The organism is Planctomyces sp. SH-PL62 (assembly GCF_001610895.1).
Lineage (GTDB): Bacteria > Planctomycetota > Planctomycetia > Isosphaerales > Isosphaeraceae > Paludisphaera.
The window spans coordinates 2,190,648-2,305,990 of the sequence record NZ_CP011273.1 but is presented as its reverse complement, the minus strand read 5'-3'; the positions used below and the strand labels follow the sequence as shown (position 1 = coordinate 2,305,990).

Annotated in this window: 96 protein-coding genes and 1 pseudogene (1 of these 97 only partly in view); 57 read left to right on the top strand and 40 right to left on the bottom strand. The window is 69.6% G+C overall.

The genetic code is table 11. The annotated features are described in order from the left end of the window. A protein-coding gene (locus VT85_RS08855) for a DUF1963 domain-containing protein (protein WP_068413497.1) crosses the window boundary here: on the bottom strand, positions 1-939 show its 5' portion. 252 nt of this gene lie to the left of the window's left edge; 939 of the gene's 1,191 nt are visible here — the first part of the coding sequence; its start codon is at positions 937-939; its stop codon lies beyond the left edge, outside the window. A gap of 176 nt (positions 940-1,115) precedes the next feature. On the opposite strand from VT85_RS08855, the gene VT85_RS08850 reads away from it, so the two are divergent. Further along, the gene (locus tag VT85_RS08850) at positions 1,116-1,901 is read left to right on the top strand and encodes a hypothetical protein (protein ID WP_068413494.1); all 786 of its coding nucleotides are present in this window, start codon (positions 1,116-1,118) and stop codon (positions 1,899-1,901) included. Positions 1,902-2,054: 153 nt separating this feature from the next. Beyond that, entirely contained in the window at positions 2,055-2,279 is a 225-nt protein-coding gene (locus tag VT85_RS08845) for a DUF542 domain-containing protein (RefSeq protein WP_068413491.1), read from the top strand. A 19-nt stretch (positions 2,280-2,298) separates the two neighbouring features. On the opposite strand, the gene VT85_RS08840 is transcribed toward VT85_RS08845, so the two are convergent. The 4 genes from VT85_RS08840 to VT85_RS08825 form a co-directional block, all read right to left on the bottom strand. Then, positions 2,299-2,733, bottom strand: a complete 435-nt coding sequence (locus VT85_RS08840) for a hypothetical protein (RefSeq protein WP_068413488.1) — start codon at positions 2,731-2,733, stop codon at positions 2,299-2,301. Between the two features lie 49 nt (positions 2,734-2,782). Then, entirely contained in the window at positions 2,783-4,237 is a 1,455-nt protein-coding gene (locus tag VT85_RS08835) for an enolase C-terminal domain-like protein (protein ID WP_231871481.1), read from the bottom strand. Positions 4,238-4,718: 481 nt separating this feature from the next. Then, positions 4,719-7,577 (bottom strand): hypothetical protein, encoded by a 2,859-nt coding sequence (locus VT85_RS08830; RefSeq protein WP_068413485.1) that lies wholly within the window; start codon positions 7,575-7,577, stop codon positions 4,719-4,721. Between the two features lie 124 nt (positions 7,578-7,701). Further along, positions 7,702-10,074, bottom strand: a complete 2,373-nt coding sequence (locus VT85_RS08825; protein ID WP_156512762.1) for an alpha/beta hydrolase family protein — start codon at positions 10,072-10,074, stop codon at positions 7,702-7,704. 316 nt (positions 10,075-10,390) lie between these two features. Here VT85_RS08825 and VT85_RS08820 point away from each other — a divergent pair, with 316 nt between their 5' ends. The 4 genes from VT85_RS08820 (at position 10,391) to VT85_RS08805 (ending at position 15,140) form a co-directional block, all read left to right on the top strand. Continuing rightward, complete coding sequence (locus VT85_RS08820; RefSeq protein WP_068421684.1) at positions 10,391-11,416, top strand: DUF1559 domain-containing protein; 1,026 nt, start codon at positions 10,391-10,393, stop codon at positions 11,414-11,416. A 66-nt stretch (positions 11,417-11,482) separates the two neighbouring features. Then, entirely contained in the window at positions 11,483-12,904 is a 1,422-nt protein-coding gene (locus tag VT85_RS08815) for an ABC transporter permease (RefSeq protein WP_068413477.1), read from the top strand. A 36-nt stretch (positions 12,905-12,940) separates the two neighbouring features. Continuing rightward, a complete protein-coding gene (locus VT85_RS08810) occupies positions 12,941-14,380 on the top strand; it encodes an ABC transporter permease (RefSeq protein WP_082858460.1) in 1,440 nt (479 codons plus the stop codon). A gap of 55 nt (positions 14,381-14,435) precedes the next feature. Then, complete coding sequence (locus tag VT85_RS08805; protein WP_068413471.1) at positions 14,436-15,140, top strand: ABC transporter ATP-binding protein; 705 nt, start codon at positions 14,436-14,438, stop codon at positions 15,138-15,140. Between the two features lie 64 nt (positions 15,141-15,204). Here the strand turns inward: VT85_RS08805 and VT85_RS08800 are convergent, their stop codons facing one another. From VT85_RS08800 to VT85_RS08790, 3 genes are all read right to left on the bottom strand, one after another. Continuing rightward, positions 15,205-16,071: a fumarylacetoacetate hydrolase family protein gene (locus tag VT85_RS08800; RefSeq protein WP_068413468.1), complete on the bottom strand. Its 867-nt coding sequence runs from the start codon at positions 16,069-16,071 to the stop codon at positions 15,205-15,207. A gap of 90 nt (positions 16,072-16,161) precedes the next feature. After that, the gene (locus tag VT85_RS08795) at positions 16,162-16,956 is read right to left on the bottom strand and encodes a 6-phosphogluconolactonase (RefSeq protein ID WP_068413466.1); all 795 of its coding nucleotides are present in this window, start codon (positions 16,954-16,956) and stop codon (positions 16,162-16,164) included. A 123-nt stretch (positions 16,957-17,079) separates the two neighbouring features. Further along, positions 17,080-17,292: a hypothetical protein gene (locus tag VT85_RS08790; RefSeq protein ID WP_068421683.1), complete on the bottom strand. Its 213-nt coding sequence runs from the start codon at positions 17,290-17,292 to the stop codon at positions 17,080-17,082. A gap of 366 nt (positions 17,293-17,658) precedes the next feature. Here VT85_RS08790 and VT85_RS08785 point away from each other — a divergent pair, with 366 nt between their 5' ends. Then, entirely contained in the window at positions 17,659-18,579 is a 921-nt protein-coding gene (locus VT85_RS08785; protein ID WP_068413463.1) for an AAA family ATPase, read from the top strand. 414 nt (positions 18,580-18,993) lie between these two features. Here the strand turns inward: VT85_RS08785 and VT85_RS08780 are convergent, their stop codons facing one another. From VT85_RS08780 to VT85_RS08770, 3 genes are all read right to left on the bottom strand, one after another. Then, positions 18,994-22,500 carry a serine/threonine-protein kinase gene (locus VT85_RS08780; protein WP_156512761.1) on the bottom strand — a complete coding sequence of 1,169 codons (3,507 nt, stop codon included), beginning with the start codon at positions 22,498-22,500 and terminating at the stop codon, positions 18,994-18,996. A gap of 346 nt (positions 22,501-22,846) precedes the next feature. Further along, positions 22,847-23,287 carry a hypothetical protein gene (locus VT85_RS08775; protein WP_156512760.1) on the bottom strand — a complete coding sequence of 147 codons (441 nt, stop codon included), beginning with the start codon at positions 23,285-23,287 and terminating at the stop codon, positions 22,847-22,849. Positions 23,288-23,716: 429 nt separating this feature from the next. Then, entirely contained in the window at positions 23,717-24,691 is a 975-nt protein-coding gene (locus VT85_RS08770; protein ID WP_156512759.1) for a hypothetical protein, read from the bottom strand. 724 nt (positions 24,692-25,415) lie between these two features. Here VT85_RS08770 and VT85_RS08765 point away from each other — a divergent pair. From VT85_RS08765 to lpxB, 13 genes are all read left to right on the top strand, one after another. Next, the gene (locus tag VT85_RS08765) at positions 25,416-26,117 is read left to right on the top strand and encodes a helix-turn-helix transcriptional regulator (RefSeq protein WP_082858947.1); all 702 of its coding nucleotides are present in this window, start codon (positions 25,416-25,418) and stop codon (positions 26,115-26,117) included. Between the two features lie 5 nt (positions 26,118-26,122). Next, positions 26,123-26,956: a Fe-S cluster assembly ATPase SufC gene (sufC, locus tag VT85_RS08760; RefSeq protein ID WP_068421681.1), complete on the top strand. Its 834-nt coding sequence runs from the start codon at positions 26,123-26,125 to the stop codon at positions 26,954-26,956. A gap of 115 nt (positions 26,957-27,071) precedes the next feature. Continuing rightward, on the top strand, positions 27,072-28,487 hold the full coding sequence (sufB, locus tag VT85_RS08755; RefSeq protein ID WP_068413452.1) for a Fe-S cluster assembly protein SufB: 1,416 nt from the start codon (positions 27,072-27,074) through the stop codon (positions 28,485-28,487). Between the two features lie 172 nt (positions 28,488-28,659). Continuing rightward, positions 28,660-28,884 carry a hypothetical protein gene (locus tag VT85_RS08750; RefSeq protein ID WP_068413448.1) on the top strand — a complete coding sequence of 75 codons (225 nt, stop codon included), beginning with the start codon at positions 28,660-28,662 and terminating at the stop codon, positions 28,882-28,884. 4 nt (positions 28,885-28,888) lie between these two features. Continuing rightward, positions 28,889-29,518: a hypothetical protein gene (locus VT85_RS08745; RefSeq protein ID WP_068413445.1), complete on the top strand. Its 630-nt coding sequence runs from the start codon at positions 28,889-28,891 to the stop codon at positions 29,516-29,518. Positions 29,519-29,587: 69 nt separating this feature from the next. Beyond that, positions 29,588-30,931: a Fe-S cluster assembly protein SufD gene (sufD, locus tag VT85_RS08740; protein ID WP_068413442.1), complete on the top strand. Its 1,344-nt coding sequence runs from the start codon at positions 29,588-29,590 to the stop codon at positions 30,929-30,931. 28 nt (positions 30,932-30,959) lie between these two features. Further along, positions 30,960-31,820 carry a sulfurtransferase gene (locus VT85_RS08735; RefSeq protein ID WP_068413439.1) on the top strand — a complete coding sequence of 287 codons (861 nt, stop codon included), beginning with the start codon at positions 30,960-30,962 and terminating at the stop codon, positions 31,818-31,820. Between the two features lie 148 nt (positions 31,821-31,968). Then, on the top strand, positions 31,969-32,409 hold the full coding sequence (locus VT85_RS08730; RefSeq protein ID WP_068421678.1) for a SufE family protein: 441 nt from the start codon (positions 31,969-31,971) through the stop codon (positions 32,407-32,409). Between the two features lie 19 nt (positions 32,410-32,428). Beyond that, the gene (locus VT85_RS08725) at positions 32,429-32,743 is read left to right on the top strand and encodes a non-heme iron oxygenase ferredoxin subunit (protein ID WP_068413436.1); all 315 of its coding nucleotides are present in this window, start codon (positions 32,429-32,431) and stop codon (positions 32,741-32,743) included. Positions 32,744-32,775: 32 nt separating this feature from the next. Further along, a complete protein-coding gene (locus VT85_RS08720) occupies positions 32,776-33,075 on the top strand; it encodes a metal-sulfur cluster assembly factor (protein WP_068413432.1) in 300 nt (99 codons plus the stop codon). A gap of 432 nt (positions 33,076-33,507) precedes the next feature. Next, positions 33,508-34,272: a helix-turn-helix transcriptional regulator gene (locus VT85_RS08715; protein WP_197491179.1), complete on the top strand. Its 765-nt coding sequence runs from the start codon at positions 33,508-33,510 to the stop codon at positions 34,270-34,272. A 23-nt stretch (positions 34,273-34,295) separates the two neighbouring features. Continuing rightward, positions 34,296-35,684 carry a sigma 54-interacting transcriptional regulator gene (locus VT85_RS08710; protein ID WP_068413427.1) on the top strand — a complete coding sequence of 463 codons (1,389 nt, stop codon included), beginning with the start codon at positions 34,296-34,298 and terminating at the stop codon, positions 35,682-35,684. Positions 35,685-35,807: 123 nt separating this feature from the next. Then, the gene (gene lpxB, locus VT85_RS08705; RefSeq protein ID WP_068413424.1) at positions 35,808-37,052 is read left to right on the top strand and encodes a lipid-A-disaccharide synthase; all 1,245 of its coding nucleotides are present in this window, start codon (positions 35,808-35,810) and stop codon (positions 37,050-37,052) included. Positions 37,053-37,091: 39 nt separating this feature from the next. Here lpxB and cyaB read toward each other — a convergent pair whose 3' ends face one another. Continuing rightward, complete coding sequence (gene cyaB / locus VT85_RS08700; protein ID WP_068413421.1) at positions 37,092-37,661, bottom strand: class IV adenylate cyclase; 570 nt, start codon at positions 37,659-37,661, stop codon at positions 37,092-37,094. A 272-nt stretch (positions 37,662-37,933) separates the two neighbouring features. On the opposite strand from cyaB, the gene VT85_RS08695 reads away from it, so the two are divergent. Both VT85_RS08695 and VT85_RS08690 read left to right on the top strand, forming a co-directional pair. Further along, positions 37,934-38,854, top strand: a complete 921-nt coding sequence (locus VT85_RS08695; protein ID WP_068413418.1) for a metallophosphoesterase family protein — start codon at positions 37,934-37,936, stop codon at positions 38,852-38,854. A 226-nt stretch (positions 38,855-39,080) separates the two neighbouring features. After that, positions 39,081-39,275, top strand: coding sequence for a carbon storage regulator (locus tag VT85_RS08690; protein WP_068413415.1), 195 nt, complete (start codon positions 39,081-39,083; stop codon positions 39,273-39,275). Between the two features lie 25 nt (positions 39,276-39,300). Here VT85_RS08690 and VT85_RS08685 read toward each other — a convergent pair whose 3' ends face one another. Further along, positions 39,301-40,218, bottom strand: coding sequence for a DUF362 domain-containing protein (locus tag VT85_RS08685; RefSeq protein WP_068413412.1), 918 nt, complete (start codon positions 40,216-40,218; stop codon positions 39,301-39,303). A 242-nt stretch (positions 40,219-40,460) separates the two neighbouring features. Here VT85_RS08685 and VT85_RS08680 point away from each other — a divergent pair, with 242 nt between their 5' ends. The 5 genes from VT85_RS08680 (at position 40,461) to tsaD (ending at position 45,847) form a co-directional block, all read left to right on the top strand. Further along, on the top strand, positions 40,461-40,685 hold the full coding sequence (locus VT85_RS08680) for a hypothetical protein (protein ID WP_068413410.1): 225 nt from the start codon (positions 40,461-40,463) through the stop codon (positions 40,683-40,685). Between the two features lie 73 nt (positions 40,686-40,758). Next, complete coding sequence (locus tag VT85_RS08675; RefSeq protein ID WP_068413407.1) at positions 40,759-40,986, top strand: hypothetical protein; 228 nt, start codon at positions 40,759-40,761, stop codon at positions 40,984-40,986. Between the two features lie 76 nt (positions 40,987-41,062). Beyond that, positions 41,063-43,192 carry a thioredoxin domain-containing protein gene (locus VT85_RS08670; RefSeq protein WP_068413404.1) on the top strand — a complete coding sequence of 710 codons (2,130 nt, stop codon included), beginning with the start codon at positions 41,063-41,065 and terminating at the stop codon, positions 43,190-43,192. 109 nt (positions 43,193-43,301) lie between these two features. Then, positions 43,302-44,792, top strand: coding sequence for a S41 family peptidase (locus tag VT85_RS08665; protein WP_068413401.1), 1,491 nt, complete (start codon positions 43,302-43,304; stop codon positions 44,790-44,792). Continuing rightward, the gene (tsaD, locus tag VT85_RS08660; RefSeq protein WP_068413398.1) at positions 44,789-45,847 is read left to right on the top strand and encodes a tRNA (adenosine(37)-N6)-threonylcarbamoyltransferase complex transferase subunit TsaD; all 1,059 of its coding nucleotides are present in this window, start codon (positions 44,789-44,791) and stop codon (positions 45,845-45,847) included. The genes VT85_RS08665 and tsaD overlap by 4 nt, the downstream gene beginning before the upstream one ends. Positions 45,848-45,871: 24 nt before the next feature. Here tsaD and VT85_RS08655 read toward each other — a convergent pair whose 3' ends face one another. Continuing rightward, positions 45,872-46,057, bottom strand: a complete 186-nt coding sequence (locus VT85_RS08655; protein WP_068413396.1) for a hypothetical protein — start codon at positions 46,055-46,057, stop codon at positions 45,872-45,874. 199 nt (positions 46,058-46,256) lie between these two features. Here VT85_RS08655 and VT85_RS08650 point away from each other — a divergent pair, with 199 nt between their 5' ends. The 6 genes from VT85_RS08650 (at position 46,257) to VT85_RS08625 (ending at position 53,999) form a co-directional block, all read left to right on the top strand. After that, entirely contained in the window at positions 46,257-46,970 is a 714-nt protein-coding gene (locus tag VT85_RS08650; protein WP_068413393.1) for an HAD-IA family hydrolase, read from the top strand. A gap of 273 nt (positions 46,971-47,243) precedes the next feature. After that, positions 47,244-48,371, top strand: a complete 1,128-nt coding sequence (gene lpxD, locus VT85_RS08645) for a UDP-3-O-(3-hydroxymyristoyl)glucosamine N-acyltransferase (protein ID WP_082858458.1) — start codon at positions 47,244-47,246, stop codon at positions 48,369-48,371. A gap of 52 nt (positions 48,372-48,423) precedes the next feature. Continuing rightward, positions 48,424-49,353, top strand: a complete 930-nt coding sequence (locus VT85_RS08640; RefSeq protein ID WP_231871480.1) for an LpxI family protein — start codon at positions 48,424-48,426, stop codon at positions 49,351-49,353. 411 nt (positions 49,354-49,764) lie between these two features. Further along, on the top strand, positions 49,765-50,163 hold the full coding sequence (locus VT85_RS08635) for a BlaI/MecI/CopY family transcriptional regulator (RefSeq protein ID WP_068413389.1): 399 nt from the start codon (positions 49,765-49,767) through the stop codon (positions 50,161-50,163). 1 nt (position 50,164) lies between these two features. Then, the gene (locus tag VT85_RS08630) at positions 50,165-52,897 is read left to right on the top strand and encodes a M56 family metallopeptidase (RefSeq protein WP_068413386.1); all 2,733 of its coding nucleotides are present in this window, start codon (positions 50,165-50,167) and stop codon (positions 52,895-52,897) included. Positions 52,898-53,009: 112 nt separating this feature from the next. Further along, the gene (locus VT85_RS08625) at positions 53,010-53,999 is read left to right on the top strand and encodes a Gfo/Idh/MocA family protein (RefSeq protein WP_068413383.1); all 990 of its coding nucleotides are present in this window, start codon (positions 53,010-53,012) and stop codon (positions 53,997-53,999) included. A gap of 12 nt (positions 54,000-54,011) precedes the next feature. Here VT85_RS08625 and VT85_RS08620 read toward each other — a convergent pair whose 3' ends face one another. Beyond that, positions 54,012-54,410 (bottom strand): YraN family protein, encoded by a 399-nt coding sequence (locus tag VT85_RS08620; RefSeq protein ID WP_068413379.1) that lies wholly within the window; start codon positions 54,408-54,410, stop codon positions 54,012-54,014. A gap of 4 nt (positions 54,411-54,414) precedes the next feature. Beyond that, positions 54,415-54,690, bottom strand: coding sequence for a hypothetical protein (locus VT85_RS08615; RefSeq protein ID WP_068413376.1), 276 nt, complete (start codon positions 54,688-54,690; stop codon positions 54,415-54,417). Between the two features lie 318 nt (positions 54,691-55,008). On the opposite strand from VT85_RS08615, the gene VT85_RS08610 reads away from it, so the two are divergent. Then, positions 55,009-55,473 (top strand): hypothetical protein, encoded by a 465-nt coding sequence (locus tag VT85_RS08610; RefSeq protein ID WP_156512758.1) that lies wholly within the window; start codon positions 55,009-55,011, stop codon positions 55,471-55,473. Positions 55,474-55,512: 39 nt separating this feature from the next. On the opposite strand, the gene VT85_RS08605 is transcribed toward VT85_RS08610, so the two are convergent. Continuing rightward, complete coding sequence (locus tag VT85_RS08605; RefSeq protein ID WP_068413370.1) at positions 55,513-56,859, bottom strand: FHA domain-containing protein; 1,347 nt, start codon at positions 56,857-56,859, stop codon at positions 55,513-55,515. A 795-nt stretch (positions 56,860-57,654) separates the two neighbouring features. Here VT85_RS08605 and VT85_RS08600 point away from each other — a divergent pair. The 7 genes from VT85_RS08600 to VT85_RS08570 all read left to right on the top strand — a co-directional run bounded on the left by VT85_RS08600 (position 57,655) and on the right by VT85_RS08570 (position 69,063). After that, on the top strand, positions 57,655-58,542 hold the full coding sequence (locus VT85_RS08600) for an exosortase/archaeosortase family protein (RefSeq protein ID WP_068413367.1): 888 nt from the start codon (positions 57,655-57,657) through the stop codon (positions 58,540-58,542). 134 nt (positions 58,543-58,676) lie between these two features. Beyond that, entirely contained in the window at positions 58,677-59,381 is a 705-nt protein-coding gene (locus VT85_RS08595) for an exosortase-associated EpsI family protein (RefSeq protein ID WP_068413364.1), read from the top strand. Positions 59,382-59,473: 92 nt separating this feature from the next. Continuing rightward, on the top strand, positions 59,474-63,670 hold the full coding sequence (locus tag VT85_RS08590; RefSeq protein ID WP_197491178.1) for a tetratricopeptide repeat protein: 4,197 nt from the start codon (positions 59,474-59,476) through the stop codon (positions 63,668-63,670). A gap of 195 nt (positions 63,671-63,865) precedes the next feature. Next, positions 63,866-64,708 (top strand): PEP-CTERM sorting domain-containing protein, encoded by an 843-nt coding sequence (locus VT85_RS08585; protein ID WP_068413358.1) that lies wholly within the window; start codon positions 63,866-63,868, stop codon positions 64,706-64,708. 554 nt (positions 64,709-65,262) lie between these two features. Then, positions 65,263-66,108, top strand: a complete 846-nt coding sequence (locus tag VT85_RS08580; RefSeq protein WP_068413355.1) for a PEP-CTERM sorting domain-containing protein — start codon at positions 65,263-65,265, stop codon at positions 66,106-66,108. A 623-nt stretch (positions 66,109-66,731) separates the two neighbouring features. Beyond that, positions 66,732-68,054 carry a nucleotide sugar dehydrogenase gene (locus tag VT85_RS08575; RefSeq protein ID WP_068413352.1) on the top strand — a complete coding sequence of 441 codons (1,323 nt, stop codon included), beginning with the start codon at positions 66,732-66,734 and terminating at the stop codon, positions 68,052-68,054. 61 nt (positions 68,055-68,115) lie between these two features. Further along, complete coding sequence (locus VT85_RS08570; protein ID WP_068413349.1) at positions 68,116-69,063, top strand: SDR family oxidoreductase; 948 nt, start codon at positions 68,116-68,118, stop codon at positions 69,061-69,063. Positions 69,064-69,081: 18 nt separating this feature from the next. Here the strand turns inward: VT85_RS08570 and VT85_RS28340 are convergent, their stop codons facing one another. Together VT85_RS28340 and VT85_RS08565 are read right to left on the bottom strand one after the other, a co-directional pair. Next, entirely contained in the window at positions 69,082-69,225 is a 144-nt protein-coding gene (locus VT85_RS28340) for a hypothetical protein (RefSeq protein ID WP_197491177.1), read from the bottom strand. 93 nt (positions 69,226-69,318) lie between these two features. Further along, complete coding sequence (locus VT85_RS08565; RefSeq protein WP_068413346.1) at positions 69,319-70,170, bottom strand: Ig-like domain-containing protein; 852 nt, start codon at positions 70,168-70,170, stop codon at positions 69,319-69,321. Between the two features lie 374 nt (positions 70,171-70,544). Here VT85_RS08565 and VT85_RS28335 point away from each other — a divergent pair, with 374 nt between their 5' ends. Both VT85_RS28335 and VT85_RS08555 read left to right on the top strand, forming a co-directional pair. After that, positions 70,545-71,324, top strand: a complete 780-nt coding sequence (locus VT85_RS28335; protein WP_068413343.1) for a hypothetical protein — start codon at positions 70,545-70,547, stop codon at positions 71,322-71,324. 272 nt (positions 71,325-71,596) lie between these two features. After that, a pseudogene (locus VT85_RS08555) lies at positions 71,597-72,340 on the top strand (M20/M25/M40 family metallo-hydrolase); the annotation flags it as partial. Between the two features lie 620 nt (positions 72,341-72,960). Here the strand turns inward: VT85_RS08555 and VT85_RS08550 are convergent. Further along, entirely contained in the window at positions 72,961-74,100 is a 1,140-nt protein-coding gene (locus tag VT85_RS08550; protein ID WP_197491176.1) for a S8 family serine peptidase, read from the bottom strand. A gap of 255 nt (positions 74,101-74,355) precedes the next feature. Then, a complete protein-coding gene (locus VT85_RS08545; protein ID WP_068413336.1) occupies positions 74,356-75,972 on the bottom strand; it encodes a 2-isopropylmalate synthase in 1,617 nt (538 codons plus the stop codon). An 822-nt stretch (positions 75,973-76,794) separates the two neighbouring features. Between VT85_RS08545 and rpsR the strand changes: the two genes are divergently transcribed. Next, positions 76,795-77,037, top strand: a complete 243-nt coding sequence (gene rpsR, locus VT85_RS08540) for a 30S ribosomal protein S18 (RefSeq protein ID WP_068413333.1) — start codon at positions 76,795-76,797, stop codon at positions 77,035-77,037. A gap of 72 nt (positions 77,038-77,109) precedes the next feature. Here rpsR and VT85_RS08535 read toward each other — a convergent pair whose 3' ends face one another. After that, positions 77,110-78,642, bottom strand: a complete 1,533-nt coding sequence (locus tag VT85_RS08535; RefSeq protein ID WP_068413329.1) for a DUF1570 domain-containing protein — start codon at positions 78,640-78,642, stop codon at positions 77,110-77,112. Between the two features lie 238 nt (positions 78,643-78,880). Between VT85_RS08535 and VT85_RS08530 the strand changes: the two genes are divergently transcribed. After that, entirely contained in the window at positions 78,881-79,441 is a 561-nt protein-coding gene (locus VT85_RS08530) for a hypothetical protein (protein ID WP_068413326.1), read from the top strand. 22 nt (positions 79,442-79,463) lie between these two features. On the opposite strand, the gene VT85_RS28330 is transcribed toward VT85_RS08530, so the two are convergent. The 4 genes from VT85_RS28330 to hisF form a co-directional block, all read right to left on the bottom strand. Beyond that, on the bottom strand, positions 79,464-80,240 hold the full coding sequence (locus VT85_RS28330; RefSeq protein WP_068413322.1) for a CvpA family protein: 777 nt from the start codon (positions 80,238-80,240) through the stop codon (positions 79,464-79,466). A gap of 52 nt (positions 80,241-80,292) precedes the next feature. After that, entirely contained in the window at positions 80,293-82,050 is a 1,758-nt protein-coding gene (locus tag VT85_RS08520; protein WP_068413319.1) for a GspE/PulE family protein, read from the bottom strand. A 183-nt stretch (positions 82,051-82,233) separates the two neighbouring features. Next, the gene (locus VT85_RS08515) at positions 82,234-83,385 is read right to left on the bottom strand and encodes a type IV pilus twitching motility protein PilT (RefSeq protein WP_068413316.1); all 1,152 of its coding nucleotides are present in this window, start codon (positions 83,383-83,385) and stop codon (positions 82,234-82,236) included. Between the two features lie 65 nt (positions 83,386-83,450). Then, complete coding sequence (hisF, locus tag VT85_RS08510; RefSeq protein ID WP_068413313.1) at positions 83,451-84,263, bottom strand: imidazole glycerol phosphate synthase subunit HisF; 813 nt, start codon at positions 84,261-84,263, stop codon at positions 83,451-83,453. A gap of 1,060 nt (positions 84,264-85,323) precedes the next feature. On the opposite strand from hisF, the gene VT85_RS08505 reads away from it, so the two are divergent. After that, the gene (locus VT85_RS08505; RefSeq protein ID WP_197491175.1) at positions 85,324-85,911 is read left to right on the top strand and encodes a CAP domain-containing protein; all 588 of its coding nucleotides are present in this window, start codon (positions 85,324-85,326) and stop codon (positions 85,909-85,911) included. A 195-nt stretch (positions 85,912-86,106) separates the two neighbouring features. On the opposite strand, the gene VT85_RS08500 is transcribed toward VT85_RS08505, so the two are convergent. Beyond that, positions 86,107-86,718 (bottom strand): hypothetical protein, encoded by a 612-nt coding sequence (locus tag VT85_RS08500; RefSeq protein ID WP_068413307.1) that lies wholly within the window; start codon positions 86,716-86,718, stop codon positions 86,107-86,109. A gap of 324 nt (positions 86,719-87,042) precedes the next feature. Here VT85_RS08500 and VT85_RS08495 point away from each other — a divergent pair, with 324 nt between their 5' ends. Further along, positions 87,043-88,008, top strand: a complete 966-nt coding sequence (locus VT85_RS08495) for a GGDEF domain-containing protein (protein ID WP_068413304.1) — start codon at positions 87,043-87,045, stop codon at positions 88,006-88,008. Positions 88,009-88,092: 84 nt separating this feature from the next. On the opposite strand, the gene VT85_RS08490 is transcribed toward VT85_RS08495, so the two are convergent. Beyond that, a complete protein-coding gene (locus VT85_RS08490) occupies positions 88,093-89,253 on the bottom strand; it encodes a tetratricopeptide repeat protein (RefSeq protein ID WP_068413301.1) in 1,161 nt (386 codons plus the stop codon). A gap of 496 nt (positions 89,254-89,749) precedes the next feature. Next, complete coding sequence (locus tag VT85_RS08485; protein ID WP_197491174.1) at positions 89,750-90,778, bottom strand: YybH family protein; 1,029 nt, start codon at positions 90,776-90,778, stop codon at positions 89,750-89,752. A gap of 280 nt (positions 90,779-91,058) precedes the next feature. On the opposite strand from VT85_RS08485, the gene VT85_RS08480 reads away from it, so the two are divergent. Further along, complete coding sequence (locus VT85_RS08480) at positions 91,059-91,823, top strand: TerC family protein (RefSeq protein ID WP_068413295.1); 765 nt, start codon at positions 91,059-91,061, stop codon at positions 91,821-91,823. Positions 91,824-91,918: 95 nt separating this feature from the next. On the opposite strand, the gene VT85_RS08475 is transcribed toward VT85_RS08480, so the two are convergent. Continuing rightward, on the bottom strand, positions 91,919-93,382 hold the full coding sequence (locus VT85_RS08475) for a hypothetical protein (protein ID WP_068413292.1): 1,464 nt from the start codon (positions 93,380-93,382) through the stop codon (positions 91,919-91,921). 443 nt (positions 93,383-93,825) lie between these two features. On the opposite strand from VT85_RS08475, the gene VT85_RS08470 reads away from it, so the two are divergent. The 3 genes from VT85_RS08470 (at position 93,826) to recA (ending at position 96,175) form a co-directional block, all read left to right on the top strand. Beyond that, positions 93,826-94,278 (top strand): hypothetical protein, encoded by a 453-nt coding sequence (locus VT85_RS08470; protein ID WP_068413289.1) that lies wholly within the window; start codon positions 93,826-93,828, stop codon positions 94,276-94,278. Positions 94,279-94,390: 112 nt separating this feature from the next. After that, the gene (gene thpR, locus VT85_RS08465) at positions 94,391-95,014 is read left to right on the top strand and encodes an RNA 2',3'-cyclic phosphodiesterase (protein WP_197491173.1); all 624 of its coding nucleotides are present in this window, start codon (positions 94,391-94,393) and stop codon (positions 95,012-95,014) included. Between the two features lie 72 nt (positions 95,015-95,086). Further along, positions 95,087-96,175: a recombinase RecA gene (gene recA / locus VT85_RS08460; protein ID WP_068413283.1), complete on the top strand. Its 1,089-nt coding sequence runs from the start codon at positions 95,087-95,089 to the stop codon at positions 96,173-96,175. Positions 96,176-96,230: 55 nt separating this feature from the next. Here the strand turns inward: recA and VT85_RS08455 are convergent, their stop codons facing one another. The 6 genes from VT85_RS08455 to VT85_RS08430 all read right to left on the bottom strand — a co-directional run bounded on the left by VT85_RS08455 (position 96,231) and on the right by VT85_RS08430 (position 103,379). Further along, entirely contained in the window at positions 96,231-97,562 is a 1,332-nt protein-coding gene (locus tag VT85_RS08455) for a hypothetical protein (RefSeq protein ID WP_068413280.1), read from the bottom strand. A gap of 162 nt (positions 97,563-97,724) precedes the next feature. Next, a complete protein-coding gene (aroC, locus tag VT85_RS08450) occupies positions 97,725-98,879 on the bottom strand; it encodes a chorismate synthase (protein WP_068413277.1) in 1,155 nt (384 codons plus the stop codon). 33 nt (positions 98,880-98,912) lie between these two features. Beyond that, a complete protein-coding gene (locus tag VT85_RS08445) occupies positions 98,913-99,800 on the bottom strand; it encodes a phosphoribosylaminoimidazolesuccinocarboxamide synthase (RefSeq protein ID WP_068421672.1) in 888 nt (295 codons plus the stop codon). Between the two features lie 143 nt (positions 99,801-99,943). Beyond that, on the bottom strand, positions 99,944-100,981 hold the full coding sequence (locus tag VT85_RS08440; RefSeq protein WP_082858450.1) for an MBL fold metallo-hydrolase: 1,038 nt from the start codon (positions 100,979-100,981) through the stop codon (positions 99,944-99,946). A 143-nt stretch (positions 100,982-101,124) separates the two neighbouring features. Continuing rightward, positions 101,125-102,153 (bottom strand): NADP-dependent oxidoreductase, encoded by a 1,029-nt coding sequence (locus VT85_RS08435; RefSeq protein ID WP_068421670.1) that lies wholly within the window; start codon positions 102,151-102,153, stop codon positions 101,125-101,127. 146 nt (positions 102,154-102,299) lie between these two features. Further along, positions 102,300-103,379: a catalase family protein gene (locus VT85_RS08430; RefSeq protein ID WP_068413274.1), complete on the bottom strand. Its 1,080-nt coding sequence runs from the start codon at positions 103,377-103,379 to the stop codon at positions 102,300-102,302. A 284-nt stretch (positions 103,380-103,663) separates the two neighbouring features. On the opposite strand from VT85_RS08430, the gene VT85_RS08425 reads away from it, so the two are divergent. Both VT85_RS08425 and VT85_RS08420 read left to right on the top strand, forming a co-directional pair. Then, complete coding sequence (locus VT85_RS08425) at positions 103,664-105,001, top strand: Gfo/Idh/MocA family protein (RefSeq protein ID WP_068413272.1); 1,338 nt, start codon at positions 103,664-103,666, stop codon at positions 104,999-105,001. Between the two features lie 167 nt (positions 105,002-105,168). Continuing rightward, positions 105,169-106,926, top strand: a complete 1,758-nt coding sequence (locus tag VT85_RS08420) for an FAD-dependent oxidoreductase (protein ID WP_068413270.1) — start codon at positions 105,169-105,171, stop codon at positions 106,924-106,926. A gap of 269 nt (positions 106,927-107,195) precedes the next feature. On the opposite strand, the gene VT85_RS08415 is transcribed toward VT85_RS08420, so the two are convergent. The 3 genes from VT85_RS08415 to VT85_RS08405 all read right to left on the bottom strand — a co-directional run bounded on the left by VT85_RS08415 (position 107,196) and on the right by VT85_RS08405 (position 109,418). Then, positions 107,196-107,735, bottom strand: a complete 540-nt coding sequence (locus VT85_RS08415; RefSeq protein WP_068413267.1) for a hypothetical protein — start codon at positions 107,733-107,735, stop codon at positions 107,196-107,198. Positions 107,736-107,763: 28 nt separating this feature from the next. Then, the gene (locus tag VT85_RS08410) at positions 107,764-108,288 is read right to left on the bottom strand and encodes a carboxypeptidase-like regulatory domain-containing protein (protein WP_068413263.1); all 525 of its coding nucleotides are present in this window, start codon (positions 108,286-108,288) and stop codon (positions 107,764-107,766) included. Positions 108,289-108,389: 101 nt separating this feature from the next. After that, positions 108,390-109,418 carry a DUF1559 domain-containing protein gene (locus VT85_RS08405; protein ID WP_068413260.1) on the bottom strand — a complete coding sequence of 343 codons (1,029 nt, stop codon included), beginning with the start codon at positions 109,416-109,418 and terminating at the stop codon, positions 108,390-108,392. A 305-nt stretch (positions 109,419-109,723) separates the two neighbouring features. On the opposite strand from VT85_RS08405, the gene VT85_RS08400 reads away from it, so the two are divergent. The 4 genes from VT85_RS08400 to VT85_RS08385 all read left to right on the top strand — a co-directional run bounded on the left by VT85_RS08400 (position 109,724) and on the right by VT85_RS08385 (position 114,348). After that, the gene (locus VT85_RS08400; protein WP_068413257.1) at positions 109,724-110,929 is read left to right on the top strand and encodes a XylR family transcriptional regulator; all 1,206 of its coding nucleotides are present in this window, start codon (positions 109,724-109,726) and stop codon (positions 110,927-110,929) included. Between the two features lie 36 nt (positions 110,930-110,965). Further along, positions 110,966-112,258 carry a metallophosphoesterase family protein gene (locus VT85_RS08395; protein WP_068413254.1) on the top strand — a complete coding sequence of 431 codons (1,293 nt, stop codon included), beginning with the start codon at positions 110,966-110,968 and terminating at the stop codon, positions 112,256-112,258. Positions 112,259-112,372: 114 nt separating this feature from the next. Beyond that, complete coding sequence (gene fabF, locus VT85_RS08390) at positions 112,373-113,656, top strand: beta-ketoacyl-ACP synthase II (RefSeq protein WP_068413251.1); 1,284 nt, start codon at positions 112,373-112,375, stop codon at positions 113,654-113,656. 83 nt (positions 113,657-113,739) lie between these two features. After that, positions 113,740-114,348, top strand: a complete 609-nt coding sequence (locus tag VT85_RS08385; protein ID WP_068413248.1) for a sulfotransferase family protein — start codon at positions 113,740-113,742, stop codon at positions 114,346-114,348. Positions 114,349-114,484: 136 nt separating this feature from the next. Here VT85_RS08385 and VT85_RS08380 read toward each other — a convergent pair whose 3' ends face one another. Then, positions 114,485-115,327: a hypothetical protein gene (locus tag VT85_RS08380; RefSeq protein ID WP_197491171.1), complete on the bottom strand. Its 843-nt coding sequence runs from the start codon at positions 115,325-115,327 to the stop codon at positions 114,485-114,487. Positions 115,328-115,343: the final 16 nt, after the last annotated feature.

Genomic DNA, 115,343 nt, shown 5'->3' with positions numbered 1-115,343 from the left:
GAGCACGGCCTCATAGAAGGCGTTCCAGGTCTCCTCGTCCCATTCGAGCGCCTTGACCGCCGGCTCCTCGGCGCTGCTGGGGAGGGCGATGATTGGGACCGGCTCGCCCGGGGCGGCCGGGAATTCGTTCAGCCCTTCGGGCGTGGGACTGCGCGTGAGCGTCGACGGGTCCTCGGCGTAAACGATGCGGGTCCAGTCCGGGGTCGGGTCGCCTTCGGGCGGATGGGGGTCGGCGTCGTCCTCGACCTGCCAGCCCCAGGCCGAGAAGATCGAGAGGAGCCCGGCCGGGGGGAGCGGGCCGCGGTCGGCCCCTTCGGGGAGTTCGGCGAGGTTGATCTGCGCGAGGAAGGTCATGGGGCGGCCGTCCTCGTAGCGGGGCCATTCGGTCGAATCGCCCAGGTCGGGGCGACCGCCGATCCGCGTCGTCCCGATCGGCGGCTCGTCGTCGCGGGGCGCGTTCGTGATGATCGCGAAGGCCGGGCGCGCCAGCCCCTCGATCTCGCCGCGACGACCTTCCAGCCCGGCGTTCTCGATCAGGGCCGCGAGGGCTTCGGCCGGCGTCGCGCCGCGGGCGAGCAGCTGGATCAGGAACCTTCTGGGCTCGTCGAGATCGTCGTACAGGAGATCGTGCGACGTCTCGATCAGCCCGATCAGCGTCTCGACCGGGATCGAGCCGTCCACGGGGACGTCGGTCCAGGTCCAGCCCACGGTCTCCCAGTGCATGCGTTCCGAGACGACGACGCCGGCATGGGACGCGGCCAGGCGCCGGCGCACGTCGTCGGGGCAGCGGACCATCATCGCCGGCGGGTCGTCGTTGCGGTAGAACCGGGCGAAGGTGTCGAGGAAGCCCCCGAGGAGCTTGAAATCGTCCTGCTCTCCGGGGGTCGCGCCGGGCTTCGCTCGACAATGCGCGACCAATGCGTCGGTCAGACCGCTCATCCCTCAGCCTCCTTCGATCGTCTCGGGCCTGCACCAGATCCGGGCCTAACTTCCCACGCCGAATGCCTTGGTTCAACGGCCAGCCCCTGCCCTCGTCGCTCGCGACGCGCCATAATGACGAATGGGTGGATCTCCGTGGGGTCGGATCGAGACCTGAGCGAGACGTCGGAGGCCCGATGGAATACGCGGCGCTGGATTGGATTCCGCTCTGGCTCTTCCTGCCGGCGGCGGTCGCCGTCGGCATGCTCGCCATGGAGTCCGGCTATCGCCTTGGTCGATGGCGGTTCTCGCTCTCGACGGCGGAGAAGGTCGCGCCGGTCGCCGCGATGGTGGGATCGATCCTCGGCCTCCTGGCCTTCATGCTCGCGTTCACCTTCGGTTTCGCGGCGGCCCGATTCGACGCACGACGTCAGGTCGTCCTCGAAGAGGCGAACGCGATCGGCACGACGTACCTGCGCGCTCGACTCTTGCCCGAGCCGCAGCGGTCCGAGATCATGGACTTGCTCCGGGAGTACACGGAGCTTCGCGCGCATGGCGTGACGGAGACCAGGATCGCCGGGGTGATCGCCCGGTCGCAGGAACTGCACGAGCAACTCTGGTCGCGAACGGTGGTCGTCGCCGACGGGAACCCTTCGTCGATCATGACGGGGCTCTTCATCCAGTCGCTGAATGCGACGATCGACCTGCATGCCACGCGGGTGCTCGTAGGGCTCCGGAGTCGCATCCCCCTGAGCATCTGGCTCTCGCTCTTCTGCCTGGCCTTCATCGGGATTGCGTCGGTAGGCTACCAGGCGGGCCTGTCGGAGACCAGGCGATCGCCCGAGATGCTGATGCTGTCGCTGGCCTTCGCCGTGGTGCTCTATCTCATCCTCGACCTGGATCGGGCCCACCAGGGGGTCTTGCGAGTGAGCCAACAGGCGATGATCGACCTGCTCAGGACGATGCCGGCGACCCGACCGTGATCGCCGCGTCGCCAGGCTTCCGAACGGCCTCTCAGGCCACGTCAGATGAATTCGTCAGCGCCCCGCCGCCTGGGCGCTCCTTGTGATTTCTCGGCTCAGGATGTGGTGTTAAATCGATACTAGCTTTTATTTTGATTGGTGAGGAGCGACGCGATGACCGGATGCGACCTGGACAGCTCGGTACCGGACTGGGTGATCGACCATCCCGAGACCGAGGCGGTGTTCCAGGAGCTGGGCGTCGACCAGCATTGCGGCGGCAAGTCGCTGGCCTACGCCTGCCGGGAGAGCGGGCTCGATCCCGAGGCCGTCCTCACGCGGCTGCTTCGCGTGCTCGACGCTTCCGGCCGTGGCGACCGGCCCGGGGACGCGACGACGTGAGGCCCGACGGTTCCTCGGGCTACTCGGCGCGCCCGGCCGGGATCATGACGCCGAGGTAGCTCAGGCCGCCTTGGTTCTTGACCGTGCACGAGACCTGGTAAGGCTCGGCCCCGGCGGTCAGGAATTCGTAGGTGACCTTGTTCGGGCTGAACCGCAGCGTCTCGACGGGCTCGCCCAGAACGGCTTTCAACTCCTCGAACGTCATCCCCGCCCGGACGGGCAGGTCGAGGGCCTCCAGCACGCGATCCGCCGCAGGAGCCGGGAACTCGTCGAAATCGAGGCTCAGCGACCCGAGCGCCTCCGGCTTCTCCTCGGGCCGCAGCCACTCCGAGAATTTGATCGCCTCCCCGACCCAGCAGCGGCCCTCGTACTCCCAGTCGTCCAGCTCGACGACCTCCGCCTCGGGACGAAACGGGCGCAACCGCAGGAGGCCGAACTGGGAATACGGGATCATCGCGATCTCCTGGAGAAATCGAGGGGCCGGGGAGGCGTCGCCGACGAGGTCAGACCGCGCCCAGGCCGGGACCGGTGAGGAGGCCCGTTTCCATCGTCCCGTCCTTCACGATGAAGAGGCCCGGGAAGCGCTTCTCCCACGCTCGGTTCGCCTCGGGCATGTACTGGCGGGCGTTGGCCTCGATGGCCCGGACGGTGGGGATGTGGGCCGAGAGCCCGGCGGAATGGATCAGCGAGGCGCCCGGGCAGGTGAGGTCCTGGACGCAGAGGAACATCCCGAACTTCTGGGCGGCGGCGGCCAGCAGGAGCGCGTGGCTCTGCCCCTTGCACGCCTTGAGCGCGGCGCCCGTGTAGCCCCGATCGCGGGCCAGGATCAGGCTCTCGACGTCGGTGAGGGATTCGTCGGCCACGACGGGGAGCACGCGCGAGGCCTCGTCCATCGCGTGCGACGGCGAGGCGTGGAGGTCGCGCGCGGTCGGCTGCTCGATGTACTGGATGCGCCGGAATCCGTCGGGCGTCTTCTCCTTCGCGAGCCGGATGAACTCCATGAGGTAGCCGACGTTCGGGGCCTTCTCATTGAAGTCGAGCGAGTAGACCCATTCCGTCACCCCGCGCCGGGCCTGGGCTTCGGCGGCCGCGCGTTCGACGCTCAGGACGCGGTCGACGTCCCAGTCCAGGTCCTCGCCGTTGAGCTTGATCTTGATGTTCGTCAGGCCGTCGCGGGCGATCCATTCGGGGAGCGTCTCGGGGAGCCCGTCGCCGATCCGCGTCTTGACGTCGGCGTCGGTGATCGCGTCGACGGCCCCGACGAGGTGGTACATCGGCATGCGGGGCTTGGGGTGTTCGGTGACGTACCGGCTGGCGTACTCGCCCCGGAAGTCCGGGCCGAGGTAGGCGGAGAGGTCGTTCGCCATGAAGTCCGGCCCGTAGGTCTGGTAGCAGCTGCGGCCGTGGACCTTGCCGAAGGCGTCGTGGATCGCGGCGTCGAAGGCGCTGGCGACGGTCAGCGTGCAGAGCTTCGGGATCGGCTCGGCCAGGCCGAGCGCGCGGGTGGTCTCGGCGGCGGCCTTGAGGTACTCGGGATCCAGGTCCCGGTTGACGTCGATGGGATGGGCGGTCCCGTCGTACGCGGCGGTGATCTTGCCGATCCGCTCGGCCAGGTCCTTCATCGCGGCCAGCGTGGCGTCGTACGTCAGCACCTTCGAGGGGAACGACCAGACGTTCCCCATCGGCATCGACCCGAACCCCTTCGCGATGCGGCCGTCCCGCGTCTTGACCACGCACGTGACGTTCAGGATCGTCGCGCGATCGACGACCGTCCCGCCGAACTTGATCGGCGTCCGATACCGATAATCCTCGTACCCATAGCTGACGTCCTCGATGCCGATGTCGGTCGGCCTCGGGACCACCGCCGAGGCGACGGCCCCGCCGGAGAAGCCGTTCGAGCCGAGCATCGAGGCGAAAGCCGCCGTTCCCAGGAAGTCGCGCCGGGTCGGATTCGTCATGGTGGGATCTTCCGTTCGGATCGCCTGCGAACTCAGGTCCACGAGCCGACCGCGAAAGTCGGCCTCGCGACGCGGCCCTCAATGTGCCAGGAGACCAACGGAGCGGCAAGGGGCGAGCGGACCAGATGACTCCTTCCGACCGCCTCCCCGGGGGGTTAGGGGGCCTCCGGGCTCAATAACGGTCTTCCCACCTCGCGGGGGAAGACAGACCCCGAAGGGGTCAGATGAGGGGGTGACGCGCCGGGAAGCCGTCGGAGTTCGCGATCCGGCCGACCGAGACGACGACGGTCTCCGTGCTCAATAACGGTCTTCCCCCCTCGTGGGGGAAGACAGACCCCGAAGGGGTCAGATGAGGGGGAGGACGAGCACGGGGGCCGTCGAAATTCGCAAGCCAGCCCCGAGTGTACGCCGTCGGCTTCCGTACTCGTCTTCCCCCTCATCCGGCCCTGCGGGCCACTTCCCCCGCGAGGGGGGAAGGACGTTAGGGGGCGGGGATTCCGTGTCGCTCCGGGGGCTGCAAGGTTACGCGGACGCGCACCGGGGCGGCGAGTTCGCCGCGGCAGCCGAAGCGGACGGTGGATTCGCGGCCGGCGGGGAGTTCGAGAGTCGTGGACGGTTCGGCGGAGAGTTCGGGGGCCTTCGTCCGGGGCGCGTAGCGGGCGGACGGCTCGCCGGGCCGGACGGCGAGGTACTGGCCCTGTTCGAGCTTCCCTTTCCACTCCAGCCGCTTACCGTCGACCTCGACCCAGGGATCGACGATCCCGGGGGTGTCGAGCGAGCGCAGGGCCTTCACGCCGTCGACGCCGCAGGTGACGGTGGTCTCGGCGGGGAGGCCGTTGTAGTAGAAGAGCAGGCCCTGGACGCGGCGGTAGTCGATCGCGTCCTGGGCCGGACGTTCGAGCTGTTGATAGCGCCAGCCGACGAAATCATTGTTCACGTAATAGTCCATCGCCGCCGTCGGGCTGGTGTCGCGGAGCTGGACCTTCAGGGCGCCGCCGCGGCCGTCGCCCTGCATCCAGAAGCCGATCGCCCTGTGCCACGACAGGTCGATCGGTTCCGGGAACGACTTCTGGATCACCGACCACCCGGCCGGCTCGGCAGCGGCCTTCGGCGGGCTCGTCGCGGAGTAGAGCGCATAGGAGCCGCTACCGCTGGGGCCGTCGCGACGGAGCTCGACCCGCTGGGTCACGCCGGGGGACGTGGCGCCGGCCTCGCCGGGCTCCAGCTTCGGGACGTTGCGGCGGGCGGCGGGGTCGGCGGCGTAAGGGGCGAGATCGTCGAACGTCTCCAGCGCGAGCGCCTGGGGATCGCGGTACGAAGGTCCGGCGTCGAGCCAGGGGCCGGGCTGGACGTGGACCCAGAATCCGACGCGGGCCGGACCGTCGACGACCCGGACGGGCCAGGTCGATTCCAGGTCGGCTTTCGTCTGGATTTCATGCCAGGGATCGTAGACGACGCGCTGGAACGCCTCGGCACCCTCGGGGCCGACGAGTCGGAACTCCCGGCGCAGGGCGAGCTGATCCGCCCGCTGATCGCCCACTCTCGTTCCGCCGAGCTTCGGGTCGATGCGGAACAGGGCCTTCACGTCGGCGGGGACGCGTCCCGAGAGCCGCAACCGCTCGTATCGCGCGATCAGGTCGAGGAGCGGCCCCGTGAACGGGTGGGCCGCCGCCGCGTCCACCGAGACCTGGAACGACATCGACGACTGGTAGCCGATCGTCGCGCCCAGGATGTATTCGTACTGGTCGAGCGTGGACTCGGGGTCGTACCCGTAATACCAGCCGATGTCGAGCGGCAGCGCGTCGCGCTCGAAGGCGTCGAACCAGGGCGAGCGCTCGTCGAGATACCCCTTCAGGTCGCCGTGGCCGTCGGCCGACGCGCTCCGGGCCATCAGGTGCCAGGAATACGGGCTGTAGCTGCTGGCCTGGAGAAGGATGTCCTTGTTCTCCAGGCGGTCCCAGAACGCCTTGTGAAGCCGGGCGTTGTAGTACCAGTGCTCGCCCTGGAGCCGTTCCGAGCCGTCGAAGTAGATCATGTCGATCGCGCACGCGTTGGCGACCCGCGCGAAGTTGGCGGCGACCTCGTCGAGGAGCGTCGTGTCCATGTCGAACATATGATAGCCGTACGCTCGGACGAGGTGCGCGACCCGCTCGCCCTTCTTGTGGGCCGAGACCTTCGTGCCCAGGTGGCCACGGCGGCACTTCGTGAAGCCCAGCGGGGCCACCAGCGATCGCCCGCCGTACGCGATCAACTCGTCGCCGACTTTCAGGATGGTCCCCGCGCCTTCGTAGCCGCCGTCCTTCTCGGGGAAGGCCGCGGGGGCGTCGGCGGTGGGCAGGAAATCGTCGTCCGCCGCGACGTCGGCCGCGAGAGTCGTCGCCGCGCCCTGGACCAGACGGGGGTCGGGGACCGGCGTGAGGTAGGCGTCGGGCGGGTAGACCGAGGGGCCGAGGAAGTGCAGGCCGACCTTGAACCCCGCCGCCTTGAAGCGGTCGATCGTGCGCTTGAGGCCGTCGAGACCGTCGGGGAAGCGGGTGCGGTCGATCTCGTAATGGCCGGTCCCGCTGGCCCAGGACTCCTGGCCGATCAGGATCACGTCGAATCCGCCCCGCTTCGCGAGGGCGAGGGCCTCGTCGAACTGCGACTCCCGGAAATTGGTCAGGAAGAAGTACGACCGCCGGATGGCCGGCGAGACCTTGTTCCAGACGCCTTCCAGCTTCGGGCTGGGGAGCCCGGCGAGATGTTCGAACCGCTCGACCGCGGCGGGCAGCTCCGAGGTCGGCGCCGCGACGATCCCGAACGCGGCCGGTTCCAGGCCGTGCCTGGCGTAGGAGGCGGCGTTGAGGGTCGTCGCGCCGTCGGTCGTCTCGGGGAACGCGTTCACTTTGGGCTCGGCGGTCATGACGGCCGCCGCCCAATCCTTCGTGGAGGCCGCGTTCAGCGATTGACCGATCCGCACGCCCGCCGGCGCCGCGAGGCGGAAGAGGCGGAAGGTCTCCACCGGGGCCTTCGGATCGAACTTCGCCAGGCGGAACACGGCGACGCCCGGCCCGGTCGTCACCTGGAATTCCGCCCGGCTCTCATCGTCGAACTCCACGGCCAGGCGATCGCCGGCGAGGGACACGGACTTCGGCGTCGCGACGCCTTCCGGCCGCGAAAGCTGGAATGCGGGCTCCTTCGCGACCGGCCAGGCGGCGCCGTCCTGGAAGGTGAGCGGCCCCGCCCGCCCCGCATCATCGATGACGAGCCGGGCGGCGCCGAGATCGAGAACGACCTCCGCGCGCGTGCTCGAGACGTCGGCGGCCAGCGCCAGGAGAACGACGACCAGGAGGTGTCTCATCGGGGGGCCTCGCGGTGTGAGCCCAGGGGGAGGGAGGAAGGGGCGTCGGCCGCCCCTTACCGCGACGTTACTTGAGGCGGCCCCTCCTGTCGAGCCCCCGTCGCGGCGGTCCTCGTCCCTCGCGTCACTCCGGCTCGGGGTGGTTCAGGTGCCTGTGCAGGAACCGGAACGTCCCCCGGCCGTTGATCGTGTGGGGGCCGTCGAAGACTTCTATCTCGCAGCGGTCGCCGATCTTGAGCCGGGCGTCGTAGAGGTTGAAGACCTTGGCGAATTCGTACGCCACGGCCTCGTCGGACGACACCCCGTCGTAATGGCCGCGCTCGACCATGAACGGGCGAGGGGCGATCAGGGCCGCCATCTCCGCGTAGTTGAACGTGCTCCCCAGGTCGAACTCGAAGATCTCGTACTCCATGGTGCGCACGTAGCTGTAGGGGCTGCGCGTGGAGGCGTTCTTCCAGACCCATTCGTTGAAGTCGGCCGAGCAGATGGAGAGGCGGTAGTTCTCGACGAGCGGCGGGATCCGCATGGCCGACTTCCCGCCGTAGCTCAGGCCGTAGAAGCCGATCCGAGCCGGGTCGGCCTGCGGCAGCGTCTTGAGCCATTCCGTGATCTGACGATGCTGGGGGACGATCATCGAGAACAGGGTCTTGCCGAGCGGGTTCGCCTTGCGCTGGAGGGTGCGGAACCGATCCTCGAAGAGGTACAGGTTCTGGGGTGAAAACGTGATGAAGCCCCGTTCCGTCAGCCGGACGGCGAACTTGTGGTAGGCCGGGTTCTCGACGTTCGGGTCGGCGAGGTCCGTCGGCCGCCCTTCCAGGCCGTGCTGGCAGACCACCACCGGGCGCCTCTCCCCCTCCTTGATCCCCTTCGGGACCAGGAGGATTCCCGATGCGAAGAGGTCGGGGAAGACGTCCATGACCACCTCGTAGCCGGTGAACGTCGGCTCGTCGAAGATCTGGCGGGACTGGACGTTCGGCGGCAGCGGCTCGACGTCGAACCGGCCGATCGTCTCGGTCGCGAACCGCTCGCGATACGGTTCGACCGACTTTGCGTAGGCCTCGATCGAGCGGGTGTCGAGGTCCTTCATGAACTCCCGCCGCACGTCGGCTCCGTCGACGAGGAGCTGCTGCGTGTGACGGTCGATCTCGTGGAGCTGCCGCGCCTGGCGGGCGGCGGGGTCGCCCGCGGATCCGGCCGGGACCTGGAGGGGCGGGCCGACCGGCGCGAGCGTGCGGCCCGGTTCGAGCGCGGCCAGCAGCGCGGCGAGGGCGGGTTCGCCGCCGAACGGCCCCTGGCCGTCGTCGCCGCTGACGACGACGGAGAGGGCGGAGGACGGGGCGAGGCCCTCGACCAGCTTGCGGGCCCGCTCGGCTTCCGCCCGGACGGTTTCGAGCTTCGGCGAGGCGATCCGCCCCGGCGCCCCCCCCTGCCCCGGCTCATAGACGAACGCGGGCGCCGCCGACGCCTCGACGACGAGCGGCCGGGGCGCGACCATCGAGGCGAGTTCGGCGTCGCCGAACTGGTCGAGGAGCCCGAAGACGTTGCGATCGAGGGGCTGCCGCCAGACGTCGTCGCGGTCGTCGAAATAGCCGCTCACGCAGGCGGCGTCGATCCTGGGGTCGAGGGCCGCGGCGGCGAGCGCGACGCCCCCCCCTTCGCCGTATCCGAAGACGCCGATCCGTCGCTTCGAGTCGGGATTCTTCGCGTCCTCGGCGGCCAGATGGTCCACGAGCGCCAGGACCTTCTGGACCTCGTAGCCGATCAGGGTCCGCCCCATCACGAAGGCGGGGCGATGGAGGAACTCGCGGCTGGTCAGCTTCACCCCCCCCATGCGAGGGGCGACGGCGCGGTCGATCAGCACGGGCGAGAAGACGGTCGCCCCGCTCTCTGCGAGGCGCCTGGCGACCTGCCGTTCCGGCGGCAGTCCGGGGGCCAACCCGGCGAGCTGCTCGGGCGTCTGGTCGGCGTCGGGGAGGACGACGACCACGCTCCTCGATCGGCCTTCCGGCCTGGGAATGATCAGCAAGCCTTCACCCGTCACGTCGCCGATCACCGGCCACCGGACGGAGTGGATTTCGAGCCCGTCGCCCTTGAACGACGCATGACCCTCGCCCTGGACCCGGTCGGGGAAGTCGAAGGGGACGCGAGGGTCGCGGACGCCCAGGATGTGCGCCAGCCGCCTGCGGTTGGGCTCGATCGACTTCGCGTAGGCGTCGGCCGAGGAGACGTCGCGCTTCCAGTGCGAGGCCCGCCCGGCCTTCGATTCGTCGATCATGCGGAGCAGGAAGCGGTCGGCCCCCGCGACGAGCTGATCGGCGAGATCCCCGGGCCGATCGAGCAGGCTCGTCCCGGCGATCGGCGGTCCGATCGTCCTGTACCCCGGGTCCGGCCTCGGCCCGTCGGCCCGCGCGGACGCCGAGGCGACGAGCCCCGCGAGGATTGTCAGGCCCCAGAGGGCGATGCGGGACGTTGTCGCGGGACTGCTGAAAGGTCGCATCGGCGTCGAACCTCCGGGGACTTCGAACTTCGTCGGCTCGATCGTACGGGCGCGAAGCCCGTCCGGCATCACAATTCCTCCGGCGTCCCACACCCCGATACCTGGTCGGACGTTCCGGATGACGCACGGAAAAATTAATGATATGAAGAAAAATAGATTCGACGCTCCCTTCGCGCGTGCATCCTTCCCGGCCGCCGGGGCGGGAAATCTGAAAAAGGGCCAAGGTCGCCCCTTTCCCGCCGATATTACGATCGCTATCTTTGTGTTACCGGGCCGGGCTTCGGGATGATCGGGGCCGATGGCGGAGGGGGGCGAGATGGCAAAGCGTCGCGGTTTTACGCTGATCGAGCTGCTGGTGGTGATCGCGATCATCGCGGTCCTGATCGCCCTCCTGCTCCCCGCCGTGCAGGCGGCGCGGGAGGCGGCCCGGCGGATCCAGTGCACCAACAATTTGAAGCAGTTGGGGATCGCGCTGCACAACTATCATGATTCCCTGGGGCGCCTGCCCTACGGGGCCATCGTGGCGCAGAAGGGGAATTACTGGTATCCGACCGGCGAGGGGGGCGAGCATTACCGCTACTCGGCGCTGGCGATGCTGGCCCCGTTCCTGGAGCAGACGCCCATCTTCGGGGCGTTGAATTTCAACCATCCGATCTACCTGCCCGACGGCAGCATCTCCCCGGCGAACAGCAGCCTGTACGCCACGCAGATCTCGGCCTTCCTGTGCCCGAGCGATACCGCGCGGGTCGTCCAGGCGGGGTTCGCCCCGGCGAACTACATGGCGAGCGCCGGGGACGGGATGCCGGGGGGCTCGGGGATGCACAACAATCCCGACGGCTGCTTCTATTACAACTCCGGGGTGACCTTCGCGGCGATCTCGGACGGATTGAGCCAGACGGCCTGGATGACCGAGAGCATCCTGGGGCCGGGGGGGTTCAACGTCGCGGCCGGGACGTCGATCAACCCCAGGGAGGTGATGGCCCAGCAGCCGGCCGTCGGCATCACCGACCTCCCGCCCGCCAACCTGACGCTCGCCGAGTGCCAGTCGGCCGCGGCCGGCTCGTCCGGCTATTTCAACGGCCAGCGCGGGGGCAGTTGGGCGCAGGGGGACTTCCGCCACGCGCTGTATACGCATTTCCTGCCGCCCAACTCGAAGACGTACGACTGCCTGCGGGGGAGCGATTACGCCTGGAAGACGGGGCGCAGCTACCACAGCGGGGGCGTCAACGTCCTCTTCGGCGACGGCACCGTGAGGTTCGTCAAGGATTCCATCGCCCCCACGACCTGGGCGGCGCTCGGCACCCGCGCCGGCGGCGAGGTCGTGTCGTCGGATTCGTTCTGAATCGGAAACGCAAACCGGACCCGTCGCCCGAGACGACCGATCCTCCCCTCCCCCGGAGCCGCTGGTATGATCGCCCGGATCGCCCGGAAAGAGTTCACCGAGATGGCGCGCGACGGCCGCTTCCGGGGGGCGGCCGTCGTCGTGACGATCCTGCTCCTGGCCTCGCTGGCGATGGGATGGAAGCATCACCGCGACGTGGACGCCCAGCACCAGGAGGCGACCCGGGCGACCCGCCGGCAGTGGCTGGACCAGGGGTCGAAGAATCCGCACTCGGCGGCCCACTATGGGACGTATGGGTTCAAGCCGAAGCCGCCGCTGTCGCTGGTGGACCCGGGGGTCGACGCCTACACCGGGGTCGCCGTCTGGCTTGAGGCGCACAAGCAGAACGAGTTCAAGTACCGACCCGCGCAGGACGCCACGGCCGTCGCCCGGTTCGGGGAGCTGAGCGCGGCGGCCGTGTTGCAACTGCTCCTCCCGCTCCTGATCATCCTGCTGGCGTTCCCCGCGTTCGCGGGCGAGCGCGACCAGGGGACGCTCCGCCAGGTCCTGAGCCTGGGGGTTCGGCCGCGAGACCTCGCGTTGGGCAAGGCCCTGGGGATCGCCGGCGTGCTCGGCATGCTCCTCGTCCCCGCGATCGTGGCGGGCGTGCTGGCGCTGGGGACGGCGGCCGGCGCCGGGCCGCTGGCGTCTGAGCTGCCCCGCATGGCGACGATGGCCGTCGGCTACCTGCTCTACTACGGGGTGTTCATCGGCGTCGCGATCGCCGTGTCGGCCTGGGCGGGCTCGGCGCGTACGGCGCTGCTCGTCCTGCTCGCCTTCTGGATCGCCAACGGCCTGATCATCCCCCGGCTGGCCGTCGACGTCGCCAGGAGGATTCACCCGACGCCGTCGGCCCTGAGCTTCGGCCAGGCGATCGACCGCGAGCTCAAGCAAGGCGTGAACGCCCACGACCCGTCGGACCCCAAAGCCCTCGCGCTCAAAGCCCGGGTGATGAAGCAATACGGGGTCGACCGCATGGAGGACCTGCCGGTGGGCTTCGCCGGGATCGCCTTGCAGGAGGCGGAAGAGCACGGATATCGCGTCTTCGACGCCCATTACGCGGCGCTCTGGGATTCGTTCGCGCGGCAGGACGACGTCCAGCGCGCGGCGGCCCTGGGGTCCCCCCTGCTCGCCGTGAGGTCGCTCTCGATGGCGATGGCGGGGACCGACCCGGCCCAGCATCGCGACTTCGCCGACGCCGCCGAGCGCTATCGGCGGGTGATCATCAAGGAGATGAACGACGACATCACCGAGCACGGGAAAGCGGCCGGGGGCGAATACATCGCCGGGGGAGACCTCTGGGCCAAGGTCCCCGACTTCAGCTACACCGCCCCCGGATTCGGCCGGGTCGCGTCGCGGCGCTGGCCCGACCTGGCGGTCCTGGCGGGCTGGTGCGCGGCGTCGACGATCCTGGCGCTGGTCGCGGTCTCCCGCGTCCGGGCGTCCTAACCGACAGATAGACGGCTCCAGAGACGGGCGGGGTTCATGCTTTCTCGAATCATGCGACACGACTGGCGGTGCCTGGCCGCCGACCGGACCGCCTGGCCGCTCGTCGCGCTGCTCGGCGCGTTCGTGGCCTACGGCGTCTACAACGGTTCCGCCTGGGTCCGCTTCCAGCGGGAGACCCTCGCCGCGGCCTCCCAGGATGAGGAGCAACGCCTCGCCGACCTGCGCCGGGACGCCGCGCGGGCCGACGCCGGCGGCGAGACGCCCGTCTCGTTCCTCGACCCGCGCACGCCGGGGGTGGTCGCCGGCTCGCGGGGCCAGCGCTACGCCATGGCCCCGCCGGGGCCGCTGGCCGCGATGGTCGTCGGACAGGCGGACCTGTATCCGTTCTATTTCAAGATGACGAACCGCACCAAGCAGACCTTCATCACCGGCGACGAGATCGAGAACCCCACGAACCTGCTCACGGGCCGGTTCGATCTCGGGTTCGTGGTCGTCTACCTGTTCCCGCTGCTGATCCTGGGGCTATCCTACAACCTCCTGTCCGCCGAGCGCGAGCAGGGGACGCTGGCGATGACCCTCTCGCAGCCCGTCGGGCTTTCCACTCTGGTGCTCGGCAAGGTGCTGGCCCGCGCCGCGGTCGTCATGGCGCTGGCGATCGGCCTTTCGGTGGCGGGAGGCTTGCTCGCCGGGGTCGACGTGCGGCAGGAGGGAGTGCTCGCGCGGGTCGGCCTTTGGATCGGGACGGTCGTCGCTTACGGGGCTTTCTGGTTCGGCCTGGCGCTGGCCGTGAACGCGCTCGGGCGGAGGTCGGCGACCAACGCCGTCGTCCTGGTCGCGTGCTGGATGGCGCTGGTCGTCGTCGCCCCGGCGCTCCTCAACGTCGTGGTGACGACCCTGCATCCCGTCCCCTCCCGCGTCGAGCTGGTCCAGGCCATCCGCGACGCCTCGGCGGACGCGTCGGCCCAGGGGAGCGTCCTGCTGGCGAGGTATTATGAAGACCACCCCGAGCTTGCGCCGGCCTCGTCGGCGCCGGTCCCGGCCGACTTCCTGGTCAAGCTGCAGGCGGTGCAGACCTCGGTCGACCGGACCATCGAGCCGGTGATGGCCCGCTACGACGAGCAGCTCGCGCGGCAGCAGACGCTCGTCGATCGCCTGCGGTTCCTCACCCCGGCGGTCGCGGCCCAGGAGGCCCTGAACGACCTGAGCGGGACGAGCCTGGCGCGGCACCAGGATTTCCTCGGCCAGGTCGACGAATACCACCGCGCCTGGCAGGAGTTCTTCATCCCGAGGATCATGCGGCGGGAACGATTCGCCCCCGAGGACTTCGAGGCGATCCCCGTCTTCCACTTCCGCGAGCAGCCGCTCTCCGCGATCGCCCCGCGCGTCGCCGCCGCCCTGGCGGGGCTGACGCTCCCGGCCGCGATCCTGGCGCTCGGCGGCCTCGCCTCGCTCCGTCGCTATCCGATCACCGGCTGAAGGGCCGTCGAACCGAACCCCGATCACCGTTCAAGTCTGGAAGGTTCCAACCGCCATGCTCGAAGCCGTCGGCCTCTCGAAGTCTTACAACGGCACCGTCGCCCTGGAGGCGCTTGACCTCAAGATCGAGCCGGGCGAGGTCTTCTGCCTGCTCGGCGCCAACGGGGCCGGCAAGACGACCACGATCAACCTATTCCTGAACTTCGTGCCGAGGACGTCCGGCGTGGCCCGGATCAACGGCCTGGACGTGGCCGAAAATCCGCTGGAGACCAAGCGGTTCCTGGCCTACATCCCCGAGCAGGTGATGCTGTACGGCAATCTCTCGGGCGTGGAGAACCTGGACTACTTCGCCGCGCTCTCCGGGAAGGGGCCGTATTCCGACGCGCAGATCCGCGCGTTCCTCGCCGACGCCGGCCTGCCCGACGAGGCGGCCGACCGTCGCGTCTCGACTTATTCCAAGGGGATGCGCCAGAAGGTCGGGATCGCCGTGGCCCTGGCCAAGGGGGCGAACGTGCTGCTGCTCGACGAGCCCACGTCCGGCCTCGACCCCAAGGCGTCCAACGAATTCTCGGTCCTGCTCAAGCGGATGAGCGACGCCGGCACGGCGATCCTCATGGCGACCCACGACCTGTTCCGCGCCAAGGAATCCGGGACGAGGGTCGGGATCATGAAGCACGGCCGGCTCGTCGAGACCCTGAAGACGGGGGCCGTCGATCACGCCGACCTGGAACGGATCTACCTGGAACACATGAAAGACTGAGGCCGCAGGCGCGGGCCGCGGCGGGATGAGACGTCCCGCCGGGCCCGGCCTTGCAAGGCATCGTTCACCGCGATTCGGCGACGACCGGGTTCTGGAGGGTGCCGAGGCCGTCGATCTCGACTTCGGCGACGTCGCCGGGCTTGAGCCAGCGGGGGGGCTTGCGCGCCATGCCGACGCCGGGAGGGGTCCCGGTGAAGATGAGGTCGCCGGGGGCGAGGGTCATGATGTTGGAGAGGTAGGAGACCACCTCAGCCACGCCGAAGATGAACTGCGCGGTCGAGGAGTCCTGCATCGTCTCGCCGTTGAGCCGGAGTCGGATGCCGAGGGCCTGGGGGTCGGGGATCTCGTCGGCCGAGGTGAGCGCCGGGCCGGTGGGGGCGAAGGTGTCGAAGGTCTTGCCGGCGGTCCACTGCTTGGCGGGCTTGTTGAGCTGCCAGTCGCGGGCCGAGACGTCATGGCCGGGCATGTAGCCGCCGACGTGCTCCAGCGCCCGCTCGCGGGGGATGCGGCGGCCGCCACGGCCGATCACGACGACCAGCTCGGCCTCGAAGTCGACCTCGGCGCTTTCCGGGGGGAGGACGATCGGCTCGCCGTGGGCGATCAGCGTGTTGGGGTACTTGCTGAACAGGACCGGCTCGGCGGGGATCTCCGCGCCGCTCTCGATGGCGTGGTCGCGGTAGTTCAGGCCGATGCAGAGGACCTTCTGGGGGTCCGGGATCGGCGGGAGCAGCCTGACCGTCGCCGGGTCGATCGTCGTCGCGGCCTTCGCGGTCGCCTCGGCGGCCCGGCGGACGCCGTCCGGTCCCAGGGCGAGGATGGCCTTCACGCTCGCGGGGAGGCCGGGGTCGGCCGCGTTCAGGTCGACGTAGCCTTCATTCCTGACGCCGCAGGCGCGCGGCCCTCGATCGGTCTCGACGGTGACGAAGCGCACGATTCCGGCTCCCTTTCCCCAGGGTCGATGGGGAGTGATACGACGGTCGGTCAAGTTGGGTTGGATTGGCTTGGCTTCAAGCGGGCGGGTTCAGAGGACGTGCCTGGCGGCGTCGCGATCCAGGTAGAGGGTCGCGCCGGGGCGTCGTCGGAGGGCCGAGGCGGGGCAGGATTCGCCGATGGGGCCCTTGAGGGTGGCCAGCACGGCGTCGGCCTTGCGAGGGCCGACGACGACCACGGAGACGACGTCCGCGCTGAGCAGGGCGGGGACGGTCAGCGAGTAAGCATGGGTGGGGACGTCGGCGAGCCGATCGAAGCAGCCGTCGTGGACCTGCTGCAGCCGGCAGGCCTCGTCGAGCTTGACGATCTTGATGAGGACCGGGTCGGCGAAGTCGGCGACCGGGGGGTCGTTGAATGCCAGGTGGCCGTTCTCGCCGATCCCCGCGCAGACGACGTCGATCGGGTTCGCCAGGAGCAGATCCTCGTATTCGACGCAGGTCCGCAAGGGACGCTCGGTGCGTTCGCCGGGGATGAGCCGGAGGCGGTCGCCGTCGAGCCCGACGAGCCCGAACAGGTGCTCGTGCAGGTAGCGCCGGAAGGAGGCCGGGTGGTCGCTCGACAGGCCGAAATACTCGTCCATGTGGAAGGCGACGAGGCGGTCCCAGTCGATCTCCTGGGCGGCGATCAGGGCGGTGAGGAACTCGTTCTGGCTGGGGGCGGCGGCGAAGACGACGTTGGCGCGACCGGCGGCCTTCTGGCGCTCGGCGATCGTGCGGGCCACGGCCGCGGCGGCTGCGCGGCCGACCTGGGCGCGATCCTCGAATACGAGGACCTGGAGGTCGTCGACCGCGAAACGTGCGAGCGGTTCGGCAGGTGGCGGGGTCATGGGCGCGGCAAAGCCTCGTCATCGGGGCGTCGGGCGGACCGGATCGACCCTAGACGATAGCGGAAACGAGCCCGGTCCGCCACCGCTCGGCGTCGAGCGGGGACGGCGGACGGCGCGAGGGGCTCAGGAGAAGGCCATCTCGCGGGACGGGCGGGACCGCGAATCCCCCCGGAGTTCCTGGCAGAGCTTCTGGCATTCGACCAGGTCGCCCAGCAGCGAGTCGGCGAGGAACGACTGGGTCGGGTCGTCCTCGGCCCACTGGAGCTGATCGTGGCACTGCGACATATGCTCGATCAAATCCTTCATCCACAAGAGGGTGTGACGCCGATTTCTCATCGTGGAATGATCCTTCATTCAGGTCCATCGTGATCGGGGAACGCGGCCGATCCGCTCTCTGCGGGGCCGCCGACGCTTCCAGACGTCGCCGACGATCCCCAGTAAGAGCAACCCGCATGCCGACCCCCAGGACGGTCGCGAGGGTGAGGCCGAACTCCAGGTGGAATCGAAACTTGAGCGAAAATCGACAAATTTCGCGAGGACTTGCGTCGGCCTCTTTCTCCTTGTAAGAGTTACATTCTGGGAGGAAATCGGTCGGATCGACCGATCGCCTCGGCGCGCGCCGGGGGCTGTGACGGCTTTCCAAAGGGCGCGCCGAACCCTAGACTGGCCAGAGAACAGGGTCCCCAGGAGGCACGGACTACTATGAGCGCGTGGGAACCGTTCTCGATCACGACGTCGGAGACTCAGGCTCCCGAGCGCGGCTGGGGGGGGCTGGGCGAATGGCCCCGGTCCGTCGTCCGTTGGCTCCTGGGCTGGGGCGAGGACGAGCGCGAACTCCCCCTGACCACCGGGCGTTCGGCGCGGTTCCAGAACATCTGCATCAGCCGCGAGGCCGGCGCCGGCGGCGGCGCGATCGCGCGGATGGTGGGGCGTCGACTGGGCTGGAAGGTCTTCGACCACGAGCTGCTGGAAGCGATCGCCCACCGGATGCAGACGACGGTCGACGAGGTCCGGACGTTCGACGAGCTGGCCCCCAGCGTCATCCAGGACTGGCTGCTGCCGCTCCGCGAGGAGCATTACGCCCCCCAGGAAGCCTACCTCGACCACCTGGCGAAGCTGCTGGAGGCGATCGGCCGCGCGGGGCAATCGGTGCTGGTGGGGCGCGGTGCCGGGTTCCTCCTGCCGCGCGAGACGACCCTGTCGGTGCGGGTCGTGGCCCCGTTGAAGGCCAGGGCGTATCGGCTGGGCGAGCGGATGGGGGTGTCGCCCCGGACGGCGAGGCGGGCCGCGAAGGACCTGGACGCCCGCCGCGCGGCGTTCGAGCGGACGATGCACCGGGTCAACAGCGCCGATCCGCACAACTACGACCTGGTGCTCGATTCCCACAGCCTGAGCCTGGAGATCGCCGCCGAGGTCATCATCCGGGCCGTCGAGGCGGGCCGACCGGGCGCGCCGGCCGTCGTCGGAACTTCCTCGGGCGCCGCGCCCTGGACGATCCCCCCCGTCGACTCGCCGACCGCCCGCGCGACGGCCGCGACGCCGGGCCCGGTCGGGCCGCCGCCGCCGCCGATCGTCGACGCGCCGCCGACGGTCGCGCCCGACGCCGCGGACCGCCCCGTCTGACGGGACGGTCCGCTTCAAGTCACTGGTCGTCGCCTTCTCGACCGCCCGAAGGGGCCGGGATCGCGTCGGGGGAGCCCACGATCGAATTCGGCCTCAAGGCCCGGTGGCTCCAGTGGCTCCGGTGCCGCCGGTAGCCCCGGTGGCTCCCGTGGCCCCGGTGGCTCCGGTGCTGCCAGGAGGGGTCGGGTTCGTCTCGGGGGAGCCCACGATCGAACTCGGCTGGGGGTCGCCGGAGGTACCCCCGGAGGCTCCGGTCGCCCCGGTGGCTCCCGTGGTGGTGCCGGCGTCGTTGTCTGCCATCTCATGCTCCTCTTGTTGGCCAGGGGGCGTGACGGTTGGTCTGGGAAGGCGTCGCGAACATTGCAAACATTTCTACGCGGTCCGCGGCGCTCCTTTACATGGATTAGCAGGCATTCATGGAGGGCTCGGATCGTCGCGGGGAGTCGGCGGGGGTGCGAACGGCGGGTCGGGGAAGCCGAGGTCGTCGTGGAGGGCTCGGTCGGCGGCGCGGTCGAGGATGGTCATCAGGCCGAGGTCGTCGCGGAGGCGGGCCCGGTCGTCGTAGCCCAGGTGCAGGGCGAGGCGCAGGTCGTCGGCCGCCCGGTCGGCGTCGATCGCTCGGGCGGCCTCGCCGGCGGCGGTCGGGAGCGGGGATCGGCCGTAGCCCACGAGGCACGCCCTCGCGGCGGCGCGCGAGGCGGAAGCCACGAGCCCTCGGGCGGATCGGGCGTCCCACAGGCCGACTCGCCCGGCGTCCGCGTCGGCGGCCTCCTCGCCCCGGCCCTGGAGCCTCGCGACGCGGGCCCGAAGCCAGAGGACTTCGGAGAGCCGGTCGCGGGCGGCCGGCTCGGGTCGGCCTCGGAGGCGGGCCTCGAGCTCCCGCAGGGCCGCCGCCGCCTCGTCGGACCGCCCCTCGACGATCAGGCCGACGACGCGCCGGGTCTCGGCGGCGGCGAGGGCGTCCTCGCGCGCCGCGGCCGACGGGGCGGACCGGCCCTCGCGGATCGTCGCGGCCAGTTCCTCGAACCGGGCGATCGCGCCGGGGGCGTCGCCGGCCTGGAGGGTCAGGTCCCCGATGGTGGCTGCGACGTCCACGCAGATCGCGAATCGTCCCCCGAGAGCGGCGTCGCCCCGGATGACTTCGAGGGCGGCGCGGGCGGCTTCCGCGGCGATCGGCGCCGCCTCGTCGAGTTCGCCGCGGTCGGTGTACTGCTCCGCGAGGTTGGCCAGGCTCAGGACGAAATGGAATCGGTAGCCGGGTGCGTCGGGCGCCCCGGCGAGCGCCAGCCGGTGTTCCGCGATCGCCGACCGGAACGGTCCCAGGGCGGCCTCGTGGTCGCGAAGGTCGTCGTGGAAGCAGCCGATGGTGTTCCAGGTCCGGGCGAGGTGGTGGTGGAGCGTGGCGCGATCGGGGTCCTGGCGGATCAGCCCCTCGAAGACCTCGCGGGCGCTGTCCAGGGAGCGCAGGGCGTCTGCGTCGTCGCCGATCCGATGCTGGGCGTGGCCGCGTTCGCGATAGGTCCGCCCGAGCTGCATCCGGTAGCGCTGCACCGAAGGATGGGCCGTCGCCAATTCCGAGCCGCGAGCCAGGCTCTGCGCGTAGGCTTCGTCGGCCTCGTCGTACAGCCCCCGCGTCGTCAGGATGTCCCCCACGTTCTCGTAGCTCAGGCTGAGGAGCTCGACGAGTCGGAGCGGCCGGGGCGCGTCGACCGGCGCGTCGCGGAGCAGGTCCAGGCAGAGGCCCTGGAACTCCCGGAACGCGTCCAGGGCCGCCGTGGAGTCTCCGGCGGTGAACGCGGCGTAGCCCTGGTTGTTGATCACCTCGGCCAGCGCCTCGCGGTAGAATGCGTTGCCAGGATCGGCGTCGAGGAGCCGCCGCAGGACCTGACGCGCGCGAGTCGAGGCCGCCCGACTCTCCTCGAACCGCCCCAGCCTGGCCTCGGTCGCGGCGATGTCGGAGAGGCTGTCGGCCAGCTCGACCTCCAGGTAAGGCTTGGGGCTCGGGAGGGCGGCCAGCGACTCCAGGTCGGCGACCGCGAGGTTCAGGACGTCGAGGGCGGCGCGGGGCTGGTCCATCGCGTTCCGGGCCTTGCCCAGCTGGCGGAGCGTGTCGGCCCGACCGGCGATCAAGTCGGCGTCGCCGGGCGACGCCCCCAGAAGTTCGTTCCACGTCGACAGGGCCGAGGCGAACGGGCCGACGGCCTCGCGGGGGGAGGCGATCACCGCCTGGACGACCCCGACGTTGTGATAGGCCGTGGCCAGCCGACGCCGCAGCCTCGGGTCATCCCGGCGATCGGCCACGAAGCCCTGGTAGTATTTCAGGGCGGTCCCGAGCAGCTCGGCGCGGAGGCGGCGGAGGTCGACGGAGTCCTCGCGGCTCAGGAGGGTGTCCTGGCTGATCCGGGTGAAGGATTCGTCCACGGCCTGCTGGGCCAGGTCGAAGCTGTGCTCCGCCTCGACGTGGGCGTCCCGCTCGCCCCGCCAGGCGCGGTTGATGGCGAACGCGGCGGCCGTCGCGACGAGGCTGATCCCCAGGAGCGCGGCGGCGGCGGCGTAGGCCCAGGTGCGGTGGCGTCGGATCCAGCGCGAGAGCCGCTCGCGAGGCCCCTCGGGGTGGGCCGAGACGGGCTCGTCGGCCAGCCAGTTGTCGACGTCGCGCGCCAGGGCGGCGGCCGAGTCGTAGCGGTCCCTGGGGCTGCGGGCCATCGCCTTGAGGCAGACCGACTCCAGCGCCGGCGGGATCGACCGCACGACGGCCTTCGGCGGCGACGGCCCCCGCAGCACGGCGGCGATGACCGTGTGAGGGTCGGCCCCTCGGAACGGCGGCTCGCCGGTGAGCAGCTCGTAGAGGGTCGCCCCCAGGCTGTACACGTCGCTCCTCGGGCCGATCCGTTGGAGGTCCCCGACCGCCTGCTCCGGGCTCATGTACGACGGGGTGCCGATCCAGTCGCCGGGGCTGGTCCCGGACCCCGAGGACGTGAACGAGCCCTCCCCCGAGGGGGGGATGTCGGCCGAGGCCCCGGGCCCGATCACCTTCGCCAGCCCCCAGTCGACCACCAGGGTCTCGCCGTAAGGGCCGACCATGATGTTGCCGGGCTTCAGGTCGCGGTGGATGCATCCCTGGCTATGGGCGTACTCCAGGGTGTCGCACGCCCCCAGGAACCGTCGCAGGAGCTGCCGGAACTCCACGCCCCAGGACTGCTCGGGGTCGGCGCCGGCCGCCTCCGCCGTCGTCCGGGATTTGTGGAAGTCCCGGATCGCCACGGCCAGGCTGTCCCCCTGGATGAACCGCATCGCGTAGAACGGGCGGCCCTCCTCGTCCTCGCCGAGGCTGTAGACCGGGACGATCCCCGGGTGCTCCAGCTTGCCGGTGATCTCCGCCTCCAGGAGAAACCGGGCGCGAAGGTCGTCGCGGTGGGCGAGCGGGGGCTGCAACTCCTTGAGGGCCACCTGGCGCTGGAGCTGACGATCGCGTGCTTTCCAGACCTGGCCGATCCCTCCCTTCGCGTGGATGTTGATCAGCTCGTACCGCTCGTCGTAAGGGGGGCGGGATGGCGAGGGGGCGCGCGCGGCCGACGCCTCCCCCGGATGGCCGCTCGACGGCGCGGCGAGGGTCGCCAGGGAATCGGCTTCCGTCGGCCCCAGGAGGGGGTCCGCACCGACGTTCCAGGCGGCCAGGCTGCGGCCTAAGTCGCGACCGTGGGCCTCATAGTGGGCCGAGGCGAGGGCCGCAAGCGTCCGCAGCCGCTCCTCGTCGAGCCCGCCGAGGTCCTGGAGCATCTCGGCCAGCGAGGCCCCCGGCGCGCGCGACCACTCCGCCAGGATCGACGAGGCCGATTCCCGGGAGACCGCCCCCGTCAACCCCGCCAGCACGGCGCTCAGGACCTGCTCATCAAACCCGGAGCCGACCCCCTCGCTCATCGGCCCCCCCAAAGTGGAACAGCATGCAGCGGAGGTCTCGGATGCGACCGCCCGATGTCTCCCTCCCACGCCTGCATTGTGCTCGATTGGAGGGCGGTAGGCAACGGGATGATCCGGGCCGACCCACACCCGGGGGCGACCCTAGCCATCGGTCGACCATGACAGGGCGATCCGCCGGACCGCCGTCGGCAGGTGGGAGGAGAGGGAGTCGGTCAAGGACGTGATGAGAACCGATTCCATCCGGCGGTGCGTCGGTTGCGACGAAAAGCACCGCGCGGCCGGGACGTCACCGGAGTGTCGCCCGGTCGCGCGCATCAGGGTACCACTTACGAGACAGGAGGGTCGGTCAGCGACCCGGGCCGAAGCCCCCGACGCCCAGGCCGGGCCGGACGCCCAGGCCGGAGGCGGGGCCGCCCAGGCCGCCCGGGTTCGCTCCCGCCGCACCGAAGCCGAGGCCGGGCCGGACGCCCAGGCCGGAGTACGGGCCGCCCAGGCCGCCCGGGTTGTAGCCCTGCTGGCCATAGTACCCGCCGGGATAACCGGCCGTGCCGCCGCCATACCCGGCGTCGTAATAGCCGCCGGCAGGCGCGGCGTAACCCCCGGCAGGCGCGGCGTAGCCGCCCCCGGCGTCGTAGTACCCGGTGGGGCTCGCATACGAGGCCCCCGCGTAGCAGGTCGTGACGGCGACCGCGCGGGCCCGACGCTTGTGGCACGCCTCCGACGTCGTCGGCCAGGCGAGAATCAGCATCGAGGCGATCAGAAGACTCCCCTTCAAGGTGCGCATCATGATCGGTTCTCCCCGGGGACTCGCAGCGATCGCGGAGAACCGCACGATCGCGATGCCTCGCGTCGACGAGCCGATCCCGTGCGCGTAGTCTATGGAGCCTGAGTGTCGAAAAGCAACAGATTGGGAATAATAGGTTGAGTGTTTGTGCAAGACGTGCTGGATCGTGCGTTGCATGGGCGTTCGACGCCCTCCTTCCCACGATCCCTGGGACCGAGGTCGGCCGGGGGACGCCGAACGATCAGGGCGCCGACGGCCGGTCAGGACCCGCGGCGTCGGGCCGGTGATGCAACGAGCCCGGACGCCGAACGTGCCGTGCGGGCGTCGTCCCGAACGGGATTGAGGGGCGGCGTTCGAAAAGGAAACTCGCCCCGGAGGCGTTCAACGCCTCCGGGGCGGGCTCTTGCAAACCGCCACGCGACTCGCCGAGGATCAGAACGCTTTGACGATGGCGGACGACATCTGGTAGTCGAACGCCTGCGGCCCGACCACGGGAACCTCCCAGTAATTCAGGAAGTACCAGTTGCCGGTGATCTGGAAGCGCGTGCCGGCGCCGAGGCCGACGTAGGCCGGCCGGCCGCCATCCTCAAGCGGGACGACGACGTTGCAGTTGCCGTAGAGAACCAGGTCGCCGAACGGCACATCGTGAGGCGTGAAGTAGCGGCCGATCGCCAGGTCGCCGTTGTACGTCGTCTGCGAGGTCGATTCGCCGAACAACACCCCACCGTCGGGGGTGAACGTCGGGGCGGGCCGCTGGTCGTTCTTGTTCAGCGGGACGTTGATGCCCGACCCGCCGCGGACGACCCACGCGCCGCCCGGGTTGCTCCAGAACGAGTAACGCGGGAACACGGTCATCAGTTTCCCTCCCGTCCCGCTCTGGCCCGTCGGCACGATCGCGCCGAGCGTGAACAACTGCGTGAAAGCCTTCGATTCCGAGAGGAGGAACGACCCGGCCACGGAGATGTCGCCGAAGTCCGAGCGGTAGCCGCGGCGAGGGTCCTCCGTGCCGTTGGCGGTGACGAACGGGACGTTGAGGAACAACTCGAATCGGCGGCTGAAGGGGAGGAAGACGGCCCAATCTCCTCGGTACGACTCCCCTCCGTACGGCCTGTTCAGGTTGTTCTGGTAGATCCCGTCCACGAGCCAGAGGCGATAGAACACGCCTTCGAACGAACCCAGCCATCCGTGGCGCGGCGTGAGGCCGGTTTCCCCGGCGGGGCCGCCCGCCCAGGGCTCGAGCCAGCCCTCGCTGAAGAAGCTGCCGAGCGTGAGCGGCCGCCACTTGCCCTCGGCCGAGGCGTCGCCGAACATCGACTCGGTGATCGTGTCGAAGAGGCCCATCTCGACCCGGGGCGCCAGCGGCGCGCCGCCGGGATAGTACGAAGGTCGGGGACTGATGGTCGGCATGGGCGCCGCCACCGACGGATCCGCGGTCTCGACCACGTCCGCGAAGCTAAGAGCCGGCGTCTCGGCCGACGGCGGCAGGGATTGCGCCCGGGATTGACCAGGGGACACCAGGGATAAGACGGCGAGCGCGGCGGCGAACCCGCTTCCTCGCAGGGGGAGAGTCTGGCTTCCTGCCATCGATCTACTCCTATGACGATATCGGCCTCAAGTTTCCCAGTCGTTGGGACGGGCCGTCTGTGGGCCATCGCTCGGCATCCTTCGCCGGCATACCTGGGCGCTCCGGTAGGCATGTCTCGATTCGACCGGAGGGGGGCTCTCACTTCTCTAAAAGTCGTCCCTGGTTGCTGGATCGTCGATTTCTGTCTTGCTCGGCGGAATCCCCGCCTCAGGTTGACGGTCGAGAGGTTCTCCGTCGCCTTGGGATGCGGTCGGCCCTCGGCCGGCGCAGCGGGGCCCGCTTGCGGCGATTGCGGGGGGGAACGGGACGTGCCTGAAGGGGAGTAGGCGGCCTCAGTTTCAGGGTGGTGATCGGGTGGGGAGCCGTCGATCGAGGTGGGGCCGGCGATTTTTCGCAATTAATCGTGCGAGAAATTGGAGAAAGGGTCCTCGGGCGAGTAGACGAGGCGGAAGGGTGCGTCTACAATAGGGTTCCGCGAGCGGCGTGGAGGCCGGGAAGGCCGATTCCCAAGGGGTCGACGAGCCAAGCCATCGGGAGGCGGATTCGATGTCGGAGTCGTCGGATCGGGCGTTGCTGGATCTGATCCGCCGCCGAGGGCCGCTGACCGTCGGCGAGATGTCGCAGGAGACGGGCGTGACCGGGACGGCGGTCCGGAACCGGCTGTCGCGGCTGCTCGGGGCCGGGCTGGTGGTGCGGGAGACGCGGCAGGACGGCCGGGGCCGCCCCAAGCACGCCTACCAGGCGAGCGTCGAGGCGCACAAGCGGCTGGGGCAGAACTACGCCGATCTCGCCGTGGCCCTCTGGGAAGAGATGATGGGGACGGTGGAGGACCGCAAGCTCCGCCGGGTTTTGTTCATGAGGATCACCGAACGCCTGGCCGAGATGTATCGGACTCAGGTCAAGGGGGACGGATGGGAAGGCCGGCTGACTCAGCTCAGCGGCCTGCTCCAGGTCCGGGGGGTGGAGGCCGAGGTGGCGCGGGACCGCGAGGACCTGCCGCCGTTCCTCCGGCAGCACTCCTGCCCCTATTACGAGCTGGCCGAGCTGGATCGGGCGATCTGCGCGTTGGAGCGGAAGATGTTCGAGAAGGTGCTGGGCAAGGGGCTCCGGCTCAGCCAGTGCCGGCTCGACGGCGGTCGTTCCTGCGACTTCGAGGTCAAGCCGACGGTTCCGGCCCCGATGGCCCTGGAACCGACGCCCCCGGGGTTCGCGCCGCTGTCATTCGAAGAGGACGTCAACAGGGTCTAATGCTGATGAGCAAGGTACTTCGGATCGAGAATCTGCGCGTCGCCGTCGAGGGCAAGGAGATCCTCCGCGGGGTCGACCTGACCATCAAGCAGGGCGAGGTCCACGCGCTGATGGGCCCCAACGGCTCGGGCAAGAGCACCCTGAGCTACGCCCTGATGGGCCACCCCAACTACGAGGTGACGGGGGGCTCGGTCACGATCGACGGCCAGGACGTCCTTGAGATGGAGCCCGACGAGCGGGCCAAGGCCGGGATGTTCCTGGCGTTCCAGTACCCCACGGCGATCCCCGGCGTGACGGTGGCCAACTTCCTCCGGCACGCGGTGACCAACGTCCGCAACCCGGAGCGCAAGGACGGCCAGGACCTCATCCCGATGCGCGACTTCCGCAAGGAGATGCGTCAGGAGATGGACGAGCTGGGCATGGACCCCGAGTTCGCCCGCCGCTACCTCAACGAAGGCTTCTCCGGCGGCGAGAAGAAGCGGGCCGAGATCCTCCAGTTGGCCATGCTTCGCCCCGCCTTCGCCGTCCTCGACGAGACCGACAGCGGCCTCGACATCGACGCCGTCCGGATCGTCTCGGAGGGGGTCAACCGGGTCGCCGCCAAGCACGCGACCGGCATCCTGGTGATCACCCACTACGAGCGGATCCTCACCTACATCAAGCCCCAGTTCATCCACATCCTCTTCGGCGGCCAGATCGTCGAGGAAGGGGGCCCCGAGCTGGTCAAGCAGCTCGAACGCGAGGGCTACGACTGGGTCCGCGCCAAGTATCCCGAGGCGGCCCGCCGCGCGGAGGAGCTGGAAGCCTCCAAGACGGACCACCAGGGCGTGGGCGCCTGACGCGCCGCCCCCCCCGCCGACCCGACCCCGCGCCGCCGCACGGCGGCGCGGCCGACACCATACGCGACAGGGAACGAGACGCGGGGAGCACCCCCCTACGACGAAGGGACCCGAGATGGCGACCGATCTGAACCTCCAGGTTGCGGGCATCAAGGAAGATGACAAGTACGGTTTCCGCGACTCCGACGCCAACTACGCCTTCAAGAGCGGCAAGGGGCTGTCGAGGGAAGTCGTCGAGCAGATCTCCGAGATGAAGAACGAGCCCGCCTGGATGCGGGACTTCCGCCTCAAGGGGCTGGAGACGTTCCTCAAGAAGCCCACCCCGACCTGGGGCGGCGAGCTGGCGGAGCTGAATTTCGACGACATCCGCTACTTCATGAAGGCCACCGACCGCCAGGGGCGGAGCTGGGACGACGTCCCGGCCGAGATCAAGAACACGTTCGACAAGCTCGGGATCCCCGAGGCCGAGCGCAAGTTCCTGGCCGGCGTCGGCGCGCAGTACGAGTCAGAGGTGGTCTACCACAGCCTCCGCGAGGACCTGCAGAAGAAGGGCGTGATCTTCGTCGACACCGACACGGCGGTGCGCGAGCACCCCGACATCATCCGCGAGTACCTCGGCACGATCATCCCGATCGCCGACAACAAGTTCTCGGCCCTGAACTCGGCGGTCTGGAGCGGCGGCTCGTTCGTCTACATCCCCGCCGGCGTCAAGGTCGACATCCCGCTGCAGGCCTACTTCCGGATCAACGCCGAGAACATGGGCCAGTTCGAGCGGACCCTGATCATCGTCGAGGAAGGCGCCCAGGTCCACTACGTCGAGGGCTGCACCGCCCCGATGTACTCCTCGGAGAGCCTGCACTCCGCCGTGGTCGAGATCGTCGTCAAGAAGGGCGGCCGGTGCCGCTACACGACGATCCAGAACTGGGCGAACAACATCTACAACCTCGTCACCAAGCGGGCCGTGGCCCACGAAGACGCGCTCATGGAGTGGGTCGACGGCAACCTCGGCAGCAAGCTGACGATGAAGTATCCGGCCGTCTACATGGTCGGCCCCGGCGCCCGCGGCGAGATCCTCTCGATCGCGTTCGCCGGCAAGGGCCAGCACCAGGACACCGGCGGCAAGGTGGTCCACGCCGCCCCCCACACCAGCTCGCGGATCATCTCCAAGAGCATCAGCAAGAACGGCGGCCGGTCCAGCTACCGCGGGCTCCTGAAGGTCACCGACGGCGCCAAGGGCTCGAAGTCGAACGTCGTCTGCGACGCGCTCATCCTCGATCCGGAGAGTCGGTCCGACACGTATCCGTACATCGAGATCGACGAGGACGACGTCAAGATCGGCCACGAGGCCAGCGTCTCCAAGATCGGCGAGGAGCAGCTCTTCTACCTGAGGAGCCGCGGCCTCTCCGAGGCCGAGGGCTCCACCCTGATCGTCAGCGGCTTCATCGAGCCCCTCGTCAAGGAGCTGCCGATGGAGTACGCCGTCGAGATGAACAAGCTCATCCAGCTCCAGATGGAAGGCTCCGTCGGCTGACGGCCTGACGGCGGGGCGACCGGATGGGGCGGGAAGACGGCCGTTACGACGAGATCCGCCGCGACGTCCTGGACGTCGCGGCGATCGGTCGTCATCTCTCGGTTGGAAGCCGAGGAACGTCGCGAAGCTCAAACGCCACCTGTTCCTCGAGGAGCACCTCCTCGATCGTTACGTGAAGCTCGGCGTCCCCGCCGTCATGGCGCGATTCGACGCCGACGTCGCGATCGCCGACTCCTGGGAGCGACTCAAGGCCGGCCGGGCGACCGAGGTCGACCGGCGCTTCCTCCGGCACGAGACCGCGGAGGCGTGGTACATGCGGAAGCACGGTCCCAGCTATACTCGAGCCCATACGGCCACGCAGAGGCGTTATCCGGTGCCCCCGGAATTGTGGAGCTGAGGCTATGCGGTTCTCCCGAATCGACGGGCTGGACGTCGTGACCCGGATCACCGGCCCGATCCACCATTTCCTGGGGATCGAGTTCGGCCGCGGCCTCGCACGCGAGGCGCGCGTGGAGCGGGTGGATTCGGAGGGCGCCCATCACGACGTCGAGGTCGCGGGCTCCACGCCCCCCGACTCGGTCCGCCGAGAGGTCGCTCGCGCCAACAAGCGGCTGGGATCGAAGTTGGGCGCCAGGGTCATCCGTTATTGCACGGACGATCCCGCGATCCCCGGCGTCTACGAGCGACTCGCGGAAGCCCTCGCGGAACGCGTCTTCAAGGACGGGGCCGCGCCGCAAGACCAGGGGGCCCCGGCGCGAAGGCGCAAACGACCCTCCTCGCTGATCCCGATCGCCCGGATCCTCTCCCCCCGCAAGCCGACGAGTCCGCCTCCGTCCTCCGCCATCGGCCCGATTTCGGCCGATGCGGGGCGGTCGCTCCCGTCTCGCGACCCCTTCCGGATCCGTCAGGATTCCTTGCTCCACCGTTATCGATGGCGTCTCCTGCTGAACTCTCTTTCGCACGACGAACTCAGGCGGCTCGAGAAGGAACTGGAACGCTCGAAGCGACGAAGACGATCCCCGGCGAAGTAGCGCGGTCGCATGCCGCGCCGATTTTTTGGACGCGTCCACTGACATCAGATTGATCGAGATGCATTCCCGATGACGACCGCGACTCCGACATCCGAGACGATCCCAGGCGGATTCACCGAGGCGAGCTTCGAGGCGTTCCTGAAGGGGCGCGACGAGCCCGGGTGGCTGGTCGACCGCCGCCGCGAGGCGTTCGCGCGGTTCCGGGCGTTCGCCTGGCCGACCTCGCGCGACGAGGAATGGCGGCGGACCGACATCCGCGCGTTCAAGCTCGACGCCTTCGCCCCCCCCTCCCCCCCGAGCCGCGAGCCGGGCCCGGCCGCGACGGCCGCGTTCGCCCCCCTCTGGGAGTCGCTCAGCTCGCACTACGGGACCGGCGTCGCGCACGTCGACGGCTCCCTCGTCCATCGCCCCGACCCGGCCAAGCTCGGTGGCGCGGTCTTCGTCGACCTGGAGACGGCCGTCAAGGACCACCCGGAGCTTCTCCGAAAACACCTCATGACCGACGTCGTGAAGCCGTCGGACGACGTGTTCGCGGCGCTCCACGGGGCCTTCTGGAGCGGCGGCTCGCTGCTCTACGTCCCCAGGGGGGTCAAGGTCGAGCTCCCCCTGTTCAGCATCGCCGGCCTCACGGCCGAGGGCCGGACGGACTTCGGCCACACGCTCATCGTGCTGGAGGAGGACGCCGAGGCCACGCTGGTCCGCGAGACCGCGAGCGCCGGCCGGGGCGAGACGCCGGGGCTCCACGTCGGGGCGGTCGAGGTCGTCCAGGAGGCGTCGTCGAAGCTCCGGCTGGTCAACATCCAGAACTGGGACGCGGCCACCTGGCACTTCACCCGCGAGCGCGCGGTGGTGGGCCGGGACGCTTCGCTGCAATGGACGGTCGGCGCCCTGGGGTCGCGGCTGTCGAAGGTCAACCAGGAGGTCGCCCTGGCCGGCGAACGCGCCGCGGCCCAGGTCAACGGCGTCATGTTCACGACAGGCAGGCAACACCTCGCCTACTTCACGCGGCAGGACCACCAGGCGCCCCACACGACCAGCGACCTCCTCTACAAGGGGGGCCTCAAGGACCACTCGCGGACCGTCTGGAAGGGGATGATCCGCGTCGAGAAGGACGCCCAGCGCACCGACGCCTACCAGAAGAACGACAACCTCATCCTCTCGGACTCGGCCCGAGCCGACTCGATCCCCGGCCTGGAGATCGAGGCCAACGACGTCCGCTGCACCCACGGGGCCACCGCCGGCCGGGTCGACGAGGAGATGATCTTCCTCTGCCAGGCTCGGGGCATCCCCCGCGCCACGGCGGTCCGCCTGATCGTCGAGGGCTTCTTCGCCAACGTCTACGACCGCATCACGCTCGACCCGGTCCGCGAGACGCTCCGCCAGGCCGTCGCCGAGAAGCTCGGAAATTCTTGATCACCGGTAAGTCAGGGAGTCAGTTGCAATGGGGGAAGGTTACGCGCGTCCGGAAGTCCTCGTCTCGACCCAGTGGGTCCTGGACCATCTCGACGATCCCAAGGTGCGGATCGTCGAGAGCGATGAGGACCTCCTGCTCTACGACCTGGGCCACGTCCCGGGGGCGGTGCGGATCGACTGGCAGGGGGACCTGCAGGACCAGGTCCTGCGCGACTACATCGACGCCGAGAAGTTCGCCGAGCTCTGCCGCCGCAACGGCATCGCCGAGGACACGACGGTCGTGTTCTACGGCGACAAGTCGAACTGGTGGGCCTGCTACGCCTTCTGGGCGTTCACGCTCTTCGGCCACAAGAACCTAAAGGTCATGAACGGCGGCCGGAAGCTCTGGATCGACGAGGGCCGGCCGATCTCACGCGAGACGCCCAGGTATCCGGCGACCACGTACCAGGTCGCCGGCGGCGACGAGCCGGCCATCCGGGCCTTCCGGGACGACGTCCTGGACCACATCCGCGCCAAGAAGCCGCTGATCGACGTGCGGAGCCCGAAGGAATTCACCGGCGAGATGCTCCACATGGAGGACTACCCGCAGGAGGGCTCCCTCCGGGGCGGCCACATCCCCGGCGCCCGGAGCATCCCCTGGAGCCGCGCCGTCAACGACGACGGCACCTTCAAGTCGGCCGCCGAGTTGAAGGCCCTGTACGAAGGGGAAGCCGGCCTCAAGCCCGGCGACGACGTGGTGGCCTACTGCCGCATCGGCGAGCGATCCAGCCTGGCCTGGTTCGCCCTGACCTTCCTTTTGGGCTACCCGCGGGTTCGGAACTACGACGGCTCGTGGACCGAATGGGGCAATCTCGTCCGCGTCCCCATCGAGCGAGGGGCGGGCGCCTGACCAGGTCGACTTGCCCGGGCCGCCGCCGCGGTCAACAATGGAAGTGAACCCGGAGGGACGGCGACCGGCCCCATCCACCGGCGTCGCGCGTGCGACGCCGGGCGTCGAGGCCGCCGCCCCCCCCTCCCCGAAGGAGCAGACGAACTCGATGCCCGCCGCACTCGACGCCATCATCACGGAACTCCACGAGTCGGACCGCCAGGAGCGGATCGAGCTGCTCCTCGACTTCGCCAAGAACCTGCCGCCGCTGCCGCCGGAGCTGGAAGCCCGCAAGGACGCCGAGCATCGCGTGGAAGAATGCCAGTCGCCGGTCTACCTGTTCGTCGAGATGATCGGCGACCGGGTGGCCCTCTACGGCGACGCCCCCGCCGAGGCCCCGACCGTCCGGGGCTTCGTGTCACTGCTCCTGGAAGGGCTCAACGGCGCCTCCGCGGAAGACGTGCTCAAGGTCCCCAGCGACCTGGTCGACCGTTCCGGCCTGACCGAGGTCCTGGGCATGCTCCGGGTCCGCGGCCTCAGCGGCATGCTGCGACGAATCAAGCGCGACGTGACTCGGGTCGCGTTCGCCTCCCACGGCTCCACCCCCTGATCGAACGAGACGAACCTCCATGTCGGAAGCCGTGAAGATCGCCGAAACGACCGAGTTGGCCCCCGGCGGCAAGAAACTGGTCGAGGTCGACGGCCGCGCGCTGGCCCTGTTCCGGGTCGGCGACGACTACTACGTCATCGACGACGTCTGCACGCATGACGGCGGCCCCCTCGCCGAGGGGGACCTCTGCGGCGTCGAGATCGAATGCCCGCGCCACGGCGCGCGGTTCGACGTCCGGACCGGGGCCGTGCTCTGCTTCCCCGCCGTCGAGCCGGTCGCCACCCACCCGGTCGAGATCCGGGGCGACGGCGTCTACGTCCGGATCGAAGACTGAACCGCAACCCCCCCGACCCCGAGGACCCCGCGATGATCGAGCAAGAGGCGCTCGTCCAGGCCCTGAAGACCGTTCTCGACCCCGAGCTGAACGTCAACGTGGTCGACCTGGGATTGGTCTACTCGGTCAAGGCGGGGGAAGACCACGCCGACGTCGAGATGACGCTCACCTCGCCGGCCTGCCCGATGGGCCCGGAGATCCTCCGCAACGCGGTGGCCGCGCTGGAGAAGGTCGAAGGGGTCGCCAAGGCCAACGTCAAGCTGGTCATGTCACCCCCCTGGACCCCCGAGCGGATGTCGGACGACGCTCGGGACGAGTTGGGGATGTTCTGAAGCTCCTCCCAAGAATGAGGACGAGATTGCATCGTTGCGATCAGGCCTTGCGGCGTTGATCCGGTGCACTGGGTAAGTCGAAAGAAATGGCGTTTGTCGCCTTGGGGCAGCTTAAGAGGGAGGGGCGTTGCCGAATCGCCACGCGGAGCGTCCTGCTTTCATAAAAAGGCTCGCTGCTGATGACGACACGTTCGCCGTGTGTTAACTTGGCCCGGCGTGGGTGGGAGGTGAACGAGCGTCGATCCGACAGGGATTCCTGGAGGTCGCGACGGGCGTGGACTCCCATCGCCGATAGGCCAGGCGTCGTCGCCTCGGGCCTATCATTTCGAGACCGACGACCCAGCGTGTGGGGCCCAGTGGCTCCCTTTTACGGGATCGAGCGCCGTGGCTCGGAAGAAAACACCTAAACTGCGCCTCAGCATCAAGACGTCCTTGTCGCGTCGCCTCCGGGAGATCCGCCAGGAGCTTTTCGGCGACCATGGCGGACCGGAACTGGCTCGCCGCCTGAACCTGCCCGCTCGTACCTGGTACAACTATGAAACCGGCGTGACCGTCCCCGCCGAGGTCCTCCTGTCGTTCATCCAGTTGACCGGGACGTCGCCGACCTATCTGGTCTCCGGCGAGGGGGCCCGATATCTCGGCGCGGGGGAAGATCGCCAGACGGCCGATCTTTCGCCGGTCGAGTTGATCCGTCGAGGGCTCGAGAAGCTGGAGCGGGAGCGGGCCGCCCAGTCGGCGTCGCCGGTCGGCGAATCCAAGTCGGCGTCCGGCCGCGAATGCCACGAATTCCAGTCCGTGCCGGTCTTCCCCCCGGAAGAGCTGATGCGGCCGACGCTCGACCCGAAACGGGCCGAGGGCCGCGTCCTGGCCTATCCCCAATGGTTCCCGCACCCGGCCGAGACGATCGCCGTGCGGGTCGCCGACGACTCGATGGCCCCGATCCTCGCCGAGGGCTCGGTCGTCGCCATCGACCGGTCCGAGACCGATCCCGAGGCGTTGCAAGGCAAGCTCGTGGCCGCTCGGTCGGAAGAGAAGCTGGTGATCCGCTGGCTGGATCTCAGCGGGCGGCACCTGATCCTCAGGCCCAACCAGCCCGGGCGCGATCATCCCCTGGCGGCGGTCGAGCTCGACGAACTCCCCGCCGATTTCCTCATCGGCCGTGTGGTCTGGTCCTGGAGCCGGTTCGGCGAGGCCTGAGCCGTCCCCGCGCGAGGCGAGCGATGCCGCCCCCACGCTCCTCCAACTTGCGGCCGGAGCAGCTCTGGCAGGCCGCCCGCGAGCCCCTGTTCTGGCTCGACCCCGACCTCCGGGTCGTCTGGGTGAACCCGGCGTTCGAGACGCTGGCGGGGATCCCGGCCGACGCGGTGGTGGGCGTCTCCTGCCCCGCCCACGGGCCGTCCGGCGAGGGGGACGCCGCCGACCTGGCCGCCGCCCTCTCCCCCCCTCCCGAGGCGCTCGCCGGCCGGGCCGCCTCGACCGCCGCCGTGTTCGTCCGCCCCGACGGCGCTCGCTCCCGACGGGTCCTGGCCTTCCTGCCGTTCTCCGACGCCCAGGGGGGGCTCCTGGGGCTCCTGGGGCGGGTCCTGGCCGCCGACGAATCGCCGTCGCCGTCCGAGCCCGAGTCGGAAGGTCAACGGCTTCGCGTCCTCCTGATGGACGCTCGCGAGGCGATCCGAAAGCGATACGGCATCGATTCCCTGGTGGGCGCGGGTCCGTTGCATCGTCGACTGCTGGAGCAGCTCCGGGTCGCCGCGACCGTGCGCCGGCCGGTGCTGTTCGTGGGCGAGCCCGGCGTCGGCAAGCGGCACGTCGCCCGCGCCGTGCATCAGCTCGGCGGCGGCGACGCCGCGACCCTCCGGGCGCTCGACTGCGAGGCCCTCCCCGCCGCGATCCTCGATCGCGAGCTGTTCGTCCCGGACGACCCGGACGCCCCACTCGCGCGACCCCGGCTGGCCGCGGCCGACGGCTCGTCGCTGCTCATCGGCGATCTCCCGGCCCTCCCGCGCGACCTCCAGGCGAAGCTGGCCGCCGCCCTCGACGACGACGCCGGCCGGGTTCGGATCCTGGCCGTGGCGACCGGTGATCCCGAGGCCGCCGTCCGCGCCGAGACCCTGCGCGAAGACCTGTTCCTGGCCCTCTCCATCTTCGTCATCCACCTCCCCTCCCTGCGCGACCGCCGCGACGAGATCCCTCTGCTCGCCCAGAACTTCCTGGAACGGCTGAACCGCCGCGGCGGCGGCCAGCGGTCGGGATTCACCAGGGCCGCGGAGGAGGTCCTCACCTCTTATCATTGGCCGGGGAACCTCCGCGAGCTGGCGCGAGTCGTCGAGCACGCCCACGGCCGGGGCGGGGCGAGCCTGATCGCGGCCGACGACCTTCCGGCCGCCATCCGGGGCCATCTCGCCGAGGCCTATCCGGCCCCCAAGCCGCCCCCCCCCCGCCCGCTCGACGAGGTGCTGGTGGACGTCGAGCGGCAATTGATCGAGAACGCCCTCGCCCGTTCCCGGCGCAACAAGTCGCGCGCGGCCGAGATCCTCGGGGTGTCGCGGCCGAGGCTCTATCGACGCCTCAAGGAGCTGGGGTTCCCGGACGTGGACGACGAGGGCTGAAGTCCGGTTCGCCTTCTCAGCGGGGCGGGATTCTGTTAGGGATCTGCCGCGAGACGTCGCCGGTCCTGTGCCGTCACGACCGGCCGCACCCTCCGCCATGAGCACGGAAGCGAGCGACGACCGATGAAGATCTTCCTCTCCGCCGGGGAGCCCAGCGGCGACCTCCACGCCGCCAACCTGATCCACGCCATCCGCGAGCGCGTCCCCGACGCCGAGTTCACCGGCTACGGCGGCCCCAAGATGACCGAGGCGGGGGCGACCCTGGTCTACCCGCTGGTCAACCTGGCGGTCATGTGGTTCCTGAGCGTCTTCCAGAACATCGCCACGTTCCTGTGGCTGATCGTCCGGGCCGACCGCTGCTTCCGCGACGACAAGCCCGACGCCGTGGTCCTGGTGGACTATCCGGGCCTGAACTGGTGGATCGCCCGGCGCGCCCGGGCTCGCGGGGTGCCGGTGTTCTACTTCGTCCCGCCCCAGCTCTGGGCCTGGGCCGGCTGGCGCGTGGAGAAGGTCCGCAAGTTCGTGGACCTGGTGCTTTGCAGCCTGCCGTTCGAGCCGGCCTGGTATCGCGAGCGGGGCGTCTCGCACGCCGTGCACGTCGGCCACCCCTACTTCGACGAGCTTTGCGAGCGCGACCTCGACGAGGCGTTCACCACGGCGCAAGAGGCCCACGGTCGGCCGCTGCTGGCGATCCTGCCGGGATCGCGGACGCTGGAGCTGAAGCGGAATCTGCCGATCCTGGCCCGCGCCGCGGCCAAGCTCGCGAAGCTCCGGCCCGACGTCCGGTTCGCCGTGGCCTGCCTGCACGACAAGCACCGGGCGCTCGCCGAGGAGATCATCGCCGACGCGCTGGCCGACGCCGCGGTCGACGGCCTCCCCGCGCCCGACCTGGAAATCTTCTCCAACCGGACGCCCGAGCTGATCCGGGTCGCGGACGTCGCCTGGTCGGTCTCCGGCTCGGTGAGCCTGGAGCTGATGATGGAAGCCCTGCCGACCGTGATCCTCTACAAGGTCCGGCCGATCGACCTGTGGATCGCGCGGCCGTTCATCAAGGCGAAATACATCACCCTGGTGAACCTGCTGGCCGACGCCGAGCTGATGCCCGAGTACCTGACCAGCCGGGACGTCTCCGACGACCTGGTCCGGCACGCCGAGACCTGGCTGGGAGACCCCCAGGCCCGGGCTCGGACCACGGCCGAACTCGCCGCGCTCCGCTACACGGCCGCCCGCCCGGGGGCGACCTCGCGCGCCGCCGAGGAGATCCTGGCCCGGCTCCGCGGGCCGGCCCCGGAAGACGCGGCGTATCGCGGCCCCCACGCCCGCGCCGTCAGCCTGGAGTCGATCGAAGAGGCCGACGCCGGCGCCTGAGCGGCCGGGGCCGACGAACCGGGATCGTTCGCGGGGGGCTCACGAGCTTTCCCGCGAACGTTCCTCCAGGTACATGCGAAGGTAGGAGCGGGGCTCGACCGCCAGCAGGTCCAGTTTCGCGGCCAGGTCCAGGACGGCCTGCTGCGCCCGCGGGAGATCCTCGCGGCCCTGGGCGACGGCCTCCACCTCGGCGAAGTCGCCGAGCCCCTCGGCGCGGTCGAGGGCGATCTCCAAATCGTGGTCCTCGAACCGGAGTCGGAACGTCGTCCGCCGCTTGCGGACGACCGCCACGCGCCGGAATCCCAGGCGGTCGTACAGTCGGCTCAGCTCCTCGTAACGCTCGGGGCCGCTCGCGAACGGGATCTCGATCTCCTCGCGGGTCTTGGTCGGCCCGGCTTCCCTGGGCCCCTTGAAGGTGACCCGATTGTCGTCGCCGACGCGACGGATGCGGAACGCCTCACGGGTCTCGGCGAAGTCCCGCGACGGGTGGTTCAGGTAGGAGTCCTCCTGGTCGACGCTGCCGATCTCCTCCGCGCCGAGCGACTTCAGCGCCCGGGTCAGCCGATCGTGGTCGACGTCGCGATACTTCAGCTCGACTTCGAAGCTCATGGTGCGGTCTTCCGGTGTTCGGCCTCGACGACCGATCAGGTGGACGCAGCGACGTCGGAGACGCCGTCGTCGAGGGCTCCATTGCGATAGACTACCATGAGGACGCCCGGCGGCGCCGTTTCGACCCGATCGAAGCACGCCGGCTTCCTCGGCGACGCGCCGGCGGGACGTCTCCAACGCCCCAAGGCGTTCCGGTCGTCGTTCGTATGAGATGCTATCCCCGGCCGTCCCGGTGACAACAGCCTTTCCCCGATCGAAAAGGATGGAGTTCGATGCCGATCCACCTCCCGCCGACGACGCGTCGCGGATTCCTGAACGTGCTGGCCGCCGGCGGCGCCGCGCTGGCCTGGCCCGGCGCGCGGTCGGCCGTCGCGGCCGGTCGCGAGGAGGACGCGGCCGATTACGTGGCGCTGCTGGCCGACACCCACATCAAGAGCGACCCGGACATGGTGGTGCGCGAGAAGTTCCACCTGAGCGGCAACCTCCGCGCGGCGGTGGCCGACATCCTCGCGCAGCCCCGACCGCCGGCCGCGGCCCTGGTCCTCGGCGATCTCGCCCTGAAGAACGGCCGCGCGGAAGACTACCGCCAGTTCCTGACGCTCGTCGAGCCGCTGCGCGAGCGCGGAATCCCCGTCCACCTGACGCTGGGGAACCACGACGACCGGCGCAACTTCCTGGAGTCGTTCGCGGCCCTGGGGGCGGCGGTCGGCCCGGTCGAGGACCGCTGCGTCGGCGTCGTGGAGGCCGCCGGCGTGAGGCTGGCGATGCTCGACACGTTGGATCAGGTCGACCAGGTGCCCGGCCTGCTGGGCGATTCCCAGCGCGCCTGGCTGACGAAGACGCTCGACGAGGCGCCCGACGCGCCGACCCTGGTTTTGTTCCATCACCACCTCGACGACGTGCCCGGGGCCCTGACCGACGCCAAGCCCCTCCTGGAGATCCTCCGGCCCCGCAAGCAGGTGAAGGCCCTGGTGTTCGGCCACACGCACACCTGGCGGCGGGCCGAGGACGACGGCCTGCACCTCGTCAACCTGCCGGCCGTCGCCTACCACTTCAACGATCCCCAGCCGCTGGGCTGGTGCCGGTTGGAGCCGCATCGCGACGGCCAGGGGGCCACGCTGGAGCTGCGCTGCGTCGACGGCGACCGCTCGAAGCACGGCGAGCGCATCGAACTGGCCTGGCGCGGGGCCTGACGCGGCCGCCGCGGCGCGGGAGCTGAGCGGGAGTCCCTCCCTGCGCAACCGGAAAATCCCCCTGCGTCGACGCGCAAGACGATTGGCTCCAGGACGCTTCGACGCACGGTCGAGTGCGCGATTGACGGGGGGAGGCGCCTCGCTACAATCGGGATCGTCGTCGCAGCCCGCAGGCCCCTCGGGCGGCGGGCGGCATGGACCCCCAGGGCTTACAACGAGGTGAATCGTGATCATCATCCCCAGAGAAGAGGGCGAAGGCGTCATGATCGGCGACGACATCGTCGTCACGGTCGTGGAGATTCGGGGCGACCGGGTGCGGTTGGCCATCGAATATCCGGAGGACACGCCCATCGAGCGGGGGGAAGTTCGGTCTCGGATTCGGACCTATCGCGACGTCGCCCTGTCGTCGCTCTCGTCGTAAGGACGCAGCCGGGCGGGCGCGTCCGTCAGAACGCCTCGCCGTAGGCCGCCGTGCGGAAGAGCTTGACGGCCTCCTTCACGGGGAGCCCCTTGATCCTCAATCGTCCCTCGCCGCCGTCGCGGTCGGGCGACATGTAGGTCTCGCCCAGGCCGACCTCGACCGCCTGGCGGAGATGCTGGACGCCGTTGGTCTCGAAGCCCAGCAGGAAGGCGCCCACGGAGTCCACGGCCACCGCGTTGCGGCCGGCGATCACCAGGCCCGTCTCCACCGCCTTGCCGCCGATCGGCCCCGTGCCGATCATCGCCGGGTGGCCGGAGACGATCGCCAAGTGGATCGGGAACCGCAACGCCATTCCGACCAGGAACGCCTGCTTGTCCTTGAGGATGTTGTGCGGGTGCCGCTCCTGCTTCACGCGGGGGTAGCCGTAGAATTCCGCGCAAGGGTAGCTCATGGCGATGTTCTTGATCGCCAGCGTCACCGTGGCCGTCCGGTGGACCTTGAGCTGCGCCAGCGAGACCACCCGCTCATATTCCAGGACTCGGGGGTTCACCACGATCTTCCGCTGGGGACCGTAGGCGAGGTCCACCGCCACGAACGGCGGTTGGTTGTGGTCGAAGAATTCCACCCCTTCGGCCGCGATCACCTCGTCGTAGCCCAGGATCTTGAAGACCTCGGGCGTCTGCTTCGCCCCCGATCCGCCGGAGACGACGATCGACTTCGGTCGCAGCGTCTTGACGTACCGGATCGCGGCGCGGAGGGTGTCGGCCTGGGTGCAGGCCGTCTTGTCGTCGGCGTCGGCCGTGGTGTCGTTGGGCTTGATGCAGACGACCTTGTCGCGAAAGTCGTCCAGGTTCAGGTGGCCGAGCGCCTCGGCGATCCCCTCGTCGGGGTCGCCCGGCCGATCCGCGATCGCCACTGTCAGGTCTTCGTCGGGATGCACCATCGGTTCGGTCCTCGTTTCCCTCGGGCCCAGGCGGGCCGTGATCCGGCCGACCTTGATGCAGCCGGCGTGCCGAGGCCCTGGAACCGGCCGAGGCCCATGCGGTGCCGGCTCTCGCCGTTGACCTTCCCCGCCGCGAGGGGGGCGGCTAGAATAGACTTCGGAGCCGCCGACCCAGATGCGTCACCGCAACGGCGCGGTCGCGGGGCGTCGGCAGGACTCCTCCATTCTCACCGAGGCCGAGAATGACCAATCGTGAGCTGGAGCTGCACGCGACCGAGGACCTTCTCGACGAGCTCCTCCGCCGCCGCTCCTTCAAGGGCGTCGTCATCCACTCCCACGACGCCGTCGACAACCACGCCGAGCCGGACGAGACGACGTTCCGCGTCCGATTCAACGGCCATTTCCAGACCGAGGAAGTCGGCCGCCTGCTCGACGTCGTCAGCCGACGTCTCGCCGACGCGGTCTGACCCGACAACCCCGTCGCGGCGGGTCCCTCTCCCTTTGTCCGTCCGTCCGACCGACTCGTCCGGGAGTTCGATCATGGCGACCGAAGAAGAGCGCAAGCGCGCGTACAAGGCGTTCAAGAAGCGGCTCAAGCTCGCCCGCCTCGACGACCATTCGGGCCTCAGCCCCGGCAGCAAGACCTCGCACATCGGCGGCGTCACGCCCCCCGCCGGCCATCCCGCCGGGATCTGGGAGGAGCTTGCCGCCGAGGGGAAGCTCAAGCGCGAGGGGGGCGGGGTCTACTCGCTCGCCAACGAAATCTGAGGCCGGCGACGACCGCGACGCCGGGGGCGCGGCCGGGTCGTTGACCTCGCGCCGCGTCTCGGCCTAGAATCCCGTCATGTCGTCATCACACGCAAGCCCCGATCGCGCCGGAACGTCCGAACCTCCCACCAATCGCCTGGCGGGGGAGACCAGCCCCTACCTGTTGCAGCACGCGCGCAACCCGGTGGAATGGCACCCCTGGGGGCCGGAGGCGCTCGCGTTGGCCCGCTCGGAAGGCCGGCCGATCTTCCTGTCGATCGGCTACTCCGCGTGCCACTGGTGCCACGTCATGGAGCGGGAGAGCTTCGAGAATCCGGACATCGCCCGGATCATGAACGCCCACTTCGTGAACATCAAGGTCGACCGCGAGGAGCGGCCCGACCTCGACCAGATCTACATGAACGCGGTGCAGGCGATGACCGGCCAGGGGGGCTGGCCGATGTCGGTCTTCCTGACCCCGGACCTGGAGCCGTTCTACGGCGGGACCTACTTCCCCCCGACCGACTCGCGTGGCATGGCGGGGTTCCCCCGCGTCCTGCTGAGCGTCCATCGCGCCTGGACCGAGCGCCGCGACGAGATCCGCCAGTCGGCCGCCGAGATGACCGAACACCTGCGGAACGCGGCCGACGTGGGCCGCAAGGGGGGGAGTTCCTCGCCCCCCTCGACGATCCTGCTCGACCGGGCCGCGAAGGCCCTGCTCCGGAGCTTCGACGCCGAGCACGGCGGCTTCGGCCAGGCGCCCAAGTTCCCGCACCCGATGGGGCTCCGCGTCCTGCTCCGCCACTTCGCCCGCACCGGCGACGCCGCGGCGCTCCAGGCCGCGACCTTCACGCTCGACAAGATGGCGCGAGGGGGGATCTACGACCACCTCGGCGGCGGCTTCGCCCGCTATTCGACCGACGAGCGCTGGCTCGTCCCCCACTTCGAGAAGATGCTCTACGACAACGCCCTGCTCGCCTCGGCGTACGTGGAGGCTTTCCAGGCGACCCGCAAGCCCGCGTTCGCCCGCACGGCGCGCGAGACCCTGGGATACGTCCTGGACCGGATGACCGACCCCGACGGGCCGTTCTACTCGACCGAGGACGCCGACAGCGAGGGCGAGGAAGGCAAGTTCTACGTCTGGTCGCTGGCCCAGGTCCTGGAGATCCTCGGCCAGGAAAAAGGCCGGACGTTCGCGCTGGTGTACGACGTCTCGTCCATGGGCAACTGGGATCGGAAGGCCATCATCAACCTGCCGCGCCCCGTCGAGGAGGCCGCCCGGGCGCTCGGCCGGGACCTGGACGAGTTGGAGATCGAGCTGGCCGAGTCGCGGGCCACCCTCCTGGCCGCGCGCGATCGCCGCGTGCCGCCGGCCAAGGATACGAAGGTGCTCGTCTCGTGGAACGGCCTGGCGATCGCGGCGCTGGCGCAGGCGGGCCGGGCCCTGGCCGAGCCCCGCTTCCTGGAGGCCGCCGAGCGCGCCTCGGGTTTCCTGCTCGACCGGCTCCGAACCGCCGACGGCCGGCTGCTGCACACTTACAAGGACGGCGTCGCCAAGCTCGACGCCTATCTCGACGACTACGCGTGCCTGATCGACGGCCTGACGCGGCTTTACGAGGCCACGGGAACCCCGCGCTGGATCACCTCGGCCGTGGAGCTGGCCGGGGTGATGATCGCCGAGTTCCTCGACGAGCAACACGGCGGCTTCTTCTTCACCGGCAAGAATCACGAGACCCTGATCACCCGCCAGAAAGACCTGTTCGACGACGCGACCCCCGCGGGCAACGGCATGGCGGCGACCGCCCTGCTCCGCCTGGCCGCCCTGACCGGCCGCGACGACTTCGACCGGATCGGCCGCCAGGCGCTCCAGGCCGCCGCGCCGGTGATCGAATCGGCGCCCTCGGCCGGGGGCCAGAGCCTGATCGCCCTGGATTTCGCGCTCGCCCCGGTGCGGGAGCTGGCGATCATCGCCGGGCCGGGCCCCGGCCGCCGCGACTTCGACGCCGCGGTCGACGCCGCCTTCGCGCGGTTCCTCCCCCCCGCCGTCGTCGCCCCCAGCCTGGCCGAAGACCGCGACGCCCTCGCCCCCCTCGTCACGCTCCTCCAGGACCGCCCGGCCCTCGACGAGGAGGTCACCCTCTACGACTGCGAGAACCGGACCTGTCGCGCGCCGGTGGTCGGGGCGGCGGCCATCGTCGCCGCGCTGGCGGAGGCGAATTCCGGCTGAGCTTGCCGGTCGGATCGGACGTCGACTACACTTGAATGCAGGAGCGCCGGCCGTTGATGATCGCGGGCCGGTCGGGCGGGGTGGAAGCCGTAATTTGGGAGGCTCGCCGATGTCGAGACGGAGACGGATCTATCTGGCCCTGGCTGTCGCGGCGGTCCTGAGCCCCCTCTGCTGGGTGGCCGGGACGACCCAGGGGGCCAAGCCCAAGGATGAGATGCTGGAGCTTTACGGGCTGTTCGTCGACGCCGTCGAGAAGGTCGAGGCCAACTACGTCCGGCCGGTGAATCGCAAGGAGCTGCTGGAAAGCGCCCTGGAGGGGATGCTCCAGAACCTGGACCAGCATTCGTCCTACATCAACATGGGCGAATGGCAGCAGTTCCGCAAGCAGATCGAGGGCAAGTTCGGCGGCCTGGGCATCCAGGTGGGGATCGACCGCGAGACCGGGCGGCTGCGGGTCATCGCGCCGATGGTCGGCACCCCGGCTTACGAGGCCGGCGTGCTGGCGGGCGACCTGATCCTGGAGATCGACGGCCACTCGACCGAGGGGATGAGCTCGGACAAAGCGGTCGAGACCCTGACCGGCCTCCCCGGCACCGACGTCGAGCTGAACGTCCTGCACGACGGGGCGGAGCAGCCCACGGCCATCAAGCTCACCCGCGCGATCATCGAGGTCCCCAGCGTCCTGGGCGAGCGCCGCGAGAAGAACGGCGACTGGGATTACATGCTCGATCCCGACAAGAAGATCGGCTACATCCGGATCTCCAGCTTCATCCAGTCGACCGGCGACGAAGTCCGCAAGGCGCTGGAGACGCTCAAGGACCAGGGGGTCAAAGGCCTGGTGCTGGACCTCCGCGACAACCCAGGCGGCCTCCTCAGCGCGGCGGTCGAGGTGTCGGACCTGTTCCTGGACAAAGGGGACATCGTCAGCACCAAGGGGCGGAACACCATCCCCAAGTCGTACGTGGCCCAGCACGACAGCCCTTACGAGGAGCTGCCGATGGTCGTCCTGGTGAACCAGAACTCGGCCTCGGCGTCCGAGATCGTCTCGGCCGCGCTCCAGGACCACAAGCGGGCCGTGGTGGTGGGCCACCGCAGCTACGGCAAGGGCTCGGTCCAGAACATCATGGAGCTTGAGGACGGCAACAGCGTGCTCAAGCTGACCGTCGCCAGCTACCACCGGCCCTCCGGCGAGAACATCCATCGCTTCCGAGACGCCAAGACCACCGACAAGTGGGGCGTCTCGCCCGACCCGGACATGGAAGTGAAGCTCACGCCCACCGAATACCGCGACTGGTTCCTCGCCCGCCGCGCCCGCGACCTCCCCGCCCTGGCCAAGCTCAACGCCGCCAAGAAGCCGGTGGAGCCCCAGTCCGACGCGGCGAAGGCCCAGGAGAACCAGGAGAAGGCCCAGAGCAAGGACGTGCCGAAGGAGGAGAAGCCCCCCGTCGACCCGACCAAGCCCGAGCCCCCCAAGGACGCCCCGAATCCGGACGCCGTCCCCCCCTTCGTCGACAAGGTGCTCGACAAGGCCCTGGAAGTCCTGAAGGGCAAGATCGACGCCCCGGCCCCCCCGGCGGCCGAGGAGAAGAAGGCCGCGTGATCCTGCTGGCGATTGAGACGACTTGCGACGAGACCGGGGCGGCGGTCCTGGAAGGGCCGGCCACCCCGGGCTTCGTCGTCCCGCGAATCCTGTCGAGCGTGGTCTCCTCCCAGATCGGGCTGCACCAGCCGTTCGGCGGGGTCGTGCCTGAGATCGCGTCGCGCGCCCACGTCGTCCAGATCGTGCCGATGATCGACGAGGCCCTCAAGCGGGCGGGCGTCGGCCTGAAGGACGTCGGCGCGGTGGCCGTGGCGACCCGCCCCGGCCTGGTCGGCTCGCTGGTCGTCGGCCTGACGGCCGCGAAGGCCCTGGCCCTGGCGCTCGACGTCCCACTCATCGCCGTCGACCACCTGGAAGGGCACCTCTACGCCTGCCAGCTCGCCCATCCCGACCTCGAGGTCTACCCGTGCGTCGGGCTGGTGGTCTCCGGGGGCCACACGAGCCTCTACTCCTGCCGGGGCCCGCTCGATTGCGAGCTGCTGGGGGGGACGATCGACGACGCGGCCGGCGAGGCGTTCGACAAGGTCGCCAGCCTGCTCGGCCTGGGTTATCCCGGCGGGCCGGAGATCGAGCGCGCGGCGAAGGCCGGGAACGCCAGGGCGTTCGCCTTCCCCCGGTCGTTCCTCCGCGACCCCCGGCTGGCGTTCAGCTTCTCGGGGCTCAAGACGGCCGTCCTGTACGCCCTCCGGGGGCCGAACCAGGAGCGCGGGGCCGTCGAGCCGACGCCCGAGATGACGGCCGATCTCGCCGCCAGCTTCCAGGAAGCCGTGGTCGACGTCCTGGTCGCCAAGGCCCGACAGGCCCTGGAACAGACCGGCATGAGGCGGCTGGGCGTCGGGGGCGGCGTGGCCGCGAACGGTCGCTTTCGCGAGAAACTGGGCGCGGCGATGGAGCGGATGGGGGTCGAGACCTTCATTCCCCCCCTCTCGCTCTGCACCGACAACGCGGCGATGGCCGGGGTGGCCCTGCTCAAGCTGGCCGCCGGACAGACCGCCGAGCTCGACGTGGACGTCGCCGCCGGCCTCGTCCGTCCCAAACCGCCGCGACCGTCCTGATCCACCCGGCCCGTCCCGACCGCATCAGGACGGGGGCCGGCGTCCCGGGTCGGCGGTCCCGGGCTTCACGTGCATGCCTTGATAGGCCCGCTGCTGCTGGTCGAGCGTGCGCCGGCGGTCGAGCGCCTGCACCTGGCCGGGGGGGAGTTCCCGGGCCTGGACGTGCGGCCCCTGGCGGAACGAGTTCGGGCCGTGGTGGAGCGAACGCATGGGCGCGGCCTCCGAGGGTGAAGGAAACGAGGAGCAGCCGACTCGGATCGGGAAACGACTTGCTTGCCGCGATTTTCGCCCGACAATGTTGACGCGGCTTGCCCAGATTGGCGGGCCGGTCATGGTGAGGGGCGATTGAGGCGGATCGCTAAGCCTTGACGACCTTCGGACGAATCCACGATGCCAGCCAACGGACGTCATGAACAACCAACTGAAATGGGAACGTATCCAGGGTATCGTCCTGGACGCCGTCGGGACTTTAATCGAGCCGACTCCTTCCGTGGCCGTCGCCTACACCCAGGCCGCCGCCCGGCAAGGGGTCCGTCTCGACGTTGAGGAGGTCCGGGGGCGGTTCAAGGCCGCGTTCCGGAGCGATCTGGTCGAGGGCGAAGCTGGCTTTCTCTCCACCGACGAACAGGTGGAGCGTCGTCGCTGGCGCGAAATCGTGGCCCTGGTGCTTCCCGAAGTCCCCGATCCCGTCCGGGCGTTCGACGAACTCTGGGATCATTTCGGCCGGCCGGAATCCTGGCGGGCCTTTCCCGACGCGGCCCCGGCGGTCGAGGCGATCCGGGAGGCCGGGATGAAGGTCTGCATCGGCTCGAATTTCGACAGCCGGCTGCACAAGGTAGTCGCCGGGCTGCCGGAGTTGGCCGACGCCGTGGAGGTCATCGTGGTGTCGTCGGAAGTCGGCTACCGGAAGCCGCATGCGGCGTTCTTCGAGGCCGTCTGCGGGCGTCTGGGGCTCCCCGCGGATCGGGTCCTCTCGGTGGGGGACGACCTGGAGAACGACATCCAGGGGGCGCATCGGGCGGGGCTCGCGGCGCTCTTCCTGAGCCGCGACGGCGATTCCGGCGGGCTCCCCAGCGTCGCCGAATTAACGGCCGTGGCGGCCCTTCGTGCGGCGGAAGTCTGAAGTTCGGCGGGCTCCCCGGACGATTGACGATTAGGAGCGGCGAGAGGAACCCCGGAGACGGCGGCCCTCTCGCCCCCAGGGCGGGCCCCGACTCGGCTTGCCGGCTTGGCCGAGTTGGATTAGATTCCCGCACGGCCAGGAAGGCCGACGACGGATCGGATCGCGGGTCCCAGGGAAATGGATTTCCAGAGACCGGACTGGACGGAAGCTCGACCTCCTGATTCGTCGCCAAGGGTCCTGGTCTGCTCCTTTCAGGGAAGAAAGGAATCGCCAGTGGTCGCAACGGTCGAACAACTCGCGGCCTTGGTCTGCGGACGCCTCGTGGGCGACGGCAACGTCCCCATCCGCTCGGCGAGGACCGTGGACGAGGCGGGCCCCGGCGATATCACGTTCATCGAGAACGAGCGCTACGCCAAGCTGCTGCGCACGTCGCCGGCCTCGGCCGCGATCGTCGGCCCCCATTTCCGGGCCAAGCGGCCTCCGGTGAAGGAACACCTGGCCGTGATCGAAGTCGACGACCCCATCGCCGCGTTCATCGCGGTCCGCACCCACCTCCGCGGCGAGAGCAAGGCCCGCTGGGTCGGCGTCCATCCCCAGGCGTGGGTGGCCCCCACGGCCGAGGTCGGCCCCGAGGTCGCCATCTACCCGTTCGCCTACATCGGCGACCAGGCGGTGGTCGGCGAGGGCTCGACGATCCACCCCGGGGCCGTGATCGGCGACCGGGCGCGGATCGGCCGCGACTGCGTCATCCACCCCAACGTCGTGCTCTATCCCGACGTCGTGCTGGAAGACCGGGTCGAGGTCCACTCCGGGACCGTCCTCGGGGCCGACGGCTTCGGCTATCGCCAGGTCGACGGCCGGCACGTGAAGGTCCCGCACACCGGCCGGCTCGAGGTCGCCTCCGACGTCGAGATCGGCGCCAACTGCACGATCGACCGGGCGACCTTCGAGGCCACCCGGATCGGCGAGGGGACCAAGATCGACAACCTGGTCATGATCGGCCACAACAACCAGATCGGCCGCCACAACCTGCTCTGCGCCCAGGTCGGCATCGCCGGGAGCTGCAAGACCGGCGACTACGTCGTCATGGCCGGGCAGGCCGGGATCAAGGACAAGACGACCATCGGCGACGGCGTGGTGGTCGGCGCCCAGTCGGGCGTCCACCGCAACATCCCCAGCGGCCAGCAGGTCCTCGGCTCCCCGGCCATCCCCGTCCGCGAGCAACGCCGGCTGTTCCAGATGATCGCCCGGCTTCCGGACATGCACAAGCAGCTCCGCGAGCTGACCGCCCAGATCGAGGCCGTCTCGGCGCTCCTGCCGATGAAGCCGCACCACGACGGGACCGTCGGCGGCTTCGGCGACGTCGACGAGGCGGCCGAAGGCGACCCGACCGGCTTCTGACGCCGCTTCCTCCCCGGGGACCCCGGACGAATCCGAATCAGGGAGACAGGACGTGCCGTTGCTCCAGGAAACGACCCGTCGCGGCCTGGGATTGGGCCTCGGCCGCATCCGCCGGACCCCGAGCCGCAAGCCCACCGAGGCCCCGGTGATCGGGCTCCTGGCCGGCAGCGGCCGGTTCCCGATCCTCTTCGCCGAGGCCGCCCGCCGCCAGGGCTTCGCCGTCGCCTGCGTGGGCATCCAGTACGAGGCCTCCGACGAGCTGCGCGACCTCTGCGACACCTTCGACGTCGTCGGCGTCGCCAAGATGGGCCGGATGATCCGCACCTTCCGCCGCCGCGGAGCCCGCGAGATCGTCATGGCGGGCAAGGTCACCAAGAACGTGATCTACACCCCCATGCGCTGGCTCCACCTCTGCCCGGACCTGCGGACCGTCCAGTGGTGGCACCGCCGCAACCGGGCCGACAACCGCGACGACTCCCTGCTCCTCTCCGTCATCGCCGAATTCGAAAGGGATGATATGACCTTCGCCTCGGCCCTCGACTACGCCCCCGAACTGCTCGTCAAGGAAGGGCTGCTGACCCGCCGCGTCCCCTCCCCCGCCGAACGCGAGGACATCCAGTTCGGCTGGGTGATGGCCAAGGAGATGGGCCGCCTGGACGTCGGCCAGTCGGTCGCGGTCAAGGAGAAGGCGACCCTGGCCATCGAGGCCATCGAGGGGACCGACCGCTGCATCGAGCGCGCCGGACAGCTCTGCCGGGCCGGCGGCTGGACCCTGGTGAAGGTCGCCAAGCCCCAGCAGGACATGCGGTTCGACGTCCCCACCGTCGGCCTAGTCACCATTGAGAACCTCCGCAAGGCCGGTGCCCGCGTCCTGGCGATCGAGGCCGATCGCACCATCGTCGTCGACCAGCCCGACGTCGTGGCCCTCGCCGATCGCTACGGCATCGCCATCATCGCCGTCCGCGACGGCTTCACCGCCTGACCCCCGAATTGGCATCGCTCGGCCCCCCTCGCGAACGAACCCATCGGCCGCAAGTGGCTTTTCGATCGAGCTTTACAGCTCAAATTCGGAGCCGCGGATTGGGTTCGTTCGGCCGTTTTTCATATCTTCCTTTCCCCTCCCGAGCCCTTCCGCCTAACCGCTGGCCCCTACCAGGACGGTGGCGCACAGACGCGAATCGTGAAGCGGCGTCCGGGATCTGCAACGTCCCCGACCCCGTTCGCGTCCCCTGATCCGCCTCCGCGAGCCTGCCTTTCCCCCCTCGCGGGGACAAGGCCTGGCGTCGGCACCCTTCCAAAAGTCACCTGGATTCTTAGGTGAAGCTCTTGACCGACCCGTCGTCGGCACGTATCGTTCACCTAACTTAATAAGTCAGGTGCCGGGAGGTGTTCGATGTCGGAGACGGACCCGAGTCCGAGGGAGTTGGATGTGCTGAAGGCGCTCTGGGAGCTGGGCTCCGGGAGCGTTCGGGAGGTGCATCAGAGGATGTGTCCCGACGGCGAGCTGGCGTTCAACACGATCCAGACGCTCTTGCGGATCATGGAGACGAAGGGGCTGGTGCGGCATCGGGCCGACGGGCGGACGTTCGTCTATGAGCCGACGTACTCGCGCGATCGGGTGACCTCGCGGTTGCTGCACCGGACGTTCGACGGGGCGCTGGATCAGGTCGTCCTCAGCCTGTTGCAGGTGAAGGATGCGAGCGAGTCGGAGCTTCGCGAGTTGGAGCGGCTGATCGCGGCGGCGAGGAAGCGCAAGGCGGCGGAAGGGGAACCCGGATCGAAGGGGGGTTGAGATGGATGGAGAGATCCTCGACCTGAGCCGGTTGGCGAACGCGGCGGCCGGCGGGCTGGTCGTCCTGGCCCTGGGGAGCCTGGCGGCCCGGCTCTGCGCCCAGCCGGTGCGTCGCGCCCGGCTCGTGGTCCTGACGATTCTCGGCGCGGCGTTCCTCCCCCTCCTGGCCGCCCTGCCGATCGTCCCCCGATGGTCCATCGGGCTCCTGCCGTCGCGGGCCGCTTCCGAGCCGGGCGGGCGCGAGGACGACGCCCCGGCCGTGGCGAACCGATTCGGCGCGACGGTCGCGGGGGCGCCGGAGCCAGCCCTGGGCGACTTCGGGCGCGCGAAGCCCGCGACGGCGACGTTCGCGGCGCCCCATGTCGCTCCAGGGTCGGCTTCGGCGGGTCCGTCGGTTGCGCGCCGGGGCTTCGTCCCCCCGTTCGCGACGATCGCGGCGGGGGTTTACGGCGCCGTGGCGTTCGGGCTGGGGGCCTGGTGGTTGGTCGGTCAGGTCGCTCTCTGGCGGATCGCGCGGCGAGCGCGTCCGGCGTCGCTCGCGGTTCGCAAGGCGTTCCTCGAATGCGCGGGGCCGGAAGGGGATCGGGTCCGGCTCCTGATGAGCGATCGCATCGCCCTCCCCTTCACCTACACCTGGCTCCGGCCGGTGATCCTGCTCCCCGACTCGCTGTGCGACGACGCGGAGGGCCGGGCCTTGCGGTACGCCCTCGCGCACGAGTGGTCCCACGTCGCGAGGCGCGACGCCTGGAGCTGGAACCTCGCCTGCCTGGCGGGCCTGGTCCTGTTCTATCAACCCCTGTTCTGGTGGCTGAGGCGCCAGCTTCGGCTCTGCCAGGACTACCTCGCCGACGCCCGCGCCGCGTCGGCGGGGACGGCCGAAGACTACGCCGCGTTCCTCGTCCATCTCGCGCGGACCCACGGGGCCGAGCCCTCGCGGCCCGCCCAGGGGATCGGCGACCGTCGATCGAACCTGTATCGGAGAGTCGTCATGCTCGTGCAAGACCGCGAACCGCTGGAGCCGCGCTGTCGGGCGGGCTGGAGCCTGGCCGCCGCCGCCGTCGCCGCCGCCGTCGTCCTCGCCGCGTCGGGCTTCCGCCTCGACGCCGCCGCCCCCGCCCCCGAGGAGCCGAAGGCCGCGCAGGACGCCGCGAAGCCGCCCGAAGCTCCCAAACCGGCCGGCGAGACGCTGAGCTACAAGGGGATCGTCAAGGACAAGGACGACGGCAAGCCGATCGCCGGCGCCACGGTCGTCGTCCGGCGCTCGATCTATCGGGACGGCGAGAACCGGGTCGTGCAGGAGACCCGCCACACCACCGCCGCCGACGGGACGTACGCCTTCACGATCCCCCCGGAGCAGTCGGCCGAGCGCCTGCTCTACATCGAACTGGACGTCGAACATCCCGACTACGCCACCAGGGCCGGGTTCGGCTACTCCCTGTCCATGATCCGGAAGAACGAGAGGCTCGGCGAACGCCCCTTCTTCGAGTCCGTCGAGCTTCGCCCGGCGAAGCCGATCACCGGGAAGGTCGAGACGCCCGAGGGGGCGCCCGCGGAGGGGGTCGAGGTGCTGGCCTACTCGCGAACCGACAAGGTCGGCCGCGATCAGTTCGAGTACGGCTCGTTCGCCCGGACGAAGACGGCCGCCGACGGGACGTTCCACCTGCCGATCACCACCCCCGGCGACGGCGTCTTCTGGATTCTGCCGAAAGCCTTCGCCCCGGAGATGCACGTGCTCGCCGAGGGAAAGCGCGGGGACCTCGGGGCCTTTCGTCTGAAGGCGGGCGCCACGCTATCCGGCCAGGCCCTCGACGAGCAGGGCAAGCCGCTGCCGGGACTTCTCCTCGAGGCTCGGAGAGAGCGAGGAAGCGTGGCGGATTCGGACCTCCTGAACCGATTGATGGTCTCCGATGCGATCCAGAGGACGACCGAGACCGACGCCGAGGGGCGGTTCGCGTTCGACCCCCTCCCCCCGGGCTCGTACACCCTCGCGACCACGGACGTCGACACGCGGGGAGGCCGTTCGGAAAGCTGGGTCCGACGCGAGCCCCCCGGGGTCTTCGACCGGAAGAAGGTCACGATCGAGGACGGGAAGGCCCCGGCCCCGCTGGAACTGCGAGCGGTGCCCCACGTCACGGTCGAGGGCCGTTGGATCGACTCCGAGGGGCGGCCCAAGTCGGGCTGGGGGAGCTTCCTCTTCGGGCGTCACGGCGACGGGTCGTGGCACGTCCAGACCAACCCGGACGCCGAGGGCCGCTTCGCCGTCAAGGCCCCCCGGGGCTTGAAAGAGGCGCAGCTCGATATCTCCACGAACGAGCACGCCTCGGTGCGACATCGGGTGGGGAAGGACGCGCCGCTGGCCGAGGGCCGATCCCTGCAGCTCGGCACGCTCGACCACGACGTCAAGGACGTGGAGATCGTCCGCTACGTCGCGCCGGTCATCGTGATCAACGCCACGACGAAGGACGGCCGGCAGGTCGAGGGTTTCCAGGCCGAGGTGGAGTACACCGGCGACGGGCCGCAGGGTGAGCGGAAGGTGGGCCTGTCGGGGGGCCGGCGCAAGACGGAAGCGATCCAGGACGAGCAGAACGACGGCCGCTATCGCACGTCGCAGATGCTGCCCGATCGCGAGGTCGTCGTCACCGCGAAGGCCGAGGGCTTCGCGCCGGCTACCCGGACGCTCAAGCTCCCCGAAGGGCGGATCGAGGAGGTGACGCTCGTCCTGGAGCCGAAGTGACGCGGACCGGCGCGAGGAAGCCGACCCGTCGCCATCGAGGCTCCTTCGGGGTATCTTCGAGGGGGACGGGTCGGTCGGTCACGCTGAGGGGTCGTCGTCGCGAGGTGTCGGCATGGGTCTGCGATGGGGTTTGCTGGGCTGTGCGCGGATCTGCCGGCGGGGGCTGATCCCGGGAATCCGGGCGTCGGAGCTGGGGACGCTGGCCGCGCTGGCGAGTCGGGACGGAGATCAGGCGAAAGCCTGGGCGGCCGAGTTCGCCATCCCCAGGGCGTACGGGTCGTATGAGGAGCTGATCGCCGATCCCGAGATCGACGCGGTCTACATCCCCCTGCCCAACGAGCTGCACAAGCCCTGGACGCTCAAGGCGGCCGACGCCGGCAAGCACGTCCTCTGCGAGAAGCCCCTGGCGCTCGACGCGGGCGAAGCGCGGGAGATGGCCGAGCACTGCCGGGCTCGCGGCGTCCTGCTGATGGAAGCCTTCATGTGGCGGCATCAGCCCCGGACTCACGCGATCCGCAAGCTCGTGGACGACGGGACGATCGGCGACCTGCGGCTGGTCCGCTGCTCGTTCTCGTTCCCGATCGACCCGAACGATTGGCGGCTCGACCCCGAACGTGGCGGCGGGCCGATCTGGGACATCGGCACCTACGGCGTGAACATGGCGCGGCTGTTCGCGAAGGAGGAGCCGACGCGGATCCAGGCGGTCGGCCGACTGGCCGCGAGCGGGGTGGAAATGAGCGTCGCGGCCGTGTTGCAATTCCCGAACGACGTGCTGGCGGCCGTCGATTGCAGCTTCGAACAGCCGTTCCGCTGCGTGTACGAGCTGGTGGGGACGCGGGGCGTCATCGAGGTCCCCGACGCCTTCCTCCCCCCCGCCTCCGGCCCGACGGCCATCCTGCGGAAGACCGCCGCCCCCTCCGACGTCGGCGCGGCGGGCGACCGCATCGAGACGCTCACGTTCCCGGCCGTCGACCAGTACGCGGCGATGGTCGACTCGTTCGACCGCTCGGTCGCCGCCGGAACGCTCGAAGACCCGGCGCAGGACGGCCAGGCCCAGATGCGGGTGCTCGACGAGATCTGCCGCGCCGTGCAGACGGGCTGAGGTAGGATCGCCTCAGCGGAACATCTGGCCGCGGCCGACGGCCTCGAAGGCGTTGCGATAATGCTCGATGATCGGCTCGCCGTCGTCGTCGGGCCAGAGGACGGAGACGACGTCGAACCGGCAGCGATGTTCGAGGAGCTTGTAACGCTTGAGGAAATGGAGCGCGGCCAGGGTCAGCCGACGTTGCTTCTCCAGCGTCACGGCCTCGGCGGGGACGCCGCGGCGTCGAGCCTTGACCTCGACGAAGACGAGCACGTCCCCCTCGCGCGCGACGAGGTCGATCTCGCCGTGCGCGGTGCGATAACCTCGACGGAGTACGCGGAGGCCCTCGCGCTTCAGGCGACGGGCCGCCGCGCGCTCGCCGCGATCGCCGAGGACCCGGCTCAGCAAGGCGCGCAGGATCGGGTTCATCCCATCACTTTACGCCCAGGCTGCGCTCGATATCACGTCCTTCGGAGCTGAGCGCGCCGCTTTTGCGGCTGTTCTTGAAGAAGGGGGTCGGATTCTTGGCGTCGGAGTCGATCGCCGGAACCTTGGCCCCGGAATAATCGACGGCCTCGGGCGCGTCGACCGACAGAGCTTCCACGGGCTCGGCGTGCTTGCGGGCCGAGGGTCGCAGGGTGTCGCAGCCCGTGGTCAAGGCCGCCCAGGCCGTCAAGATGCACACCGGGCCGATGATGCGTCGCCGCATGGCCTCCCTCTCCTTAAAATGGCTTGGAACGCTTCGAGGGCCGTGTTCGGCAGTGCGCCGATTGGCCTCGTTTTTGCAATAGGAAAAAATTCGTGACGTGAATGCCCGCGAAAGGCGGTGCACTATGTCAGAAGCCCAAAACCTCGTCCAGATCGGCCGGGGAGGATTCTGAGATGGGCCCGCCGCCGACCAGCGGCCCCCCTTTCCCAATTTTCATCGATGTTCTACAGTTGCCTGCGAGGTCGGGGTCGCCCCTGCGCGAACTCCCCGTCTCGCGGTCTTCTCATCGTCTTGACACGGATTACAGTGGCGAAAACGATGATTATGGATGAAATCAGCCGACGTCGGTCCGGGGAATTTCGAGAGGGGCGGCGTGTCCTGCTCGCCGACGGGGGCACCTGGGCCTTCCCCACGGCCGGCCAAGCCTGGGGCCTGGACTCGCCCGAGTATCAATCGTTGGTCCGCGCGGTCGTCGAGGCCGACGAGGAATTCGACCGACGCCTCGCCGAACTGGCCATGGCGATCTTCCTGCTCGGCTCGAATTATGAGCTGAGCCCCGAGGATTTTCAGCGACTGCTGACATTCGAACCGGGCTCGCCGGAGCAATCCGCGTGGGGCCTCGCGCTGCGAGGGGTCATCGCCGAGCACGTCCGGGAAGCCTGGTTCCTGGACGCGCAGGAGGTCGCGGCCGAGCCTGACGGCCAGAACCCCCGGCGCGGGCATTTCGGCGTCGTCCCCCGATGGCTGGACCGCTGGCGATCCCTCGCCTTCAGTCGACGCTGACCCCGATCGCACGTCCGCCCGGCTCTCGTCCGGTTTCGACTAGGATTGGATCCGCTCGAGGATGCGCCGCCAGCAGCCCTGGCGCTCGCGCTGGAGGCGAGAGATCCGGTGGGTGAGCGCGGTGTGCAGCTGCGTCGGATCGCCGTGTTGCGGGCGTTCCTCGCCGGGACGGTCGTCCGACTTGGTTTCGACCTCGGTCCTGGGCCTGGCCTTGGTCCTGGCCGCGACCGGCGGCGATTCGGCCGCGACGGTCTTGGCGGCTCGTCGCGGGGCCGGGGTTTCGTCCGGCTCCTCGCGTTTCCGATCGAGCCGGGTCTTCAGCGTCTCCAGCTCGGCGCTGAGGGCTTCGAGCCTGGCCAGCTCGTCCCGGACCGAGGCGGCCTGTTCCTGGTGCATCGCGAAGAAGGTGCGAGCCATCAGCATCATGTCGTCCTGGAACGACTCCATCATCTCCATCTGCCGGCGCCACACGTCCAGGGAGGCTTCCTCCCCGGTCTGGGGCGGGAGAACCTCCGGGACGTTCGCCATTGAACCCGATTCCCCCCCCGTCGCGGCGGGGAGGTGGCTCTCGCGGACCCTCAACTCCCGCCCGGAGCGGGATCGTCGCGAGGCCGAGATCGACCTCCGCGCGGGCCCCGCCAGGGCCGCGTCGAAGGCGCCCGATTCGAGCGGGACCTGGCTGCGCACGATCTCCGAGGGGGGCTTCAGGTAGCGAAAGCCGAAGGTGAGGCGGCCGATCCGGATCGTGTCGCCCTCGTCGAGCCACGACCATCGGACCCGGGCGCCGGAGACGATCACCCCTTCCCTCGACTCCAGATCCACGACCCAGACGCCCAGCCGCGTCCGGATGAAGGCCGCGTGGTGCCGCGAGACGCTCTCGTCGGTGAGCACGAGCCCGCAGTCGCCGGAACGCCCGACGATCACGAGGTCTTCCTCGATCCGCCAGAACGCTTCCTTCCCCTTCACCCGAATCGGAAGCACGAGCGCCGCCGACGGCGGCGGCCCCGAGACCACCGGAGGCGTCGCGGACCCCGGATCATCGACGCCCCAACTCAGGCGGTAAGGACCGATCTTGATCCCCAGCCCCGGCGCCAATCCCTCCGCCTCCGCCGCGCGGGCGCCTTCCCAGACGACGCCCGCCCGACTCGCCAGGTCGAACACCCGCGGCCGACCGTCGACCAGTTGAAGGAAGGCGTGACGGCGGCTGACCGCGTCGTCGGTGAGCCGAAGGCCCGTGTTCACCTCCCGGCCGATCAGGACGTACGGCAACGCGAGCCGCAACCGCGCCTCCATCTCCTCCTCTCGCCCGGCCTCCTGGCATCGCAGGACCCAGGGGGACGCCATGCCGCAGGCCCCGCGGAACAGATCGATCGGAGATTCCTTCATGGAAACCCTGGATCCCCGGGAATGAAGGAGGTGGGATCGGCCACTCGCCGGTTCAAGGCGGCACCACGCATCAAGACGATTCTACCCTCTTGAGTACGTTCGCTGCGCGGAATTCGTGGAGGACCTTCCTGTTCCTCGCGAAACCGAGGTGGCTCCGCCGCCAGATTAAAAAGTTTGATTGTTCCCGGCTTCGGAACACGACGACAGTGGGCTCGCGTTTCAAAAAATCGACAGAAATCTTCGCCTATTTTGGAATCATTTTGATGCCTAAAGGCGCATGGGGCAAGCCTGGGCGAGCGCGGGCAAGGCGGCGGCAGGCGGTTAAAGCCGACCGGGTCGCCTTCGGCGACGAGCGGCCGGAAAGGCCGGAATGCGGATGTAAAGTGCTTTGTGTCCATGGTTTCAGGCCGTTGCTCGCGGGTCTTGGATCGACGTCCAGGGAGGATGTAGGAACAAAAAGGCGATGAAATCGCGGTTTTCGGCGACCGCAATTAAAGCTGGATTGATCGCGAAGTGGGTCGGTGTGGTTGGGTTTCGGGTTTTCTCGCTGGCATAATGAGGTCGAGATTGGTTACTCTAGGGCGTAAAAGGATGAATTGATTGATTGGTCCCCTGCTCGATGCCTCGTAAGGACGGTGATCGAGGCACGTATCGATCAGTTCCCGGCGAATATTCGATTTCGGGGCACCGCCTCGTCGACCGGCGAGGGCCGAGGCCGGCGGGCTCGAACCGGAAGCTAGGATTGAGGGCGGGGTCATGAGTCGTCGAAATCGAGTTTTAAAGATTCGATCGGATTTGATCTCGATCCTTGGGTTGGCGGCGGTCCTCTTTTGGAGCCTTTGGCCGGTCCTCCAGGGGCTTTGGGACCGCTGGTCGCGCGATCCTCGCTACGCCCACGGCCAGTTGGTCCCCGTGTTCGCCCTGGCCTTGCTGTGGGTCCGCCGCGATCGGGTCGTCGACGAGGTCAGGCGGCCGAGCTCCTGGGGGCTGGCGCTGATCATCGCGGGGGCCGTCGTGCAGGCGGCGGGGGGGTATTTCAGGCAGGAAGCCGTCGAGGCGTTCTCGCTGTTCCCTTACCTGTCCGGGATCGCGGTGCTCTGGGGGGGGCGTCGGGCGTTGAGCTGGGCCTGGCTGTCGATCGCATTCCTGGCGTTCATGATCCCGCTGCCGTGGCGTCTGGAGAACGCGCTGGGGCCGCCGCTGCAGGCCTCGGCCACCTGGGCCAGCGTCTTCGGCCTGGAGTGCCTGGGCTTTCCGGTGACGTCCGAAGGGAACATCATCCAGCTCGCCGGAGGGCGGATCGGCGTGGCCGAGGCTTGCAGCGGGCTGAGCATGTTGATGACGTTCATCGCCCTGTCGACGGCCGTGGCCCTGGTGGTCGAGCGACCCTTGCTGGACCGCGCGACGTTGGTCCTCAGCTCGATCCCGGTGGCCTGGATCGCCAACGTCGCGAGGATCACCTTGACGGGGGTGCTCTACGAGACGCTGGGGAGTCGGGCGGCGGACGCGTTCTATCACGACCTGGCCGGCTGGCTGATGATCCCGTTCGCCCTGATCCTGTACGGGATCGAAATCCGGATCCTCTCCGGTCTGCTGATCGAGGAAAGGGAGGCCGCCCCGGCCGCGGGGATCGTCCGTTGCGACGAAGGGACCGGTCCGCGGGCGACGGCGGCGACGGCGTAAAGGCGGGGAAGCTTCGCGAGGCGTTCGGGACCGGGAGGAAGGGAAGGGATGCGACGACACGATTCGATCGAGAGCGACGAGCGCGCCCCCCGCTTTGCGAGGTCGAGCCTGGTCGCGACACCGGAGAATGAGACGTGAAGGACGCGACTCGCATCATCGCCGCCGCCCTCGTCATGATCGGCGCCGGCATGGTCCACGGCGGCTGGACGGGCCGCTGGAAACCCTCGAACGCCGTCGCGGAACGGGCGGAGCGGATTCACGCGCTCCCCGTCCGGATCGGCGACTGGACGGCGGAGGAACGGCCCCTTTCCGACGCGGAGCGAGTCCTCGCCGGAGCGGTCGGGTGCCTGTCGCGGCAGTATCGGAACGGAGCGACCGGCGAGGTCGTCACGATGCTCCTGATCTGCGGACTCCCCGGGGACGTGGCCGTGCACACCCCCGAGGTCTGCTACGCCGGCGGGGGCTATGAAGTGAGTCGCCCCGCGCCGGCCACCATCCCTGGGAGCGAGCCGACCGAGCCGGCCGCGTTCTTCACCGCGACCGCCGCCCGGGGAGGAACCCCCCCGTCGCGGCTGCGAATCCTGTGGAGCTGGAACGACGGCGAGGGCTGGCGGGCGCCGAACGAGCCGCGCTGGACGTTCGCGGCCGCGCCGGTCCTCTCCAAGCTCTACGTGGTCCGAGAGGCGTCGGACCCGGAGCCTGCCGATGGGCGGGATTTCTCGCTTGAGTTCCTCGACGTGCTGCTCCCCGTCCTCGACCGCGACGTCTTCTCTCCGCCGGCGTCGGCCCCCGCCGCCCAGGCGGCGGACCGCCCGGCCGAGACGCACGTCGCCGCCTGATCGTCTTCGAGCCGTCGCGCGAACCGTCGGCCCTGATGTGTGAAGTACCCGACCGAACGACCCCGATCGCTATTCGCACGAGTGCGCCACTCATGAGACGAATTAACTACACCTATTTGGTCCTGCTCATCGTCCTCGGGGCCGTGACCGTCGGCGGGGTCTGGGGGCTCCACCGCTGGAACAAGCGCCGGCAGGCTCCCCTGCTCCTGGCACGCGCCGAGGCCCTGGAGGCCGGAGGCGACCTCAAAAAGGCGGCCGAGTCGTACCAGATTTATTTGACCCTGACCCCCGGCGACCGCGAGGCCTGGATCCGCTACGCGCGGATGGCGGACCGGGCGACGCCCCCGGGGCCCGATCGGGGATCGGTCGCCTCGATCTATGAGCAGGCCGTCCGGGTCCTCGGCGAAGACGAGGCCGTCGAGCGACGGTCGTTGGAGCTGGCCCTGGAGGTGGGGCGGATCGACGTCGCGAAGCGTCGGCTCGAATCGCTCGTCAAGCGCCTGGAGGGCGACGCGAGCCGTGGTCCCGAGGTCGCCGAGTTGGAGGAGCGGTTGGGGCGTTGCTTCCAGGACGAAGGGAAGCTCGCGGAGGCCGAGCGCTGCTATCGTCGGTCGATCGAGCGGGCTCCGGGTCGGGTCGCGGTTCGGGAACGGCTCGCCGGCATGCTGCGGCTGGACCCCGAGAAGGCGAAGGCGGCCGATGACGAGATCGAGGCGATGGTCGCCGCCGCCGAGCGCCCGGCCGAGGCCCTGGCGGCGCGGTGGCGCCACCGTCGCGACTTCGGCCTCGAGGCCGACCCGGAAGACGCCCGGAAGGCGCTGGAGCTGGCGCCCGACGATCCCGGCGTGCGATTCGTGGCGGCCCGCGCGGCGCTCGACGCGAACGACGGCGACGCCGCTCGCGGGCACCTCGCGGAGGGCGTCCGGCTCGCGCCGACCGATCGGTCGTTCCCGCTGCTGTGGGCCCGTCTGGAATCGGCCGCGGGCCGGCCGCAACAGGCCGAGCCCCTGTTGCGGGAGGCGCTGAAGGCGATCCCGAACGACATCGAGATCCAGGTCGTGCTGGCCGAGAGCCTGATCCTTCAAGGCAAACTCGACGGGGAGGACGGGGCGGAAGGGCTGGTGGATCGGCTCGCCTCGGTCGGATTGTCGCAGGGCCACGTCCGATTCCTTCGGGCCCAGGCCTTGCACCGACGCGGGCGCTGGCGCGAAGCCGTGGAGGCGCTCGACGCCGCCCGGGCGGCGCTGGCGAAGGACCCGATCGCCTGCGATCGCATCGACCTGATGCTGGCCGAATGCCACGCGCGGCTCGGGGCCGATCAGGAGAGCTTGGTCGCGCTGAGGCGGGCCGCCGCGAGCGGCGCGGGAGGGATGGGCCCTCGCCTGACGTTGGCCGCCGCGCTGGAGCGCGCGGGGAAGATCGACGAGGCGCTCCAGGTCCACCGGGGACTTCAGGCCGACCGTCCCGAATCCCTGCTCGACGAGGTTCGGCTGAGGATCTTCCTGGAGTCGGTCAAGCCCTCCTCGGAGCGCTCCTGGGAGACCGTCGAGGCTCGCCTGAAGGCCGCCGAGGCCGCGACGCCCGACCACCCCGAGGCGATCACGCTGCTCCGGGCCGACCTCCTCACGGCCTGGGGCCGGGGAGACGAAGCGTGGAAGCTCCTGGACGCCGAGGCTCGCCGCGGTCCCGATCGGCTCCCCTACCGCCTGGCGATGGCCGGGCTGGCGCTGCGGGGCGAAGGGCCTGCGCCGGGGCCCGCCTCGGCGCTGGCGATCCTGGACCGGGCGGAGCAGGATCTGGGCGGCGGGGCGGAGGTCCGACGTGCGAGGATCGACGCGGCGACCGCACTTCCCCGCGAGGAGGCCCGAGGCGTCCTGGACGACTGCGCCCGGGAACTCGCCGCGTCCACGGAGGCGGACCGGACGGGCCTGCTCGACCGCCTGGCGTCGGCGTACCATCGGATCGGCGAGTTCGACAAGGCCGACGAGTTGCTGAAGGAGCTGGGCAAGACCCTCCCCGGCGATCTGGGAGTGCTCCGAAAGCGAGCCGACGCGGCGCTGGCGAAGGGCGACCAGGCCCGGTGTCGGGAGGTCGTCGCCCTGATCAAGGAGGTGGAAGGGGAGCCGGGCGCCATCTGGCGATACGTCGAGGCCTCGTCGATCCTGCTCCGCCTCGCGGACGAGCCGGCCGAGACGCGGGCGACCCTCCTCACGGCCGCCGACGCGCTCGCACGGGACGTGTCCGATCGTCGCAAGACTTGGTGGGGAGGGCCGCTGCTCCGGGGGCGCCTCGCCGAGCTTGACGGGCGGCTCGACGACGCGGCCGGCGACTACGCGAAGGCCGTCGAACTCGGGGCCCCCCAGTCCCAGTTGGCGAGCCGGACCGTGCTGCTGCTCGCCGAACTCGGCCGCTTTCAGGAATCGGACCGCGTCGCCCAGATCCTCGCCCGGCGCGACTCGTCGTTCGAGGGGGTCCGGCTCGCCGCGGCGTGGAACGCCCTCCGCACCGGGGATTTCACCCGGGCCGTGGTCTTGACCCGCGAGGTCGTCTCGGAGCAGTCCGTGCAGGTGCTGGACCTGCTCTTCCTCGCTCGAGTCCTTGACGCCTCGGGCCGCCAGGGGGAGGCCGAGAAGCCGCTCGCCCGCGCGCTGGAGCTGGCGCCGTCGGAAGGGATGATCTGGCTCGCCTGGGTCCGGCACCTGGTCGACTCGGGCCGGGGGGCCGAGGTTCCGTCTCTGCTGGCGCGGGCGGCGAAGGTCATCGATCCGAAGTCCGCCCCGCTCGCCCTGGCGATCGCCCAGTCGGTGGCCGGGGACGACGCCGAGGCGGCTTCGCTCTTCCGCAAGGCGCTGGAGGCGAACCCCGATCACGTCGGGACGATCCGGTCGGCGGCCGAGTTCCACGTCAAGGTCTTCGACCTGGACGCCGCCCGGCCCCTCGTCGACCGTCTGCTCGACCCCCGGACCGCCGCCGGGCCGGAGACCGTCGCCTGGGCGCGGCGGGCGTCGGCCCTGTTCGCGATCGCCCCCGGCGATCCTCGGCGGATCGACGAGGCGCTCGCCCTGATCGACCTGAACCTCAAGGCGAACCCTCTCGCCGTCGAGGACCAGCGAGCCCGGGCCGTGCTGCTGACCATGCACCCCGATCGCCGCGACGAAGGGGTCCGCGAACTGGATGCCCTGCACGAGAAACACCGACTCAGCCGCGAGGACCGGTTCCTGCTGGCGAAGCTCCACGACCGGCGCGGCGATCGCGATCGCTGGCGGTCGCTGATGGCGGAGTTGATGGCCGAGCCCGGCCCCGAGGACGGCCACATCGCCGCCTTCGCCCGCCGCTCCATCGAACTGGGCGATCCGGCGGCCGCCGCGACGGTCCTGGCGAAGGCGCGCCCCCGGACGCCCGCCGACGAGCTGACTCTCTTGGAGGCCCGCTGCCTGCTGCTCCGGGCCGAGAAGCGTGAGGACGAGATCCCCGCGCTGGTCGAGGCCCAGGTCCGGAACCGCCCGGACCAGGCCGGCGCCCTGGCCTTCCTGCTGGAGTCCATCGGCCGCGTCCCGGACGCCGAGCGCGCGTTCCGGGCCTTCGCGGCCAGGGCGCCTGAAGACTCGGCTCGTCGGCTCGTCCTGGCCCGGTTCCTGGCCCAACACGACCGGATCGACGAGGCCGTCACGCTCTGCGAAGGGGCCGTCGCCGCTGGCCCGCACGTGCTGGCCCCCGCCGTCATGAACGTCCTCGGGGCCTCGAAGGCCCCGACGCCCGAGCAACGGGCGCGGCTGGCCGCCCTGGTCGAACAGGCCGCCGCCGCCTCCCCCGACGACCCCGAGGTCCTCCTCCAGTTCGCGTCGCTCAGATCCTCGCAAGGCCGCCGGGACGAGGCGGAGAAGATCTACGGCCGCATCCTGGCGACCTTCCCCGACGACGCCGGAGCGCTGAACGACCTGGCGTGGCTGCTCGGGTCGCAGGCCCGGGACCTGGACGAGGCGCTGCGGCTGGTCGACCGCGCCCTGACCGTCGTCGGGCCCGACGCTTCGCTCCTCGACACCCGGGCGATGATCCGGCTCGGCCGCAAGGAGCCCGCCGCCGCGGTCCAGGACCTGGACCAGGCGATCGCGCTGGTCCCACGGATGACCGGACTTCACATCCGACGCGCCGAGGCCCTGCTCATGTCCGAGCAGCCCGACGAGGCCCGCCAGGCACTTGAGGAGGTCGAGCGGCTCGGCGTCGCGATCGATTCACTTCCTCCCCCGGAGCGGGAGGAGTACGAGAAACTCGCCCGCAGGTTGAAATGACTCGAACCCGCGCCCCCCGCGGCCGCGGGCGGGGCGAATGACTCGCGATGCGGGCTCCCTCGAACGCCGGCAGCGATCGGCGAGGCGCCGTGGAAGGAGGTGACGGCCTCTGACGAAGCTCGGCGAAGATGGCGCGGGACCCTCGTCCCGTCTCTCCTCCTTTCGACGGAAACCCTGTCTCAAGAGGAAATTCAGATGATCTTGCGATCCTTGCGAATCGGCTTCCTGCCACTGATCGCTCTCTCCCTGATCACGTCCACGGGCCCGCCCACCCGCGCCGCCCAGGTCGCGGCGACGCGGGCTTCGAACACCGGCTACAAGATCTCGCTGTTCGGGATCAACGGGAAAGTGCTCCAGAACGCGACGGGTGTGAATCTCGCCCAGTATTATTCCAAGATCTCCGACTCCAGCCAGAACGGCTACAACTCCGCCTACGGCGCCACAGGGGCCGGCTCCGGCGAGTTCCGGACCTTCAATATCGACATTCGGGAGTCGTTGACCTCCAAGTTCGATTACGCCACGGTCTCCAACACGAGCGCCTCCGCGCTCGGCGACGACCACGGCGGCTTCCTCACGCCCGAGTACGACCGCGACATGGGGAAGGTCGGCTGGCTCCTGGCCAACTTCAGCGCGGGCCTCGTCGGAGGGGCCGGCTGGACGGGGACGATCCTCGGCACGCTGAGCGAAATCCAGCGGGCGGCCGCCCTCCAGGCGGCCGTGCTGGCGGGCGGCTACGGGGTCAACTCGTTCTTGATCGGCGGGGGCACCGGCCTTGAGAACCTCCACGTGCAACTTGCCGTGAACGCCCTGCTCGACGCGGCCCAGGGGAAGTCCGCGTTGGCCGGGTTCATCGACTATCGTCCGCAGGGTAACGGCTCCACGGCCGGTTTCAGGAACCAGGACCAGGCGTTCGCGGTCCCCGGCTCCAGCGTGGCGGCGGTCCCCGAACCCTCGACGTTCGCGATCGCGGGGCTCGGCGCCCTGGCGTTCATGGGCTACGGCCTCCGCCGTCGGCAGGCCCCCGCCCCGACGGCCTGATCGAGAAGCGATCCCCGTGGGGGCGGGCCGAACGGCCACGGCCGGACGCGCTCGACCCCGCTGTTGAAAACCAACGCCGCCCCTCGGTCCTCCTCGCGAGGCCGAGGGGGGCGACTTCCGCAGACCTGAATATCTCCGACGTCCTTCTCTGGAAACCGACGAGACGGGTTTCCGACCACCTGGGCTGCCGCGGCGCAAGAAGGTGATGGTTCCGCGCGATGTCGCGACGGACTCGCCGCTGAAGACGGAACGGCCCCTCCGGGCATCCGGGGCGGACCCCCGCCGGAAAGCCATCGACCCATTTACGGGCCTGATCGACGTTACGTCGCGCCCCCGCGGAACTGGCCTGACGGCTCGTTCCTTCGAGCCGATGGGATTCGGTGCGGCGGCGGCTCCGAAGGCGTCGGGAGTTGAGGCCCGCCGGCGATGCATCACGAAAGGAGGTGACAGTCCCCGAAGCAAGTTAGGTGAGCATGGCCCGGGACCCTCGTCCCGTTCCGCCTCGTTTCCTTTGCCCTCGTTTCGATGAACTCTATTCTGAAGAGGAACTCCAGATGACGATGCGATTCTTGCGAACCAGCGCCCTGCCGCTGCTCGCCCTTTCCCTGATCGCGGCGACGATCCCGACCACCCGCGCCGCCCAGGTCGCGGCGACGCGCGCTGAAAGCACCAGCTATACGATCTCGGTGTCCGGGGTCAATGGGAAGCCCGGCGCCAGCCGTACCGGCTCGGCAGGCCTCGCCGCGTACTATTCCAAGATCTCGGACTCGAGCCAGAACGGCTACAACTCCGCCTACGGCGCCACTGGGGCCCACTCCGGCGAGATCCGGACCTTCTGCGTCGACCTGCGGCAAGAGATGAACGGCAATCCCACGAAGTTCGATTACGCCACGGTCTCCAACACGAGCGCCTCCGCTCTCCCCGACGCCCAGTCGCCGGAGTGGACCCGCGACCTGGGCCGGGTCGGCTGGCTCGTGGCCAACTACAGCGCGGGCCTCGTCGGAGGAGGCTTCGGCTGGACGGGGTCGGCCCTCGCCGGGCTGAACGACGAGCAGCGGACGGCCGCCCTCCAGGGGGCCATCACGGTGGCCGAGTATGGGGCCACCGGGTTCTCGATCACCGGCGGCAGCACCGCCAACAACACCTTGGTGAAGAACGCCATCACCGCCCTGGTCGCCGCGTCCCTCGGCCAGTCCACCTTGGTCGGGTTCATCGATTACAGCATCCAGGCCAACGGCTCCACGGCCGGTTTCAAGAACCAGGACCAGGCGTTCGCGGTCCCCGGCTCCAACGTGGCGGCGGTCCCCGAGCCCTCGACGTTCGCGATCGCGGGGCTCGGCGCCCTGGCGTTCATGGGCTACGGCCTCCGCCGTCGGCAGGCCCCCGCCCCGACGGCCTGATCGAGAAGCGATCCCCGTGGGGGCGGGCCGAACGGCCACGGCCGGACGCGCTCGCCCCCGCTGTCGAAACCGACGCCCCCCTCGGTCCCCTCGCGAGGCCGAGGGGGGGCGACCTCAACACGTTTGGACGTCTCTGAAGGCCTTCTCCCACCGCCGACTCGGGCCGTCGCGGCACATGAAGTCGATGGTCCCACGTCTCGTCGCGTCAGTCTCGCCGTCGAACCCTCACCGGAAGGCCTTCGACCCGTGCGCGGGCGGCCCCGCCTTCGCCGGACCGTCCTGGCGATACATTCCTCCCGCGCCGGGGGTATCCGGGGCGGCGGCGGTTGCGACGACGCCGGGCGATGAGGCCCGCCGTCGACGCGGTGTGGGAAAGTGGTTGATTTCGTGCGGAGTTCTGGGCGCGGGCCGTCTGCTGTTGCATCATGAATGTCGGCTGCGAAGGGCGAAATGACGGCCACTCCCGCCCAGGGGAGCGAAGCGACCGCTTTAGCGCCGAGGGAACTGAGATCGAGGTTTTGCGAATCCCTCAGGTTCCGGCCGACGATCGGAAAATGCCGCGTATTTCCCGGCCTACATCCTCGAGTGGGGGGGCGGGTCACGTAATCGGAAGCGAGGCTGCGATGACGACGAAGCTGCCGGTACTGGAAAAATTTCGGTCCGGCGACGTCCGGGTGGGCGTGATCGGGCTGGGATATGTGGGAATGCCGCTGGCGCGGGCGTTCATCGAGAAGGGCGTCCCCGTCCTGGGGTTCGACGTCGATCCGGTGAAGGTCGCCAAGCTTCGCGAGGGCGTCAGCTACATCGGCCACATCGACTCCGAAGTCGTGCGAGGGATGCGAGAAAAGGGGTTCGACGCCACGACCGACTTCGGGCGGCTGGACGAGGTCGACGCCGTGCTGATCTGCGTCCCGACGCCACTCAGCGAGTCCCGCGACCCGGACCTGAGCTACGTCGTCGCGTCCGCCCGCGCGATCGCCGCGCGGCTGCGGCCGGGGCAATTGATCGTGCTGGAGAGCACGACCTATCCGGGCACGACCCGGGACGTGGTGCTGCCGATCCTGACCGAAGGGGGGCTCCAGCCGGGCGTCGATTTCCTGCTCGCGTACAGCCCCGAGCGTGAGGACCCGGGCAATCCGGATTTCTCGGCGCCGACGATCCCCAAGGTGGTCGGCGGGTTCGACGAGGCGAGCCGGGAGGCGGCCTCGGCGCTCTACGCGCGGATCGTGGTCCGCGTGGTCCCGGTCTCGACGTTGGAGATCGCCGAGGCGTGCAAGATCCTGGAGAACACCTATCGCGCCGTCAACATCGCCCTGGTCAACGAGCTGAAGGTGCTGTACGACCGGATGGGGGTCGACGTGTGGGAGGTCATCGCGGCGGCGAAGACCAAGCCGTTCGGCTTCCAGGCGTTCTACCCCGGCCCCGGCCTGGGGGGGCACTGCATCCCGATCGACCCGTTCTACCTGTCGTGGGTGGCCCGGAAGCACGGCCTGTCGACGCGGTTCATCGAGCTGGCGGGCGAGATCAACACGTCGATGCCCGCTTACGTCGTCGGCCGGATCGCCGACGCGCTCAACGACCGCTCCAAGCCGTTGCGAGGGAGCAAGGTGACGATCCTGGGGATGGCCTACAAGAAGGACGTCGACGACCCTCGCGAGTCGCCGGGGTTCGAGCTGATGGAACTGCTCCTGAACAAGGGGGCGGACGTCGAATATAATGACCCCCACATCCCGGTCCTGCCGACGATGCGGCACTACCCGAACCTGCGGATGTCCAGCCGGGAGCTGACGCCCGACTACGTCCGTTCTCGGGACTGCCTGCTGGTCGCCACCGACCATTCGGCCTACGATTGGCCGCGGATCGTCGAGCAGGCCAGCCTGATCGTCGACACCCGCGACGCCCTCCGGGGCGTCCCCAGCGGCCGGGCGACGATCCTCCGGGCCTGAGGCCGGGCGGACCGGATCGGACGGCGATCGTCGCGGATTTCATCCCCTTTCGAGGACTTCCATGAGCAGTCGACCGGATCGGATTCTCGTCACCGGGGGCGCGGGGTTCATCGGATCGCACCTGGTCGAGGCTCTCCTCGCGGAGGGCCGTCGGGTCCGCGTGCTCGACGACCTCTCGACGGGACGGGCCTCGAACCTGGATTCGGTGCGTGATCGGATCGAATGGATCAAGGCCGGCGCGACGGATCTGGGGGCGTGCGAACGGGCGATGGAAGGGGTCGAATACGTCTTCCACGAGGCGGCGATCCCGAGCGTGCCGCGGTCGGTGGCCGAGCCCCTGCTGTCGCACGCCAGCGGGCCGACCGCGACGATCAACGTGCTGGAAGCGGCGCGACGGGCGGGCGTGCGTCGGGTGATGTTCGCGGCGTCCAGCAGCGCCTACGGCGAGTCCGAGACGCTGCCGAAGGTCGAGACGATGCTCCCGGACCCGCTCAGCCCGTATGCGGCCGGGAAGCTCGCGGGGGAGCACTACGTCCGGGTCTACGCGCGGACGATGGGGCTCGATGGTGTGAGCCTGCGGTACTTCAACGTCTTCGGGCCCAGGCAGGACCCGTCGAGCCCGTACTCGGGCGTCATCTCGCTGTTCATCAAGGCGATGTCGCGCGGCGAGCGCCCGAAGATCTACGGCGACGGCCTCCAGACGCGGGATTTCACCTACGTCGCGGACGTCGTCCGGGCGAACCTGCTGGCCATGAAGCGGGAGAAGCCGCTCCAGGGCCGCGTGTTCAACGTCGGCGGCGGCCGGCGGATCAGCCTGCTCGACCTGATCGCGGCGCTGAACTCGGTCCTGGGGACGGACCTGACGCCCGAACTGCTCCCCCCGCGCGCGGGGGACGTGCGCGACTCGCTCGCCTGTTTGAAGCGGATCGAGGGGGAGCTGGGATACAAGCCCTCGATCGACTTCGCCGAGGGCCTGCGTCGCACGGTGGCCTCGTTCGTCGAGGCCTGACCGACGGCCGGGCCTGGATCAGAGGCCCTTGCCGCCCAGGTGCTTTCGCTTGCGGGGGCTGCGGATGCCGTTGTACTTGGGGCGCCGCCCCTTGGCGATCGGCGAGGAGTTGGCCCGCTTCCGCCACTTGCTCCCCTTGCGATGCTTCGTCTTGGACTTCATGACGATCTGCTCGTTTCTTCCCGGAACCTCGAATTCGAACCCGTTTCGAAGAACGGCGATTATGCCACCCGCGGCCCCCGCACGCAAGCCGAGTCAGGCGCGCGGGCTGCGGGGCGTGGTGATCTTGAGGTTGAAGATCCCGCTGGACTGGCCGACGTGGCCCATCTCGTCGAGGGCCCGGATGCGGAGGCGGTAGGTCCCCTCGGCCAGCGGACGGTTGAACGCGATCGAGTACCGACCGTTGGCTTCCGACTGGGCTTCGCCGTAGACCTCGCCGGTGGCGTCGTCGAAGATCTGCAACTGGGCGCGGGCCTCGTAGGAGCCGACGAAGGTCGGCTGGGCCACCCGCGAGATGTTCGTCCGGGGGTCGGCCTGGGTCCCGGAATCCCGCGAAATCGTCGGCGCGTTCGGCGCCGGCATCGGCTTGCCGACGATCAGGGTCATCTGCAACACCAGGGCGTAGTCGTTGGTCGTGAGGAAGACCGGCAAGCCCTGAGCCGTGTTGACGGACGTCGCCAGGGTCCCGAGGTTGGTGGCGATCTGGTCGACCACCTCGGTCGACGCCCCCGCCGAGACGAGGACCTGCGAGAAGGCGTTGTTCAGCGCCCGGGCGTCCTGGGCCCGCAGCGACGGCCGGCTGACCACGTCTCGGAGGACGTCGTTGAACGTCTCGACCGAGCTCGGCGTGGCCCCGTGCATCGTGCTGATCGACTGACGCATGCCCTCCTGGATCCCGCTGATCAGCGACTCCGGCAAGACCCGGTTGGGCTCCGTGGCTCGCATGTTGATCGGGATTCGGTCGATCCGCGTGAGCTTCTGCTGGATCGTGTACGGCACGTTCGAGGAGGCGGCGGCGGTCGAGACGGCGGTGGCGGCGGTCGCCGTGGAGAGCATCATCCGGCTCTCCATGCCTTCCGGCCCGGGAATGTAACGGCGGCGGTCCATCGCACCAGTCTCCTTCGCGATACGTCGCGACGCGCGATCGGGAGGTCCGAGCACGCGAGCCGACGAGGGCGTGAGAGCCGCCGGGAAGACGTGACGTCCGGCCCCTCGCCCGGGATTTCCTGCGATCCTCGAGAGATGTCGCCCCGGCGTCCCGATCGGGCTCCGGGGCACGCGGATCTCTACCAGAAGCCCGCGATCCCGCCAAGAGCGCCTTCGAGAATGCGGGCCGTCCTGGCCCTGGGAATCGCCCGAGGCGGGCCGCTGTGATAGGCTTCGCGAATCGCGAAGCCCGGCACAGCCCCTCTCTCCCGCTCGCCCCGACCCGACCCCTTTGTCAATTCCGCCCCCTCGGATCGACCCCCCGGAGGACGCCCATGATTCGCTTCCGCGGAACCGCCCTGACGATCGCCGTCGCGGGCCTGCTCGGGACCCTCCCGCGCTCCTCGGCCCAGGCTCCCACCTCGACCCCTCCCCCCGCCGAGTCCGAGGCCCCCAAGCCGCCGGCCGAACCGGTCGACCGGATCAGGGAGGAAGGCGAGAAGCGATCGCAGGTCATGGCGACCCTGGGCACGCTGACCGACGTCATCGGCCCCAGGTTGACCGGATCGCCGGCCCTGAAGCGGGCCAACGAGTGGACCCGGGACGCCCTGACGAAGTGGGGCCTGGAGAACGCCCACCTGGAATCCTGGGGGCCGTTCGGACGCGGCTGGACCCTCAAGCGGTTCTCGGCGCAGGTCGTCGAGCCCCAGTGCATCCCCCTGATCGCGGTCCCGAAGGCGTGGTCCCCCTCGCTCGACGGCATGCTGACGGCCGAGGTCGTCTACCTCGACGTCAAGACCGAGGCCGACTTCGAACGCTACAAAGGGAAGCTCAAGGGGGCCATCGTCCTGACCGGCCCGACGCCCGACGTCCCCGCCCGGTTCGAGCCCCTCGCCTCCCGCAAGACCGACAAGGAGCTGCTCGACCTGGCCGACGCGGCCGAGCCCGGCTCCGGCCGGCGGCCTCGCCCCCCGCCCCGCCGACCGCCGCCCCCGCCAACGGCCAGCCCCCGCCGACTCCCCCCGCGCGCGTGTTTCCGCCCGACATGCGGGCCCAGATGGAACTGGCGGCGAAGAAGCAGAGGTTCCTCGCCGAGGAGGCTCCCGCGCTGCTGATCGACCCCAGCCGCAACGGCGACGGCGGCACGCTGTTCGTCCAGTCGGCGAGCCTCCCCGGCCCTCCTCCGGGCGAGCCTCGCGGCGAAGGAGCCGCCCCCACTGCCCCGCGGGTCTCGGTCTGGGAAAAGGACGCCCCCCCGGCCATCCCCCAACTCGTCATGGCCAAGGAACATTACAACCGGCTCGTCCGCATGCTCGCCCAGGGCGAGACGCTCAAAATGACCGTCGACCTCGCCGTCGAGTTCCACGACCAGGATCTCAACGCATACAACACCGTCGCCGAGATCCCAGGGACCGACCTGAAGGACGAGATCGTCATGCTCGGCGGCCACCTCGACTCCTGGCACGGCGGCACCGGCGCGACGGACAACGCCGCCGGTTGCGCCGTCGCGATGGAGGCCGTCCGCATCCTCAAGGCCCTCGACCTCAAGCCACGCCGGACGATCCGACTCGCCCTCTGGACCGGCGAGGAACAGGGGATCTTCGGCTCCAAGGCCTACGTCGACGAGCATTTCCGCAGACGCCCCGAGCGCCGGGGACCCGACGCCGAGAGTGCCGACGAAGGCGAGGCGACCGAGGAGACCAAGCCCGAGTACGAGAAGTTCTCCGGCTATTTCAACCTCGACAACGGCACCGGCAGGATCCGGGGCGTCCATTTGCAGGGGAACGAGGCCGTCCGGCCGATCTTCCGCAAGTGGCTCCAGCCGTTCCGGGATATGGGGGCCCAGACGCTCTCGATCGCCAACACCGGCGGCACCGACCACCTGCCGTTCGACGCCGTCGGCCTGCCCGGCTTCCAGTTCATCCAGGACGAGATCGAGTACGACACCCGGACCCACCACTCGAACATGGACCTTTACGACCGCGCCCAGGCCGACGACCTCAAGCAGGCTTCGATCATCATGGCCGCGTTCGTGTACAACACTGCCATGCTCGACGAGAAGCTCCCCCGCAAGCCCGCCCCGACCCTCGCCCGCGCCGAAGCCCGCGCCGCGGCCGTCGGAGGCCAATGAGGCGCTTCGAGACCTGCGCTGTGGCTGCCTTGAACTCCAGCCGACGCCCCAGCCGGCTGGAGCCGGGGACGCAACTCACTCGCGTGGCCGACCCTCAAATCGGACGCTTGACGCATCCACATTCCGCCTCATTCGTACCCTGTCGAAAACGCCTGGCGTCGCTCCGCTCCCCCGACCCGTGGCCCGGCCGGTCCACGAGGAGGCTTTCCCCGTCGACAGCTCGACTCGCCGAGGCCATTCCTGGCTGTTTTCGGCAGAGCACTTCGTCCGCTGAAGGTGATGCGGGCGGACGTTGGGGGGCCGACCGTACCGTGCGAGATACTTCATCCAACGGATTCTCTCGCCGCCCGCATGATCGGGGTCGTTGGCCGCGCGCGGGGGGAGGATCCACGTCCGACGCTCAATCGAGATTCATTGGGGAAGGTCTCGCAGGCGATGTCGATCGTTGGCATGAAGCAGAAGGTGATCCCGAGGCTTCACTCGCCGATTTCCTCGGCTTCACCGCCATCGAATGCCGCTTGTGGATCGAGAGGACCCATCTGCTGATCTTGATATGATACTCAATGCGCGGCGAGTCGTTTTTTTGATAACAAGCTCCGACAAAACCGTCCGACATGAGGTTACGGCCTGAAGAGCTTGGCCATATCTAAGCGGCCTCCGCCGATCTTGGCTTCCATACCCGGCTCGACCACCGAGGCTTCTTTCAGTCGCGCAATGACTTGCGGTGGGGTCAGGCCAGGTTCCTGGGACAGCAATGTGGCAGCTACCCCGGCGACTATGGCCACGGAAAAGCTCGATCGCGGCCCTTCGAACTTGGCGTAACCGTCGAACGACGGATAGACCAACTCGGAACTCGGCACCACGACCCCTACTCGTCGGCCAAAATTGAGGATGGGTGCGAGGGAACCGTCGCGTGTGGTTCCTCCGACGAATAACACGTTGGAGTAGCTCGCCAACCACGAATAGTCGGGAATATCGTCGATGTTCCGGCCGGCGTTCCCGGCCGACTTCAGGAACAGCACGCCAGCCCTCTCGGCCTCTTTGAGCGCCGCTTCGACATCTGGTGTGGGGCGTTCGAATTGGCCGAAGGCGCAGGCGATGACCCTGGCCCCGTTGCGTACGGCATACCGAACGGCCCGTGCGAACGCCGTCTGCAGGTCGACAGGTTCTCGAACTTCGAACTCGGGCGAGCCGGCGACTCGCAGATTCATGACCCGAACGTGCCGGCCGACTCCGACGATACCGATCCCATTATCCGGCACCGCGGCCATCAGGCCGGCAAGCGCGGTGCCGTGGTCGTGCTGATCGGGGATCGACGGCACCGGATGGCTCGTCGGGTCGTTCTTCTCGTACGCGAAGTCCCAGCCCCAGAGGTCGTCGACGTATCCGTTGCCGTCGTCGTCCTCGCCGTTGGGCTTCTCGCGCTCATTTTTCCAGATGTTCGCCGCGAGATCCGGGTGCTTGTAATTGACGCCGCCGTCGAGCAACGCGACGGCGACCGGCTTGGCCGGCCTAATGTGACCCCAGGCTTCGACGGCGTTCAGGCTGCCCGGAGCGCCATGCTCATCGCCCGGTGGATACAGATACCACTGCTCGGAGAACATCGGGTCGTTCGGATGGGCCGTGGAGCTGGTCGGCCCATCGCCGGCTCTCCCAGAGATGGCGACCAGCAACACTGACGCACATATGGATGCAGTAAGCGCCGAGGTCGACCCAAGCTGCAACCTTCGCCTTCCACTGCTTCGGAGCTGCGTCGCCATCGCCCTGCCTCCTGGACCAGCCGCCCTAACCAGACCTTGGCTTGGAGCGGACAACGAAGTCAGCGTCGTTTCCGACGGTCCTGGCTTCATCGAGCGGTCGACTGGGGCTCCGGTACGTAACTCGCACCTCGGGATGGGCGAACTCCCAGCGTTCGACTTCAGAAGGTCGCGACAATAGCCCAGGCCGCCCCGCGTACGGTCGATGTGAGACGGATCGCCCCGGCCGCTGGGAACGGCCGGGGCGGCGATGAGGCGTTACAGCCCCGCGCCGGGACGGCCGACGACTTCGCGGACCTGGCCGCGGTCCTTGCGGGCGGTGATGGCGTTGACGGCGTTGAGGTAGGCCAGGGCGGAGGCCTCGATGATGTCGGTGGAGGCGGCGCGGCCTCGGAAGCTGGTGGCGTCGCTCTCGACTTCCAGCTCCAGGGTCACCTCGCCCTGGGCGTCCTTGCCCTGGCTGACGCTCCGGACGACGAACTCGTGGAGGTTGGCGTGGACGCCGGTGACGCGTTCGAAGGCCTTGAAGATGGCGTCGACGGGCCCGTCGCCGATGGCCGCGTCCTGGACGATCTCGCCGTCGGGCCGCCTGATCGAGACGGTGGCCGTGGGCAGGACGCTGGTCCCGGCCGTGGTGTGCAGGCTCACGAGCTGCCACGAGGCGGGGACGTCGCCCAGGTGCTTCTCGACCAGCACGGCCAGGTCCTCGTCGTAGATTTCCTTCTTCTTGTCGGCCAGGGCCTTGAAGTCGTCGAAAACGGTCTGGACCTGCTCGTCGCTCAGGGTGTAGCCCATCTCGACGATCCGGTCGCGGAGGGCGTGGCGGCCCGAGTGCTTGCCCAGGACCAGGTCGGTGCGGGGGACCCCCACGTCCTGCGGGCGCATGATCTCGTAGGTCGAGCGTTCCTTGAGCATCCCGTCCTGGTGGATGCCCGACTCGTGGGCGAAGGCGTTGCGGCCGACGATCGCCTTGTTGCGCTGGACTGCCAGGCCGGTGATCGTCGAGAGCATCCGGCTGACCGGGTAGAGCCGCTCGGTCTTGATGCTGGTGTCGACGCCGAAGTAGTCGTGGCGGGTCTTGATCGCCATGACGATCTCTTCCAGGGCGGCGTTCCCGGCACGTTCGCCGATGCCGTTGATGGTGCATTCGACCTGCCGGGCCCCGGCCTCGACGCCGGCCAGGCTGTTGGCGACGGCCATGCCCAGGTCGTCGTGGCAATGGGTGCTGACGACGGCCCGGCCGATGTTGGGGACGTTGGCGATCAGGTCGCGGATCATGGCCGCGTACTGGGCGGGCATCAGGTAGCCGACGGTGTCCGGGATGTTCACGGTCGTCGCCCCGGCCTCGATCACGGCCTCGATCACTTCGCGGAGGAATTCGGGCTCGGTCCGCCCGGCGTCCTCGGGGCTGAACTCGACGTCGTGCGAGAGCGCGACGGCCCGGCGTACGCCGGCGACGGCCCGCTCGACGACCTGCTCGCGGCTCATCCGCAGCTTGTGCTCGCGGTGGATCGGCGAGGTCGCCAGGAAGACGTGGATCCGGGGCTGCTGCGCGAACTGGACGGCCTCCCAGGCGCGGTCGATGTCGCGGTCGTTGCAGCGGGCCAGGCCGCAGACGGTCGAGCCGGCGACCTCGGCGGCGATGGCGCGGACGGCCTCGAAGTCGCCGATCGAGGCGATCGGGAACCCGGCCTCGATCACGTCGACCCCCATCCCGGCGAGGGCCCGGGCGATCTCCAGCTTCTCGGCCAGGTTCATGCTCGCGCCCGGCGACTGCTCGCCGTCGCGGAGCGTCGTGTCGAAGATCCGGATGCGGTCATCCCCGGGGGCGGGGCTCGATGACGAGGACGGGGCCGACGATTGCGGGGAGGTCATGGCTGGGCTCGTTCCTTGTTCCGGGCGCGGTGGTCGCCGCTCTGGGGGCGACCACCGCGCCGTGCGTTTCGCTGCCATCTCGTTTAGTGTACGCCGCGTTCGGGTCCGCCCGCAAAGGCGAAAGCGGAGGCGAGACGCCCAGCCGGGGGTCGTCGGGGCCGTGGTCGACGAAACGAAGAAGCCCCGAGATCCACCGGTCAGGGTGAGTCTCGGGGCTTCGCTGTTCGACTTTATCGAAGAAGCTCGCCAGCCCTAAGACGATCCACCCTGACGGCCGATAAGGCCCAGGAGGAGGAGGTCGAGGCTGGCAAGCGACGGGATCATTCGGGCGGCTCCGGGATCGGGTGCCTTCACGGCATTGCGCTGAATCCGACGCCAATCCTAGCGCCCGGCCCACCGATCGTCAACCTCTCATCGATGAGAACCGGAACTCCTCACTCAACTCCACCGAGTTCCGACGGAAGATCTCCGGGTGCCACGGGTTCTCCGAATCAGTGGACCGGCCGGGGATTGGGACGACGGCTCGGGACCGGCTCGACGCCGATCCACGGGGTCGGAGAACCCGTGGCACCCCGATCGCCGTCTCCCGATCCCCTTGAGGCGGTGGTGGTGTTATGTGATGGAGTCTCTGAGAACCACATCGCGCGCCGCGCCGCGCCGGACGATCTTCGCGGCCAGGGAAGCCCTGCCGGCTTGACGCCGCCGGCGAGGGGCCTTAAGCTGTCAGCTTGCCACAAGGTCGGCGAAGTACCACCCGGCGGGGCCGCGCCCGGCGCGGCTCGTGCAACCTTTTTTACGTAAGCGGCTGAGGACAGAAGGTTTATGCCCCGTAAGAAGTTCGGACGCAACCGCAAGAATCGCTGCCGGTTCTGCACCCGCGAGGGCTGCCCCCGCCCGGCCTATGTCGACTACAAGGACATCGGCCTCCTGAAGAAGCTGTGCACCAACCAGAGCAAGATGTTCTCCCGCAAGCGGAGCGGCAATTGCGCCGCCTTCCAGCGGGCGTCCAGCGCCGCCGTCAAGCGGGCCCGCTTCATGGCCCTCCTGCCGTACGTCGGCGAGTGAGCCTGGCCCAACCCAGCCGAGCCGGGGCGGGGACCGGGGAAGCCGGCCCGCCCGCCGCGTTCGGCCCCTGCCTCAGCCCCCGGCGGCTGGGGCGTAGAACGCCCTGAACCGGCGTTCGATCTCGTCGACGGGTGTGCCGAGGCGGTCCTCCAGCGATCGCCCCGAACCCCGCTTGATGCGCCCGCGATACGCATCCCGGACATAGTCCAGGAACGGCTCGCGGTACGCGCCCCGCTCGGCCTGCATCAGGAAGAGCGTCAGCGCCATCGCCTGCTGATAGTTGACGTAGATGCGCTCGTCGCGATTGAACGCCGCCTGGTCCTGGCGGAGGAAGTCGCCGAGCCGCTGGAACTTCCGCGCGCCCAGCGAATGCAGGGCCGCTTCCAGCCTCGGGCCGACCAGCCCGCCGACCTCCAGCGCGCCGTCCTTGGTGGGCGTGACGGTCTCGAAGTAGGTCCCCAGGCCCTCGAAGACCCAGTAGTCCCCCGAGTTGTTCAGGTAGGCGTTCGGCCCGGCCGACTCGAACAGGAGCTGGTGCGAGACCTCGTGGTAGAGGGTCGCCTCGACGGGGAGCTGGCCGTCCACGTCCCGGAAGAAGTAGGCCGGTCGGCGGCTGCCTCGTCCCGGCCCGCGAGGATCGTAGTAGCCGAGGCTCTCGGATGCGACCTGCTCGCCGGCGACGGGCCGCATCCGTTCGTGATACTCGTCGCGGTCGGCATAATAGACGACCTGATGGGGGCGGTAGCTCGCGTCTGGCGCCAGCGACGGCGACTTGAACCGCCGGGCCAGCGGCAATTCGTCGCCGACGACGTCGGCCATCAGGGCGAAGAACAGGTCGTGGAACGCTTCCAGACGACGGCCGAACTGGATCGCCTCGGCGAGCGGCACGTCGGCCCGGATCTCGAAATGCTCGGTGTTGATCTGCCAGGGGGTCCGCCAGGTCGAGCGCAGGCGGTCGGCCTCGGCGGCGGGGAGCCAGGTCGTGGGCTTCCCACGGACGGCCGGCGCGGGGAGTTCGCCCAGTTCCAGGTGGACGACCCAGTCCTCGGGGACCCAGCCGTAGGTGGGGTGCGCCACGTTGCCGTCCTTGAGCTGGCGGACGGCGAACGGTTTCGCCCAGCCTCCGTCGTGGGGGACGTAGCCGAGCAGCCGGCGGGCCTCGGCGTGGTCGGGGAGCCGGGCCAGGGTCTCGCGGAGGGCGATCCCGGCGCGGGCCATGTGAGAGGGCTCCGCGGACGCGGCCTTCGTCGCCAGCTCGAAGAAAGACTCCCCGGCGGTCTTGCGGATCGCTTCCAGATCCTGGCCCCAGTCGGTCCCGGACGCCGCGACGCTCGCCAGGCCGCTCCGGGGCTCGACCACGTCGGGGAGCGGGACGAGCCGCGTCGCCGGCCCCTCGGGCGTCGGGGGCGACAGCTTGCGGACCTCGGCGGCGCCTTTCGTCTCGCCCTGCTTCGTCAGGCGATCGGCGAGCGATTGGAGGGCTTCCGACTCGCGAGCGAGGATCGCGCGCGCGTCCGCTTCCAGCTCCTGCGCCCGCTCGACGCCGGTCGTCGGCGGAGGGACCTGGAGCGTCAAGGCCAGCGCGGCGAGGAGCGTTGGGAACATGGCGGCGCGGGTCTCCTTTGGCGGGCCGGGCCCTCGGAAAGGGCGTTTGGATCGGGGCGGGCGGCCACCTGGGAATGATTCGGGCCGGGAGCAGCCGGACTCGCCCCGAATCCCGCGAGACGCCCGGCGGGGGGTTGGGCTGGACGGCCTGGGCGAAGGCTCGCACAATGCGGGCCTTGGCGGGGGGTGGGAGGATTCCCGCCGCCGTTCTCGGCGTTACCACACGGAGGAGACGGACATGAACGCGACGCGACCTCGGATCGGAACCGCGCTTGGGCTGGTCGTCGGCCTGGCCCTCGGCGTCCTGCTCGCGGGGGGGCGCCCGCAACCGCTCCGGGCGGGGGGCGGCGATCGTTCGGGCGAGTCGATCATCGCGACCGGCCCCATCGCCATCCGCTACGACGAGGGGAACAAGATCCAGGTCCCCGAGGACGCCCTCTATTACCTCGACTACACGGCCGGGAAGCTGAAGGCGACGATCCCCAGCTACCGCCAGACGGCGGGGGGGACCCGCCATATGGAGGCGTTCGCCGAGCGCGATCTGGTCGCCGACTTCGCGCTCGACGTCGACAACGGGCCGAAGCCCCACTTCCTGATGACGACCGGCCAGCTCGGGACGCTGGGCGCCGGCTGGGCGCCGTTGTTCGTGATCGAGACCACCACCAGCAAGGCCGCCGTCTATCGCGTGCAGCAACTGCCGGGGGTGAGGAGTCAGGTCCGGATCGACTTGCTGGAAGTCCGTTCGACGGGCCAGGCCGGGGGCGCGGCGGTCGCCCCCCTCGCACCCGGCCGCGGTTGAGATCCGCCGGGCCGTTCCGGGATCAGTTCGGCGGCGCCGGGGCCACGGGGCCGCCGATCGGTCGCGAGGTCATGCCTCCCGGAGGGGCTCCGGGCCCTCCTCCCGCCCCCGCCGGCCCTTCGGGGCCCCCCGCGGCCTCGCCGCCGCCCCCTTCGTCCAGGATCTCCCCTTCGCCGTAGGGGCGGGCCTTCTGCTTGTCGAGCAGCCACTTGCCGCGGGGGTCGAACAGGTGGACCGGCACGACCTGGTTGCCGGTCTTGCCGTAGGTGGAGTACGGGTCCCGCACGCCCGATCCGTAGGTGGCGAAGATGTCGCCGGTGGTGTACTGGAAGAAACCGAGCCAGGCGTGGTCGATCCCCATGCCGAAGGGGGGCTTCGTGTTGTATTCGATGTAGCCGAAGACCTTCTTGTGGACCGGGGCGGCGTGGAAGGCGACCAGGATGATCGCGAAGGTGACGACCGTGGTCGCGAACGAGAACGCCAGCCGGGTGAGCTGGTAGACCGGGTTCGGGAACCGCACCATGACCGGGGCGAGGGTCTCGGTCGCGAGCCGCAAGAGCAGCACCGAGACGCAGAAGATGAGCATCATCGCCAGGGTCTCGGAGAAGCTCCAGCCGATCCCCGTGGAGTCGATGAGGTTCGCGAGCGGCTCGAAGAAGTTGAAGGCGATCAAGCCGCCGAAGAGGACGTTGAAGAACATCAAGGCCGCGCCCCAGGCGCCCTCGCTCGACACGACGTAAGTCATGAAGAGCATCAGGGCCACGAGGAGCGTGTCGATCAGGGCTGGAGGCACGGACATGGGCGAGGTCCCGTAGGCGTTTGGGGGATCGGCGGCCGCAGGCCGGGCCGGGTCACTTGACGACGCGGAGCAGTTCCTCGATCGAGGTCCGCCCCTGGATCACCTGGCGGAGGCCGTCTTCCTGGAGGTAGATCATGCCGCCGCGGCGGGCCTCGGCCTTGATCTTGGTCAGCGAGGGGTTCTCGCGGAGCATCTCGCGGATCGGCTCGGTCAGGACCAGGAGTTCGAAGATGCCGGCGCGGCCGAAGTAGCCGGTGCCGCCGCACTGGGGGCAGACCTGCTCGGGGTTCTCGGGGCGTCGGTAGAAGACGTCGACCTTGTCGGCCGGGAGGTTGGCCTTCTTGAGGAACTCGGGCTTGGGCTTGTAGGGCTCCTTGCAGGCGTCGCAGAGCAGCCGGACGAGCCGCTGGCCCAGGACGGCCGACAGGGCCGAGGCGATCATGAACGGCTCGACCCCCAGGTCGAGCAGCCGGAAGAGCGCCGTGACGGCGTCGTTGGAGTGGACCGTGGAGAAGACCATGTGGCCGGTGTTGGCCGCCTGGCAGGCGATGTTGGCGGTCTCCTGGTCGCGGACCTCGCCGATCATGATGACGTCGGGGTCTTGCCGGAGGATCGACCGCAGGGCGGCGGCGAAGGTCTGCCCGGCCTTGGTGTTCACCTCCATCTGGGTGACGTTGTCGAGGTGGTACTCGATCGGGTCCTCGACGGTGATGATGTTCCGCTGGTAGCGGTCGATCTCGCGGAGGGCCGCGTAGAGCGTGGTCGACTTGCCCGAGCCGGTGGGGCCGCACGAGAGGAACATGCCGTGGGGCTGGGTGACCAGGCTCTTGACCTGCTCGGCCAGCTTGGGGCGCATCCCCAGGTCCTCGAGCTTGCTCACCCCCGACGAGTTGTCGAGGATTCGCATGACCAGCTTCTCGCCGGCCTTGGAGCCCGAGGTGGCGACGCGGAAGTCGAGGTCGCGGCCCTGGAGCTTGGCCCCGAACGAGCCGTCCTGGGGCTTGCGCTTCTCGGAGATGTCCATGGCCGAGAGGACCTTGAACACGTTGATGACGGCGTCGCCGGTGGCCCTGTCGAACGGCTCGGCGGCGTGGAGGATGCCGTCGATCCGGTAGCGGACCGAGAGCTGGTCGGTGGTCGGCTCCAGGTGGATGTCGGTCGCGCGGCGGAGGACCGCGTCGTAGACCAGTTCCTTGGCCGCCATGAACGACCGCGACTCCTCGGCCTGGCGGACCCGGCTGGGGTCTTCCTTGTTGGTTGACCCCGAGGTCTTGCCGATGAACGTGATCGGCGGCCCGGCGCGGTCGACCGACCCCAGGTTCTTGTTGAACAGGGGGCGCATGCCCAGCCTCGCCAGCAGGTCGTTGACGACCTCGCCCAGGTGGTAGGGGGTCAGCACCTTCTGGTCGTCGGCGACGGTCTGATTGCGTATGAAGACGTAGGTGAGGATCGGGATGAAGTAGGCCAGCAGCAACAGCGTCAGGCCGATCGGATAGATGGGGATGGAGAAGACCATCGCCAGCCCGAGCACGCCCGAGAAGAAGATGACGCTGTTCCAGGTCTCGAACTTGGGGTTGTTCAGCTCGCGGCCGTCGTGCTCCACCCAGTCGGTCGTCCGGACCCAGAGCAGGTAGACGAGGATGACCGGGATGAACTTGAAGAGGTTCAGGTAGAAGCCGGGCCCGCGCGGGATGCTCACCGACTCGGCCTGGGCCAGCAGCGGAGAGAGCAGGTCGGCGGCGTCGGCCCCCGAAGCGACGCCGAGCGTCCCCATCAGAAACGTCGCGAGCACCAGAGACGGACGAATCATTGCTGACCTTTCTTGCGTGCGTGATCCCGGGAAGGCGAGCGGGCCGGAGGCCGTCGGGGCGATCGCGACGAGTCTCGCCGCGTCGGCCGCCCCCGCTCGGATCCGACGTCCGGGCGCCGCTCGCCTCGCGGCGCCCTCTCCCCTCGGACGGCCCCGGCGGGCCCGCCGGGGCGTCTCGACTCGTTATAGGATACCAGGCTGGTTGATGGTAATCCCCTTGAGGGCCATTTTCAAAGCTTCGGGCTGGGGCGCGACCTCGAAGGCCACAGCGCGCTCGATCTTCTCGTTGACGACGAGCTGGCGGAGGCTCTCGGTGAAGTCCATCATCCCTTCCTCCTTGCCGATCCGGATCGCGTCGCCGAGCTTGTTGTCGTCCTCGTTGAGGATCAGCTTCTTGACCGTGGGGTTGATCCGCATGATCTCGTTGGTGGGGACGCGGCCGACCCCCTTGTCGGACCATTCCTTGGTCGTCGGCAGCAGCTTCTGGGCGACGATCGCCTTGAGGTTGAACGCCAGCGACTGCCGCAGCGACGAGTGCATGTCCCGCGGGAAGAGGTCGAGAAGGCGGCTGATCGTCGACGGCGCCGACCCGGCGTGGATCGTCCCGAACACGAGGTGCCCCGTCTCGGCGGCGTGCATGGCCGCGCTGAACGTGTCGCGGTCGCGCATCTCGCCCACGAGGATGATGTCCGGGTCCTGGCGGACGGCGTGCTTCAGCGCCGTGTCCCAGTCGATGACGTCGATCCCGACCTCGCGCTGGTTGATGATCGACTTGTCGTCCTTGAACGTGTATTCGACCGGGTCCTCGATCGTGACGATGTGCATCCGCTCGCGCTCGTTGACGTACTGGAGCATCGAGGCGATGGTCGTCGACTTGCCGGACCCGGTCACGCCGGCCAAGATGACGATCCCCTGGTCGTACTGGGTGATGTCGGCCAGGACCGCGGGGAGGTGGAGGGCCTCGAACGACGGGATCTTGTTGTTCACGCGGCGGGCGACCAGGCTCAGCCGCCCCCGCTGCTTGAACAGGTTCACCCGGAACCGGGTCTCGTTGTCGCCGTCGTAGATGAGGTGGGCGAAGTCCACGCCCCCTTCCTCGTCGAGGATCCCGCGCTGGCGGGGGGTCAGGAGCGGGAACATCAGCCGCTCCATGTCCGACGTGGTCAGCGGGGGGAGCTGCATCTGCCTGAGCACGCCGGAGAGCCGCATCGAGGGGGGCATGCCGACCTTCAGGTGGAGGTCGGACGCCTGGTACTTGATGCACATGCGGAACAGCTTGTTCGCCTCGGGCTCGTTGGCCGGCGAGTCGATCTTGGTTTCGACGGCGGTGGACATGGGCTCTCCTCGGGTCGAGATGCGGGGGATCGTGGGCGATCGGACGGGGGAGGCGCGGGGTGCGGTCAGGAAGACCGGACCGACGCCGCCGAGGACTCGGACGGGGACGGCGGCCGGCGGACCGGGACCCCCCGCTCGGCCAGGTAATCCTTCGTCTCCCGGATCGAGTACTCCTTATAGTGGAAGATGCTCGCGGCCAGCGCGGCGCTCGCGCCCGCCTCGGCCAGCACGGCCCGCAGGTGTTCCGGGCTCCCGGCCCCTCCCGACGCCACCACCGGGACCTCCACGGCGTCGACCACCGCGCGGGTCATCTCCAGATCGTAGCCGTTCTTGGTGCCGTCGGCGTCCATGCTGGTCAGGACGATCTCGCCGGCGCCCAGCCGCTGGACCTCGATCGCCCAGGCCACGGCCTCCAGCCCGGTCGGGATCCGGCCCCCGTTGATGTGGACCTCCCAGACCTCGCGGCCCTCTTTCACGACCCGCTTGGGGTCGATGTTGACCACGATGCACTGGCTGCCGAACTTGCGGGCCGCCTTGCGGATCAGGTCCGGGTCGCGCACCGCCGCCGAGTTGATCGAGACCTTGTCGGCCCCGGCCTTCAGGAGCCCCCGGACGTCGTCGAGCGTGCGGATCCCGCCGCCGACGGTAAGGGGCATGAAGCAGACCTCCGAGGTGCGGCGGACCACGTCCCAGAGGATGTCCCGCCCCTCGTGGCTGGCCGTGATGTCGAGGAAGACCAACTCGTCGGCCCCCTCTTCATCGTAACGGCGGGCCACCTCGACCGGGTCGCCGGCGTCCCGGAGGTTCAGGAAATTCGTCCCCTTGACCACGCGGCCTTGGTTGACGTCCAGGCAAGGAATGATCCGCTTGGCCAGCATGCGCGACCCCATCGCGGCGCCCGCTCGGGGCGACCGCCCCGCCGCGAGCCCGAACCGATTCCGACGTGTGCAGTTACGTCCACTATCAGGAAGAGCGACGCTGTATTCTATAACAGCCGCCGAATGCAGCCTAGAGGGTGGACGAAAGATCCCTTTTCCGCGCCCGCCCGGCGCTTCCTGGAGGTCTCCTCCCGGCGTCTCGGCGTCGATCAGCCGTTGCCCGGCCGCCTCATCCCTCCGGTCGCCTCGCCGGACGCCCCCCCCTCTCCCGCCCCGAATTCCGATCTCCGGTCGCGCCCGCCGAGGCCGCCGCAGACGTTCCAACCAGGGGGTCGAAAAGTTCCGACTCCGACGCGCGAAGCGTCGCGCGGGGGCGGCCCATCGTCGGTTCGTCCGCCCGGCCCCGGGTCCGACCGAAACAGGATGAAGAGCGTCTAACGATCCCCCATGCGACGTATGATCGGCGGGCCCGAAGTCTCCACGACCCCCCTTCGCGAGCCTGGCTCGGACTTAGGCCGTCGACGGCGAGGAATGGGGCGGTTGCGCCGGCTGTGCGGCCTGTTTGTCGGTCGCGAGGCCTTCGCGGCGGTCGGATGGACTCTCCCGTTTCCGTCGTCTCACAGTTGTCCCATCAAGATGTCGCGTGACATGAATGGATGTTCGATTCGTCAGTGGCAACGATCGTCGGACGGGGATCGGATCGCCCCGAGGATCGGCCCTTGGAACGTCGGCCCCAGGGCCCTTTCAGGCGGGCTTTTCATGGCCTGTATTGGGTTTGCGTCGTCACGGCCCTGTCACCCCCAGACCTTCTTGAGGCGGTCATGAGAACGAGTCTGGATGCTGATACATGAGAATGCAAGGTTTGTAAAACGAGTGTTGAAAATTGGGGTTCGGCCGAAAAACCGTTTGCGTTTTCTGGAATATCGTCCCATTTTGGCACCCTGTGCGAGTCGCGTCGGGGTGACGAGGACGGATCCCTCCCGGATTCGGGCTCGGCCCCGGCGATTACGGGCGCGGCGTGGTGCCGCATCGCTCGCGCAACCCAAGGGAGTTTCCACCGTTGTCCAGTCCCACCATTGAGCCTCGCGTCTTGAGTCGGGTGGTCCTATCTCTCGTCGCCGTCATCGCGGTCGCCTGCCAGGCCGAGGCCCAACAGTACTACTACACCACGGATGGTACGGCGGCTCCTACCCAGCCCGCCCCCACTTATATTTACCAGACCGCCCCGGCGGTCCAGTACGTCCAGCAGCCCGAGGCCGCCCAGGTTTACCAGGGTGGGTACGTCGCCACGGAAGTCGCGGCGCAGCCCGTCCAGGCGGAGGCGGCCCCGGCCGCGTCCTACGGCGATCCGTACGGATTCGTGAACTGGCTGAACGGCGTGCGGGCCTCCTACGGCCTCGGCGCGGTCGGCCACGACCCGAACCTGTCGAGCTGGGCGGCGATGAACAACAATCAGCAGGCGGCCCAGGGCCTGGGGCACCACGTCATGGGTCCGGCTCGACGCCAGAACTCGGCGATGGGCGGCTTCCCGGGCATCGAGGCGATGTGGATGGCCTCTCCGGCCCACCGCGCGGCGCTGCTGGATCCGACGATCACCTGGGTCGGGATCGCCGGTGCCGGCGCCTGGTGGACCTTCAACGCCAACTGAGCGTCGCGTTTCGCCCTCTCGGATTTCGAGTCGGAGCCGGCCATGATCGGCCGCTCCAGGCGACCCGCCGATTCAGCAGCCTCGAGGTCGAGGCCCGATCAGCCTGAAGCAGGTGCGAGCGACCGCGGATTCGCATCCCGACGCGTGGAAGGACCGCGTGGGGAGGCCGGCCGCGCGACCGGGCCAGGGCCCGGCTCAGAGGAAGAACGCACTGCGGATTCCCGAGAGAATCGCCTGCTCCAGGTTGGCGTCCCGGCCCCGAGCGATCCATCCCACGGCCACCGGCACCGGACCAACGGTCTCGCGGATCCGGTTCACGGGGAACTCGTTGTTGAACACGGCCCGGCCCATCATCTGACGGTCGGGCTTCACCATGTCTTCCAGTTCCTTGTGGACTTCCACCTTCACGAGGAAGCCCCCGTTCGGGGCCGGATCGACCTTGACGATCGCGAACCGTCGAATCGTCTGCAGGGTGGCTTCGACCCGGTCCTGGATGGTGGTGGTGTCGGCGAGCCAGGGTTCCAGCACCGTGGCGCTCATCTTGGGCTCGGTGACGATCGTCCGCGACAGCCGATTCTCCGAGGCCACGTCGAAGTAGCCGCCGAGTTCGGCCACGGTCTTGTTCCAGACCGCCTCGAAGTCGTCGACCGGGACCAGCAAGGGGTTCTCGGCCACCGGTTCGGGCGCGAAGACCCGCGTCACCCGCGACGTCGGGATCCATCCCGAGGCGCATCCCGCCTGCGCGAGCGTCAGGACGACGGCCCCGAGCACTCCCGCCCCGCTCGCGATGATCCGCGACTTTCGCATGATTCTGGGCCTCATCCTGCCTGGCCTGCCCGGCTCGCCGTGACGCGCCCGCACGGGCGCCCCCCGGCCGGGACTTTCCGCGAACCTTCCCGGTCGCGGTGATCTACTCTCTCTTATCGGCGTCTCGACCCGGTCCCGGACATGAAAGCGGGCGGGTCGGTCCTGGCTCGTGCGAATCACGGCCAGTCCGAGGGGACGTCGCATCCTGTCCGATTCCTCGATCCCCCGCAAGGCCGATCTTTCCGCGCCACCCTCGCGAAGCTGACCTAGGTTTCTCATTGAGGTTCAGAGACTTCCAGGGACAGAAAATGGATGAGGAGCGCCATGCAATCGGAAAAAGGCTGGAGGAGGGACGCCCCGACGTCGACGCTCGCCACGCGTGAGGGTGAGGAGATGGACGCGGGACGCCGGGAAAGGGCCGAGGTCGAGGCCGCCGTCCATGATTTCGCGACGGCGGCCTCGTCCTCGACCGATCTGGTCGCCCTCTGCGACGCACTGGCGACGGCCGCCCGACGCGTGGCGGGCGGGGCGCCGATCGCCGTGCACCTGGCGGGCGAGGCGGTCGAGCCCGCATCGGGGGCGACTGCGCTTCCGTTGCGGGTCGGGGAGTCCGGGAAAACCTGGGGTTGGCTCGTCCTCGACGGGCCGGGGGCCGATCCGGAGCCCCCGTCCGAGATCATGGGCCGGCGGCTCGAATCGCTGGCGACGCTCGCGGCGTTCGCGATCGAGCGGCATCGCGCCGGTCGCCTCGCGAGTCCGTCGGCTCGCTCCGGCCCGAACGTCGCCCCGTCCGCCCTTCACGACGTGGGACTGCTGGGGACGGTCTTGCCCTTCGCCTTGAGCCAGGCGAGGCGCCACAAGGAGCCGCTCTCCATCCTCGTCGTGGCGATCGGCCGCCTGCGAGGGGTGCGCGACCTGCTGGGCGACTCCGAGGCCGACCGGGTGGTGAGCCGGATCGGGATCGGGATCGTGGGGCTGCTCCGCTCCAGCGACCTGGTCGCACGGCTCGACGGCGACCGGCTCATGGTGGTGCTCCCCCGTTCGGAGCTGAACGACGCCCGACGCGTGGGCGAGAAGCTTTGCCAGGGGATCGCCGCCGCCCATGACCTGATGGGAATCCCGCTGAAAGCCTCGCTCTCGATCGGCGCGGCCACCTTCCCCACGAGCGCCTCGACGCTCGGCGAATTGTTCGATGCGGCCGATGCGGCCCTGGCCGAAGCCTGCGAACTCGGCCCCGGTCGCGTCGCGGCGGCCTTCGACCGGGGCCGCGAAGTCGCGTCCCGGTGCTGAGGCCCAGACGAAGGGGGGGATCGAAGCCCGAGGCGCTGAAGCCGCGGGCCGATCCCCCCTCGGTTCTTGCACGAGTCGCTCAGATCACTTCGCGAAGGACAGACCTGGGTCGTTGTCGCCCCCGCCGAGGGCCTGGAAGACGAAATGCGAGTCGTCCTTCCAGGTCACCCGGCCGACCATGGCGTCGTTCTGATCCTCGGCGCGGGCCAGGGTGAGGATGCCTCCGGCGTAGCTGTAGGCGCCGTTGATCGGCTGGGTCCGGCCCTGCTGGGTCACGTTCCAGGTGAATCCGCCGTCGTCCTTGATCGTCAACTCGATCGAGACCGACGGGTCGGGGGAGGCTTTCCACACGCCGACGAGGCTCGGCTCGTTCGCCGGGGCGGCCGCCTCGCCGGGTTCCGGCTGAGCCGGGGCGGTCTCGGCCTCCGGGGGCTGGGCCGCCTGGGCGTCCGATTTCAGGCTGGCGGCGATCTGCTTGGAGAGCGTGTCGCCGGGTTGCAGCCGCGAGACCGCGTTGAACTCCCGGACGGCCTCATCGGTGAAGCCTTCGGTCAGGTAGTGATAGGCCAGGACGAACCGTGCGGCGGCCGAGTCCGGGTGGGCCGTGCGATAGTCCTCCAGGGCGCGGAGCTGCGCCGTGTAGACCTCGATATTCGGATAGAGGCCGATCAGGGTCGTCCAGTCCCAGCCGGGGCCGACGGCGAGGACGGCGTAGAGCACCTCGGCGGCCTGGTCGTAGCGCTTCAGCGCGAACAGGCAGAGGGCGCGGAACTCGTGGAGGGCCGCGTCGTTGGGGAGGGCCTTGAGAGCCTCGTCGGTCCTTTGCAGGGCGCCGGGATAGTCGCCGGCCAGGAACGCGGCCCGAGCGTCCGCGAACGTCTGCAAGGCCGGGTCGTCGGCGGCGGCCGGCTCGGTCGCCGTGGAGGCCGCCAGGGGCTGCGAGTAGTCATAGACCGGCGCGGCCTCGACCACCGGCTGCTGGACGACGATCGGCTGGGTCGCGACGACGGCGTACGGGTTCACGTACGGGCGATACCCCCAGTTGTAGATGGACGAGCCGAGCCCCCAGCCGGCGATGCCGCCGACCGCCATCCCGGTCCAGAAGCCGCCGCTGTTGTTCCAGAAGCCGTTGTTGTTCCGCCCATGCCAGTAGCCGTTGACCCAGGCCTGATGGTTGTTCCATCCCGGCCTCCCGGCCCAGGCCGGCGGCCTCCCGCCCCATCCCGGAGGTCGACCGCCGGGCATCGTTCCCACCCCTGGAGGACGGCCTCCCGGGCCGGCGATCGGCGGGCGGGGCCAGGCGCGCCGGGGCCGGCGATCGGGGGACGGCCGCCGGGGCCGGCGATCGGCCCGCCGACGCCGGGGCGACCGGCGCCCGGTCCGAAATTCGGCCGGTTGATCTGACCCGGGCCCGGACCGGCCGTCGGCGGCCTCATCTGGCCTTGCCATCCGCCGGGGTTCCCCCGCTGGATGTTGCCGGGCTGCGTGAACGACGGGGTGCGGTTGAACGTCGGCGCCTGGCGCATCGCCCCGCCGCCGGGGACGCCTCCACCCCCGCGCATGCCGCCGGGGACGCCGCCTCCCCCCCGCATGCCGCCGGGGGCGCCGCCGCGCATCCCGCCGCCGCCGCCGCGCATCCCGCCGCCGCCGCGACCGCCGCCGCGCTGGGCGAAGGTCGAGGTCGTCTGCAGGCAGAGGCACGAGGCGACCAGGCCGGCCAGAGCTGCTTGAAGGGTCCTGTTCATCGTCGGCTCCTGGCGGGATCGCCCGGGGTAGAGGTGGGAGCGGGGGTGGAAGGGGAAGCCGCCGCGCGGGGCGGCGGCGGTCTGCGGACGAGCGTGACCTCCTCGACGCCCGGCAGGGCGGACGAGCCGAGCGTCCGCTCGACGGACGACCAGCGGACGACGTCGCGGCCTCGGCGGGAGACGATGTTCGTCGCCGACGCGGTTCGGCCGTCCTTCAAGACGCCGGTGGTCTTGATGATCCAGCGGTCGTCGCCGTCCTCGTGCGACCAGAGCCCCTCGGAGAAGCCCCCTTCGGAGTCGAACGTCCACGAGCGGAACTGCTTGAGCCGGGGGTCCCAGCCGACCCGCTGGACGCCCGACAGCCCGATCGAGCCCGCGGCCTTGACGCGGAATTTGCGGATCAGGAAGGCCCCGTCGTCGGCCCACTCGCAGGTGGTCTCGACCTCGGCGTCGTCGTCCTGGTCGATCCACTCGCCGATCAGCCATTCGAGGTCGGCCAGGCGTTCGCGAGGGGACTTCTCGGCGTCGAGGTCGGGCATGGGGAAGTCGTGGATGGAATCCTGGAGCCACCGGCCGTCCTCCCGGACATAGGCGGCCGTGTAGCGAAAGCGCACGGATCCGGCGTGGTGGTCGCCGTCGGGCGGCGAGGCCACCACGGCGAGGCCTTCCTCGATCGCTGCGTCCGCGCCGAGCATGCGGAGGGAGGTGGGCTCGACGACGATCGTCCGGCCCGGCTCGGCCTCGAACCGCTCGGCGAACCGCTTCTCGATCGCGGCTCGGCCCACGATCGGGTCCGCGTCCTCGGCCTCGATCCGGGCGGCCGACGTGAACAGGGCGGCGATCGCGTGGGCGTCTCCGGCGTCGTACGCCTTCACGAACTCAGCCAGCAGGGCGTGGATCGCGGCCCGGTCGGCCTCCCCGGCCGGCGAGGCCGGCGGCTCTTCCGCGAAGACCCGGGCGTTCGCGAACCCGAAGCCGATTCCGAGGAAGGCCAAGAGGATCAGGAGTCTGGTGGATCTCGACATGGGCGAATCGCCTTTCTCGATCATGTCGGCGGTCCGCGTTCGCGCCGTCCGCCGCAGAGTTTCTAGAAACATACGGGGCGGGCGTCACGGGGGCGACCGGCCAAATTCGAAAAGGTTCGCGAAATCCGAGACGAGGCACGCGCCGGTCCGATCCTGGGGAGGTTCCCACCCGGCGGCGGGGGGCTATGATGAAACACCTTGTGGCGAGCGGCGGTCCGGTCGTCGCCCGAACCTCCCGCGTCGGCACCTCCCCAGGCCCCAACCTCCGGATCTCGCACGCATGGTCGACGACTTCTCGCAAGTGATCGCGATCCTCAAAATCATCCTCTTCGACTTGCTCCTCTCCGGCGACAACGCGGTCGTCATCGGCATGGCGGCGCATCGCCTGCCGCCGGCCCAACGTCGTCAGGCGATGATCTGGGGCTGCGGCCTCGCGATCTTCATGCGGATCGGGCTCACCCTGGTCGTCTCCACGCTGCTGGTGATCCCCGGCATTCGCTTCATCGGGGCGATCTTCCTCGTCTGGATCGCCGCAAAGCTGATGCAGGAGGAGGTGGACGCGGCCTCCGATCATCCCCACATGGCCCCGGCCTCGCTCTTCAAGGCCATCCAGCGGATCGCCCTGGCCGACTTCATCATGAGCCTGGACAACGTCCTGGCGATCGCCAGCGCCGCGCAGTCGTCGGCGCAGATCGTGATGGGCCTCGTCCTGTCGATCATGATGCTTCTCTTCCTGAGCGCGGTGATCACCGAGATCATGAACCGCTACCGCTGGATCGTGTACGCGGGGGCGGCGCTGCTGGCCTGGACGGCCGCCGACATGATGGCCCACGACCTCCACGACTTCTTTCACAAGGGCTACGTGGCGGGCTGGCCCGAATTCCCCGCCTGGGGCCTCTGGGCGCTGCGGTTCACCCTGGTGGCCCTGTGCCTCACCGTCAACATATGGCTGCCGGACTCGGACGACGAGGATGGGGGCGAGTGGGCCGACGCGGTCGAGCCGCCGCCGACGGAGACCTCGATGGAGCCGTCAGCGAATCCTTGAGGCGGACCCGGAATGCAAAAACGCCCCGTGCCGAGTTCGGCCGGGGCGTCTTCGCGCGCCGCATGGGATGCGTCGCCTGTTTTCATCTCGTCGGGTCAGGGGCGTCTCGGCGGCGGCGAACGGGGATAAGGACGACGGCGGGGCTTGTCCACGCGACGGCGGTCGCGGCCGGACCTTCCCGACGCGGTGATGCGCGCCGACCGGCCCGATTGGGCCGTGCGAGGCGCCTCGCCGCGAGGGCGGGGGGACCGGACGCGGGCGCGGTCGCAACGCTCCCGAACTCGCGAAAGCCGGCGGAGCAGGCCGAGGCCGGCGGGCCGATCGATCGACGGCGAGGCGGTCGCCGACCCCTCGGGCGCTGGGCGCGCGAGGAGCGGCGGCGCGATCGTCGTCGGGCTCTCGGTCTCCATCGGGATCTCGGCGTTCGCGACCTCCGCGACGTCTTCCCGGACTTCCGTCTCGACCGGGAACTCGATCTCGGTCGCGACCTCCTCATGAACTTCCACCTGGGCGGCCGGCTCCGTCACGGTCGACGGCTCGGGGGCGGACGCAGGCTCGTCGTCGGGGACGGCGTCGGGAAGGGCCACGGGCTCCCACGTCTCGACGAGTGCAGAGGGCGCGTTGCCGTACTCCTCGCCGGAGGCTTCGACGAGTGCAGAGGGCGCGATGCCGTACTCCTCGTCGTCGTTCTCGACGAGTGCAGAGGGCGCGATGCCGTACTCCTCGTCAGGGGTCGTGGGGGCCGCTTCGTCGGCGTCGGGGGGGGCCGTCGAGTCGAGCTCGCTCGGTCCCTCGTCGATCGCCGTCGCGGGCGTCTCTTCCGCGAAGGTCTCCATGGCGACGGCCTCGTCCGCGACCACGAGCCCATCGGGCGCGGAGGTCGGCGCGGCTTCGGCATCGGTCCAGGATTCGGTCGCGACTTCGGTCGGGCTCTCGGTCTCCTCGGGGATCTCGGGATCGGCCGCGGGGGTCGGCTCGGCCGGCGCTTCCGCTTCGCTCGGGGGAGCCTGGAGGTCGGCCCGGACGAATTTTCCGGGGCCGACGCGGATCCAGGTGGGCTGCGACGACGACGCCTCGGCGAGCGCCGCCGCCCTGGCCGCGCGTTTCCCCTTACTCCGACGCTTGCGGGGCTTGGGGGACGCGGCGGGGTCGGCGTCCTCGGCCGTCGCGACCGCCTCGGCCGTCCCTTCGGGCGTCCCTTCCGTCGCCGCCTCGACGCCGGCGGCCTCGGGTGAGGCCTCAGTCGTCTCCGCGGGCTCGGGGAGGGATTCGCTCGGGGGCGGCGAAGCCGGGGCGACCGGCCGGTTCGACCGGGGCGCGGCGAAGATCAGGACCATCGCGGCCATGTAGACCGGCGTCAGCCAGATCGAGATCGTGGCCACCACCAGGCTCGTCACGCCGGTCAGGATCACGAGGCCCACCATCCCCCAGAACCTCCCCGACGTCGGCCGGAGGATTCCGGCCTGGTCGGAGGACTTCACGGAGGCTGAGCGGCCGTCGGGAGCCCGATCGACTCGTGACCAGGGCTTGGCTTGGCGCTGGGTCGAAGTCTCGTTCAAGGCGGGACCATCCTGCATGTCGCGAGGCCGACGCCGGCCGCACGGACGCCCAGGATCACCCAGGCGTCGCGGGCCGAGAAGTCGGCAGGGTTTGCTCGTCCCGATCCGTCGTCGCGGGGGGCCGGGCCCGTCTTGCGACGCGCCTCTCCCCCCTACCGTTGATCGGCCCCGCCGCAGGGGCGATTGACGTTTTCGAAGCCCCACGGGCCGTCCGCCCGCCGTTGGAAAACGGACAACGCCTACCGCCGGATTACTCGGCGCGTCTTGCCGCGAATCGCCGATCGATCAGCCGATTCCGATGGGTTTCGGGGCCGTCCCGGCCGAAAGCCGGCCGCGAACGACTTCGCGCGGCGCCTTCTCCCTTGTTCCAGGCGGTCCTTCCGTGCGATCCTGGTCCGTGCGGACTCTGACAGGAGTCGAAGGAGCACTCCCGAGGTCGAGCCATGACGGGGCGTCGAAAGTTTGGGCTGACGGTCGGGCTGATCGTGATTTCGGCTCTGGCGATCGAGCTGGGCGTCTGGTGGCTTCGGCGGCCGGTGAACGCGGTCCGGGTGGTCAACGGCGGCGCCCCGGTGCGGAACCTCATCGCCTCGTACGCGGGGGTCGAGACCTACATCGGCGACCTGCCCGCGGGCGGCTCGACCGAGATCCGGCTGGACAACCGGCCCGAGGACGCCGTGACCCTGGCGTTCACGCAGGAGGGGAACGCCGCCACCGGCGTCCTCATCGGCGGCGAGGAACTCCATCAGGCCCGACGCGACGGCCTCCGGATGGTCCTGGTGCTCAAGCCCAACGAGATCTCCCGCTACCTGGAGGAGGACGCCTCGAGCGACGAGCCCTCCCCCCTGCTCCGCCTGGTCCGCCGCGTCGTGGCCCGCATCCGTCCCGAATTCTAGGCGGCGGCCCCGACCCCGAAGGAGGTGGGACGCCTCGCACCGACGAGGGCGTCGGGGTATGATGCGCGGGACCCCGAACGACGATGCCGATGGGAAAGGATCCGACGACGCGATGGCCCAGACGACCCGGACGTTCCTCGCGATCGACGTGCCCTCCCCGGTCGCCGAGCGGCTGGCCAAGCTCCAGACGAGGCTCTCCCCGCTCCTGCCCGAGTTTCGCTGGAACGACGCGGCGCCGTTCCACATGACGCTCGCCTTCCTGGGCGACGTCCCGTTCACCGAGCTGAAGGACGTCTGCGACGCCGCGGTCAAGGCCGCGCGGGCGTGCAAACGCTTCGAAGTGAGGATCGCCGGCCTGGGTGCCTTCCCCAAGCCCGAGCGGCCCCGCGTCATCTGGGCGGGCTTCGACGGTCCCGGCCTCGAACCCCTCGCCGCCTTGCACAAGGCCGTCGTCTCCAACCTCCGCAAGGTGGGCCGCCAGCCCGAGGACGTGCGATTCAGCCCTCACGTCACCCTGGGAAGGCTCCGGACCGGCCGCGACAAGCGACCGACCTCGACCACCATCCCCGCCGCCGATCTGACGGAGATCCTGGAGCAATTCCGCGAATGGACGGCCGGCGAATTCACCGTCGGCGAGGTCGTCGCCTACTCCTCCACGCTCACCCCGGAAGGCCCCACCCACGCCCCGCTCGTCCGCGGCGGCCTGGCCTCGGCGAAACCCCGCCCCGAGACTTGACCGGAATCGACCGACGTGCTAAACTAGTGATCGGGCGTACAGAACTCAGGCGAGCATGAAGGAGCCGACGTCGTGGCGAAGCGACAAGTAGCAACCGAGGCGAAAGCGGCGTCCGCCGAGGCGAAGGCGCTGAACACGACGCTCAGCCAGATCGAGAAGACGTTCGGCGCCGGCTCGATCATGAAGCTGGGCGAGGGGAGCCACCTGGAGGTCGAAGGGATCTCCACCGGCGCCCTCTCGCTCGACCTGGCGCTCGGGGGCAAGGGCCTGCCGCGAGGCCGGATCATCGAGCTGTTCGGGCCGGAGTCCAGCGGCAAGACGACGATCGCGCTGCAGGCGATCGCCAACGCCCAGAAGATCGGCGGCGTGGCGGCCTTCATCGACGCCGAGCACGCGCTGGACCCGTCGTGGTGCAAGCGGATCGGGGTGGACATCGAGTCCCTCCTGGTCAGCCAGCCGGGGAGCGCGGAAGAGGCGCTGCAGATCGCCGAGATGCTGGTGCTCTCCAACGCCGTGGACATCGTGGTGGTCGACTCGGTGGCGGCCCTGGTGCCGAAGGCCGAGATCGAGGGGGAGATCGGCGACAGCCACGTCGGCCTTCAGGCCCGGCTGATGAGCCAGGCGTTGCGGAAGCTGACCGGCGGCGTCTCCCGCTCCAAGTGCGTCCTGGTGTTCATCAACCAGATCCGCGAGAAGATCGGCGTGATGTTCGGCAGTCCGGAGACCACCCCCGGCGGCCGCGCCCTGAAGTTCTACAGCTCGTGCCGGGTGGACGTGAGGCGGATCGGGCCGGTCAAGGACGGTGAGGAGATCACCGGCTCTCGGGTGAAGGTCAAGATCGTCAAGAACAAGGTCGCGCCGCCGTTCCGCACGTGCGAGTTCGACATGATGTACACCAGCGGCATCTCCCGCGAGGGGGACATCCTCGACATGGCGCTGGCCGACAAGCTCGTCGAGAAGTCGGGCTCGTGGTTCAACTACGGCGACATGCGGCTGGGCCAGGGGCGTGAGAAGGTCAAGGAGTTCCTCCGCGAGAACACCGCGCTCGCCGAGGAGATCGCCGCCAAGGTCATGGCCAGCCGCACCGGCCAGGCCGCCGCCGCCCTCGCCAACGGCGCGCCCGTCGATGACGACGACGACGAACCGCTCGACGAGGCCTGACGCCGAGGCACCTTCCCCGATCGATCGGGGAAGGCGCCTTCGTTTCGCTTCCCGCTCAGTTCGCTCCCATCGTCCGGGTCGGCCGGGCGACTTCGGGGGCGACGGGGAGGCAGAGCAGGACCCGCGACTCCGACGTCAGCGGGACGAGGGTTCCCGGGCGGGCGGCGGCCACCGGGACTAGCGTCTTGATGAGCCCGTGGACGCTCGAAGCGCCTTCGGGGGCGTGGATCAAAGGCGAGACGCCGGCGGCCAGGACGGCGTCCGGCGGGTGCTCGTTCCCCAGCGCGCCGGCGAGGTGGATCTCGCCGTCGGGCCGCATGTCGAAGGCCATCCCGAGCGCGCCGAAATCGACCTCGGACCTGCGAGCGTCGACGCCCCGGGCGTGTCGCGAGGGGGGCCGGAAGGCCATCTCGCGGGCGAGGGCGGTCAGCAGATCGACACCCACGGATCCGGGGCCGGAAGTGAGCTTCCCCTTGGCCTCGATCCAGCCCGGCCCCTGCCCAGGCCGGTCGCCCCACCGGGCGTTCTCGATCGAGACCCGCGCCGAGCCGGCGAGGCGATGGCTGGGGAATCGTCGGCCGACGAGCGCGGCGAGGTCGACGTCGTGCAGGTCGCCGGCGAAGTCTCCCTCCCAGGCGCCGCCGCCTGAGCGTCGGAGCGTGAGCCGGCCGTCGACGCGGGCGTCCTCGCCGATCCAGTCGGTGGCGTCGAAGAACACGTCGAGCACGCGGGCCGGCAGCGGCAGCCCTTCCAGCGTCTTCAGCGCCAGGGTGGTCCTGACCGGATCGACGCGGCGGTCCCGGCTCAGGGTCAGCTCGCATCGCGTCTTCGATCCGGGCTCGACGAGGCGATAGGCCACGCGGACGGTCGGTCCCGACGGCTCCGAGGCGAGCGTCGCGGCGACGTCCTGCAACGAAAAGCCGAGCCCCGCGCCGAGGTCCAGACGGCACGAAGGCGCGGTCAGCTCCACGCGGTCGTACGGCACCTCGCCGGATCGTTGCAGCAGCGAGCCGACCTGGGTCATGGCGAGGTCCGGGCTCTCGCCCCGGAGCGCCAGTTCGTCGGCGTGGACGATCAGGTCGCGGCCCGATTGGACCAGGCGGAGCGAGGCCGCGCGGGCGATCTCGGCCAGGCCCTTCCCCCTCGGCTCCTCCTGGCGGAGGACGATGCCGTGGAACAGGATCTCGCCGGGGCGAGGATAGGCGACGGCGTCGAGCGTGACCTGGAGGCCCAGCCGCCTCCCCAGCGTGATCTCCACGTCGCGGACGTGGCCCGGCCGGTTGATCCGCCAGGCGTGGAACGCCGTGAATCCCGTGGGGAGGACCGTCAAGAGCGCCAGGGCCGTCGTCGCCAGCCCCTGGCGGGCCGGTCGCGAAAGGGGGAACATCCGTGCCTCCCTCGAGTCGAACGAATGCGCCCGAAGGAACGCCGTCGACGCCCCGGATCCTCCGGGCGGCCGACGGCCAGGCGCGTTACCTACGTTGTATCGCCAGGACCGCGCGCGAGAATCCAGCCCGGCTGGAACGGGCGCTTCCCGAGCGTTCGGGTTTTAGGGGCGCTCAGACCAGTGGTCCAGCTTCTCGCGGTTGAGGGCGTGGACGGCGGCCATCGTCGCCTTGAGCGAATCCAGGCTGGAGCCGTCGTAGCGTTCGAGGAGGGCGGCGGCGATCTCGAAGCCGACGACGTTCTCGACGATGACGCTCGCGGCGGGGACGGCGCAGACGTCGGAACGTTCGTACGACGCGGGAGATTCCCCCTTGGTCGCCATGTTGACCGATGGTCCCCGCTTGGCCAGGGTGCTGATCGGCTTCTTGGACGCGCGGACGACGATCGGCTCGCCGTTGGAGGTCCCCCCCTCGATCCCTCCCGCGTTGTTGGAGGGCCGTCGGAATCCGTAGCGGCGGTCGGCCTCGTCGTGGTCCGGGTCGTACCGGATCGGGTCCATGACCTTCGATCCGGGGCGTTTGGCGGCCTCGATCCCCAGGCCGATCTCGACGGCCTTGATCGCCTGGATGCCCATGACGGCGCAGGCCAGCCGCGCGTCGAGCCGGCGGTCGGGCTGGACGTGGCTCCCCAGGCCGATGGGGCAGCCGGTGACGATCGTCTCGACGAGTCCGCCGAGCGTGTCGCCGGCCTCGCGGGCGGCGTCGATCGCCGCGACGATGGCCGCGTCGGCCTCGGGGTTCAGCGTGTAGACCGGGCTGGCGTCGCGGACGGCGAGGTCGAAGCCCAGCGGCGGCGCCGGGACGCCCCCCAGCTCGGCGACGTAGCCGAAGACGGTGATCCCGACCTCCCGCAGCACGAGCCTCGCCAGCGCGCCGGCCGCCACCCGGACGGCCGTCTCGCGGGCGCTGGCCCGTTCGAGGACCTGGCGGATGCCGGTCTGGTAGCTGATCGAGCCGGCCAGGTCGACGTGCCCCCCGCGCGGGGCGGCGGGCTCGGACAGGCGTTCGAGCTTGGCGTCGTTGTTGATCAGCCGAAGCGTGATCGGGGCCCCGGTGCTGACCCCTCGGAACGTGCCGGACTCGATGAAGACCCGGTCGGTCTCCAGCTTCTGCCGCTTGCCCCGGCCGTAGCCCCCCTGGCGACGCTCCAGCTCGCGGTCGATGAACGACTTGTCGAGCGTCACCCCGGCGGGGAAGCCCTCGACGATCGCGGTCAGGGCGGTTCCGTGCGATTCACCGGCGGTCAGATAGCGGAGCATGGGCGGGGTCTTTCGGGCCTTCGTCGGGTCGCGTCAGCGCCAGGGGAACGGGCGTCCGGTCAGCAGCACATAGGCTTCGATGTACTTCGATCGGGTGCGGGCCGTCACGTCGTCGGGGAGCGCCGGGGGGGGGCTGGACTTGTCCCAGCCGGTCGCCTCCAGCCAGTCGCGGACGTATTGCTTGTCGAACGACGGCTGCGGCCCGCCCGGCTTGTAGGTCTCGATCGACCAGTACCGGGAGCTGTCGGGCGTGAGCACCTCGTCGATCAGCAAGAGTTCGCCGGTCTGCTCGTCGAACCCCCACTCGAACTTGGTGTCGGCGAGGATCAGGCCCTTCTCGCGCGCCGTCTCGGCCGCCTGGCCGTACACATGCAGGCTTTTGTCCCGGAGCGTGGCGGCGACCTCGGCACCAAGGGCGGCGGCCATGACGTCGAACGAGACGTTCTCGTCGTGGCCGGTCTCGGCCTTGGTGGCGGGGGTGAAGATCGGGTCGATGCGGTCGCTCTCGACGAGCCCCGGCGGCAGCTTCACGCCGCAGACCTCGCCCGACTTCCGGTATTCCTTCCAGCCGCTGCCGGAAAGATAGCCCCGGACGACGCACTCGAAGGGGGCGACCCTGGCCTTGCGGACGAGCATCGCCCGGCCTCGCAGGTCCTTGCGGGTCTGGTCGTCGAGGGCGATCGGGAAGTCGTCGACGTGGCTGGAAATCAGGTGGTTGGCGACGCCCAGGCGTTCGAACCAGAATTCGCTGAGGCAGGAGAGCACCCGCCCCTTGTCGGGGATCGGGGTCGGCAAGACCCAATCGAACGCGCTGATGCGATCCGTGGCGACCAGCAAGAGCCGGTCGCCCAGGTCGTACACGTCGCGCACCTTCCCCTGCTTCCGGGGAAGCCCGCCCAGACCCGTTTCCGAGATCGCCACGCCCGCCTCCACCCGACATCCGTTCATCAACCCACCGCCGACGAATTTACTCGAAAGCGACGTCGGAGACAAGCCCCCGGGACGTCGGGGACGGGAGCCCATCCGGGCGGAGGGCTCGCCGAGGCGGTCCTTCTTCTCAGTCGTCAGGCGTGTCGGTCGCGGCCTTTCGGCCCCCGCGCCGGGTCGGCTGGCCCTCCGGTGTGCGTTCGAGGTCGCGTCGCCAGGCGGTGGAGGGCCGCCCCGGCGACCAGGCCGACCCCGAAACCGACGACCGCCCGGAGCAGCGGGTGCGGGACGTCCGGCGGCACGTCGACGACGCCGTGGGCGTCGGAAATCGCCGGACTGGAGACGTACCGCCCGTGGGCGGGGACCGCCAGCCGCCTGAACTCGCGATCGAGGGCGCGGAGCCCGGCGCGGAGGGGTTCGCCGGCGAGGGGTTCGCCGTGGCCCGTCCCGGCCGTCTCCGGTTCCAGGTCGGCGAGGAGCTTGACCGAGCGCCGGGCGGCGGCCCAGTCGCTCGTGTAGTACATCGGCGGGCCGTGGATCTCGCGGCGTTGGGTCAGGACGGCGAGGGCCGATTCCTGCCTGGTCGTGACGAACGCGTCGCCGGCCACGAGCGTCCGGTCCTCGTCGCGGAAGCACGAAACGTGGCCGGGGGTGTGGCCCGGCGTATGGACCCATCGCCAACGCGGCAGCCCGGGGACCGAGCCGTCCGCAGGGAGCGGCCGGACCCGGCCTCCAAGGTCGATCGGCCCGCGAGGATAGAGCCAGGAGAGGGTCGCCATGGCGCCGCCGCCGACGGTCGGGTCGGGGGGCGGATAGGAGGAACGGCCGGTCAAATAGGGGAGTTCGAGGGGGTGCGCGTAGACCGGCGCGTCCCAGCGTTCGGCCAGCGTCCGAAGGGCCCCGACGTGGTCGAAATGGCCATGCGTCAGGATGATGGCGGAGGGCCGGGCCCCCTCGCCGAATCGGTCGGCCGCGGCGTCGGCGATCGAGTCCGCCCAGCCGGCGAGCCCGGCGTCGATCAGGACCCAGTTCCGGTCCCCCGCCTCCCCCGCGAAGAAGACGTTGACGATGCCCGTCCGCAGGTAGGCCAGGTCCTCGGCGATCGGCCGGGGCCAGGCGTCCGGCTCGAAGTGGGCCCGCTTCAGGTCCGTCGCATCCCGCTGTCGCACGCTCATAGGAAACCTCCTCGGCCGCGCCGGCCGACACGCCTCGGAAACGGGTGGGCTTCCAGGATGATCCGCAACCACCGTGCCGGAGCGGACGGACGCGTCGAGGTTCCCGAGGACGCTCCCCCGGCCGCGCCGGACCGCCTCGCGGTTCAGGCCGGGGGTTCGTGGGCGACCCGGACGAGGAGCTTGCCGAAGTTGCCGCCGCCGAGCATGCCCATGAACGCCTCGGGCGCCCGTTCGAAGCCGTCGACCACGTCTTCGCGGTAGCGGATCTCGCCGTTCCGGACCAGCGGGGCGACGTCGTCGAGGAACTCGGGGAAGAGTTCGTCGAACTCATAGACGATGAATCCGCGGAGGGTGAGACTCCGCGCGAGGATGCGGCCGAGGGTGGCCGGCAACTGGTCGACCGCGCCCGCCCCACCGTCGTTGTAGTGGGCGACAAGGCCGCAGACCGGGACGCGGGCGAACTTGTTCAGCAGGGGCAGTACGGCCTGCCAGACCTCGCCGCCGACCAGCTCGAAATCGATGTCGATCCCCTCCGGGCAGGCCTCGGCGAGCCGTTCGCGGAAGTCGGGCCGGCGATGATCGACGACCGCGTCGAACCGCAGTTCGTCGCGGACGAAGGCGCACTTCTCGGGACCGCCGGCGATGCCGACCGCCCGCAGCCCGGACTGCTTCGCGAGCTGTCCGACCATCGAGCCCACGGGACCGCTGGCCGCGGCCACCACCAGCGTCTCCCCTTCCTTCGGCTGCCCGATCATCCGCAGGCCCGAGTACGCGGTGAACCCCGGCATCCCCAGCACGCCGAGCGCCGTGGTGACGGGGCCCAGCGACGGGTCGATCTTGCGGAGCCCCTCGCCGTCGGAGACCCCGTGCGTCCGCCAGCCGAGCCGGGCCAGCACCACGTCGCCGGCGCGATAATCGGGCAGGTTCGACGCGACGACCTCGGCCACCACCTCCCCGTCCATGACGCCGCCGATCGGCACCGGAGGCGCGTACGACTCGCGGTCGTTCATCCGCCCGCGCATGTAAGGGTCGAGCGAGAGATAGAGGGTTTTCAGCAGGATCTGGCCCGCTCCGGGCTCGGGGACGTCGAACCGCTCCAGGCGGAAATTCTCGGGCTTCGGCTCGCCCTTGGGGCGCGAGGCCAGGACGATGCGGGCGGCTTGCTGCGACATGGGGGGGTGGCCTCCGGGCTTGAGGAAAGTGAAGCGGCCGCTCTCGTCGCCGTCGAGGCGCGACGGCGGCGAACCACGGCTTTCCGGCGTGCAAATCCCGGCCCGTCTCGCCGCCGACGGCCAGTAACGCGGGATGCGGACGGGCGTCACACCCGCTCGACTTCCGCGAGGGTCGGTTCGACCTGGGGTTTCCTGTTGATGCGATGGCGCTCGGCGGAAACCGCCCGGTAGGTCGGCAGGCGGGCGCGGTTGACGCCGCCGATGGGGGCGTGTTCGGCCAGGGCGTGCCAGGGGGTGAAGGAGAGGTGTTCGCCGAACGTCTGCCGGGCCTCGACGTTGAAATCCTGGCGTGGGATGACGATCCGGGCGACCGAGATCGGCGGGGACGCGGATTCCTTCCACTCGACCGTCGGGTCCTCGATCGGAGTCGAGGTGGGGTCCGCCTGGATCTGGACGGCGAACGTGAAGGCCGCGCCGCCGTGGTCGAGGGTGGACTTCATCGCCAGCCGCAGCAGGTCCGGCGAGTCGGCCCGCGGGGGTGCCTGGGTCGCGTCGGGGATGGCCGTGTATTTCACGGCCTTGGGGCCCAGGCAATACGGCGTGGTGCTCCAGTAGCGCGTGGTCAGCGGGCTGTCCGGGGTCTTGCCCAGCGCCTCTTTCACGAGCTTCAACAAGGCCGTCCCCCGCTTGACGCCCAACGAGGCGATGAGCGAGGCGGCCAGCGTCATCCCCGCTCGCGGGCCTTTCGGCAGCAGGAACAGCAGGCTCCGCACGGCGGAAGGCTCCACCCCCTTGGCCTTCGCCAGCGCCTCCGAGAACGGGACGTAGGTCGCCGCGTCGGGGATGAAGAAGATGGGGTGGTCGACCAGGATGAAGTCGTGCGTCCGCGCGTCCTTCTCTTCGGGGATCAGCTTCTCGCCGTCGACGTCCAGGAGCTTGATCGCCATGCCGTGGACGTCGGCCTTGCGGTCGTCCGCCTGGGCGCCGTTCGAGAAGCGGACGAGGGCCGGGAACGTCCTGGCCTCCCGGAACAGCCCCACCCGACACTCCGGAGGGAGGCCCGAAGGATCGACCACGAAATCCGCGCGGACCACGCCGTTCGTCTTCGGGTGCTGCCCGCGAGGGACCGGATCCTTGGCCTTGTCGACGAGCTTGAGACTCAACTCGACCACCTTCTCGATGGCCGCGTTCTCGCCGGGGGGGGCGTTCTCGCCTGAGTGGTACATGGATCGGTCCTTCGGTGTGGGGGGGGGATGACCTCGGCGGAGCTTGCCTCCGCGGCGTTGGGAGTCGCTTTTCTTTGTGCTTTTAAGTATGAGGTGGGCTCGTCGAGTTCAAATCAATTCGGGCGACACGTTCGGATTTCGCGGGAATTTGATCGCGGGGGCTCGTCGGCCGTTCGGAAGGGAGGCCCGACGGTCGGTTGCGTGGCGGGCGCGGGCGTCGCACAATTGGGACGCGGTCGGCGCGCGCCGGCGGTTCGGAGCAGGCGATTCGGAGGCTGGACGTCATGAATGGCGACGCGAGGACGGATCGACGGGGCTTTCTCAAAGGCGCCGGCGCCGGGGTGGCGGCGGGCTGGGCGTTCCCGACCATCCTGACCGGCAAGGGCCGCGCGGGGGGCGTCGCCGCCGGCGAGCGGATCCGGCTGGGGTTCATCGGCGTCGGTCGCCAGGGGACCAGCAACCTGAGGGACTTCCTGAAGCAGGAAGGGGTCGAGGTCGTCGCGCTGGCCGACGTCGATTCCGGGCACCTGGCCGACGCCGCCAGGGTCGTCGAGAAGGCCGGCGGCAAGCCGGCGACGTTCGGCGACTACCGCAAGCTGCTGGAGGATCGGTCGATCGACGGCGTCGTCGTCTCGACCCCCGACCACTGGCACGCCCTGGCCACGGCCGACGCCTGCGTCGCGGGCAAGGACGTGTACTGCGAGAAGCCGCTGAGCCTGACCGTGGCCGAGGGCCGACGCATGGTGGACGTCGCCCGCGCCGCCGGCCGGGTCGTCCAGACCGGCAGCCAGCAGCGCTCGGAGGAAGGCTTCCGGCGGGCCTGCGAGCTGGTCCGCAATGGGCGGATCGGCAAGGTCAAGGAGGTCCGCGTCCTGCTCCCCAGGGTCAACTTCGACGGCCCGGCCGTGGCCGATTCGACGCCTCCCCCCGAGCTGGATTACGACTTCTGGCTCGGCCCCGCCCCCCATCGGCCCTACAACGCCAAGCGCGTCCACTATCTGTTCCGCTTCTTCTGGGACTACTCCGGCGGCCAGATGACCAACTTCGGCGCGCACCACCTGGACATCGCGCAGTGGGGCCTGGGTCGCGACGAGTCCGGCCCGGTCGCCGTCGAGGCGACCGCGCGGTTCAACAAGGACGGCTGGTTCGAGGTCGCCGAGACCAGCCGGATCGTCTACACCTACGACGACGGCGTGCGGATCGTCTGCCTCCAGGGCGAGGGCAAGGGCCACTCGGTCCAGTTCGAGGGGGAGAAGGGGACCATCGGCGTCTCGCGCGGGAGCATCTCGGCCGACCCGAAGGAGATCCTCGAAGACCGGCCGGGGGAAGGCGACGTCCACCTGTACGTCAGCACGAACCACCACCGGAACTGGCTGGACTGCATCAAGACGCGGGAGAAGCCGGTCTGCGACGTGGCGATCGGCCATCGCTCGGCGACCGTCTGCCACCTGGGGAACATCGCGATCCGGGCCGGCCGGAAGATCGCCTGGGACCCGAAGGCCGAGACGATCGTCGGCGACGACGAGGCCGCCGCGATGCTCTCCCGCCCCTACCGCGCCCCCTGGCGGCTCCCCGAATCCTCCTCCGTCAAGACCAGGACCGACGGCCCCTCTCGGGCCTGAACGCCCGCCGATCCTCGTCGACCCCCGCCCCGCGCCGCCCCCCCGCGGTGCGGGGATCGACCCGGCGCGCCCGAAACTGATAGAATTCGGAGATGCGCCCGCGATGCGGCGGGACGGATCGGTGCACGGCCGTCGCGGCTGGCGACGGCCAGAGGAAGGGATCTGAAATGCGAAGGCGAGAGTTCCTGGGGGCGTGCGGGATCGGTCTGGTCGGATTCTCGGCGGTCCCGGCGCCGAGCCGCGCCGAGGGGACCGAGGAAGTCCATCGCGACTTCGACGTGATCATCGCCGGCGGGACGACGGCGGCGTTCGCGGCGGCGGTCGCCTCGGCCGAGAGCGGCGCGAGGACCTGCCTGATCGAGCCCACCGACTGGGTCGGCGGCCAGCTCACCGCGAGCGCCGTGCCGGCGATCGACGAGGCCTGGCACACGATCAAGGACAAGAAGACCGGCGAGGAGTTCAAGGTCCACGCGATCGCCCGCGACCGCGCGAACATGACGCCCAACTTCCGCGCCATGCTCGACGCCACGGGCAACCCCGGCAAGGGCTGGGTCAGCAACTACTGCTTCGAGCCCCGGAATTTCCTGGACGATCACCTCCTCCCGCTGGAGGCGAAGCTCGTCGCCGAGGGGACGCTCGTCGTCTTCCGCGAGGCCGTGATCAAGACGGTGGAGGTCGACGCGGCCAGGGGGCTCGTCACCGCGATCACCGCGATCCGGCGCAAGCCCCGGCCGGGCGTGGAGGCGGCCGGGTACGACGTCCTGCCGTCGAAGGACCTGGCCGACTGGTACAGCCCCGAGCCCTCCTCGCGGTTCGACAAGTCCGTGCTCCGGTTCGAGGCTCCCAGGGGCCGCGACGTCGTCTTCATCGACGCGACCGAATGGGGCGAGGTCCTCGTCCTGGCCGACGCCCCGTACCTCCAGGGGGTCGAGTTCGAGGACGGCGGCCGCGAGGGGGACGACCGTTGCGGCCAGTCGACGGTCTACGACTTCGTCCAGCGGTACGCCGCCGAGCCGGCCGACGAACCCGCCGGCCCCGAAGGGGTCTCGGGCTTCGGCTTCGACGAGTTCGACGGCAAGGCCGAGGCCTGGAACAAGATCTGGACCTACCGCCGCATCAAGAGCGCCAGGGGGGGCGGCCCGGCGGCCGTCGGCGACCTCTGCCTCCAGAACTGGGGGTACTCCGCCAAGCTCAAGGCCGGCGGCAACGACTACCCGTTCGGCTACCTGTTCCTCTCCCGCGCCGAGGCCGACGCGCAGCGAGGCGACTGGAATGGGGGCGTGGACCTCGCCGTGCTGTCCGAGGCCGAGCGACGGGCCCTGGGCTGGCACCACTGGTTCAAGGCCCAGGCGCCCGAGGGGATCGACCCGCGGCAGATCCTCCTGGACGGCGGCGTGCTCGGCACCAGCCACGGCCTCGCCAAGCTGCCTTACATCCGCGACACCCGCCGCTCGGTCGGCCTCGACGGCTTCCTGCTCAAGGGCCAGGACCTGAACCGCTCGATCGCCAAGAAGACCGGCCGCCGGTTCTTCGACCGCGTCGCGCTGGGCGCCTATCCGTCGGACGTCCACCCGATGTCGACCTGCACGATGCCCGCCTACATCGTCCAGGCGCACGACACCCTGCCGTTCTACATCCCCTTCCGTTCGCTCACGAACGAGAAGTACGGCAACCTGCTGGTCGCGGGCAAGACCATGGCGCAGAGCTTCCTCGCCAACGCCGCGACCCGCCTGCACCCGATCGAATGGTCCAGCGGCACCGCCGCCGGCGTCGCCGCCGCCGACATGGCCCGCAACGGCCGGACCAGCCGCGAGGAGCTGGAGCAGATCGAACACCTCCAGGCCCTCGTCCGCCGCAAGACCCCCACCGAATGGACCATCGAAGGCAAGCTCTACCCCGATCCCGAAGCCGACAAGGCGGAGTGATCGCGGACGGCCTTCGTGCTCGTCGCCCTCTCATCCGCCACGAGGGGAGCAGGGATACTCGCGTAATCATGCCTTCCCCCTGCTGGGGGAAGGTGGCCCGAAGGGCCGGATGAGGGGGACCATCAAGGCGGACGAGTCGAACAGCCGACGGCCCTCGCGCTCGTCGCCCCCTCCTCCGCCGCTGCGCGGCACCTCCTCCCTCGAGGGGAGAAGGATGCCTGGCGACGGGCTTTTCCGCTTCGTATGCGAGGGGGGACTGATCCCGGCCCTCAGTCCTTGGCGGGTTCGGCCGGGGGCTCGGGCGAGGGTCCCGGGGTCGGCGCGGGGGCGTCGAGCTGGGCGTCGACTTCGAAGTCGAGGGTGGTCGTCCCGCCGTCGGGGATGGTGGCGGCGAGGGGGGTGTTTTCGAAGGACGTGATCGAGGGGGGGAGCTTCTCGGTGGCGGTGGCCACGGCGGGGTCGGGGACGAAGCCGGCGCGGTCTTCGAGGCCGAGGACGCGGCCGTCGGCGGCGACGAGGTAGCTCAGGACGACCTTATAGTCGCCGGGGATGGCGCCGGGGCGGGCGGCGGTGATGAGGGAGAACTTCCCCTCCTCGTCGGTCTCGCCGTGCGCCGGGGCCCACTCCTCGGGGATGAACGTCACGACGACGCCGGGAACGGCCTTGCCGCCGATCTTCACCACGCCCGAGACGGGGACGAGCGCCTCCAGCTTGGCGAGGCGGTCGTCCACGGAGTCCTCGGGCTGGCCGCAGCCGGCGGCCAGCAAGACGGCGAGGAGGCCGATGGAGAGGGGGGCTCGGGCTTTCATCGGATGGTCCTCGGATTGATGGGGCGGTTCACTTGGGGGCACCCGGCTTCCGCACCGCCCCGTCCTCGTACTTGAAGTCGAGAGGCGAGCCGTCGGCCTTGACCTCGGCGTCGAACTCGGCCGGGGGGTCGGCCTTCTTGCCCTTGCGGCCGGCCTTGTTGGCGGCGGCGGATCGCTTCATCTCGCCGAGCATGATCGGGTCGTCCTTGAAGGCTTCCTCGACGGCGGAATCGACTTCCAGCTCCGGGGTGGCGGTCCCCGGGGTGATCGTCACCGTGTACTTGCCGGGGGCGAGCCCGGAGCGGGACTTGAAGCGGGCGAGGTAGGTGCCGGCGGGTCCGCTGGTGTCGCCGCCGGGGGTCTGGTCGGCGTTGCTCGGGTCGGGCGTGAACGCGACCGAAGCGTTGGCCATGGGCTCGCTGTTGCGGGTGATCTTCCCCTTCACGGGCGCCAGGGTGATGGCGTCGTCGGCGTCGCCGCAGCCGGTGCCGGCGGCGGCGAGCAGGAGGATCGCGACCGGCGCGAGTCGTCGGGTCGTCTGGCGGAGGTTCATGCTGAGGGCTCCCACACGGAAGACGCGCGGCGACGCCGGGGGTGGGCGTCGCCGCGCTTCGGGCGTTCGGATCCGGCTCGACGCGGTTCGGTTCGGCTCGATCAGAGCGAGTCGGCGCTGACGACCTCGCCGCCGGCCATGGTGGCGGAGGCCCACCAGGTGACGGGGCTGATCGAGTTCTTGATGAACCGGACGCTGCCGTCGGCCATCACCATGTTGACGCCGCCGGAGTGCTTGCTGGAGAAGACCCAGGCGTAGGGGGCCTTCTTGCCGAACGCGGTGGCCGTCGGGTAGAGGTAGCCCGAGACGCCGTTGGGCATGTAGGCGAGGAAGTCGGTCGAGGTCGGGGGCACGATCCGGCCGTGCACGGCGGTGTGCGTGCCCGAGCCCCAGTAGGGGCCGAACCGGGGCGGCGGGCCCTGGTCGTACTTGGAGACGCCGTTGACCGACTCGCCGGCGAGGAACGTGTTGCTGGTGCCGTCGGTGATGGCGGCGATCGAGGTGGCCGCGTCGTTGAAGAAGGGGCCCTTCATGCCGGCGTCGACGCCGGCGGAGGCGGGGCAGAAGTAGTCCGTGTAGATCGTGGTGTTGAGCTGGTAGTTGGACCGGCGGGCGTTGATCCGGCGATACGGCCAGGCCGCGGTGGTGTTCGGGTCGGTGACGGCGTCGGGCTCGTTGTCGCTGGGGCACCAGAAGGCGTTGACCATCGTCCCCGTGACGGTCGTGTTGGCCAGTTCCGAGCCGATGACCACGGTGTTGACGCCGCCGAACGCGGTGTTGTTCCCGGCCTGCTCGTAGTTGTAGGCGTTGGCCAGGGCGGTCTGCTCGAAGTAGGGGAGGATCATGGCGAAGGCGGTCGTGTTCAGGACCCGGCCGCCGGAGTTGAGGGCGGTGCAGCTTCCTGAGAAGATCTTGGCCGGGGGGAGCGCGCCGACGGCGCTCATGTAGTTGTGGAAGGCCAGGCCCATCTGCTTCAGGTTGTTCGTGCACTGGATCCGCCGGGCCGCCTCGCGAGCCGACTGGACGGCCGGCAGCAGCAGGGCGATCAGCACCGCGATGATCGCGATGACGACCAGCAGTTCGATCAGCGTGAAGCCCCGACGGGTTTCGCCGCGTTGGGTGGCGGTCATCAGGAAGGACTCCTCGGACGAGCGGGATGGGCAAGGAATGAGCGCAAGGGGCCGGGCGTCCCAAAGAAGACGCACGACCTCGTTCCGCGAACGACGGAAGACGAGAGAAAGGGGAGAGTGAAGATCACAGTAGAAGCTCGCCCGTTGGTCGGCAATGCAATATTCGGCATTCGTTTTCTAACTTTCGGCCTGATCCCGCGGTTGCCGCCTCGCATGGCTCTGAGATACGATGGATCGGATCCACAACTTCCGTCGATCGATCCTCTCCCAGCCGCCCAGGCGGCGTCTCTGCGATCCCCCGACGCATGACAGCAACCCCGAAGCCCCCTCCCTCGCGGAGCCGACCGCCGCACGTCGCGCTGGTCGTGCAGACGTCGATGGCCTACGGTCGCAAGATCCTCCAGGGCGTGTCCCGGTACGCGCGGGAGAACGGCCCCTGGACGTTCTACTTCGAGCCCCGATCGCGGCTGGACCCCCCGCCCCCGTGGCTGGCGTCGTGGGACGGCGACGGGATCATCCTGGGGGTGGCGAAGTCCTCCAGCGAGTTCCGGCCGCCGCGACGCGTGCCGATGGTGAACCTGGACGATCAGGGGGGGCGTCCCCACATCCAGAGCGATCACCGGGCGATCGGCGCCCTGGCCGCCGAGCACCTGCTGGAGCGGGGGTTCAAGCGGTTCGCCTTCTTCGGCTACCCCGGCTTCCGGTGGTCGATCGCCAATTACGAGGGCTTCGCGGAGCGGGTCCGGCGCGAGGGCTGGGAGTGTCGGGCGTATCGCGGCGGCCAGCGGGCGTCGTGGGGGCATCAGCTCCCGGCGTGGGAGACGGAGATGGCGACCGTCTCGCGCTGGATCGCCTCGCTCCCCAAGCCGCTGGGCCTGATGGCCTGCAACGACTTCCGGGGCATCCAGGCGCTCGAGGCCTGCCGTCGCGCGGGGGTCTCGGTCCCGGAGGAAGTCGCGGTGGTCGGCGCCGACGACGAGACGCTCGCCTGCGAGCTGGCGAACCCCCCCCTGTCGAGCGTGATCCCCGACTGCCAGACGATCGGCTATCAGGCCGCCGCCCTCCTGGACCGGATGATGAGCGGCGGCCGGGCCCCGAGGACGACCCTGGCGATCCCCCCGCTGGGCGTCGCCGTCCGGCAGTCCAGCGAGATCACGGCGATCGAGGAGCCCTGCGTCGCCGAGGCCGTCCGGTTCATCCGCGACCGCGCCTGTTCAGGCATCCGGGTCGACGACGTGCTGGAGCACGTGGACGTCTCCCGGAGCAAGCTCCAGCGCCTGTTCCGCGAGGAGCTCGGCCGGACGATCCACGAGACCATCGCCCGCGAGCGCATCCGGCGCGTCGAGCAGCTTCTGGCCGAGACCAGCCTCGGTTACGAGGACATCGCCCAGAAGTCCGGCTTCGCCTATCTCGGCTACATGAGCACCGTCTTCCGACGCTCGACGGGCCTCACCCCCGCCGCCTACCGCCAGCAGCACGCCCGCGAACACGCGCCCGATTCGGCCCCCTGAGCCGACGCCCCCCCAGAGATCGAAAGGGAGATGAGAATGCGAACACCAGTTCGGCCGACCCCGGCCGCCCGGCCCGCCCTGGCTTCCACCCTCGCCCTGATCCTGATCCTGGGAGCCGGCCCGGCTTCCGCCCAGCGACCCGAGGTCGCGGCGGCCGAGAGCGAGGCCCGCGCCGAGGTGCTCGCCCTGCGCGGCGAGGGGTTCCTCGCCGTTCCTCCCTGGGTCCAGCTCCTCGGCGGGGATGAGATCGGCGTCGGCTGGATGACGGCCGCTCCCGGCGACGGGGTCGTCGAATGGACGCAGGAGCCGGAAGGGGGCGAGGAAGGCGCCTGGAAGCGCTCCGGGTCGTCCCGGCACGGGCTCAAGCAGGCCAACTCCACGATCCAGAAGGCCGTGCTGAAGGGGTACGACCCGTCGAAGCCGCTCCGCTTCCGGGCCGTCTCGCGTCCGATCACGAAGCTCGCCCCCTATTCGGTCGTCTACGGCGAGCCGGCGACCTCGAAGGAGGTGAGCCTCCCGCCGACCCGTCGCGACGACGGCTCGGCCTCGTTCCTGGTCTTCAACGACGTCCACGACCGGATCCAGTTCTACCCGCTTCTGACTCCGCTCGCCGGCGGGGGCGTCGACTTCATGGTCTTCAACGGCGACGTCCTCACCGATCCGATGACCGAGCGACAGGTGGTCGAGAGCCTCCTCCTGCCGATGGCCTGGTTCGCCTCGAAGGGGATCCCCTGCTTCTTCCTCCGGGGCAACCACGAGACCCGGGGCGCGTTCGCCCGCCTACTCCCGGAGTACCTGATCCTTCCCGAGGACCGCTACTACGCCGCCATGACCTTCGGCGCGGTCCGCGTCCTGCTCCTCGACACCGGCGAGGACAAGCCCGACGCGAGCGTCGAGTACAGCGGCCTCGTCGATTTCGACGCCTACATGGAAGAGGAACGCGACTGGCTCTCGCGCGAGATCGCCGGCGACGCCTACAAGGCCGCGACCTGGCGGGTGGTCGTCCAGCACATCCCACCGGACTGGCGGACGCTTCCCCGGGACAAGTCCAAGTGGTACGGGCCGATCCGCGTCGAGAAGCTCTTCGGCCCGCTGTACGATTCCGGGAAGGTCGACCTGATCGTCGCCGGGCACAACCACCACGCCGAGGTGATCCCCCCCTGCCCCGACGCCTCCCGAGGCTTCCAGTACCCGGTCTTCGTCGGCGACGCCCACCCGCTCGCCAAGGCCACCGTCCTCCGCGTCGACGCCTCCCCCGCGAATCTCCGCATCCGCCGCTTCCAGTCCGACGGGGCCGTCGGGGCCGAGCAATCCTGGGATCGACCCTGATCCCCGGCCCGGCTTTCTCCCGGCTCGCCGCATTCGCCGATCTTGACGTGGGAAAACGGCCCCCCTACCATTCCGGCGCGATCCGAGGGAAGTCCGTAGCGAAGAGGGCTCGCGATGCGACGACGAGTGGTGGTCACGGGGATGGGGATGATCACGCCGGTCGGGGGGGACGTCGAGTCCTCATGGGCGGCGATGTGCGCGGGTCGTGGGGGCGTGGGCCCGATCACGTTGTTCGACGCCGGGACGTTCGCGACCCGGATCGCGGCCGAGGTGCCGGACTTCGACCTGGCGGCGTACCGGCCCGACGCGGAGCGATGGGTCGACCACAGCCGGACCTCGAAGTTCGCGCTGGCGGCGGCGACCCAGGCCGTCGCCCATGCGGGCCTGAACGAGTCGCGGCTGGACCCGTCGCGGTTCGGGGTGTACCTGGGCTCGGGCGAGGGCCAGCAGGACTTCGGCCGGTTCGTGGCCCTGGTCCACGGCTCCAGCCGCGAGGGGAAGGTCGACACCGCCCGGTTCACCAGCCAGGGGGTGCGGGGCCTGCATGCGGTCCGCGAGGCCGACCAGGAGCCCGGCAACCCGGCGGGCCACCTGGCGTCGGTCTTCGGGGCGAGGGGGGCGAATCTGACGTGCCAGACCGCCTGCGCCGCCAGCGCCCAGGCCATCGGCGAGGCCTCGGAGTTCATCCGTCGGGGCGACCTCGACGTCGTCCTGGCCGGCGGCGCGCACAGCATGATCCATCCCCTGGGGGTGACGGGGTTCATCCTCTTGACCGCCATGTCCACCCGCAACGACGACCCCGCCCGCGCCAGCCGGCCGTTCGACCGCGACCGCGACGGCTTCGTCCTGGGCGAAGGGGGCGGGGTGCTGGTTCTGGAGGACCTGGAGCACGCCCGGGCGCGCGGGGCCGTGATCTACGGCGAGGTGGCCGGCCACGGCTCGACCGCCGACGCCTTCCGGCTGACCGACAGCCACGACGAGGGCCGGGGCGCCGTCGCCGCCATGCGGACCGCCCTGGAAGACGCCGGCCTCGACCCGTCCGACATCGACTACATCAACGCCCACGGCACCAGCACCCCCTCGAACGACTCGATCGAGACGCTGGCGATCAAGCGGGTGTTCGGCGACGGCGCGTACACCATGCCCATCTCCAGCACCAAGAGCATGACCGGCCATCTGGTCTCCGCCGGCGGCGCCGTCGAGGCCGTCGCCTGCCTGCTCGCGCTCCGCGACGGCGTCCTCCCGCCGACGATCAACCTGGAAAACCCCGACCCCGCCTGCGACCTGGACTACATCCCCCACCAGGCCCGCGAGCGCCGGGTCGACGCCGTCCTCTCCAACAGCTTCGGCTTCGGCGGCCAGAACACGGCCCTGATCCTCAAGCGGTTCGACGGCTGACCGCAAGGGATCGGGATGTCTCGATCCCCGACGACTCGCTAGAATCCATCGAGTTTTGGATTTCTCAGGGAGGCCGTCGGATCATGAATGCGGAATCGGGAGCGGGAGCGGGCGCGGAGAAGGAAATCGTGGTCGTCTCGGGCCTGCCCCGCTCGGGCACGTCCCTGATGATGCAGATGCTGGACAAGGGGGGGATCGAGGCCGTCACCGACAGCCTGCGGACCCCCGACGTCGACAACCCGCGCGGCTATTATGAGTTCGAGATCGTCAAGAAGATCAAGGAGGACGCCTCCTGGATCCCCGACACCCGGGGCAAGGTCTTCAAGATGGTCTCTCAACTCCTCTACGACCTCCCCCCCTCGGAGACCTATCGCGTCGTCTTCATGCAGCGCGATTTCGACGAGATGCTGACCTCCCAGGAGAAGATGCTCGCCCGCCTGGGCCGCCCCTCGGCCCCCCGCGACGAGATCAAGCGGGCCTTCGCCCAGCACCTGGAACGGCTCTACGCCTGGCTGGAAAAGCAGCCCAACATGCCGGTCCTGTTCGTCCGCCACCATGACCTGGTGAACCAGCCTCGCGAGCAGGCCGAGCGGATCAACGCCTTCTTCGGCGGCCGGCTGGACGTCGAGGCGATGGTCGCCGCCGTCGACCCCTCGCTCTACCGCAACCGTAAGGCCGAGACGGCCGGCTGACCCCCGCCCCGCCCCGCCCCGCCGAGACCTCACGTTCGAAATGCGAGACGGAGCCGCCCGGGCGCCCAAAGGGCCCGGACGACTCCGTCATATCTCTCGGGAGATTCCGTCGGCGACGGTCGCTCGCCGGATCAGATCAACCCTGCTGCGACGGGGCCACGGCCTGGGGGGCGGGGGCGACCGCCGGGGCGGCGTACTCGACCGGCGCGGCGTAGGTCACGGGGACGACCCGGTTGACCTTCTTGTAGGCCGTGACGGCGACCTGCTCGCACACCTTGCGGGGGACCTGCTTGGTCACGACGCGGGGCTGGCACGTCCAGGTCACGACCGGGACCTTCTCGACCACCACTTCCTGAACCATCCGCTTCTGGGTCACCTTGCGGACCTCGTTGACGACCTCCTGGACGTACCGGGTCCGGGTCACCGGCACCTGGCGGGTCTGGGTCTCGCGGACGAGCTGGGTCACCACCACGTCCTTCACCGTCGGCACGGCCGTGTACGTGGTCTTGGCGACCACCTTGCAATCGCCGCAGGCCGACTTGTGGTGCAGGAAGCACTTCTTCACCGGCACCGTGACGTACTGCGTCGACGGAACGTACTCGCAGGACTGCACCTGCTGCGTCGTCTGGACCGGACGGCAGACGGTGTAGTTCTGCGTGACGTAGTCGGTCTCCTGGATCGGCTTGCAGACGACCCGCTGGACCGGGACGTCGACCGTGTCATAGACCGGCTTGCAGACGACCCGCTGCCGCTCGACGTAGTTGGTGACCGGAATCCGCTCCATCACCGTCTTGGAGACCGTCTCGTACTCGGTCCGCCACTGCTTCTTGTAGACCGTGTACGGGACCAGTTCGGTCACGCACTGGTAAGCCGGCTGTGCGACCACGCAGGGGGTCTTGTGGCAGGTGCCGCAGGCCGAAGCCGTCTGGGCCGCCATCAGCACGCAGGCCGCCATCGCCAAGCTCATTCGGATCCGCATCTTCTTCGTCCTCCGG

Coding starts and splice junctions, on each gene's coding strand:
- VT85_RS08470 (WP_068413289.1), top strand. CDS start 93,826: ATGACGGGGCGTCGAAAGTTTGGGCTGACGGTCGGGCTGATCGTGATT.
- hisF (WP_068413313.1), bottom strand. CDS start 84,263: ATGCTGGCCAAGCGGATCATTCCTTGCCTGGACGTCAACCAAGGCCGC.
- VT85_RS08430 (WP_068413274.1), bottom strand. CDS start 103,379: ATGTACCACTCAGGCGAGAACGCCCCCCCCGGCGAGAACGCGGCCATC.
- VT85_RS08725 (WP_068413436.1), top strand. CDS start 32,429: ATGTCGGAAGCCGTGAAGATCGCCGAAACGACCGAGTTGGCCCCCGGC.
- VT85_RS08480 (WP_068413295.1), top strand. CDS start 91,059: ATGGTCGACGACTTCTCGCAAGTGATCGCGATCCTCAAAATCATCCTC.
- VT85_RS08585 (WP_068413358.1), top strand. CDS start 63,866: ATGATCTTGCGATCCTTGCGAATCGGCTTCCTGCCACTGATCGCTCTC.
- lpxB (WP_068413424.1), top strand. CDS start 35,808: ATGAAGATCTTCCTCTCCGCCGGGGAGCCCAGCGGCGACCTCCACGCC.
- VT85_RS08825 (WP_156512762.1), bottom strand. CDS start 10,074: ATGCGACCTTTCAGCAGTCCCGCGACAACGTCCCGCATCGCCCTCTGG.
- VT85_RS08785 (WP_068413463.1), top strand. CDS start 17,659: ATGAGCGCGTGGGAACCGTTCTCGATCACGACGTCGGAGACTCAGGCT.
- VT85_RS08605 (WP_068413370.1), bottom strand. CDS start 56,859: ATGAAGGAATCTCCGATCGATCTGTTCCGCGGGGCCTGCGGCATGGCG.
- VT85_RS08850 (WP_068413494.1), top strand. CDS start 1,116: ATGGAATACGCGGCGCTGGATTGGATTCCGCTCTGGCTCTTCCTGCCG.
- VT85_RS08685 (WP_068413412.1), bottom strand. CDS start 40,218: ATGGTGCATCCCGACGAAGACCTGACAGTGGCGATCGCGGATCGGCCG.
- VT85_RS08835 (WP_231871481.1), bottom strand. CDS start 4,237: ATGACGAATCCGACCCGGCGCGACTTCCTGGGAACGGCGGCTTTCGCC.
- VT85_RS08425 (WP_068413272.1), top strand. CDS start 103,664: ATGAATGGCGACGCGAGGACGGATCGACGGGGCTTTCTCAAAGGCGCC.
- rpsR (WP_068413333.1), top strand. CDS start 76,795: ATGCCCCGTAAGAAGTTCGGACGCAACCGCAAGAATCGCTGCCGGTTC.
- VT85_RS08670 (WP_068413404.1), top strand. CDS start 41,063: ATGTCGTCATCACACGCAAGCCCCGATCGCGCCGGAACGTCCGAACCT.
- VT85_RS08655 (WP_068413396.1), bottom strand. CDS start 46,057: ATGCGTTCGCTCCACCACGGCCCGAACTCGTTCCGCCAGGGGCCGCAC.
- VT85_RS08780 (WP_156512761.1), bottom strand. CDS start 22,500: ATGAGCGAGGGGGTCGGCTCCGGGTTTGATGAGCAGGTCCTGAGCGCC.
- VT85_RS08485 (WP_197491174.1), bottom strand. CDS start 90,778: ATGTCGAGATCCACCAGACTCCTGATCCTCTTGGCCTTCCTCGGAATC.
- VT85_RS08795 (WP_068413466.1), bottom strand. CDS start 16,956: ATGACCCCGCCACCTGCCGAACCGCTCGCACGTTTCGCGGTCGACGAC.
- VT85_RS08580 (WP_068413355.1), top strand. CDS start 65,263: ATGACGATGCGATTCTTGCGAACCAGCGCCCTGCCGCTGCTCGCCCTT.
- VT85_RS08500 (WP_068413307.1), bottom strand. CDS start 86,718: ATGCGAAAGTCGCGGATCATCGCGAGCGGGGCGGGAGTGCTCGGGGCC.
- VT85_RS08815 (WP_068413477.1), top strand. CDS start 11,483: ATGATCGCCCGGATCGCCCGGAAAGAGTTCACCGAGATGGCGCGCGAC.
- VT85_RS08545 (WP_068413336.1), bottom strand. CDS start 75,972: ATGACCTCCCCGCAATCGTCGGCCCCGTCCTCGTCATCGAGCCCCGCC.
- VT85_RS08530 (WP_068413326.1), top strand. CDS start 78,881: ATGAACGCGACGCGACCTCGGATCGGAACCGCGCTTGGGCTGGTCGTC.
- VT85_RS08420 (WP_068413270.1), top strand. CDS start 105,169: ATGCGAAGGCGAGAGTTCCTGGGGGCGTGCGGGATCGGTCTGGTCGGA.
- VT85_RS08710 (WP_068413427.1), top strand. CDS start 34,296: ATGCCGCCCCCACGCTCCTCCAACTTGCGGCCGGAGCAGCTCTGGCAG.
- VT85_RS08680 (WP_068413410.1), top strand. CDS start 40,461: ATGACCAATCGTGAGCTGGAGCTGCACGCGACCGAGGACCTTCTCGAC.
- VT85_RS08550 (WP_197491176.1), bottom strand. CDS start 74,100: ATGGCGACGCAGCTCCGAAGCAGTGGAAGGCGAAGGTTGCAGCTTGGG.
- VT85_RS28330 (WP_068413322.1), bottom strand. CDS start 80,240: ATGTCCGTGCCTCCAGCCCTGATCGACACGCTCCTCGTGGCCCTGATG.
- VT85_RS08620 (WP_068413379.1), bottom strand. CDS start 54,410: ATGAACCCGATCCTGCGCGCCTTGCTGAGCCGGGTCCTCGGCGATCGC.
- VT85_RS08385 (WP_068413248.1), top strand. CDS start 113,740: ATGAATGCGGAATCGGGAGCGGGAGCGGGCGCGGAGAAGGAAATCGTG.
- VT85_RS08575 (WP_068413352.1), top strand. CDS start 66,732: ATGACGACGAAGCTGCCGGTACTGGAAAAATTTCGGTCCGGCGACGTC.
- VT85_RS08720 (WP_068413432.1), top strand. CDS start 32,776: ATGATCGAGCAAGAGGCGCTCGTCCAGGCCCTGAAGACCGTTCTCGAC.
- VT85_RS08570 (WP_068413349.1), top strand. CDS start 68,116: ATGAGCAGTCGACCGGATCGGATTCTCGTCACCGGGGGCGCGGGGTTC.
- VT85_RS08490 (WP_068413301.1), bottom strand. CDS start 89,253: ATGCCCGGCGGTCGACCTCCGGGATGGGGCGGGAGGCCGCCGGCCTGG.
- VT85_RS08625 (WP_068413383.1), top strand. CDS start 53,010: ATGGGTCTGCGATGGGGTTTGCTGGGCTGTGCGCGGATCTGCCGGCGG.
- aroC (WP_068413277.1), bottom strand. CDS start 98,879: ATGCTCCGCTATCTGACCGCCGGTGAATCGCACGGAACCGCCCTGACC.
- VT85_RS08380 (WP_197491171.1), bottom strand. CDS start 115,327: ATGCGGATCCGAATGAGCTTGGCGATGGCGGCCTGCGTGCTGATGGCG.
- VT85_RS08395 (WP_068413254.1), top strand. CDS start 110,966: ATGCGAACACCAGTTCGGCCGACCCCGGCCGCCCGGCCCGCCCTGGCT.
- VT85_RS08805 (WP_068413471.1), top strand. CDS start 14,436: ATGCTCGAAGCCGTCGGCCTCTCGAAGTCTTACAACGGCACCGTCGCC.
- VT85_RS08765 (WP_082858947.1), top strand. CDS start 25,416: ATGTCGGAGTCGTCGGATCGGGCGTTGCTGGATCTGATCCGCCGCCGA.
- VT85_RS08810 (WP_082858460.1), top strand. CDS start 12,941: ATGCTTTCTCGAATCATGCGACACGACTGGCGGTGCCTGGCCGCCGAC.
- VT85_RS08650 (WP_068413393.1), top strand. CDS start 46,257: ATGAACAACCAACTGAAATGGGAACGTATCCAGGGTATCGTCCTGGAC.
- sufC (WP_068421681.1), top strand. CDS start 26,123: ATGAGCAAGGTACTTCGGATCGAGAATCTGCGCGTCGCCGTCGAGGGC.
- VT85_RS08565 (WP_068413346.1), bottom strand. CDS start 70,170: ATGGACCGCCGCCGTTACATTCCCGGGCCGGAAGGCATGGAGAGCCGG.
- VT85_RS08610 (WP_156512758.1), top strand. CDS start 55,009: ATGATTATGGATGAAATCAGCCGACGTCGGTCCGGGGAATTTCGAGAG.
- VT85_RS08735 (WP_068413439.1), top strand. CDS start 30,960: ATGGGGGAAGGTTACGCGCGTCCGGAAGTCCTCGTCTCGACCCAGTGG.
- VT85_RS08830 (WP_068413485.1), bottom strand. CDS start 7,577: ATGAGACACCTCCTGGTCGTCGTTCTCCTGGCGCTGGCCGCCGACGTC.
- sufD (WP_068413442.1), top strand. CDS start 29,588: ATGACGACCGCGACTCCGACATCCGAGACGATCCCAGGCGGATTCACC.
- VT85_RS08635 (WP_068413389.1), top strand. CDS start 49,765: ATGTCGGAGACGGACCCGAGTCCGAGGGAGTTGGATGTGCTGAAGGCG.
- VT85_RS08730 (WP_068421678.1), top strand. CDS start 31,969: ATGCCCGCCGCACTCGACGCCATCATCACGGAACTCCACGAGTCGGAC.
- VT85_RS08695 (WP_068413418.1), top strand. CDS start 37,934: ATGCCGATCCACCTCCCGCCGACGACGCGTCGCGGATTCCTGAACGTG.
- VT85_RS08630 (WP_068413386.1), top strand. CDS start 50,165: ATGGATGGAGAGATCCTCGACCTGAGCCGGTTGGCGAACGCGGCGGCC.
- VT85_RS08820 (WP_068421684.1), top strand. CDS start 10,391: ATGGCAAAGCGTCGCGGTTTTACGCTGATCGAGCTGCTGGTGGTGATC.
- VT85_RS08535 (WP_068413329.1), bottom strand. CDS start 78,642: ATGTTCCCAACGCTCCTCGCCGCGCTGGCCTTGACGCTCCAGGTCCCT.
- VT85_RS08520 (WP_068413319.1), bottom strand. CDS start 82,050: ATGATTCGTCCGTCTCTGGTGCTCGCGACGTTTCTGATGGGGACGCTC.
- sufB (WP_068413452.1), top strand. CDS start 27,072: ATGGCGACCGATCTGAACCTCCAGGTTGCGGGCATCAAGGAAGATGAC.
- VT85_RS08840 (WP_068413488.1), bottom strand. CDS start 2,733: ATGATCCCGTATTCCCAGTTCGGCCTCCTGCGGTTGCGCCCGTTTCGT.
- VT85_RS08515 (WP_068413316.1), bottom strand. CDS start 83,385: ATGTCCACCGCCGTCGAAACCAAGATCGACTCGCCGGCCAACGAGCCC.
- VT85_RS08845 (WP_068413491.1), top strand. CDS start 2,055: ATGACCGGATGCGACCTGGACAGCTCGGTACCGGACTGGGTGATCGAC.
- VT85_RS08495 (WP_068413304.1), top strand. CDS start 87,043: ATGCAATCGGAAAAAGGCTGGAGGAGGGACGCCCCGACGTCGACGCTC.
- VT85_RS08455 (WP_068413280.1), bottom strand. CDS start 97,562: ATGTTCCCCCTTTCGCGACCGGCCCGCCAGGGGCTGGCGACGACGGCC.
- VT85_RS08790 (WP_068421683.1), bottom strand. CDS start 17,292: ATGAGAAATCGGCGTCACACCCTCTTGTGGATGAAGGATTTGATCGAG.
- VT85_RS08410 (WP_068413263.1), bottom strand. CDS start 108,288: ATGAACCTCCGCCAGACGACCCGACGACTCGCGCCGGTCGCGATCCTC.
- VT85_RS08590 (WP_197491178.1), top strand. CDS start 59,474: ATGAGACGAATTAACTACACCTATTTGGTCCTGCTCATCGTCCTCGGG.
- VT85_RS08770 (WP_156512759.1), bottom strand. CDS start 24,691: ATGCCGACCATCAGTCCCCGACCTTCGTACTATCCCGGCGGCGCGCCG.
- VT85_RS08440 (WP_082858450.1), bottom strand. CDS start 100,981: ATGAGCGTGCGACAGCGGGATGCGACGGACCTGAAGCGGGCCCACTTC.
- cyaB (WP_068413421.1), bottom strand. CDS start 37,661: ATGAGCTTCGAAGTCGAGCTGAAGTATCGCGACGTCGACCACGATCGG.
- VT85_RS08775 (WP_156512760.1), bottom strand. CDS start 23,287: ATGATGCGCACCTTGAAGGGGAGTCTTCTGATCGCCTCGATGCTGATT.
- VT85_RS08665 (WP_068413401.1), top strand. CDS start 43,302: ATGTCGAGACGGAGACGGATCTATCTGGCCCTGGCTGTCGCGGCGGTC.
- VT85_RS28335 (WP_068413343.1), top strand. CDS start 70,545: ATGATTCGCTTCCGCGGAACCGCCCTGACGATCGCCGTCGCGGGCCTG.
- thpR (WP_197491173.1), top strand. CDS start 94,391: ATGGCCCAGACGACCCGGACGTTCCTCGCGATCGACGTGCCCTCCCCG.
- VT85_RS08745 (WP_068413445.1), top strand. CDS start 28,889: ATGCGGTTCTCCCGAATCGACGGGCTGGACGTCGTGACCCGGATCACC.
- VT85_RS08435 (WP_068421670.1), bottom strand. CDS start 102,153: ATGTCGCAGCAAGCCGCCCGCATCGTCCTGGCCTCGCGCCCCAAGGGC.
- VT85_RS08405 (WP_068413260.1), bottom strand. CDS start 109,418: ATGACCGCCACCCAACGCGGCGAAACCCGTCGGGGCTTCACGCTGATC.
- VT85_RS08400 (WP_068413257.1), top strand. CDS start 109,724: ATGACAGCAACCCCGAAGCCCCCTCCCTCGCGGAGCCGACCGCCGCAC.
- VT85_RS08675 (WP_068413407.1), top strand. CDS start 40,759: ATGGCGACCGAAGAAGAGCGCAAGCGCGCGTACAAGGCGTTCAAGAAG.
- fabF (WP_068413251.1), top strand. CDS start 112,373: ATGCGACGACGAGTGGTGGTCACGGGGATGGGGATGATCACGCCGGTC.
- VT85_RS08415 (WP_068413267.1), bottom strand. CDS start 107,735: ATGAAAGCCCGAGCCCCCCTCTCCATCGGCCTCCTCGCCGTCTTGCTG.
- VT85_RS28340 (WP_197491177.1), bottom strand. CDS start 69,225: ATGAAGTCCAAGACGAAGCATCGCAAGGGGAGCAAGTGGCGGAAGCGG.
- VT85_RS08615 (WP_068413376.1), bottom strand. CDS start 54,690: ATGCGGCGACGCATCATCGGCCCGGTGTGCATCTTGACGGCCTGGGCG.